Below are 115,343 nucleotides of genomic sequence, written 5' to 3'. Positions count from 1 at the left end.
ACTCCAAATAATTCTGGCATTGAAAGTTTTGATTTTAAAAACAATTCACTTTATTTACTAACTTCACAAGCAAATAGTACCACAAACCAATCACAAATCATATTAAAAGATGGTGTGACACTAATGCAAAGTACATCAGATGAAATTTTTACATCTTTGTTCGTAGACTAAATTATGTATTTTAAATTAAAAAAGCACTTCAATTGAAGTGCTTTATATTTTAAAATAATCCATTTATTTCGGCATCGATTCTGTTGATAATCATTCCTAAATCTTCTGGGTTATTTACGAAATCAATATCATCAACATCGATGATTAATAATTTTCCTTTGTTGTAAGTTGTAATCCAAGCTTCATATCTTTCGTTCAATCTGCTTAAATAGTCAATCGAAATGGTGTTTTCATATTCACGACCTCTTTTGTGAATTTGACCAACAAGATTTGGAATAGAACTTCTCAAATAAATTAATAAATCTGGAGCTTCCACAAGACTTTCCATTAATTCAAATAAGGAAGAATAGTTTTCAAAATCACGATTGGTCATCAATCCCATAGCGTGAAGATTGGGAGCGAAAATATGCGCATCTTCATAAATCGTTCTGTCTTGAATGATTTTTTTACCACTTTCACGAATTTGCAAAACTTGTCTAAAACGACTATTTAAAAAGTAAATCTGTAAGTTAAACGACCAACGTTCCATCTGATGATAAAAATCATCCAAATACGGATTGTCAACTACATCTTCAAAATGAGGTTCCCATTTAAAATGTTTTGCCAAAAAACGAGTTAATGTTGTTTTTCCTGCACCTATATTTCCTGCTACTGCTATATGCATTATGGTATTGTAATTTTATAATTTGTAATTCCTTGGTCGGTAAAAATAGATAAAATTTGTTCTTTGTAATAAAAATTTTTAAACGATTTCTCAACAATTTCAATTTCATACAATTTGTTGATGTTGTGATCTCTTAGAAACAACTTGCTATCCTTAGAAAAAAGTATTTTGTTTTGAGGAAGTAATTGTAAGTCATTAGTTATTTCAACTTTTCCGTTACTGACAATTCTACCGAAAATGGTTGAGGTGTACCAATTGTTTTGTTTGTCAATCCACTGAAAATAATTGAAATCTGTTTGATAGTATGTTATGCTTTCATTTAAAGGAATGCTTTTGTTTTCATAAGTATTTGAATTCAAATCATACAATCCTATTTGCTGATTCAAATTATTGAAAACCCATAATTTATTTTGCCCGGATATTCCAATTGCTGTTGCTAAAATTGGTGTTTCTATACTTGAAAACTCAATTTTTTGTATTTCATTCAATTGATTATCTAACACAATTACAGCATTAAATTCTTCGTAAAAAATAATAATTTTAAGCGGATTTGTAATGTCAACTTTGGTTATTTTCCCCAATCCAAGATTTTGGTATTGTAAAATTGAAGAATCTATTTTTTTATATAAAACATTGTTTTTAAAATAAATACAATTATTAAATCCATCGAATCCAACAAAACCATCAGCATTTATTGCTATGGAATCTAATCTTGTTACAGATAGTTTTTCATTTTGGGAATAGCCATTAGTAGCTAATAATAAAAGTAGTATATAAAATATTCTTTTCATCGTGATGCTAAATTACATTAAACTATTTGATATTTAAGAAGTCAAACTAAAATATTTAACAAATCTTTGGTAACAAAACACAAATTCAATCGTCATATTTGTTACGTAAAATAATTAAGATACTTTAAATGAAAAAAATAACGTTCACTTTAGCACTTTTATTAGTTTTTATTGCATCTAATGCTCAAAAAGATTTTCAAGGAATGGCTGTTTATCAAACAAAAACAAGCACTAGTGATATGAAAGCAGGATTTTCAGGTAATAGAGATTTTACTCCGGAGATGAGAAAAGCTATGGAAGATCGATTTAAAAAAATGACGGAAAAGACATTTATTCTTAATTTTGATAAAACAGCATCTATTTATAAAGAAGAAGAAAAATTAGAAGCTCCTGGTCAGCAGGCCGGTGGAATGAGATTTATGTCCTCAATGATGGGTGGTGGCGGAACTTACTATAAAAATGCAAAAGAAAAAACGTTTACAGTTGATAAAGAATTTATGGGAAAAGAATTTCTTGTTAAAGATACTTTAAGAAATTACAACTGGAAAATGGAAGGTGAAACTAGAGAAATTGGTGGTTATACTTGCTACAAAGCAACAGCGGTAATTCCAGCAAGTAAAACCGATTTCAGAAATTTAAGACCGAAAAAAGAAGAAGATGTAAAGAAGAAAGAAGAAGAAAAAAAGGAAGGCGAAAATAAAAATGAAGACGCAACCGCCGAAGATAAAAAAGAAAAGAAAACAAGCTTTTTTGGTGAAATAGAATTGCCAAAAGAAATAACCATTACAGCATGGTACACCATGGATATTCCAGTAAATCAAGGTCCTGAAGGATACTGGGGTTTACCAGGGCTTATACTTGAAGTTAACGATGGTAGAACAACTATTTTATGTTCTAAAATTGTAATTAATCCTAATGAAAAAGTAGAAATAAAATCTCCAATTACTGGAAAAGTGGTTACTCAAAAAGAATATGATGATATTGTGACTAAAAAAATGGAAGAGTTGATGGAAATGAATCAAGGTCAAGGAAGAGGTGGAATGCAAATGAGAATGGGAAGATAAATCTCTTTTAAAAAACCAATACTTTACACTTATGAAAAAAATACTACTACTCGCCTTATTTTTTATTTCCACTATCTCATTTTCTCAAACTATCCGATTTGAAGGTGTTGTTTTAGAATCTGGAAAAACACCTCTTGAAATGGCTAATATTATGGCTGTTAATCAAGCAACAAAAGGAATGGATGCTTATGCCATAACCAATGACAAAGGAAGATTTGTTTTAAATTTAAAACCCAACACTACTTACTTAGTCAAGTTGAGTTACATTGGGATGGAGAACAAACAAATCACGGTTGAGACTAAAACAGAAAATATTACACAAAACATTTCAATGGAGCCAGGTGGAATCCAATTAGATGGTGTTGAAATTGTTCGAGAAATGCCTGTTTCAATCAAAGGCGATACTATTGTTTACAACGCAGATTCTTTTAAATCCGGTACTGAAAGAAAACTTGAAGATGTTTTAAAAAAATTACCTGGTGTAGAAGTAAATGCTGATGGAGAAGTAGAGGTTGAAGGTAAAAAAGTAACCAAATTGATGGTAGAAGGAAAAGACTTTTTTGATGGTGATACCAAACTTGGGGTAAAAAATATTCCAGCAGATGCTATTGATAAAATTCAAGTGCTAAGAAATTATAATGAAAATTCTATCCTAAAAGGTGTAGAGAATAATCAGGATAATTTGGCAATGAATATCAAATTAAAAGACGGAAAGAAAAACTTTTGGTTTGGTGACATGACTGCTGGTGGTGGAACAGCCGATGATAATAACTATGATCGCTATTTTATAAATCCGAAGTTGTTTTATTATAATCCAAAATACAGTATTAACTTGATTTCTAACTTTAATAATATTGGAGAGTTGCCATTGACTATTCAAGATTATTTTAAATTTACTGGTGGTTTTAGAAGTATGATGGCAAAAGGTGGTTCAAACTTTAATGTTGCCTCTAATGATTTAGGAATTTCATTACTAAGAAATAATCGTGCAAAAGAAATTGAAACACAATTCGGAGCCACAAACTTTTCATATAATCCAACAAAAGCTTGGACTTTAAGTGGTTTTGGAATTCTTTCTTCGTCAATAACCGATTTGGAAACAAAAACACAAACTAATTTTCTTCAGCCAAATTCTTCTAATGTAGCTTCAACTGAAAATAGAAATGAAGTAGCGCATCAAAAAAGTAATTTAGCACTTTTTAAATTAAGTTCTAGCTACAAACCAAGTGCAAGATTTCAATTTGACTACGATATTCTATCAAAGTTTTCTAAGCAAGATGAAGACAATTCGTTGTTAAGAGAATCAATAGTTACTAATACTTCAAACACTGAAAATATTTTAACAGCTAAAAGACAAGATCCTAAATCTGTGAATCAAAATTTGAGTTTTTATTATACACACAACGATAAAAATATTTTCGCACTAGAAATGCAACATTTGTATCAAGATGAGGATCCTTTCTATAATGCTAATTTGCAAACACAGCCATTTGTTTTGACAGGTTATGTTCCAGGTCAAAATAGAAATGATATTAATCAAACACGTTTTGTAAAAACTAATAAGTTAGATACAAAATTAGATTATTACTATATGCTGACGGCTAAAAGTAATATCAATATAACTCTAGGAAATACTTACTCATTTCAAAGTTTTGATTCATCAATCTATCAAATGTTAGATAACGGAAATCAAAATAATTTGACCGATGCAACTACTTCAAATAATGTAAATTATAACTTTAATGACGCTTTCTTAGGATTACATTACAAAATTTTAACTGGAAAATTCACGTTCACTCCTGGGGTAAGTTTGCATGCTTATAATATGACAAACAGTCAATTGGGAACTGATTTTTCACTAAATTTCTTTAGAGTTTTACCCGATTTTCTTGCTTTGTATCAAATAAAAAAGGCAGAAACTTTGACTTATAATTATGCAATGACCAACAGTTTTACCGACATAAACAGATTAACTGAAGGTTTTGTGCTAAACGGATACAATAGTTTGTCAAGAGGAAGCAGAACACTTGAGAATGCTACACAGCAAACACATTCGTTGCGTTATTTTAAATACAATATGTTCAACTTTGAAAATATTACAGGTTTTATTAATTATACAAGAACAATTGATGCAGTAAAAACGAGAGCAAATTTCAATGGTGTAAACCAAACTTCTTCATCTTTCAATACTGATTTTGCAGAAGAAACGCTTACGGGTTTTGGTAGTTATGGTCGTTCTTTCTTGAAAAACTACAAAGCATCTTTCAATACTAGATTAAATTGGTCAAAGTTTAATAACCAGCAAGATGGAGTTTTTGCAGGTGCAGATAGTTTTACCCAAATTCATACGTTAACCGCTTCAACAAATTATAAAAATTTACCAAATATAGAGTTAGGATATTCTTACACAGTAAACGACTATAACAATTCTAAATTCTATACAGACAAGCCTTTTGTGAGATTGGATTATTATTTCTTGAAGAGTTTTTCTTTTGTTTCAGAGTATGAATTCTATCATTATTATAACAAAAATAAAACAGTCGAAAATGAATACGATTTTCTTTCAGCTAGTTTAATTTATCAAAAAACAAAAGACAGTAAGTGGGAATATAAAATTTCGGCAACAAATATTTTAAACACAAAATCTTTGAATGACGATAGTTTTTCTCAATTCTCAACAAGAACATCGCAATATACAGTTCAACCAAGATATTTAATATTTACGTTGAAGTATAATTTGTAAAATTTTAGATTAATGTAGTGAAGGAGTTGTCAATGGCAACTCTTTTTTTATTACTTTAAATGAGTAAAATAATGTCGAAAATATAGTTTGTGCATTGTAATTATTAGTAGTTTTAATGCTTTAAAATTTTATTGTTACCAAATGAAAAATTACGTTACATTCTTGTTTTTTGTTTTCTCTTTTAGTTTGTTTTCACAAAACAATAAATTAGAAACAGGCGAGTATTCTTCAACAACTATAGCCGCCGAATCGCTGAAGATGATTTTATCTGATAATAATAAATTTCAGTTATCCATACTATCGGGAACTTATGAGGTTGTAAATGATTCGGTTTATTTTAAAACATCCTATGATGATATGCCAAAATTTGTTCTAGAATATTCAAATCCAAATCCAAAATCTGATAAAATTACCATCGATTTAGGTGAAAATTCATTTTATAGATTTTATAATATTTACATTGGAATTCAGAAAAACAATGATGCTCAAATAGAATTTAAAACTATTAAAGAATTATTAAATATTACAAACGATTTTGATTACGAAAGAAAACAATTGAGTTTTGAGATAGATAAATCTAATTTTATATATTTCGTAGAAGAAAACTTAGACAAAGAAACATTTATCGAAAAATATCAAATTTCTAATAATGTATCTCAAATAAAAGTGACCTATTATTCAAATGATCTTGGAAGACTTAATTTAAAAGGATTTTATGACCAAGCTAATAAAGAGTTAATCGTGTCTGAAGGGAAAATTCCTTTGAAATTTTCACTAAATAAAGATGTGAAAAAGGATATTCTAAAAGAAAAACCAATTGAAAAACGGGTTGAAAAAGATTGGACCTATCCTGGAAAAAAAGAGATAGATAATTATGATTATGCTGTTGATACTGCTGTTGCTGTTGTAGATACTTCTTACGCGCCATCTTACATTTTTAAATTGAAAATTGACAGTAATTTAAAAGATGCTTTAAAACAAGCAAAATCCCATAAAAATCAATTTTTAGTTGTAATCAACAATCCAAATAGCAAAAAGGCATTATCAAGTTTTAACTCCTTCATTAAAAACTACGAATCTGAAGTTGGGTATAGCATGTATGATGGGTATATTCCTGAAAATGATAGATTTATTTTTTATTTTACTTCTGAAAAAGATAAAGAAACATTAAAGAATTTAGGAGTTTTGAATAATGAAACGCTACTAGTTTTAAATTCAGAAGGGCAAAAATTGTATGCGGGTAATGTAGATAATTATCATGATAGTTTTACCTATTATAATTCCTCAAGCACTTATTCGGAATTGATTGGTATTAATGCTAAGCTTAAGTCAGATGCAGTGATTTCAAACAAAAAGGCAACACTAGAAGATGTTGAGAAACAATTATTAGAAGTTTCTAAACTAGAATTTTTACATAGTAATGAAGAAATCACAGATAAACCTATTGTTAATGAAGTAGCAGTTGATTCAACATTTTCTGTTTATGGTTTTGATATTTTTAGACAAAGAAAAAATGTTTATCAACTAAAAACTAAGCAAGATGTTTTAAAAGATAAATGGTCTAAAATTCTTGAAAATAGATTGTTAGAAAAAGAGGTGAATTTTACAACCGTTGATATTATTCTAAGAGAATTTAATTATGATGGATTCAATAAAGCTTTATACAACTCATCTGAGCCAATTGTAATTCCAACTGATTTACAATCGATAAATTATATCAGTAAGCACTATAAAACTATTACTAACACAAAGTTTAATGATACTGTAGCAACTAATTATGATTATTATAATTTAAATTATACACTTACAGGTGTTCTTGATAGGAATTCTGATTTAAGTAATAATCCTTCTAAAGAATATCAAACAAAGGTTTTAAAGTCATATAAAGATTTATTAACTATTACAAATAACAATCCTCTAGTTAAAAATAGTTATATGAATGCATTAAAGAGATCAGAATTTTTTGAAGAATTTCTTGTGCAGTATGAAGATTTTTTTAATTCATTAGTTAAAGAAAATACCAATTTAATTGAAAATTTAGATAATGCTTACAAGCAAAATATCGAAGCTGGAATTGGTTGGAATGATTTTAAATATGAGTTTGCAAATAATGCAAATGAAGCCGCTTGGACAGTTGTTGAGAAAACCAAAGATGTGAATTGGGTAAAAAAAGCTATTTTTTGGAGCGAAACTAGTTTAAAAATCGAAAAAGATAATAGCTATTATTTAGATACTTTAGCACAACTTTACTATAAAAATGGTGAGAAAGAAAAAGCAATTGCAACAGAGTCAAAAGCCATTGAAAATATTAAAGATAATTCTACAGAACAAACCGAACAATACAAAATTGTTTTAGAAAAAATGAAAGCCGGAACTTATTAAAAACTAAAAACCTGACTATTTCTAGTCAGGTTTTTTTATAATTTGTTTTGAAATCATTACAATCCAAAAGCAGCTTTTACATGATCTACGAAATCTAATTTTTCCCAAGTAAATAATTCAACTGTAACCGTTTTAGATTCACCATTTGGCAATTTAAACGTTTTTGTTACTGTTTCAGATTTTCTTCCCATATGACCATAAGCAGCAGTTTCGCTATAGATTGGGTTTCTCAATTTCAAACGTTGCTCAATGAAGTAAGGACGCATATCAAAAATTCCTTCAACAATTTTACTAACTTCTCCATCAGTCATATTTACTTTTGATGTTCCATAAGTATTAACGTTAATAGAAGTAGGTTTTGCAACTCCAATAGCATACGATACTTGAACTAAAACTTCGTCACACAAACCTGCAGCAACTAAGTTTTTAGCAATATGTCTTGTTGCATAAGCAGCAGAACGATCCACTTTACTTGGGTCTTTTCCAGAAAATGCACCACCACCATGAGCACCTTTTCCACCATAAGTGTCAACAATAATTTTTCTTCCAGTCAAACCAGTATCTCCGTGAGGTCCACCAATTACAAATTTTCCAGTTGGATTAATATGGTAGGTAATATTGTCATTAAAGAAGTGAGCATATTGAGGATATTTCGCTTTAATTCGAGGAATCAAAATCGAAATCAAATCACTTTTAATTTTAGCCAACATAGTAGCTTCATCAGCAAAATCATCATGCTGTGTAGAAATTACAATAGCATCAATTCTTTGTGGTTTATTATCATCAGAATATTCTAAAGTCACTTGCGATTTTGCGTCAGGACGTAAGTAAGTAATCTCAGAATTTTCTCTTCTAATATTTGCCAATTCAATCAATAAAGCGTGTGCAATATCCAAAGCTAATGGCATATAGTTTTCAGTTTCATTAGTTGCATAACCAAACATCATTCCTTGGTCACCAGCACCTTGCTCTTCTTTACTTGCTCTATCAACTCCTTGATTAATGTCTGCTGATTGCTCATGAATTGCAGATAAAACACCACAAGAATTTGCTTCAAACATATATTCACTTTTAGTGTAACCAATTTTCTTGATTACATCTCTTGCAATTGTTTGTACATCTAAATAAGTGTCTGATTTTACCTCTCCAGCAAGAATTACTTGACCAGTTGTAACTAAAGTTTCACAAGCTACCTTAGATTCAGCATCAAATGCTAAAAAGTTATCGATTAACGCATCACTAATTTGATCAGCTACTTTGTCTGGATGTCCTTCACTTACTGACTCTGACGTAAATAAATAAGCCATAATATAATTTATTTTAAAATTAATTTTTGTGAAGAAAAAAGAAAAATTGCAAGTAAAAGCTAAAGAAGGTATTCTGCTTTAGCATTTTTTTACGAGGTTGCAATCAGTTCAAATTTTTCCTCATTTATTTGTGGTGCAAATTTAGAAAAGTTTTTAAGTAAAAAACTATTTAAATGATTTTTTTTATATATTTGTGTTTAATAAACTCTAAAAATGTATCGTATGAAAAAACTATTACTTTCTATTTCATTAATTTTTGCTGCATTTTCAACTAATGCACAAGTATTAACATCAAATGCTTTTGATGATATTACAACTCTTGCGCCTGCAGGTTGGACTTTATTAAATAAAAGTACAGCTGTGGGGACTACTACTTGGTTTCAAGGAAGTGGAGCAACTACATTCCCAGCCTATAGTGGTGGTGCAGATGCATACATTGGAGCTAATTTCAATAGTACAACTGGTGCTAATACTATTAGTACGTGGTTAATAACGCCATCAATTTCAATTCAGAATGGTGATATAATCTCTTTTTATACTAGAACGGCTACAGCAAGTACATGGCCAGATAGATTAGAGTTAAGATTAAGTACAAATGGTGCATTTTCTGCTGATCCAGCTACTACTACTACAGTAGGTGATTATACTACATTAGCTTTATCTGTTAATGCTGGTTTAACTGCAGGTGACTATCCAGAAACATGGACACAATTTTCTTACACAGTTACTGGTTTGACAGGTGTTGTTGATTGTAGAATTGCATTTAGATATTTTGTTACAGGAGGTGGTCCTTCAGGTGCTAATTCTAATTATATTGGAATTGATGACTTTGCTGTAACTAGACCTGCAGCTAATACTCAAGAATTCTTCGCAGGAAACTTTGCTATTCAACCAAACCCAGTTAATGATGTATTTACATTAAACGCTAAAAACGGAGTAGCTATTGAAAAAGTTGAAGTATTAGATATCAATGGTAGAATTGTTAATCAAGTTAATGGTTCATCTACTGATGCAATTCAAGTAAATGTTTCTGATTTAAATTCTGGTGTATACTTCGTAAGAGTACAGTCAGATTTAGGTGTTGGAACATCAAAAATCATAAAAAAATAAGTAAACATTTTTAATGTTTATTGAAAGGAGCTTTACAGCTCCTTTTTTTTATTTTATGGAATTACATCGTTATCGTAATATTTTTAAACATATTTTCTGTTTTTTTTGTAATTCTAATTTCTATGTCATTACTTTGCAGTGTTCATAAACTTATTGATTGTTATCACGAAAGCCCGAGGGAATAGACCCGATGAAAGCTTAGCAACCCTACACTGTAGAAGGTGCTACATTCTAGTTTAAAGTAAATTTAAGCAAAGATAACCGCGAGATTTTCTTCTCACTTTCCATGATAACATATAATTAAACAACAGCAACTTTAAAAGTTGTGCTATTTATATGTCAAAAATAAACCAAGCAATAAAGGAAAGAATCCTAGTTCTCGATGGAGCAATGGGAACCATGTTACAACGCAACAATTTCTCTGAAGAAGATTTTCGTGGCGAACGATTTAAAGATTTTCCTCATCCGTTAAAAGGAAACAACGATTTACTTTCAATAACACAACCCGAAGCCGTAAAACAAGTCCACCGTTTGTATTTTCAAGCTGGTGCTGATATCGTAGAAACAAACACATTTTCTGGAACTACCATCGGAATGGCAGATTATCATTTAGAAGATTTAGTTTACGAATTAAATTATGAATCAGCCAAAATAGCAAGGCAAGTTGCCGATGAATTTACAGATAGACCACGTTTTGTAGCAGGTTCAATAGGTCCAACAAACAGAACGGCTTCTATGAGTCCAGATGTAAACGATCCTGGATTTCGTGCCGTAACCTTTGATGATTTAAAAATTGCCTATCGTCAACAAGTAGAAGCTCTAATCGATGGAGGTTGCGATGTTTTATTAGTGGAAACCATTTTCGACACATTAAATGCTAAAGCAGCACTTTTCGCTATCGAAGAAGTAAAAGAAGAACGAAAATTAGACATTCCAGTAATGGTTTCGGGAACAATTACAGATGCTTCAGGAAGAACGCTTTCGGGTCAAACGGTCGAAGCATTTTTAATATCTATTTCTCATATTCCGTTATTAAGCATCGGATTCAATTGTGCACTTGGAGCTGACCAATTAAAACCTTATTTGCAACGATTGTCTATGAATACACAATTAAATATTTCAGCACATCCAAATGCAGGTTTGCCAAACGCTTTCGGGCAATACGACCAAACACCATTAGAAATGCAAGCTCTTATAAAAGAATATCTAAAAGATAATTTAGTAAACATTATAGGCGGTTGTTGTGGTACAACACCAGAGCACATTAAAGCAATAGCAGATGTTGCCAAAGAATTCAAACCAAGACAAATTTTAGAAACAATATAATGACGGAAGTAAAGAATAAATATCTAAAATTATCAGGATTAGAACCTTTAATTGTAACACCCGAAACTAATTTTGTTAATGTTGGAGAACGAACTAATGTTACAGGTTCACGTAAATTTCTACGATTAATAAAAGAAGAAAAATACGAAGAAGCACTAGATATCGCAAGAAATCAGGTAGAAGGCGGAGCCCAAATCATAGACGTCAACATGGACGAAGGAATGTTGGATGGCGTTTATGCTATGACCAAGTTCTTAAATCTAATTGCAGCCGAACCAGATATTGCTCGTGTTCCAGTAATGATTGATAGTTCCAAATGGGAAATCATCGAAGCAGGATTGAAAGTCATTCAAGGAAAAGGTGTAGTAAATTCGATTTCTTTAAAAGAAGGAAAAGAAGTTTTTATTCATCATGCCAAATTGATAAAAAGATACGGAGCAGCAGTAATTGTTATGGCATTTGATGAAGAAGGTCAAGCTGATACCTATGAAAGACGTATAGAAATTTGCAAAAGAAGTTATGATATTTTGGTTGATGAGGTTCATTTTCCAGCAGAAGATATAATTTTTGACCCAAATATTTTCCCTGTAGCTACAGGAATGGACGAACATAAATTAAACGCATTAGATTTTTTCAGAGCCACCAAATGGATTCGTGAAAATCTTCCTTATGCCAATATTTCCGGTGGTGTGAGTAATGTTTCATTTTCGTTTCGTGGAAATGATAAAGTTCGTGAAGCAATGCATTCGGCTTTTCTTTATCACGCCATCAAAAACGGTATGACTATGGGAATTGTAAATCCTGAAATGCTAGAGATTTACGATGAAATCGATCCAGTTTTATTAGAACATGTAGAAGATGTTTTGCTGAACAGAAGAGAAGATGCAACAGAAAGATTATTAGATTTAGCAGAAAGCTTCAAAGGCGATTTCAAAACAAATGAAAAAGCAATTCAAGAATGGCGAAATGGTTCTGTTCAAGAAAGATTGACACATTCTTTAGTAAAAGGAATTGACGAATTCATAGAAATAGATGTTGAAGAAGCACGATTAAATTCAGAAAAAGCTATTGATGTTATCGAAATCAATTTAATGGCAGGAATGAATGTTGTTGGAGATTTATTCGGTAGTGGAAAAATGTTTTTGCCTCAAGTAGTGAAATCGGCTCGTGTAATGAAGAAAGCCGTTGCTTATTTACTTCCATTTATCGAAGCACAAAAAGATGGAAAATCTTCATCAGCAGGAAAAGTATTGATGGCAACTGTGAAAGGTGATGTTCATGATATTGGAAAAAATATTGTAGCAGTAGTTTTAGGTTGTAATAACTTTGAAATCATTGATTTAGGAGTTATGGTTCCGCCAGAAAAAATCATTCAAGCTGCCGTTGAACATAATGTCGATATTATCGGATTGAGCGGATTGATTACGCCATCATTAGACGAAATGGTTTATTTAGCAAAAGAATTAGATAAATTAAATATCAAAATTCCAATAATGATTGGTGGTGCTACTACTTCTCGTGCACACACAGCTGTGAAAATTGCTCCAGAATATAAAGAAACCGTTGTTCACGTAAACGATGCTTCTCGTGCCGTAACTGTTGCAAGTAATTTGTTGCAAGCCGAAACGAAAGATGGTTATGTGAAAGCCATTCGAGAAGAATATGACAAACTTCGTGAAGGTTATCTAAGCAGAAGTCGAGACAAAAATTATCTTTCCATTGAAGAAGCTCGAAAGAATAAATTGCAATTAAATTGGGATAATTTCAATCCATCAAAACCTAATTTTATTGGAACAAAAACCATAGATGTTGAGCTTTCAGAGCTAGTAGATTTTATCGATTGGACACCATTTTTTCAATCGTGGGAATTACACGGAAAATTTCCAGCGATTTTGACTGATGAGGTTGTTGGTGAACAAGCCACAAGTTTATTTGATGATGCTCAAAAAATGTTGCATCAAATAGTTTCAGAAAAATGGTTAACGGCGAAAGGAATTCTTGGGATTTTTCCAGCAAATACTGTCAACGATGACGATATCGAACTAACAACCGACAATCGACAACCAACAACTTTTCTAACTTTAAGACAACAATCTCAAAAAACTGCAGGCGCACCAAACATCGCTTTAGCCGATTTTATTGCGCCAAAAGATTCAGGAAAACAAGATTACATGGGTTGCTTTTGTGTAACAACAGGTTTTGGAGTAGATGAAAAAGCATCCGAATTTGAAAAGCAATTAGACGATTATAATTCCATTTTGGTAAAAGCTTTAGGAGATAGATTAGCAGAAGCATTTGCAGAATATTTGCATTTAAAAGTTAGAAAAGAAATTTGGGGATATGCTTCTGATGAAAAATTGAGTAATCAAGATTTGATTGATGAAGAATATAAAGGTATTCGTCCTGCACCAGGTTATCCAGCTTGTCCAGATCATTTGGAAAAACCAACCATTTGGAAAGTTTTAAATGTGGAACAAGAAATAGGAGTGACCTTAACCGAAAGTATGGCAATGTGGCCTGCAGCATCGGTTTCGGGATATTATTTTGCCAATCCAGAAAGTAAATATTTCGGACTAGGAAAAATAAAAGAAGATCAAGTAATAGATTACGCCAAAAGAAGAGGAATTTCAACAGAAATAGCAACAAAATGGCTTGCTCCAAATATAGCAGATTAAAAATAGTTGTCAGTTCTCAGTTTTCAGTTTTCAATTGTTTTGGAAACAGATAACAGATAACAGACAACAGACAACTAAAAATTATGAAAGTAACCCAACACATAGAAAACGCCCAAGGAAAACCTTTATTCTCTTTCGAGATTCTTCCGCCATTGAAAGGGCAAAATATTCAATTTATTTATGATGGAATTGATCCTTTAATGGAATTCAAACCGCCATTTATTGATGTAACCTATCATCGTGAAGAATATGAGTTTAAAGAATTACCAAGTGGACTATTACAAAAGAAAATTGTAAAAAAACGTCCAGGAACAGTCGGTATTTGTGCCGGAATTCAAAATAAATATTCAGTTGATGCTATTCCGCATATTTTGTGTGGCGGATTTACTAAAGAAGACACTGAAAATCTGCTAATCGATTTAGATTTTCTTGGAATTGACAATGTGGTTGCACTTCGTGGAGACGCTTTAAAAAACGAAACTTATTTTAAACCTGAAAAAGAAGGTAATGAATATGCAACCGATTTGGTTTTACAAATCAATAATTTAAACAACGGAATTTATTTAGATGAAGATTTGCAAAATTCAGCTTGTACTAATTTTTGTATTGGAGTTGCAGGTTATCCAGAAAAACATATGGAAGCACCAAGCTTAGATAGCGATATTCACTTTTTAAAGCAAAAAATTAAAAATGGAGCCGATTACATAATTACGCAAATGTTTTTTGACAATAAAAAATTCTTTGATTTTGTGGCTAAATGTCGAGCTGCAGGAATTACAGTTCCAATTATTCCAGGTTTGAAGCCTATTGCAACTAAAAAGCAACTGAATTTAATTCCGCACCGTTTTTCTTTAGAATTGCCAGACGATTTGATTATGGCGGTTGTAAAAGCTAAAGATAACGACCATGTAAAACAAATTGGAATTGAATGGTGTATTGAGCAAAGTAAAGAATTAGTTGCGGCAGGAATTCCAGTTTTACATTATTATTCAATGGGAAAAGCTGAAAACATCAAAGCTATTGCTAAAGAGATTTTTTAAAAATAGATAGAATAATCAAGAAATCAATAATTACTCAAAATCAAAAAGATTTAATTCTTTAACTTATTCTGTTATATTTGTGCGAATTAATTTTTTAAAATGAGGAGATTTTACTATCTATTTTTATTGATTTCTTTAGGTTGCTTTTCGCAAAATAATCAAGACACACCTTCTTTAAGTGTAACTTATTTTAGAGGTAATGTTCTTCCGCATACTCCAGATTTAGAACATCTTAAAGGGCATCCAAGTGGTGTAATGGTAGACTTTGTTAAACAAACTCATGGCAACAGCGAATGGCATGCAGCATATAATTATCCAGAATATGGTGCATTTTTTCTTTATCAAAATTTTAATAATCCTTACATAGGAAGTAATTATTCAGTTGGAGCTTTATATAATTTTTATTTTTTGAATAGAAATGTAAAGTTGCTTTTGTCTCAAGGAGTTGCGCTTACAACTACACCTTATGATAAAGTCGAAAATAGTAAGAATAAAGCTTTTGGTTCAAAGATAATGGCGAATACCAACCTCGGACTTTTCTACAAAAAAGAAAATATTATTGATAGGTTCGGAATTGAAGCAGGAATTCTTTTCACGCATTATTCAAATGGAAGAACAAAATCTCCTAATAGTGGAATAAATACTTATGGTTTAAATCTAGGAATCAATTACAATTTTGAGGATTCAAAAAACAATAGTGCTGATTCAACTATGATTAAAAAAACATATAAAGAACCAATAAAATATAATTTAGTTTTTAGATCTGGTGTTAACGAAAGTGCCGTTATTGGAAGTGGTCAACATCCGTTTTATCATATAGGTGTTTATGCTGATAAAAGATTAAATAGAAAAAGCGCCATTCAATTTGGTACAGAAGTTTTTCTTACTACTAGCTTTAAAGATTTTATCAAATATAAATCTATTGCTTATCCTGAATTAAATTTAGATCCAAATACTGATTACAAAAGAGTTGGAGTTTTTATAGGTCACGAATTGTTTGTTAATAGAATTTCACTCGAAGCTCAAATAGGATATTATGTTTATGATCCATTCAAAAATGAAATACCTATTTATGATAGAGTAGGAATGAAATATTACATCACCAATAAAATTTTTGCCGGATTTACAATAAAAACCCATTTGTTTCTTGCCGAAGCATTGGAGTTTGGAGTTGGAGTACGTTTATAAAATAACTATAACATGAAGAAAATAATAATTGCAACAGTATTATTTATAACATTAATTTCCTGTGAAAAGCCAAGTGATTGTATTGAATCTGCTGGAAATACTATTACAAAAATTGTAGAAGTAACACCATTCACAAGAGTAGAAGTTTACACTGGTATTGAACTTATCATAACTCAAGGAGCAGAATACAAAGTAGAAATTGTTACTGGTGAAAATATAATTGAAAACGTTGAGGTTAAGCAAGAAGGTAACATTTTGAAGCTAAAAGAGAATTCGTCTTGTAACTGGGTTAGAGAATACGGACAAACAAAAGTTTATATAACTGCGCCCAACATAGAAGATATTTATTCTAAAAGTGATCGAAAAATTTCATCTAATGGTGTGCTTACTTATCCTATTTTAAGATTATTTGCTTTAGATAAAGATGGCGATGGAAAAGAAGGAGCAGGAACAAGTGATTTTTATATTAATGTAAATAATAGCCAGTTAGTTATTGAAAACAATAATGTTGCTAGATATTTTATTTCGGGAAGTACAAACCAAGCATTCTTTAATTTCTATGCTGGAGATGGAAGAATTGAGGCTCCTAATTTAACAGCACAAACTATCAAAGTTTTTCACAGAGGTTCTAATGATATGATTGTAAAACCAATACAAAGTATTGTTGGGAAAATGGTAAGTACAGGAGATATAATTCTAAAGAACAATCCGCCAATTGTAGATGTTGAAGAATTATATCAAGGACAAGTTATTTATATTTAACCTATTTCTTAGCTGTTTTTTCTCTAAAAATCTGTTCTAAATTTTTACTTTTCAAAGTCAATTGAAGTGCACGTAATCCATTTTCTTGAGCAAAGTCAAATACTGATGGACGCTTGTCTTCTTCAGTTTCAAAAGTTAATTCCCAAACTTTATCGTGTGTATTCTTGAATGATTTTAAATCTGATAATTTTGAAAATAAAGCTTCGTTAATTTCTTTATCAAATTCTACTTCAATAATTTGTTCAACAATATCTGAAACCAATTTATCAAGTTTTTTATCAGTAACAATTTTTCCATTATTGATGATGATAACTCTGTCGCAAATCGCTTCTACTTCTTGCATAATATGTGTAGAAAGAAAAACGGTTTTATTTTTACCAACGTTTTTAATCACATTTCTAATCTCAACCAACTGATTTGGATCTAAACCAGTAGTTGGCTCGTCCAAAATCAAAACATCAGGATTATGTAATAAAGCGGTTGCCAAACCAACACGTTGACGATAACCTTTAGATAATTGTCCGATTTTTTTATGGCTTTCAGAAGATAAACCAGTCAATTGGATTACTTCTTCAATTCTAGATTTTGCAACTTTATATACATCAGCATTAAATTCTAAATATTCACGAACATATAAATCCAAATACAACGGATTATGCTCAGGCAAGTAGCCAACCGATTGCTGCACAGCTTTCTGATTTTCGTTTACATCGTTTCCATTTACAGAAGCTTTTCCTTCATCAGAATTGATATAAGTCGTCAAAATTTTCATTAAAGTAGATTTTCCAGCACCATTCGGACCAAGAAAACCAACAATTTCTCCTTTTTTTACTGAAAACGAAACATTGTCTAATGCTTTTTGAGCACCATAACTTTTTGAAATATTTTGAACTTCTATTGACATAATTTGATATTTGAAGCAAATGTAATAAATACTAAAGGAAATCTAAAACCAATAAGGTTAATAACGTTTAAATTAAACTTTTATGATTTCACGAAAACGTTTCCGTAACTTTTTTAAATTTTTTGTCAAGGTTTAGGAAATTTTATTACTTTAGCAAAACAGAAAAACAAAAATGAACACAATTTTCGCAACATATTATAACAATTTTTCTTATTTCTTCTTTTGGAAGAGACAGGGATTGTTATTGTGTTATGTAAAAAAGTAATTTATATAGAAAACATAAATAGTAATCCCGATGCAAATCGGGATTTTTTTTTTACTCTGAATTTATTTCAGAGTCTCACATTCGAAATTTATAATGAAAGAAAAAATAGCCATACAAGGAATTAAAGGATCATTTCACCATCAAGTAGCTTTGGAGTATTTTCAAGAAAATGTTGCTATTGACGAATGTTTGTCATTTGAAGCACTTGCTGATAGTTTGTTAAAAAACCATTCACAATTAGCTGTAATGGCAATTGAAAATTCTATTGCAGGTTCGATTATTCCAAATTATGCTTTAATTGATAAGAATAATTTCCACATTATTGGAGAATATTATTTAGATATTATTCAGAATTTAATGGTTTTAAACGGACAAAATTTAGAAGAAATTCAAGAAGTTCATTCTCATCCAATGGCATTGTTACAATGTATGGATTTCTTAAAAAAACATCCAAATATCAAATTAGTAGAAGATAAAGATACTGCCGAAACAGCAAGAAGAATTCATCAAAATCAATTAAAAAATATTGCTGCAATAGGAAGTAAAGTCGCAGCAGAATTATACGATTTAAACATAATCGCACCAGAAATTCAAACAGTTAACAACAATATGACTCGTTTTTTTATCATTAGTAAAGAAAAAAGTCAAGTAAATAAAGAAGAAATCAATAAAGCATCCATAAAGTTTGAGTTAGACGACACACCAGGAAGTTTGGCAACAGTTTTAAATGTAATGACGAATTGCAAATTAAATCTAACCAAAATCCAATCGATGCCCATAATTGAAACACCTTTTCAATATTCATTCTTTGTAGATGTAGTTTTTGAAAAGTACAAACACTATGAAAAAGCGGTTAAAGTTTTAGAAATAATGACCAATCATTTCAAGGTTTTAGGAGAATACAGGAACAAAAAGCAATAACAAAAATCAAATTCAATGGCAATTTCAAAATTCAATAACAATTTCAAAATTCAATCTGTGAAAATCTGTATAATCCGTTAAATCTGTGGCTAAAATAAAATGATTACAACAGCAAAAAGACTAGAAACCGTTCAAGAATACTACTTCTCAAGAAAATTGAAAGAAGTACGACAACTAATGTCTGAAGGAAAACCAATCATCAATATGGGAATTGGAAGTCCAGATTTGGCACCACATTCATCAGTTATCGAAGCCATTCAAAAGGCAATGTTTGATGAAAAAGCACATGAATATCAAAGCTATCAAGGTTTACCTGAATTACGTCAAGGTTTTGCTGATTTTTATAAAAATAATTTTAATGTAGAATTAAATTCAAATACAGAAATTCTACCATTAATGGGTTCGAAAGAAGGAATCATGCATATTTCATTAGCTTTTTTAAACGAAGGCGATGAGGTTTTAATTCCGAATCCGGGCTATCCAACTTATGCTTCTGTCACTGAGTTGGTTCAGGCAAAAGCAGTTTATTACGATTTAAAAGCAGTCAACAATTGGCAACCAGATTTTGAAACATTAGAGAAAACCGATTTATCAAAAGTGAAATTGATGTGGGTTTCGTATCCACACATGCCAACAGGAGCCAATGCAACTTTAGAATTGTATCAAAAATTAATTGATTTTGGAAAAAAGCATAACATTTTAATTGTAAATGACAATCCATACAGCTTTGTTTTAAATGACAATCCGTTGTCAATTTTCCAAATTGAAGATTCTAAAGATATTGCTTTAGAATTGAATTCATTGAGCAAAACATTTAATATGGCAGGTTGGCGTGTCGGAATGGTTTTAGGAAATTCAAATTTAATCGATGCCATCCTAAAAGTAAAAAGCAACATGGATTCGGGAATGTTTTATGGAATCCAAAAAGGAGCAATTGCCGCATTAAAATTAGGAAAAGATTGGTTTGAAAGTCAGAATGAAATTTACACTAAAAGAAGAAATTTGATTTTTGAATTAGCAGAGAAAATGAACTGTACTTTCGATAAAATCGCTGTAGGAATGTTCGTTTGGGCAAAATTACCAGCTGGAATTCAATCGGAAGAATTCATAGATAATTTATTATGCGAAAAGCATATTTTTCTAACACCAGGAACCATTTTTGGCAGTAACGGTGAAGGATATATTCGATTTTCATTGTGTGTAAAAGAAGAAAATATCGTTGAAGCAATAAAAAGATTTTAGTTATGAAAATATACATAATCGGAACTGGATTAATCGGCGGTTCAATGGCATTGGACATCAAATCTATTTATGATGATGCCACGATTTTCGGAATTGATGCCAACGAAAAACATCTTGAAGAAGCAATAAATCTGGGAATTATTGACCAAAAAGCAACTGAAAATGATTTAATTAACGCAGATTTAGTAATCGTTGCTGTGCCAGTTGATGTTGCTTTAGTAATTTTGCCAGAGATTTTGAATAAAATTGGAGAACAATCCTTGGTTTTTGATGTTGGTTCAACCAAAAATCCAATTTGTGAAGCAATTGAAAATCATCCAAAAAGAAGAAATTTCATGGCTTGTCATCCAATTGCAGGAACAGAATTTTCAGGACCAAAAGCAGCAATTAAAGGTTTGTATGAAGGCAAAACAAACATCATTTGTGAAGTAGAAAAAACAACCTTCAAATTGCAGGAAAAAGCAATGGATTTGTTCAAAAAACTCGGAATGCGCATTCGATATATGGATCCAAAATCGCATGATAAACATATCGCTTATGTTTCACATTTGTCGCATATAAGTTCTTTCATGCTAGGAAAAACTGTTATTGAAAAAGAAAAAGATGAACAAGATATTTTTGACATGGCAGGTTCCGGATTTGAAAGTACTGTAAGATTAGCCAAAAGTTCACCAGCAATGTGGACGCCAATTTTTAAACAAAACAAAAAACAAGTGATAAAATCGTTAGAAGAATACATTCAGAATTTATCTAATTTCAAGAAATTGTTAGAAGATGATAATTACGAAGAAGTTTATAACGAAATGCAAAACACGAATAGAATTAAAGAAATTTTAAAATAAATAGTTGTGAGTTGTCTGTTTTCGGTTTCATAACTGACAACAAACAACTGACAACCGACAACAAAAGAAAATGGAAAACAACAAAGAAATGAGAACGTGGTTAAATAATTTCAATTTACCACATCCACTAGTAATCGCTGGGCCTTGTAGCGCTGAAACCGAAGAACAAGTTTTGAAAATTGCACGTGAATTGAAGGATTCCAAAGTTTCAGTTTATAGAGCTGGAATTTGGAAACCAAGAACGCGTCCTGGTGGATTTGAAGGTGTGGGTGAAATCGGACTAAAATGGTTACAAAAAGCAAAAGCAGAAACAGGTTTATTAATGGCTACCGAAGTAGCAACTGCTGCTCACGTAAAATTGGCGTTAGAACATGATATTGATGTATTATGGATTGGCGCACGTACAACAGTAAATCCTTTTGCTGTTCAAGAAATTGCTGATGCTTTGCAAAATACTGATAAAATAGTATTGGTAAAAAATCCTGTAAATCCTGATTTGGCTTTGTGGATTGGTGGTGTGGAACGTTTGTACAATGCCAATATCAAGAATCTTGGAGTGATTCACAGAGGATTTTCTACTTATGAAAAAACAAAATATCGTAACAATCCTGAATGGCAAATTGCTATTGATTTTCAGAATAAATTTCCAGATATACCATTGATTATTGATCCTTCACATATTACTGGAAATCGCGACATGATTTTTCAAGTTACGCAAGAAGCATTGGATTTGAATTATGACGGAATGATAATTGAAACGCATATTGATCCTGATAACGCATGGAGTGATGCTGCACAACAAGTAACACCAACACGTTTGAAACAGATAATTTTTGATTTAACCATAAGAAAAGAAACTGATGATGCCGATGATTATCAAACTAGATTAGCAAAATTGAGAAGTAAAATAGATGAATTTGATGCTAAATTATTAGATGTTATCGGAAAAAGAATGAAAGTTTCTGAAGATATTGGAGCTCTAAAAAAAGAGAAAAACGTAGCTGTTTTACAAAACAAACGTTGGAACGAAATTCTAGAAAAAATGGTAAATGACGGAAGTCAAAAAGGATTGAGCGAAGAATTTATCATTCAATTTTTCAAAGCAATTCATCAAGAGAGTATAACGCATCAAGAGAAAATATTTAATTCTGAAAATAAATAAAAGTAAATTTTTAAAACCTACAATTTTGTAGGTTTTTTTGTATCATTGCCGGATATAATAACCTCTAAATTATTAAAAAATGAAGATTAACTTTCTGAAAGTTGTCTTTTTTGTATTGTGTAGCTTAAACGTCATAGTTGCTCAAAACAAAATTGACAAAATCAACCTTACTTATGGTGAGGAAATTACTGATGACAAAGGAAAAATTGTCAAAATCATAGGAGAAGCAAATAGTAAAATTTACACATTAGTGCTCAAAGGAAAATCAGATTATTTCTTAAAAATATTTGATTCAAAAGCCATGAAGCAAATAGCTAACAATCAGATAGTTCTTCCTGAAATTAAAGAAAAAGATGTAGAGTTTGAAGAAGCTGTTTTGATAAATGATAAACTATACTTTATTGGAAGCGTATATCATCGTAAGGAAAAAAAGTTTACTTTAATTGGTGTTCCTGTAACAGATAAAGGTGTTTTGAGCGATAACTTTATAACGCTTTTTGAATCTCAAGTTGCAAATAAATCAGATCGAGGCGGTTTTTATTTTAGAAGTTCTCCAGATAACAAGATGTTACTAGTAATGCATACTTCATTGTTTGAAAAAGAAGATGCTATGAAATATGAAATTAAGTTTTTTGATGAAATGTTAACATCTACTTTTTTTACAGAAAGTAAAGTGTCTTATGATGATAATAAAAAAGATTATCAATTTACTATTTCAGATTTTGATGTAAATTATAAAGATGATATTTTTTTAGTTGTAAATGAAGGATATAGAGATAAAAAGAACAAAGAAAAAGTTGAGAAATTTGAAGTTCATATATTTAAAAAAGACAACGGATACAAGAAAAATGTTGTTACAATTGATTTAAAAGACAAAGAAATTATCAATTGTAAAATGCTAGCAACCAACAAAAATACGCTTAAATTGACTGGGTTTTATTCAAGCGTAAGAGAAAATGGTAAAGCAAATAAGGAATTAAAAGGTGTTTATAATGCAACTATTAATTTGGCAAATGATGCTACAGAAAGTATAAAGTTTAATGAATTTGATTATGCAACCAAAGTTAAATTATTAGGAGAAAGAAGAGCTAAAAAAGGAAAAGATGTAAAACCTCTTTATAATATCCACACTATAATTGAGAAGAATGATGGAGGTTTAATAGTGATTTCTGAGTATCAAATGATTTATGTTGGACAAAAACAAGGAATCGGTCCGCTTGGAATTCAGCCTATAACATACACTATGAACGAAATGATTGTAACTTCTTTAAAAGCAGATGGAACTTTAGAATGGAGTAACGTTGTTGCTAAAGAACAATCGGCAACTGTAACTGTTGCTTCTTTCAATCTTTTTGGAGTTGGTGGAAGTGGAAGTTTTAATGTTGCAGTTGGTCTTTCAATTCCATTGGCAGTAATGGGTAAAGGTCCAGAATATTTGAGTGCTATTCCTATTTATAGAAATGGTCAGTTGAACATACTTTTTAATGATAATGTTAAAAATAAGGGAATTACCGATATTGAAGAAATTAAAGCTTTAGGGAATTACAACAATGCTGTTCCAACATTATTTGTTTTTGACGACAAAGGAAATATCTCAAGAAAAGATCCTGAAGAAGTTATAAAAAATGAACTAGTACTTCGACCAGGAGTTTACAATAGAAAAACTGAAAACGAGTATATAATTTATGCATCAAGAAAATCTGTCGATAAAATTGGTAGAATGATCTTGTTAGATTAATTAAATCTATTTTATAAAACACAAAGACTGTTTGCAATTGTAAACAGTCTTTTTTTGTACAATAAAATTACATTCTCCAATCAAAAATAATATCTTTGCTCAATGACAGGACTAGTTTATAAATCTACAGGAAGTTGGTACACCGTTAAATCTTTACAAGGAGATTTTATGGAATGTCGTATAAAAGGTAAATTCCGAATAAAAGGTATTAAAAGTACTAATCCTATTGCGGTTGGCGATATTGTAGATTATGAACTTGATGAATCTTCAGACACTACAACAGGAGTTATAAATAACATTCATGATAGAAAAAATTATATCGTTAGGAAGTCAGTCAATTTGTCGCATCAAATGCACATTATTGCTTCTAATTTAGATTATGTTTTTCTGTTAATTACCATTAATAATCCGCCAACAACTTTCAATTTTATTGATAGATTTTTAGTTACAGCCGAAGCTTATGGTATTGAAACCATTTTAGTTTTTAATAAAATTGATACTTTAGACGAAACAACATTAGATGAACAATTATACATGCAACATGTTTATCAACAAATTGGATATAAATGTTTGCGGGTTTCTGCTAAAGAAAGTAAAGGTATTGAGGAACTAAAAGAACTAATGATTGGAAAAACTACAATGTTTTCTGGACATTCAGGAGTAGGTAAATCAACACTAGTAAATGCATTAGAGCCAAGTTTACACTTAAAAACAAAAACTATTTCTGAACAAAGTATGCAAGGTCAACATACAACAACTTTTGCAGAAATGTATGATTTATCTTTTGGAGCAAAAATAATTGATACACCAGGAATCAAAGGTTTCGGAATTGTTGATATGGAAAAAGAGGAAATAAGCGGTTATTTTCCTGAATTTTTCAAACTAAAAGATCAATGCAAATTCAATAATTGTTTGCACAAAGAAGAGCCAAAATGTGCCATCAAGGATGCATTAGAAAAAGATGAAATCTCTTGGACACGCTACAATAGCTATCTAAAAATATTAGAAGGTGATGACGAAAATTACCGAACCGATATATACAATGAAGATAGAATTGCAAGTGATGAAACTAGAAACAAGTAAGCAGTTTTCAGTCGCAGTTTTCAGAAATTTCAAAAATCTAAATTCGTTAATCTTCAATCGTTAATAATAATGAAAGCAGTAATCCAAAGAGTTTCCCATTCTTCAGTAACAATCGATAACAAAATTGTAGCCGAAATCCAAAAAGGATTATTGATTCTAATCGGAATTGAAGAAGCAGATTCAAGCGAAGATATCGAATGGCTAATTTCAAAAATTGCTAATCTTCGTATTTTTGGAGATGAGAATGATGTAATGAATTTATCGCTAAAAGATATCGATGGTGATGTAATTATTGTGAGTCAATTTACTCTTCATGCCTTAACCAAAAAAGGAAATCGTCCATCATACATAAAAGCAGCAAAACCCGAAATTGCTATTCCAATTTACGAAAATTTCATAGCTCAAATGGAACTAGAAATTGGAAAAAAAGTACAGACTGGACAGTTTGGTGCGGATATGAAAGTTTCATTAATAAATGATGGACCAGTGACAATAATTATTGATACAAAAAATAAAGAGTAATATGAACCTAAAAAACTCCCAACTAGAAGTCGACAACTGGATAAAAAACCATGGAGTTCGCTATTTTAATGAACTAACTAATATGGCACAACTTACCGAAGAAGTAGGTGAAGTGGCACGAATTATTGCACGTCGCTACGGAGAACAATCCGAAAAGGAAAGTGATAAAAACAAAGACTTAGGCGAAGAACTTGCAGATGTGGTTTTCGTAGTCTTATGTCTTGCCAACCAAACAGGAATTGACCTTCAAGCTGCTTTTGATAAAAAAATGGATTTGAAAACCAATCGCGACCACGATAGACATCATAATAATGAGAAACTGAAATAATTGTGAATGGTAAATGGTGAATTGTAAATTATGAGTGAAAATGTAATTAAAACCAAATCATTTAGCTTTGCTTTACGTATTGTTAAACTTTATCAGTTTTTATGTTCTGACAAAAAAGAATACGTTTTGAGTAAGCAATTATTAAGAAGCGGAACAGCAATAGGTGCTTTGGTTAGAGAATCAGAACAAGCAGAAAGCAAATTAGATTTTATACATAAATTAGCAATAGCTCAAAAAGAGGCTAATGAATCTGATTATTGGTTAGAATTATTATATCAATCAGAATATTTAAATGAAACTCAATTCCAATCATTGAAATCAGACATTGTTGAAATTAATAAAATTTTAGCATCAATTATTATTACTACTAAACAAAAAATAGGAAAAAAATGAACCTATTGTTAAATTCACAATTCACAATTCACAATTCACAATTAAAGTTAACAGGTTCCAAATCGGAAACCAACAGGTTATTATTGTTGCAAGCTTTGTATCCAAATATTTCATTACAAAACACCTCAAATTCAGATGATTCTGAAGTAATGTTGAAAGCACTTCTATCAAATTCGCAACTAATTGATGTGCATCACGCTGGAACAGCCATGCGATTTCTTACAGCTTTTTTTGCTACTCAAGAAGGAAAAGAAGTTGTGCTAACTGGTTCTTTTAGAATGAAAGAACGTCCAATTAAGATTTTGGTTGAAGCACTTAAACAACTTGGAGCAGAAATAACTTATGAAGAGAATGAGGGATTTCCTCCAATAAAAATTCAAGGAAAAAAATTAACGAAAAGTAAAGTTTCACTTCCAGCAAATGTTAGTAGTCAATACATATCAGCATTATTACTAATCGCACCAAAACTAGAAAACGGATTAGAATTGACCTTAGAAGGAGAAATTACATCTATTCCATATATCAAAATGACTTTAGCATTACTAAATGAAATTGATGTAGAAACATCTTTTATTGAAAATGTAATTTCAGTCAAACCTACAACCTACAACCTACAACCTACAACACTAATAATAGAATCCGATTGGTCATCAGCGTCTTATTGGTATTCTATTGTCGCACTTTCAGAAATTGGAACACAAATCATACTTTCAAGTTACAAACAAAATAGTCTTCAAGGCGATTCAGCATTAGTAGAAATCTATAAAAACTTTGGAGTGGAAACGATTTTTAATAATGATAATTCCATAACTATTTCAAAAGATAAAAACCCGAAACTTGCAATCTTTAACTCGCAACTAAACAACTCTCCAGATATCGCGCAAACCATTGCAGTAACTTGTTTTGGATTAGGAATAGGATGTTATTTAACAGGCTTGCACACACTAAAAATTAAAGAAACCGATAGATTAGAAGCGTTAAAAACAGAACTTTCTAAGTTAGGAGCAAACATTTCTGTGACAGATGATTCTCTAACAATCCAACAATCTAATACTCTAAATTCTAATATAACAATTGCAACCTATCAAGATCATAGAATGGCAATGGCATTTGCACCTTTAGCACTAAAAACGTCATTAATTATTCAAGATGCAGAAGTAGTTTCTAAATCGTATCCAACTTTTTGGGACGATTTGAAAAGCATTGGTTTTCAATTAGAAGAAGTGTAATTAACGTTTTACAATTTGAATTCGTTCCATAATTAAACTACTTTTTTCTGAAGAAATTGGAATAGAATTGCCGTTTTTCATATCCAACCAGCCACCATCCGATTTATTGAACGAAATAACTTCATCAAAATTGACAATGTAAGATTTATGAGTTCTTAAAAAACGCTTGTCTTTTAATAAAATTTCTTCAAAATTTTTCAGGTTGCGACTTACCATATGTTTGCTTTTATCTTGCATATAAATCTCAGAATAAGAACCTTCACCTTTGATATAAACAATGTCTGAAATTTTTATAAGTATTAAGGTATTTCCTGATGGAACAGCAATTTTTTCAAAGAATTCATTTTGAATATTTTCTGCTAATGCTTTAAATTGAAGTGATTTTTGACGTTCCATTCTTGAAATAGCATTTATTAATTCTTCAGGAATGATTGGTTTTAAAAGATAATCTAAAGCTGATAGTTTAAATGCTTGTATAGCATATTCATTGTAAGCAGTTGTAAAAATTATTGAAAAATTGATTTCTTTTTCATCAAAAAAATCAACCAATTCCAATCCACTATGACCAGGCATTTCAATATCAAGAAGTACTAAATCTGGATTGAATTTGCGTATAGCTTTTACTCCTTCAGGTAAATTTTCGCATTCAGCCACAAGTTCAACTTCGGGACAGTATTCTTGTAAAAGTAGTGAAAGCGACACACGAGCTCTTTTTTCATCATCAATTATAATAGCCTTCATAATATATTAATTTATTGGAATTTCAATAACAACTGTTGTTCCTTGTGATTGTTGACTTTGGTTCATTTTATCAATGAAATCAATTGATATTTTGTTTTTATTATTCTTGTTTAATAGGTCAATTCTGTTTTGCAAGGCGTTTGTTGCAAACGAATTATGATTTTTATTCTTTATGGCATTTAATTCAGCACTTTTTTGTCTTCCAATACCATTGTCGTCAATTTCTATTCTTATTTTATTACCATTTTTAGAAAAAACAATTACTAATTTTTTCAAACCATTTTTGTGAAGTAATCCGTGTTTAACAGCATTTTCTATATAAGGTTGCAACAACATAGAAGGAATTTTGTGCTCTAAATCGGAAATGTTTTCGGTATTAATTTCGTATTCAAAATCCTTATCAAATCTTGCTTTTTCAATATCTAGATACAAACTCATAGTAGTAATTTCTTCATTTATAGAAATATATTCTTTTTCAGTCATTTCTAAAATATTTCTAGTAAGAGAAGAAAACTTAGACAAATAATTAACCGCTTGCTTTTTATCATTTGCTAAAATATAGGATTGAATCGTGTTTAAAGCATTGTAAAAGAAATGCGGATTCATTTGCGATTTAATAGCTTTTAATGTCGACAAGTTAAGGTTTTTTTCTAGCTCGTTTTTTTGTAATAAGATTTCATTTTGTTTCTCAATTTTTCTAATTTGATACTTGTAAAATATATAGAAAAGCAATAGCAATACAAGACTTGAAATAAAAATAAAGAAATAACTCAACCAAAAGGGTTTTTTAATTTCAAACTTTATTTGCTGAAAATCAATTTTTTGGTTGTTGTAATTTAAAGCTAATAGAATTGTATAATTTCCTGATGATAAAGCAGAAAGTTTTAAGTTTTTGGTAGCTGCATCAAGAATTTTCCAATCAGAATCATTTATTTTGTAGGATACAGAATAACTTTCGTTAGGAATAAATGAAAGTGTTGAAAAGTTAATACTAATATCATTTTCATCGGGTTGCAATAATAAAAATTTATTAAGTTCTCTTTGCTTTCCATTAACTTGAATTTCGTTTATGAATAGTTTTGGTTTTGGATAATTGCCAATTTCTTTTCTGTTTTTAATTACAATTCCTTTAGAAGTAGCAAAAAAAAGTTTGTTGTTTTTTAAAATTACATCTGTGGCTTCAATGTCACTACTTAAAGACAAAACTTTTTGAACTTCACTCGAAATAAAATTAAATTCATAAACGCTATGAGAAGTAAATAAATAGCAATATTGATTACAAATAAAAAATTTATTGAAATTCTCGTTAGATAAAAAATAGGGTAATTTTAATGGTGAAACTTCATTAGATGAATTTATAACATACATTTTTTCAGAAGTTGAAAGCCCATATAGTTGGTCTTTATATTTTTGAATTTTAATTAAATGTAATGTTTTGTTTTTGTATTTTATTTCTTCGTTTTTTCCATCATTTGTAACAGCTATTAATCCGTTATTTGTAGCGTAATAAATTGTTTTATTTGCAGCATTATACTCTGTTGATTTTCCATTTACTCTTTTTATTAACATGGATTGTCCAAAGCCAGAAAACTCCTTAGATTTATTTTTATTAAAAATAATGTCCCAATCACTTTTTAAATTTTCATCAACAAAAAAGAGTCCAGAAATTCCGCTAGCTGCAAATGAAAAATATTTATGATCTACTTTTTTAACATCTTTAATAGCAACAGCATAATCACTTATTATTTTGTTATTCTTTAAAATGTTGAATTTAAAAGAAGTAAAAAAAAGATTATTAGTTATGGTGTCAGCAAAAATTTGACCTGTAGCATGATTGTTTTCCGTTTCAAAAATTTTTTCTGTTACAAGTTTTTTGAAATTCAATTTGTAAACTAAATCTTTCTCTGCTCCAATATAAATTTCGTTTTTACCAAGAGATAATGTTAACGGTCTTGGTTGTATGTCAATGTAATTATTTTCGAAATCTTCAATAAATAAAACTCCTTTATTTAATGTTGAAATCCAATAATTTTTGTGATTATCTCTAAAAAGGTAAGAGATATTTTGGTCTGCAAAATAGGTGATAGTTTCTTTAGAGTCTAAATCATTTTTGATAATTCCATTGGTAGTGCAAATCCAAATAGTGTTATTTATAATGGAAGTATTTTGATTAAAATTTGTAGTAGTATTGAGAGCGTTTCTTGTAAATTCACCATCCTTAAAACTATAATAAATATTGTTTGATTTTGAATTTATAATTAATTTATGGTCCCAATAGTTCATAATTGAACCATTAATTTCGTCATAAAATGCATCAGGTAATATATGTTTAGTGTACTTTTTTGAATCACTAAATTCATATAAATTGGCTCCTAAAACATAAAATTTTTCGGGTGTTGCGTATGAAAAACTAATCTCTTTATCAGAAATATCAATTTTAGATTTTACTTTAAGTGTTTTCAAATCATAAACTAAAACCATGTTAGGTTGTAACAAAAACAATTCATCTTTGATTATTCCAAATCTAAAGTATCCTAGAGAAGTTGGCTGTTTCAATGATTTCAGCACATTTTTTTCAACATAATATAAATAGCCATCAAAATTGGAATACCAAATTCTACCAAAACCATCTTCTGCTAGACAAGAACCTGATTTAGAAGTTTGTTCATCAGAAGTAAATGTTTTAAATGTAGAACCATCATAACGACAAATTCCTTTCCCAGTTGCAAACCACATAAATCCTTTACTATCTTGAAAAATATCGTAAACACTATTAGAAGGTAAACCAGAAGTTTTATCAATAGAAACATAAAACGGATTTTGACAAAAGCCAAAAAGCGAGAAAAAGAAAATTAATACTATGTAAATGTGTTTCAACTTCTATTGAATTTAAACAAATGTAATAAATACGAAACTAAATTTAAAGATGAGTTTACCAAACCTTGTTTTTGATTTACGAAGAAAGATGTGGTTAACTGAAAAGCTTATTTGGTAAACTGCTTCATTTTAAGATAGATAATCAAAATACTTTTGACCAAACTTTATAAAACAACTTATTATGAAAACAAAATTACTACTATTGTTATTATTCGCCTTCTCTTTTGGAAATGCCCAAATAAATTTTTCTGAAGGATTTGAATCGGGTACATTTCCTTCTGGCTGGATGAATAATAATTTTTCTATAAACAACACAAGTTCTTGTTCGGGAACTTACGGTTGTACCTTTACCACATTTGGAGCAGGCTCTGGAGCAGAAGTTTCATCTCCAACTTACGTTTCAAATGGCGGTTCAATTTCAGTTTCATGTGATTATAAAAGAAACAGCAGTGCTGGAAGTGGTATTCTATATCTTCAATATTATAATTTCACTACAAGTTCATGGGTGAATATTTCAGTAGTTTCAACCGATTCAACGATTTGTACTACTGTTACAGGTACGATTCCAGCAGGTACAATTCCAGCAGGGAATAATGTAGCGTTTAAAGTTTACTTGTATTCATCCAGTAACAATGCTATGATTTTTAAAATGGATAATTTTACTGCAATAGAAAATGTTCCACAGAGCATTGCTCAATATAATTTTGATAATAGTTACACTAATATTAGTGGGAATGCACCTTTTTCAAGTTCAGGCGGAACTACTTTTGATGTTGACCGTCACGGAAATGCAAATGGAGCATTAGTGCTTTTCAATACAGGTTCAACTGCTACTATACCAAATTTACCTTATGGATCAAGTAGTAGGTCAATATCAGTTTGGGCTAAGACATTTACTTTAAATACTACAATAAATTATGTATTTCATTATGGAAATGCTGCCAATGGAAATGGATGTGCCTTTAGACCAAGTTCCAATCTTTATTTCGCTAACGGAAGTGCAAGTATTCAACCTAGTGCGACTAGTGTAAATGCAACTTGGTATCATTTTGTATGTACTTATGACGGAATCACTGCAAAAATATACCGAAATGGGACTTTGCTTTCATCAGCACCTTTAACTTTTAACACAGCAAATAATACTAATATATTTAAACTTGGGTTATCTGAAGATGGTTTTACAGGTTATTTTAATGGCGCCATCGACGATTTGAAAATTTATAATTACGCATTATCTCAAGCAGACATAACTAGCTTATATAACAACAATTCTTTGAGTTTTGAAAACTTTAATTCAAACAATTTAGAAGTTTCACTTTATCCAAATCCAGCTAATGATATTTTAAATATCGAAACAACTTTAGAATTAAAATCTATTGAAGTTTTCAATATTCAAGGACAAAAAGTTTTGGAATCAAATCAAAAGCAAATCAATGTTTCAAATTTGTCAAATGGTATGTATATGGTTAAAATTCAAGATTTAGAAAATAATTTAATAACTAAAAAAGTAATCATTAATTAAAAGTATCATGAAAAAAATAATTTTTATCTCAATCATAGCATTAACATTAATTTCATTTAATACTTCTTCTAATGCTATTTCAAAAATAGAGAAGTTAGAATTGGTTTCAGAAAAATTTGATATCAAAATAAAAAATGACACCGATAACGAAGTTAAAGTTATCAATGCAGGAAGTGGCGGCAGTTATTCCTTAACCAAAGGAGCAACAACAACAATCAAAATGGAAGAAGGTGACAAACTTCACTATTATGAAAAAGGAAAAAAAGGAGCATTAATTCTAACAGCTTCAAAAGATATGCATGGAAAAGTTCAACTATTAAGTAAGATTTAAAGATAAGTAGTTTTTTTGTTTTTTTTCTTGGCGTTGTCAAGTAAAATGGGAGATTTATAAAATAAACCCCTTTTTACTTGACAACGCCTATTTCACAATCGTATATTTGCACTCGATTTAATTTTTATGATTTCAACATCTAAAATTTAATATCTAATATCTAAAATTTAATTATGAAATTATCTCATTTTCAATTCAATTTACCAGTAGAATTACTTGCTGAATATCCAGCAGAAAACCGTGACGAATCTCGTTTAATGGTTATCGACAGAAAAAAAGGAACTATCGAACATAAAATGTTCAAAGACGTTATCGATTATTTCGGTGATGGTGATGTAATGATTCTTAACAACACCAAAGTTTTTCCTGCACGTATGTATGGAAACAAAGAAAAAACAGGTGCAAGAATCGAAGTTTTCTTGTTAAGAGAACTAAATGCAGAGCAACGCCTTTGGGATGTTTTAGTTGATCCTGCTCGTAAAATCAGAATTGGAAACAAATTATATTTTGGAGATGACGATTCATTAGTAGCTGAAGTTATCGACAACACCACTTCTCGTGGAAGAACTTTACGTTTCCTTTACGATGGTTCTTACGAAGAATTCAGAAATAAATTAACAGAACTTGGAGAAACTCCAATCCCAAAATACATCAATCGTGAAGTAACAGAAGAAGATGCAGAACGTTACCAAACCATCTATGCAAAAGAAGAAGGTGCAGTAGCAGCTCCAACTGCTGGTTTACACTTCTCAAAACACCTTTTAAAAAGATTAGAAATCAAAGGAGTTGACTTTGCAGAAGTTACACTTCACGTAGGTTTAGGAACTTTCAATCCAGTTGAGGTTGAAGATTTATCTAAACATAAAATGGATTCAGAAGAATTGAAAATAAATCAATTAGCTTGTGATATTGTAAACAATGCAAAAGCTAAAAAGAAAAGAATCTGTTGTGTAGGAACAACTTCAATGCGTGCTATTGAAAGTTCAGTTTCATCACAAAGAACATTAAATCCGTTTGATGGTTGGACAAACAAATTCATTTTTCCACCATACGATTTCAGTATTGCAGATGCAATGATTACTAATTTCCATACACCAAAATCAACATTATTAATGATGATTTCAGCGTTCTGTGGACACGATTTAATGAAAAAAGCATACGAAGAAGCCATCAAAGAAGGATACAAATTCTATTCTTATGGCGACGCAATGTTGATAATATAATTTTGTCACACTGAGCGCAGTCGAAGTGCTCATTACCATAATAAATCTCATCAGTAATGGTGAGATTTTTTTTTTGGAGCGAATGGTTCGAGCATTCTTGCAATCCCTTTTCCTGCTGCAGAAACTCGCTTTTTTCTAATATTGCCTTAGGTTCTTGAAGGCAACATTAGAAAAAGAGCTCAAACAATTTCAGCATCAGGGCTAGTTGGCAATTGTCTTACACAAAATCAATTTTCAAAAGTCTTTTTTCTTTTCTCTATTCTCTTTTTTCTTTACATTTACACCACAAACAAATTTCACAATGACCTTTCAAAATACACTAGAATTCGCAAAACAATTAGATTCACAAGACGAATTAAAAAAATACAGACAAGAATTCATTTTTCCACAACATGATGGTAAAGACGTGATTTACTTCACAGGAAATTCACTTGGTTTACAACCAAAATCTGCTAAAACTTATGTCGATGAAGTAATGAACGATTGGGCAAATCTTGCTGTCGAAGGACATTTTTACGCCGAAAAACCTTGGTGGGATTATCAAGAGCGTTTTGCAGAACCATTAAGCAAAATTGTAGGAGCAAAACCTTCAGAAGTTTCGGTAATGAACACGTTAACTATCAATCTACATTTATTGATGGTGTCGTTTTATCGTCCAACCAAAACACGTTATAAAATCATTTGTGAAGAAAAAGCATTTCCGTCTGATCAATATATGTTTCAATCGCAAGTTAATCATCACGGATTTAAACCTGAAGATGCCATAGTTGAAATAAAAAGACGCGAAGGCGAACACAACATTCGTTTAGAAGATATTTTAGCCAAAATTGAAGAAGTTGGCGATGAGTTAGCTTTAGTGTTATTTGGAGGAGTAAACTATTACACAGGTCAAGTTTTTGACATGAAAACCATCACAGAAGCAGGACACAAAGTAGGAGCAAACGTAGGTTTCGACCTTGCGCACGCAGCCGGAAATATAAAATTAGAATTACACGATTGGAATGTAGATTTCGCTGCATGGTGTTCATATAAATATATGAATTCAGGACCCGGAAATGCGTCAGGCGTTTTTGTTCATGAAAAGCACCATCATTCTAACTTACCAAGATTCGCTGGTTGGTGGGGACACAACAAAGAAAGACGTTTCAAAATGGAACCAACTTTCGATCCAGTTCACGGCGCTGACGGATGGCAGGTTTCTAATTTACCAATTCTTTCTTTAGCACCATATTTAGCATCAGTAGAATTGTTTGCTGAAGTAGGAATGGAAAAACTAATCGCAAAAAGAAATCAAATCACAGCTTATTTAGAATTCATTCTTCACGAAATAGACAAAGAAGTTGATAGCACATTTGAAGTAATTACTCCATCAAATCAAGAAGAAAGAGCTTGTCAATTATCTGTTTTTCTTCATGGAGAAGGCAGAAGTTTGTTCGATTACTTAATGAGCAACGGTGTCATAACCGATTGGCGCGAACCAAACGTAATTCGTCTTGCTCCAGTTCCGTTATATACTTCGTATGAAGATATGTACAACTTTGGACAAAAATTAAAAGAAGGAATTTTATCACTTAAACAAGGAAAATAATGGGATTATTTGGTTTGAAATTTGATTCCTCTGACCAAACAGCAAGTAAAGTGATACTTGAGAATAATTATGACTTTATGTATGAAAATTTTATAATTTCAAGCCAAAGAACACTTTACTTATTATTGGAAAACAAAGATGGAATAATTGACGCTTTAAGTTTTGATTTTAAGATTTATAAATATGGTTATCCAAATGATGAAGTAGATTTACCATCAAAAATTTCTAATATAGCAAATTATGGTATGTCTGAAGTATTTAATTCAAAATGGATAAATGAATTAATGATAAATAATAGATCTCATTCGCAACACTCCGATAGTTTTTATTCAAATTATAAACATTATGTTATTAGATTTAAAGATGTAACATTAGAAGTTATTTCACAAAAATATGAAATTGTAAAAATGACAAAAGAGGAAATAAATAAAATAATTACTAATGAGATTTACTGCATAGAAAAGTAATTTAATATTCATTTTCAATAAAAAAAATCTCGCTACAATTGTAACGAGATTTCTTTTTTAATCTGTGAAATCCGTGGCAAAAAAATTATGCCAAAACCAAACTAGGAATTTCTATTTCACTCAATTCCAATTGATATTGTTTTATCTGATTCTGAATTTTAGTTCTTTCGTTTTTAAAGAATTCCGTTGTATCAAATAGGTTTTGATAATAGTTAATTCCTTCTAATAAATTATTCTTAAACGAATTCCATTTTTTAATTTGACCAGCCGAAAGTTCGTTGGTGTATTCAGAAATTTCATTTCGTAAATATTCAACATACATTCTTAACTCTTTTACAAATACATTCGGACGATTGGCGTCGGTCATAACATTCGCATTTCCATAAATATGTTTTACCATATCAGCCAAAGAAATTTCTCTGTCGAAATAAGCTAAATTTGGTCCAGGACAAATCACAATTCCTTGTTGTTGTCCTTTTATTTGAATGTCATTTTCTAAATAAGCTGCGTTTACTAATCCAACGCAAAGGCATGCTTTTTCAGTAATTTTATTTTTGATTTTCTCAAATTCTGTTGAAGTCATATTGTCTTTTATTACTTCCAATTCTTCCAATTTTATATCTTGGTATTTCTTCGAAGCCATACACAACCCTTTGTCGTCGTGCTCTTTACTTAAAGCTAAAAGTCGTTTTGGACAAGAACTTCCAGCATTATTTTCATCAATTCTTTTTTGTTTCCAATATTCATTTGAAGTTCCTCTAACCGAATTAAACGGAACGCCAAGAGGTGAAATATTGCTCAAATAAAAATCGTCTTCTTTTGCATTAGCCAATAAAGCTCTAGTTTCATTATCAAGCGAAGTTGCTTCTGGAACCAACAAAAATGGAGAACCCCAACCAATTGAATCTAAATTGTAATTCTCTAATAAAAATTCATGTTCTTCAGATGTTCCAACGCCACCTTGAGCCGTGATTTTTAATGCTAATGGTTTTTCCGGAACAGGCATTTCTTTTTGTCCTAAAGCTTTCACCAATAAATCATGAGCCGATTGCACCAATTGATCTTTCTTTTCTTTGAATTCTTCCAAAATTGGTCCCATCAAATAACCATCAGTAGCAAAAGCGTGTCCGCCACAATTCAAACCCGACTCGATTCTGTATTCTGAAACCCAAAGCCCTTTTTTAGCCAAGAAATTCCCTTGAATCATTGCCGAACGGAAATCACTTACTTTCAAAATGATTTTCTTTTTTAAATCTGAATTAAAATCTGGAAAAAAGTCTTTAAAATTTTCAAAATAGCTATACAATCTCGGATTCATTCCTGCAGAAAGCACCACAGATGAAGTCAAATTACTATTGGCAAATCCGCGAAGTGCTGCGTGTGCATCGTTGAATTCTACTGGCAATTGATTGTTTTTATCAAAATTATCTTTATCGACTTTGGTCATAATATTCACATCGATATCTCCAGGAGAAAGATGTTGTTCAAGATAACTTTTGATAGTTTCTTTTATAGTAATTCCGTCATCAATAAAACCTTGCAAACCTTTTTTCAAATCCGATTTGTTTGGTAACATGTCAATATAATTCTCCAATGAAGTTTTGCTTTCCGCTAGTTCATTTTTGAAATTTTCAAACTTTTCTTTTACGATAGTATCAACCAAATTCAAATAATGAGTAATTCTTTCAGCTCTATAATCGTTAAACTTTTGTGTAATTTCTTGATAAGGAACACTGAATTTTTCGCTATAAAAGGCTCTCATTTTTTCAATAACTTCATCATCTGTAATCGAAATCACCGACGATATTCCATACTGAGCCACACGAATCGGACTATCAATAGTGTATGCCAATCCCATAACCGGAATATGAAAAGTATGTGCATTTATTTTATTCATACCTATAATAATTATTAATAATTGTAATCGCCAAAGATGACTTTTTTAGCTTGTAAAAAAGATGACAATTATCATATGTATATTTTGATTTGATGAAAAAATAGTTTCAAAAAAATACTTTAAACACTAACTTTGCTGCTTTCAAACTTTGAAACTATCAAAATGACTAAACAAGAAATAATAAATACTTTCGATCCATCACAACCAGGATTAGCTGACGCAACTATTTTCGGATTACCATTTTCATCAGAACAATCAGAAATTATTATAATTCCAGTGCCTTGGGAAGTAACAGTGAGTTATGGTGCTGGTGCTTCAGAAGGTCCAGAAGCTGTTTTGGATGCTTCTTTTCAAGTGGATTTGAATCATCAAGATTTTCCTGAACTATGGAAACTAGGAATGTATTACGCAGAAATTCCAGATTCATGGAAAACCAATTCTGATAAATACAAAGCATTAGCTCAACCCATTATTGAAGCTTTAGAAGATGGTCAAGATGTGTCTGAAATTCCAGCATTGAAAGCCGATTTAGATAAAATAAATACTGTTTGTAGAGATTTGCATTCAGAAGTTAAAGAAACTGTTTTGCATTGGATGAACCAAGGTAAAAAGGTCGTTCTTCTTGGAGGTGACCATTCAACACCACTTGGTTATTACGAAGCTTTGGCAACCAAACACGATAATTTCGGAATTCTTCACCTTGATGCGCACATGGATTTGCGTCTTGCTTACGAAGGGTTTACATATTCGCACGCATCAATCATGTACAATGCATTACAAATCCCACAGATTTCTAAAATTGTTCAAGTTGGAATTCGCGATTTCTGCGAACAAGAAGTTGACGTTGTAAAATCACAAAACGGAAGAGTTTTGGTTCATACAGATTCCGATTTGAAAAAAGAAACTTTCGAAGGCAAAACGTGGCAACAACAATGCGATGCAATCATAGTTTCATTACCACAAAAAGTTTGCATTTCATTTGATATTGACGGTATGTATCCATGGTATTGCCCAAACACAGGAACACCAGTTCCTGGCGGATTTTCATTTGAACAAGCCACTTATTTATTCAACAAATTGGCCGAAAGCGGCAAAGAAATTATAGGATTTGATTTGGTAGAAGTAGCACCAGGCGAAAATGATGATTGGGATGGAAATGTAGGAGCAAGAATGTTGTTTCACATGTGTGGTGTTTTAGCCAAAAATAACGGATTGAATGTTGGGACAAAAATAGAGTTTTCAAGAAAGTAAGTTTTAGGAAACGTTAAATTAAACACCTTAAAAAACTTATCAGCTAGTAATAACGTACCTTTAAAAAAATATAAAAAGGTACATATGAGGAATTTATTAGTTTCGGTAACAATTTTAGGAATGATGTTTTTTACTTCTTGTAAAAATTCAGACAAATCTGGTGTTGTAGATTCAGAAAAACAAGTTGTTATTGATTCAATGAAAGTTGTAGCAGAAAAACAAAGAATTATTGATTCGATGAAAGTTGACGCTGCTAAAATTGCAAAAGAGAAAGAAGTAATTGTAGTTAATAATGCTTCAAGAACTCAGTCATCAGGAGCAACAACAACAGCAACAACAAAAAGAAAAGGTTGGAGTGGAGCAGCAAAAGGCGCTGTAATTGGAGCTGGAGTTGGCGCAATAACTGGTGCAGCGATTAGCAAGAAAAAAGGAGAAGGTGCCATTATTGGCGGACTTGCTGGAGCTGGAGTTGGCGCTGGAACAGGTGCAATAATTGACAGTAGTAAAAAATAAAAATTTAAAATAAAATTTTTAAAATCCGCAGCAGTAATTGTTGCGGATTTTTTATTTAACTTTGAGTTTTATCTTACTTTATGAAAAAATTCAAAAAAGCATTACTTATTTTTGTTGCACTACTACTTCTAATTGCACTTTCACTTTACATTTATCTTCAAACAACAAAACCTCAATATGAAGGTGAAGTTGACATAAAAAACATTTCTAAAAATACCGAAGTTTTATTTGACGAGTATGGAATTCCGCATATTTATGCTGCTAATCAAACCGATGCTCAAGTAGTTTTAGGTTATGTTCATGCGCAAGATAGATTATGGCAAATGGAATTATTACGTAGAATTGCCGCTGGCAGATTATCGGAACTTTTTGGGAATAAAGTTTCTAAAACAGATATGTTTTTTGTTGGTTTAGGAATTGATGAAAATTCTGACAAATCTGTAGCGAATATTGATAAAAATTCAGAAAGTTATAAATTATCAATGGCTTATCTTGATGGGATAAATCAATACATTGAAAACGGAAAAACTCCAGTTGAATACACTTTATTAGGATTAGAAAAGAAACCATTTACTCTAAAAGATGTTTATAATATCTTCGGATTTATGTCTTTTAGTTTTGCAATGGCTCAAAAAACCGACCCATTGATGACGGATATTCGTGATAATTTAGGTTCAGAATATTTGAAAGATTTTGGACTTGATGGTTCTTTTGGTGCTGTTCAATTAAAAAGTTTTAAAGGCGAAGTTTCTAATTATTCCGAGATTTCTAAACAAGTAGCAAGTATTTTAGACAATTCACCAGTTCCAGCATTTATTGGAAGTAATAGTTGGGTAATTGGTTCACAAAAAACCAAAAATGGAAAAGTAATTTTTGCCAACGATCCGCATATCGGTTTTGCACAACCTTGTACTTGGTATGAGGCACATATTTCTTGTCCAGATTACGAAATTTATGGCTACTATTTGGCTGGAACTCCATTTCCACTTTTAGGACATAATCGAGACTATGCTTATGGATTAACGATGTTTGAAAACGACGATATAGATTTGTTTCAAGAGGAAATTAATCAAAAGAATAAAAATCAATACAAGTATAAAAATGATTTTTTAGATTTTAAGAATCGAAAAAAAACCATCAAAGTAAAAGACAGTTCCGATATAGTTTTGAACATAAAAGAAAGTATTCATGGACCAATTATGAATGGAGTTTTGAATACTATTTCTACCGATAAACCTATTGCACTTTCGTGGATTTATACACAACAAAAAAATCAAATTCTTGATGCAGTTTATCATTTAAGTCATTCTAAAAATATAACCGATTTTAGAACAAATATTGAACTTATTCATGCGCCAGGATTGAACATTATGTATGGAGATGCTCAAAATAATATCTCTTGGACAGCCGCTGGAAAGTTGTATAAATTGCCAAAAAATGTCAACCCAAATTTCATTTTAAATGGAAGTAATGGTGAAGATGACAAAAAGGAGTTTCTTGATTTTTCTAAAAACCCAACAGCTTTAAATCCGAGTTGGAATTATGTGTATTCTTCCAATAATCAAACAGAAGCAGTTGATGGTTATTTATATCCAGGTTATTATTTACCAAAAGATAGAGCAATGAGAATTGAAAGTATTCTTTTTCCAAAAAACAATTGGACTTCTAAGGATGTTGAAAAAATGATTTTGGATAATACTTCAACCAATTCAGCAAAAAATGCCATATCAATTGTTTCAAGTTTGAATACCAATGATTTTTCTCGTTTAGAAAAAGACGCAATGTATTCTTTAGTAAAATGGGATGGCGAAAACGAATTAACTACTATTCAATCAACTATTTATAATAAATTAATCTATAGATATTTAGAAAATACTTTTCAAGACGAATTGGGTAAAGATAAATTTTCGGCGTTGCTTTCAACACATGTAATTAAGCAAATAATTGAACCTCAAGTAGCTAACGAAAATTCAGTTTGGTGGGATAATTCTAAAACTAAAGATAAAAAAGAAACTCGAAAAGAAATTCTAACAAAATCATTTAGAGAAACTGTTGCCGAACTCGAAAAGCAACTTGGAAATGACATTTCAAAATGGACTTGGAATAGGGTTCATACTTTGGAACATATGCATCCAATTGGTCAAATTGAACTTTTATCTTCATTTTTTAATGTCGGAAAATTTGAAGTAGCAGGAAGCAATGAAGTGATTAATAATTTAGCAATGGGTTTTTCTGCTAATGGAAAATATGAGGTAAAATCTGGACCATCAACAAGAAGAATTATCGATTTTTCTAATGTTGAAAATAGTGTAAGTATTTTGCCAACAGGAAATTCAGGAAATCCAATGAGTAAGCATTATAATGACCAAGCCGAAATGTACAATCAAGGCAAATTCCGAAAAATGAAGATGAATAAGAAAGAGATTATGGAAACATCGACAAAGTTGGTTTTTGTCAGTAAGATGTAAATATAATTCGATAAATTTGCAAAACCGCTTATAAAAAGATAATGCAAACTCCCAAAAAAATAGCCATTGTAGGTTCAGGTTTAGTAGGAACCTTATTGGCAATCTACCTTAAAAAACTTGGTCATACAGTTCATGTTTATGACAGAAGTCCAGATATTAGAAAAATTAATTTTTCTGGTCGTTCTATTAATCTAGTACTTTCTGATAGAGGAATTAAAGCACTAAAAGATGTTGGTTTAGAAGATGAAGTGCTTGGAATAGGTATTCCTGTTGAAAAAAGAGCGATTCATGTTGGCGTAGATACTGTAAACGAGCAATTTTATGGTAAAGATGGTGAAGTGATTTATTCGCTATCGAGAGGATTGTTGAATAAAAAAATGGTGGATTTGGCTGAACAAGCCGGAGTTGATTTTTACTTTGAGCAAAAGGTTTGGGATGTAGATTTAAACACTGCAACAATTTCAATTGGTGAAACCGAAAGAGGCGAGTGGTTTACTAAAGACTATGATATCACTTTTGGCGCTGATGGTGCGTTTTCAAGAATTAGACATAGAATGCAACGCCAGAGTATGTTTAACTATTCACAAGAGTTTTTAAATATTGGTTACAAAGAATTAAATATTCCTGCAAATTCTGATGGAACACATAAGCTAAATAAAAACGCTTTGCATATATGGCCAAGAGGAAATTTCATGCTTATGGCATTAGCAAATCCTAATGGAAGTTTTACGTGTACATTGTTTATGCCTCACGATGGAGAAAATTCTTTTGAAGAATTAAAAACAAAGGAACAATTAGTTGAATTTTTCGCAAAACATTTTCCAGATACAAAAGAAGTAATTCCAAATCTTGTGGAAGATTTTTTCAAAAACCCAACAAGTTACTTGGTTACAATGAAATGTTTTCCATGGACTTTTAGTGATAAAGTTGCTCTAATAGGAGATGCTTGTCATGCTATAGTTCCATTTTATGGTCACGGAATGAATGCCGGATTTGAAGATATTACCGTTTTAAACAATATGATTGAAAAATATGGTGATGATTGGGCAAATTTGTTAAACGATTACGAAAACTCTAGAAAACCAAACACTGATGCTATTGCCGAACTTTCCTATAGAAATTTCATGGAAATGAGTTCGAAAACCGCAGATGAAAAATTTCTTCTTCAAAAGAAAATTGAAAAATGGTTTTCAGACAAACATCCTGACAAATGGATGCCATTGTACAGTCGTGTAACTTTTAGTTTACAGCCTTATTCTGAAGCTTTAGCTATAGGTGATTTTCAAAATAAAATCATGGAAGATATTTTAAAAATAGAGAATATACAAGAAAATTGGAATTCAGAAGAAGTAGAGAATATGATTATTCAATTATTAAATTCCAAATAAAAAATCCCAAATCCCAATTTATTTACACTTTGGAATTTGGAATTTCAAATTTCAATATTGGTATTTTACTCGCGATGTACTTTTTCAAAATCGAATGCCGGTTTGCAAATTGCAATATATTCACAAGGTTCATCAAACGGATTAGAATATTGAACTCTTGTATTTGCTTCAATTTTTATAGATTGACCAGTTTCTAAAATTACAATTTCGTCTTCAATAATAAATTGCTTTTTACCCGAAATTATATAAGTGTATTCTTCAAATTCAGGTGTTTGAAAAGGTTCACTCCATTTTGGTGGTGCAACCATATGAGCAATTGAAATGTCATTATTATTTGTAGCGACTTTTCCATGATGTTCTTCAATCAATTTACCATCAGTAGTTGGAACTACAAAAGGTGTTTTTTGGATTAAGTATTTTTTCATAATATCATTGTCTAAATTCTTTTTCCAATTTAGTTACTTTCTAAAAATCTTCATCAAAATTCCAAAAACACCACGAATGAAACTTGCGCTAGTTACAACTTTTGTTACAGATTTACCGATAACTTCTGCAGTACTTGGTTCGTTACTTTTCTTTTCTTCTACTTCAGTTTCTTCAGCTTGTTCAAATGCTTCTTCAATTTTTTTAGTTAGAATTTCGTAAGCACTTTCTCTGTCAATTTCTTCGGCATATTTTTTTACCAATTTAGATTTTGCATTGATAGCTTCAATTTCTGAATCCACCAAAATATCCATTCTACTTTGTGGTGCACGAAGCATTGTTGCAGCCAAAGGTGTTGGAATTCCTTTTTCATTTAATGCAGTAACAAAGGCTTCTCCAATTCCAAGCGAAGTCAAAACTTCATCGGTTTGATAATAATCAGAAGTTGGATAATTATCTGCAGTTTGTTTGATGGCTTGTCTATCATTTGCTGTAAAAGCTCTCAATGCATGCTGAATTTTCAAACCTAATTGAGCCAAAACACCTTTAGGAATATCCATCGGATTTTGTGTAACAAAGTAAACACCAATTCCTTTTGAACGAATAAGCTTGATAATAGTTTCTATTTGATCTAAAAGTACTTTACTTGCTTCATCAAAAATTAAATGTGCTTCATCAATAAATAAAACTAATTCAGGTTGATCAACATCACCTTTTTCTGGCATTTGCTGATAAATTTCAGCCAATAAACTCAACATAAATGTCGAGAATAATTTAGGTTTATCTTGAATATCTGTTAGACGTAATATATTAATGTATCCTTTTCCGTTTTCATCGATTCGCATTAAATCATCAATTTCGAATGATTTTTCTCCAAAAAAGAAATCGCCTCCTTGTTGTTCTAGTTCAATAATTTTTCTCAGAATTGTTCCGGTAGTAGCCGTTGATATCTTTCCGTAGTTTTCAGAAATTTCATCTTTTCCCTCTTCGGTTATATAATTAAGGACTTTTTTAATGTCTTTTAAATCCAACAAAGGCATTTTGTTATCATCACAATATTTAAAGATAACAGCCATCACTCCAGCTTGAGTATCGTTTAAATCTAATATTCTTGAAAATAATACAGGTCCAAATTCAGAAATGGTTGCTCTCATTCTCACACCATCTTGAGCAGAAAGTGTCATTAGCTCAACAGGAAAAGAACTTGTAGCGTAGGGAATATTTATTTTTGCATGACGTTCAGTAATAAAAGGTTTCTCTTCACCAGGTTGCGATATTCCAGAAAAATCACCTTTTATATCCATCATTAAAACAGGAATTCCAAAAGAAGACAATTGCTCAGAAAGTACTTGAATGGTTTTAGTTTTTCCAGTTCCAGTTGCTCCTGCAATTAATCCATGACGGTTTAATGTTTTCAATGGAATTCTAACTTGAGTTTCTCCAACAGGTTCGGCGTCTAAAATTGCAGCTCCTAGAATTATACTTTCTCCTTTAGAAGTGTAACCTTCGTTAATGTGCTGAATGAAGTTATCTTTTTTACTCATTATTATGAAAATTAGAATGATTTTTTAATTTAAAGCGAATATAATACATTTTTCACTTCTCTTAATGTCCCTATATGATTCATTTTTTTACCTCTTCCCAACCTTTTCTACTTTTTTCACCTCTATATAAATAATAAATGCAGTTAATTAAACGTTATTAAGATTAGGAATTATTGAGTTTTTAATTAGTTATGATTGAAACTTTTAAACTTTTAACATTAAAATTAAATTTTCAATAGAATAAATTCTATGAATTTGTGTGATTTAAGATAATGTTATAAATAACAAAAAAAGTTTTTTTATTTAAACTAAAAAATTAAATTTGCTCCTATTCAAGTTTACTTACAACTAAAACTTATAAATTATTAAAAACTTAAAATTTTAAAAAATGGCAAACGTTAAAAAAGACAACGGTTCAAACGGAGGAGGAATGATTTCTGGAATTATCATCGTAGCATGTATTTTTGTTGGATGGATTATTTGGAACTTTATTATGGGTAATGGTGCAAACTTCGAAGGTGGAGTAAACACAGGACATCCACTTCCTGGAAATTATTTAGCGATGGTATACAAAGGAGGTCCAATTGTACCAGTCTTAATGGGATTATTATTAATGGTAATCGTTTTCTCTTTCGAAAGATATTTCGTTATTTCTAAAGCTGCTGGAAAAGGTAACTTAGATGCATTCATGAAAAAAGTTCAATCTAGCATTGCTGGTGGTAACATTGAAGATGCAATTGATGCTTGTGATAAACAAAAAGGTTCAGTAGCAAATGCTATTAGAGCTGCATTAGTTAAATACCAAGACGTTAAAAAAGAAGGTTTCTCAAGCGAAGAAGCTGCTGAAATGATTCACAAAGAAATCGAAGAAGCTACTTCATTAGAAATGCCAATGTTAGAAAAACACATGACTATTCTTTCTACATTAGTATCTTTAGGAACTCTTGCAGGATTATTAGGAACAGTAACAGGTATGATTAAAGCGTTTGGTGCATTAGCAACTGCTGGTACTCCTGACCAAGCTTTATTAGCAAATGGTATTTCTGAAGCACTTATCAATACTGCAACAGGAATTTCTACTTCTGCTTTAGCAATTGTTACTTACAACTTATTTACTTCTAAAATCGATACTTTAACGTATTCTATCGACGAAGCTGGAACAGCAATCGTGAATACTTACAGAAGATTGAGAGGAAGTTTAAAATAATAGTAACTTTTTTTTAGCACAGATTAAAATGTGTTAGATAAAAAAATATATAACAAATGGCAAAAATAAAAATGTCTAAAAAGGCGGCATCTATCGACATGACAGCAATGTGTGACGTAGCTTTCCTTTTGCTTACGTTCTTCATTTTGACAGCTACAGCAAAGACTCCTGAGCCATTGCCTGTAGAAACGCCAGCGTCAACAGTAGAGGTGAAACTTCCTGAAACTGGTTTAGTGACGTTGACTGTTGGTAAAAGTGAAGGAAAAGATAAAGTGTTTTTTGGAATGAAGGACAGAGATGTTCGTGAAAAAACACTTGAGTTAATGGGCAATAAATATGGAGTGAAATTCACACCAGAAGAATCTGCTCAATTTGCTCTAATCGATGAGTTTGGTGTGCCAATACAAGCACTTAAACAAATTATTGCTATGAAAGGTGCAGAAAGAAACAAGGCTGGTTTACAACCAGGAATCCCAATGGATTCTATAGACAATCAATTAAAAGATTGGATTTATACTGCACGTCAAGCAAATATTGAATTAGGTAAAGAAAAAGATCTCGACTTCGCCATCAGAGGTGATGCTAAACAAGAATATCCAAACATCAAAAAAATTATGGATATTTTACAGGACCAAAAAATCAATAGCTTCAATTTAGTTACTGGTACAAGAGGTAAAAATTATTAATTCAAAAAATATAGTACAAAATGGCTGAATTAAATACCGGCGACGGTGGCGGTGGCAAAGGCGGAAAAGTAAGAAGTAAAAAGCAAAATTCTAAAGTTGACTTAACAGCAATGGTGGATTTAGCGTTCTTATTAATTACGTTCTTTATGTTAACGACATCGTTATCTAAACCTAAAGCAATGGATTTGGGTTTGCCTGATAAAGGTGATGAAAAAACCCCTGAATCAGATATTAAAGTTGACCAAAGAAGGACAGTTACTGTTATTCTAGGAGATAATGATAAAATCAAATGGTTTCATGGACTTATTGAAACTCCAGAACCAGGAGGGAAACCTCAAGATATTGGTTATGGAAAAGAAGGAATTCGTAGTGTTTTACTTCCTAAAGTTAAATCAATTCCAGAGGTAACAGGTGATAAGGATAAAGGTTTAATTGTAATTATCAAGCCTACTAAAAAATCAACTTACAAAAACTTAGTTGATATCCTAGATGAAATGGCAATATGTAAAGTGCCTACTTATGCAATAGTTAATGATTTTTCTGATCCAGAGAAAAAATTAGCTGAAGAACTTAATAAAGGTGCTAAATAAGTACTAACAATAAAAAGAAACAAAATGAAGTTAGACCTATTAAATAATAAATGGCTAGACATCGTTTTTGAAGGACGTAACAAAAGTTATGGTGCTTATGAATTGCGTAAAGACAATACTAAGACCAATGTTCGTGCTTTAATTATTGGTGCGGTTATTTTCTCTTTTGCAGTGGCAACTCCATTATTGATAAATTTAATCCCAGATTCTTCTGATGATGATTTGTCATTAAATGAGAAAATTACAACAGTAAAATTACCACCAAAAGAAGAAAAACCTAAAGAAAATCTTCCACCACCTCCACCACCTCCACCAAAAGTGGACCAAGTTAAATTTGTTAAACCAGTAGTGGCAAAAACAAATGAGGTTACAGAAGAGCCACCAAAAGTAGAGGATATTAAAGACAAAAATCTTGGTAAAGAAGACATCAAAGGTGATCCAAATGCCGATTTAGTTTTGACACCTCCAGGTGATGGACCAAAAGGACCTGCAGTAGTTGAGGAAGATAATACAATTTATAATTCAGCTGGTATCGAACAAAAACCTGAGTTTCCGGGTGGTATGGCTAAATTTTATAAATTTATCGAAAACAACTATAATGTTCCTTCTGAAAGTCCAGGTGGAAAAGTTTTCATACAATTCGTTGTTGAAAAAGATGGTTCTTTAACAGATATCAAAATTTTAAGAGATATTGGTCACGGAACTGGAAAAGAAGCAGAAAGAGTATTGAGAAAATCTCCAAAATGGACTCCAGCTGAGCAAAATGGTAAAAAAGTAAGATGTTCTTACCAATTACCTATCACGCTTCAAGCTCCTCAAGAAGAATAGTAATGATTAAGAAATTAATTTCAAACTATAAGAAGAAATCGCTTAACGAGCGATTTCTTCTATTTATAGGATTTTTGTTTTTTTTGATTTATTTAACATTTGGTGTTGTGCTAATTTTTTGGTCTAGTTTTCCAATACGATTGCAACCACAATATAGAATAGCTCTAGGAATACTATTAATGGCTTACGGTTTTTTCAGATTCTATAGATATTTTAATACTAACAATGATGAAGAATAAAAAGATTTTATTTTTGATTTTAGTTCCAATTCTTATTTTAGGAATTGTAATATCATGTGTGAAAAAAGATAAAAACGATCCTAAGTCAGATACAATCATTGAAGGAAAAACTACAATTTTAGTAGATGAAACTTTAATGCCTATTGTTGAAGATCAAGTAACTATTTTTGAGACACAATATGATGCAAAAATAACTTTACTTCCTAAGTCTGAAAAAGAAAGCGTTATTGATTTTACAAATGAAAAATCAGGAATTATCGTGCTTTCTAGAGAATTGAATAAGGAGGAAACAGCTATTTTTAATCAGAAAAAAATTAAACCTAGAACTACAGCATTTGCAATAGATGCTATTACATTTATAAAAAATACAAAATCAAACGATACTTTAATTGATTTAAAAGAAGTAATTGATTATTTAAAAGGAACTAAAAACAGCATAAAAGGATTGGTTTTTGACAACCCTAACTCAAGTACAGTTAGCTATTTATGCAGATTAGCAAAGATAGAATCACTACCAAGTGAAGGTGTTTTTTCATTCAAAACTAATGATGAAGTAATAAAACACGTTTCAGAAAATGATGGAATGATTGGTGTAGTTGGAATAAACTGGTTGACACAACCAAAAGCAGCAATGCAAAAATTTGTAAATAGTGTAAAAATTTTAAGTGTGAAAACTGCTGATAATAAGTATGTTTACCCATCACAAGAGAACATAGGAAGTAGAGCATACCCTTTGGCACGTGTTTTGTATATTATCAATTGTCAAGGATATGAAGGATTAGGAATGGGCTTTGCTTCATTCATAGCCGGAGAGATAGGACAAAGAATAATTACACAATCGGGACTTTCTCCAATGAGAGAACCAAGCCGAAATATTAGAATTAGAAATCAAATAGAAAACAAGAAATAAATTACAATAAGATGAGCAAATTTAAAATTTTCAGTATTGCTTTGTTAGCTTCAGCCGCAGTGAGCCAAGCACAAGACTTAGATCAAGCTAGAAAAGCGATTGATGCTGAACAGTATGAAAAAGCTAAGTCATTATTAAAGAGTATTATTCAAACCAAAAGTAATGGTAGAGCATCATTTCTTTTAGGGAATATATATCTAACTCAAAACATCGAGGATTCTGCAAAAATTTCTTTTGACAGAGGTTTATCTTCTGAAGAAGGAAAAATCAATAACATTGGTCTAGGTCAATTAGAATTGAATAGTGGTAATGTTGCAGCTGCAAAATCTAAATTTGATGCAGTAACTAAAGATCTTAAAAAGAAAGATGTGGAAGAGTACATCTATATTGCAAAAGCTTATATGAATGCTGACAAACCTGACTATAAAGCAGCGATTGAAGTTTTGAATAAAGCCAAAGTTGCAAATCCAACTAATGCATACATACACTTAGCTTTAGGTGATGCATACTATGGTGAAAAAAATCAAAATGAAGCATATTCAGCTTATAGAAGCGCTTACCAATCTGATAGTTCTTTGATTAGAGCTAAAATGCAATTGGGTGTTTTGTTAAAAGGTGCTAAAGCTTATAGTGAATCAATTAAAGCGTATGATGAAGTTATTGCAATCAACAAAAGTTATGGTCCTGTTTACAGAGAATTGGCAGAAACTTACTATTTGTGGGCTAACAATAAACCTTCTACTTACACAGAAAACATCAAAAAAGCATTAGATAGCTATAATGAGTACATGAAATTAACAGATTATTCATTGACATCTCGTATGCGTCATGCAGACTTCTTAATCTTAGCAAGAGATTATGTAGCTCTAGAAGCAGAAGCAAATGAAATGAAAAAACTAGATAAAGTTAATCCAAGAATTCTACGTTATTTAGGTTACTCTGCTTATGAAAATGGAAATACAGAAGCAGCTATTACAGCACTTAATGAATTTATTGCTAAAGGAACTAAAGTAATTCCTGGTGATTATTATTACTTAGGATTAGCTCTTGTAAAAAAATCAATTGGTGCTGATGGGAAAACAGTTGACGCAACAATGTTAAAAAATGGAGCAGCTGAGATTCAGAAAGCACTTAATATGGAGCCAGTTTTAGCAAATGGTCTGAACGAAATTGGTAAAAAGTATTTTGGACAAAAGTTGTATGATGTTTCTTCAGCTATTTTTGAAGCAGCAATTTCTAACCCAACGTCTAAAAACTATCTTGAAGATAATGTTTATTATGGTCTTTCTGTTTTCACTATTAATAGAGGAAAAGATGCAAAAACTATTGACCTTGTAAGTTTAGATAAAGCTGATAAAGCTATGGATAATGTAATTACAGCATCACCAACTTATCAAGAGGCTTATTTATACAAAGCAAGAATTAACAGTTCATTGGATAAAGATGATGTGATGGCAGCTACTTATCAAAAATATTTAGATATCGTATTACCTAAAGGTGACGAAGAAATAGCTAAAAATAAAGCAAAAGTTACAGAATCTTATAACAGTATTGGAGCGCACTATGCTAATACTGATAAAGTAAAAGCAAAAGAGTTTTTTAGCAAAACTTTAGCTTTAGATCCAACAAATAATTATGCTTTAGAGTCTATGAAATTGTTGAAATGAGGAGCGGACCCTATAATACCCGAAACTAAAGCTCCTGTAACTACAAAAAAGAAAGTTGTAAAAAAGACAACTAAAAAGAAGAAATAACAATCAGAAACGTCCAAGAAATTGGACGTTTTTTTATTTACATATGTTAAAGTTTTGTAAGAAATTATTTCTTTAAATACTAAAGTCTTTATTTCGCAGTTATTTAGAAAACTAACCAATAAATTTTATGCCTAAAACGTTATACACCATTCTTGCAATTGTATTCTGCTCCTTTACTTATGGTCAAAACACCTTTAATCTAAAAGGAAAAGTAATTGATGAAGTAACCAAATTACCAATAGAGTCTGCAACAGTTTATCTTTCTTCAGCTAAAGATTCTACAGTGATTGATTATACGATTACAGATAAATTTGGAAAATTTGATTTCAAATTGAAGAAAATTGACAAACCAGTTTATTTAAAAGTGTCATTTGTAACTTATGATGAATACAAAATACCTTTAGAGAATGTGTCTGCTGACAAAGATTTTGGAACTTTAGCATTAAAAGTTGCCATAAATAATCTAGATGAAGTCATCATCAAGAAAGAAACTCCTCCAATTAGAATTAAAAAAGATACTTTAGAGTTTAATGCTTCTTCATTTAAAGTTCGTCCAGATGCTAATGTTGAAACTTTATTAAAGCAATTACCAGGCGTAGAAATTGACGCTGATGGAAAAATAACGGTTAACGGAAAAGAAGTAAATCAAATACTTGTTAATGGAAAACCATTTTTTGATAAAGACGGAAAAATTGCACTTCAAAATTTGCCTTCAGATATCATCAATAAAGTTCAAGTTTCTGACACTAAAACTAAAAAAGAAGAGCAAACAGGTGCTGCAGCAAGTGCCAATACAGCCAGCATAAATCTTACCATTGACGAAAATAAAAACAAAGGATTTTTTGGTAAGTTCATGGGCGGACGAGGTTCTGATAAGCGATATGAATCTAGTACTTTAGTAAATTATTTTAAAAATAAACGAAAGATTAGTGTCTTAGCATCATCCAATAATATCAATGCAACTGGATTCTCAATGGATGAAGTTTTTGATAATATGGGTGGAGGAAGAAGCAGAAGTGTCTGGATTGGTGACAATGGTTCGTTTGGAATAAACGGAAGAAGTTTTGGAGGAAATAAGGGGATTACGCAGTCTAATTTAGTTGGATTGAATTATTCTGATGAATGGTTTAAAGATGCAGAAACTTCTTTGAGTTATTTTTATTCTGGAGCAAATTCTAAAAATACCAATAGAACAAGTTTGACTAACTTTCTTCCCTCAGGAAATTTCTCCACAAACTCTAATTCAAATACAAACGAAGACAGATATGTTCATAATGTTACATCATTATTTGAATTTAAAATAGATTCATTAACAACAATATCATTAGAACCAAATTTTACAAAGTCTAATAACAAAAATAGAAATGTTGCTTCTCAATCTTCTTTTGATGCAGCTAATGCTCTTTTAAATGAAAGTAGCTCAAATAATTTCTATGAAAATAACAATGACTCTTTCAATAATACATTGTCTTTCACCAAATCATTTAAAAGAAAAGGTAAAAGTTTAAGTTTTGTTTTTGATAGCGAAAATTCTAACACAAAAGAAGATGAAATTGTAAGGTCAACAACTATTTTTTATCAAGGAGCCGATCCAGATGATGTCAGGAATCAGACCAATAATTCTAAAAACATAAGCTCCAATTACAGGGCAGAACTAGAGTTTTATCAACCAATTACAGATTCACTTCAAGTAAAATTGGGTGTAGAATATAAAATTGATAAAAACAGAGATAGAAGAAATTCTTTTGATTTTGATGCAACAAATGAAACTTATTCAATTGCAAATGATGAATTATCTAATGCTTTCAATTCGTTAGAACGAACAATTACCCCAAACACAGGTTTAGCCTACAATAGCAAAAAAATGAATTTCAATTTGAATGTTGGAACAACATTAATCAATTTTGATAATGATTCAGAATACTTAAATGTGAAAACCAGTTTAGAAAAAGAATTTGTTTTACCCTATATAAACACTTATGCTAGTTATCGTTTTTCAAAAAGTAAAAACTTATGGATTAACTACAATTACTCTTACACGCTTCCAACTGCAAGACAAATTTTGCCAGTAGAAGATTTAGCTAATCCATTGAATACTATAATTGGTAATCCAAATTTGGATTTGAATCAAAATCATGGTATTTATTTTTCTTACAGAGATTTCGATTACGCAACACGTTCTGGATATGGAGTTTATACAGGAGGAAATTTTTACGATAATCAAATCGTTTCCTCAACAACATTTGATGCCAATAGAAAAAGAACAACTTCATACGAAAATGTATCTGGTACATATAACTCGTGGTTTGGGTTATATTGGAATAAATCCATCAAAAAAGACGGACATAAATATAGATTTGAACTTAGAGCAAATAACAATTTTGGTTTGTCAAAAGGATTTACCGATGGAGAATTGTTTAGTGCAAAAACCTATACGTTTAATCCAAGAGTTAATTTTACATATGAATATGGTGAACTGTTAACGATTAATCCATCTTACAATTATTCCTTTAACAAAACTAATTTCTCAAATTATGTGATTGAATCGGCATCCAATTTTACTCACCGATTGAACTTACAAGTAACGAGTTTTTGGCCAAAAAATTGGACTTTCGGAAACGACTTTGGATACACATACAACTCAAACATAGCAAGCGGATTTAAGAAAGATTTCTACTTATGGAATACCAGTTTGTCATATAGTTTTTATCAAAAGAAATTAATGGCAAAAGTAAAAGTGTATGATATGTTAAATCAAAATCAAAATGCAACAAGAAGCATCACAGCAACATCAATCAGAGATGAAGAAAACGTAGTGCTAAGACGTTACGTAATGTTTTCATTAACCTACAAACTAGAAAAATTCGCAGGAAAAGAAAAGAAATCAGGTGGAATGATGTGGTTTTAAAAAATAAAAAAGGCTTTCTAAATTTAGAAAGCCTTTTTTTATTTAAAATGATTTTTTAAATTCTTGGTTACCAACTTCCATCAGCACCTCCTCCAGAGAAGCCTCCACCGCCGAAACCACCACCGAAACCACCGCCTCCGCCAGATGATCCTCCAAATCCACCACCAAAACTTCCGCCACCAGAACTTCTTCCCATATTGCTTAATATGATAATATCTAGTAAACTTGGTCCGCCAGATGAATTTCCTGAATTTCCACCGCCTTTATTTTTGGAGGCTAAAATCATTATTACAACGAAAATAACTATGAAAAGAAGTATTGGAAAAATACTATTATCATTAGAATCTTCAATTCGAGTTCCTTTATATTTTCCTGTTAAAACTTTAAAAATAGCATCAGCACCTTTATCTAATCCGTTATAATAGCTACCTGCTTTAAATTCAGGTGTTATAACATTTCTATTAATTTCACCACAAATTCCTGCTACTAATCGATCTTCAACACCATATCCAGGTCTAATGCTCATTTTTCTGTCATTTTTAGCAACTAAAATAATGACACCATTATCTTTGTCTGCTTGACCGATTCCCCATTTATGAGCCCAATTAGTTGCTAATACTCCAACAGCTTCACCTTTTAAATCTTCAATTGTAATTACAACAATTTGAGTAGTTGTAGAATCTGAGTATTTAATTAATTTATCTTCTAAAGCCGCTTTTTCTGAAGCATTTAAAAGTTTTGCATAATCATAAACAGAAGTTTGAAAATCGGGTTTAGGCGGAATTGTAAATTGCCCAAAACCAAGCTGATGTAACAACAATAATGAAGCAATCAACAAGAATTTTACGATTCTAAAAACTAGTTGTATCATCCTTTTGATATTTCGTTAGAAAGTTCGTCAGTATCATTATCCAGAAAAGGAAAATGTTTTTTTAGTTGTTCGCCTGCATTGTTAATTCCGTCAACCAATGCTTGTTTGTTGTTGCCGTTTTTAAAATGGTTTAACATGATGTCTTTGGTACAATTCCAAAAATCATCAGCAACTTTTTCATTGATGCCTTTGTCTCCATAAATTGCAAATTGTTTGCTTTTTACAGCCACATAAATTATGACACCATTTCGGTCTTTGGTGTTTTCCATTTTAAGAAGATTAAAAACCTCCACAGCTCTGTCAATAGGAGCCATGGATGTTTCTTTTTCTATGTGCACACGAAGTTCACCTGAAGTATTTTTTTCAGCCAAACGAATAGCTTCAACTACTTCTTCCTCTTCGGCTTTAGTTAAAAAATCTTCTACTTTTGACATTATTTTTTATCTTCTTTTTTATCAAAATTAAATTCCACATCTGGAGCTTTATCTGCACCAGCAACTGCTTCGAAGAATGGTTTTTCTTTAAATCCAAACCAACCTGCAAAAATACTATTTGGGAATACTTTTACGTGATTATTGTATGGTTTGATTGCTTCATTGTAACGAGTTCTTGCTGTCAAAATTTGATTTTCTGTACTTGCCAACTCATCCTGCAATTTCAAGAAGTTCTCATTAGCTTTCAAACTTGGATATTGTTCTACAGTTACCAATAATCTTGATAAAGCACTGCTCATTCCACCTTGAACTTGGTTAAATTGTGCTAATTGTTCAGGAGTAATGTTAGTTGGGTCAATTGTCATAGAAGTTGCTTTTGCACGTGCTTCAATAACTGCTGTTAAAGTTCCTTTTTCATATTCTGCAGCACCTTGAACGGTTTTCACTAAATTTCCAATAAGGTCATTTCTTCTTTGATAAGCTGTTTGTACATTACCCCAGCTTTCTTTTACATCTTGTTCAAGAGTAACTGCTGTGTTATTGATTCCTTTGAAGTAGCTATATCCTATTAATACTACAGCTGCTAAAATTATCCAAGGCAAAAATTTTCTCATAATTTCTAATTGTTTAAAGTTTATTTATTGTTTTTGTTTATTGATTTATAAATTGTTCTTTATGTTTGTCAACTCCGCTTTGATTCCTTCAAGCTTTGAAATGATATCAAATTTGTCTAAGGTTTTTTTCTGACCTTCTTTTAAATGCGTTTTTGCTCCTTCCAATGTAAATCCACGTTCTTTAACTAAATGATAAATCAGTTGTAAATTCTTCACATCTTCTTGTGTGAACATTCTATTTCCTTTGGCATTTTTCTTTGGTTTAAGAATGTCAAATTCTTTATCCCAAAACCTTATAAGTGATGCGTTTACATCAAAAGCTTCGGCAATTTCACCAATACTAAAATATAATTTGTCTTTTGATAATTCTATGTGCATTTTTTTCTATTTATTTAATTTTGAACACTGAACACTAGTCTAAAGATTGATTCTCTTGATTAGCAATTTTTGAAATCGCTACGTATTCTGCTGCCGAAATATTTCCGTAATAAAAATTAATCGGATTTGTTACTTTTCCGTCTTTGTGAACTTCATAATGTAAATGTGGCGCCTGACTTCTTCCTGTGCTTCCTACATATCCTATTATGTCACCGCGTTTTACTCGTTGTCCTGGTCTTACTTTGTACTTGCTTAAATGGGCATACAATGTTAAATAGCCAAAACCATGATTAATTTCAATATGATTTCCATAACCTGAAAGTGAATTATCAGCACTTTTCACAACACCATCACCAGTAGCATAAATTGGAGTTCCAGTTTTGGCAGTGAAATCCATTCCTTCATGCATTTTTCTTGCTTTTGTAAACGGATCAGTTCTATATCCAAATCCAGATGCCATGTGCTTCAAATCCTCATTTTTTACTGGTTGAATTGCAGGAACAGCGCCCAATAATTTGTCTTTTGCTTTTGCCAATTTCAAAATTTCATCCAATGATTTTGATTGAACTGCCAATGCTTTTGAAATTGCATCCACTTTTTCGGATGTATTTATGACTAATTCAGAATTATTAAATCCTTCTAATTCTTTATATCTTTTTCTGTCGATAATTCCTCTTCGTTTTTCGTTTGAAATGGGTGAGGAGTTAAAATAAACACGATATAAATTATTATCACGTTCTTCCAAATCGGAAGCTACTTGATCGATATCTTCAATTTTCTTATTCAAAAGAGCGTAACTCAACTTCAAATTTTCAATTTCTCTGGCTTGAATCTTATCTTTTGGTGTTTCAAAATAGGGTGTATTCATTAAAACTACAAAACAAAGAAATCCAAATAAAGCCGATGCAACCAAGAATAACAAGGCATAACCAAATTTTTTCCTTTTCTTCGGACTAATAATTCGGTAAGCTAAACTTTCTGGGTCGTAATAATACTTAACTTTCTTCGACATTTCTTAAATTATACTATTTTTGTAATCGTTTTAAGAATAACAATGGTTATACGAACAAATTTAAGAAATGTTTCAAACTAAACTATTTTTTATTTTTAAATCGTGCTAATTTCGTGTATTAATATTCAAATTATGGGTGTAATAAAAGTAGAAGCTGTTTTCGATGCTGCTAAATCGAAAGTTTGGGAAGCATTAACAAATTCAGAAATTATGAAAATTTGGTATTTTGATATAGCAAATTTCAATTTGAATATTGGGAATAAATTCTCCTTTTATGAAGGTGAGAAAAAAGAATATCTTCACGAAGGTGAAATTTTGCAAGTGGAAGAAAATAAATTATTCCAACACACTTGGACACACCCAGAACAATCTAGTGGAACTTCTGTTTTAACTTGGAATATTGATGAGATTGATGGGAAATCAAAAGTAACATTGACTCACGAAGGTGTGGAAAGTTTTGCAGATGCTGGACCAAATTTTACTATTGCCAATTATGAAATGGGCTGGAATGCTTTAGTAAAAACCAATTTGAGAAACTACCTTTACGGAATTAAAAAAATAGTTTTCACTCAAGAAATCAATGCTTCTGCAGAAACCGTTTGGAATAAAATGTGGGATAAGAAATCATATACTGAATGGACAACGCCATTTTGTGCTGGAACTTATTTTACAGGCGAAATAGAATTAGGAAGCAGAATTCATTTTATTGCTCCAAGTTTTGAAGGAATGTATAGTGATGTGTTTTATCTTATTCCAAATAAATTGATTATTTTCAAACACATTGGAATGTTGAAAGATTTGAAAGAATTGCCAATTGACGCAGAAGCTGAAAAATGGACAGGAAGTTTTGAAACCTACAAACTAAATGAAGTTGAGGGAATTACAACCGTAACAGCAGAAATCGATTGTGTTCCAGAATACATTGATTATATGAACGAAAAGTTTCCATTAGCATTACAAGAATTAAAAAAAATATCAGAAAATAAATAAAAACCAAATAATGAAATCGCAAGACATTAGAAAAGCTTATCTCAATTTCTTTGAATCAAAAGGACATTTAATTGTTCCATCGGCACCAATTGTGCTTAAAGACGATCCAACCTTGATGTTTAACAACTCAGGAATGGCGCAATTCAAAGAATACTTTTTAGGAAACGGAACTCCAAAAAGTCCAAGAATAGCCGATACGCAAAAATGTCTTCGTGTTTCAGGAAAACACAATGATCTTGAAGATGTAGGTTTTGACACTTATCATCACACTATGTTCGAAATGCTTGGAAACTGGTCGTTTGGCGATTATTTCAAGAAAGAAGCATTGGATTGGGCTTGGGAATTTCTTACAGAAGTTTTAAAATTAGATAAAGACCGTTTGTATGTTTCTGTATTTGAAGGAAATCCTGCAGAAAATGTTGCTTTCGACCAAGAAGCTTGGGATATTTGGAAACAGTACGTTTCAGAAGACCGAATCATTCTTGGAAATAAAAAAGATAACTTTTGGGAAATGGGCGATCAGGGTCCGTGTGGTCCGTGTTCAGAAATTCATATCGATTTAAGAACCGATGCTGAAAGAGCTGCAGTTTCTGGAAGAAGTTTAGTAAATGCCGATCATCCACAAGTAGTTGAAATTTGGAACAATGTTTTCATGGAATTCAATAGAAAAGCTGATGGTTCATTAGAAAAATTACCAGCGCAACACGTTGATACAGGAATGGGATTTGAGCGTTTGTGCATGGCGATGCAAAATGTAACTTCCAATTATGATACGGATGTTTTCACTCCGCTAATCGAAAAAATTGAACAAATTACAGGATTAAAATATACTTCAAACGAAGTTAAAAACGTTTCAGAAGAACAAAATAAAACGAACATAGCTATTCGTGTAATTGTCGATCACGTTCGTGCCGTTGCGTTTGCTATTGCTGACGGACAATTACCATCTAACACTGGTGCTGGTTATGTAATTCGTAGAATTTTGCGTCGTGCGATTCGTTATGGATTTACATTTTTAAATACTAAAGAACCTTTTATCAATAAATTGGTTGAAGTTTTAGCGAATCAAATGGGCGAATTTTTTCCAGAAATTAAATCGCAACAACAATTGGTTACCAACGTAATCCGTGAAGAAGAAGCTTCGTTTTTAAGAACTTTAGATCAAGGTTTACAATTATTAGATAAAGTTGTTGCTGAAACATCAGGAAAAGAAGTTTTAGGTGCAAAAGTTTTTGAATTGTACGATACTTTCGGATTTCCAAAAGATTTAACAGCTTTAATTTTAAAAGAAAAAGGATTTTCATATAACGAATCAGATTTCGAATCGGAATTACAAAAACAAAAAGCGCGTTCTCGTGCAGCATCAGAAGTTTCAACTGAAGATTGGACCATTTTAATTCCAGGAAATGTAGAAACATTTGTGGGTTATGACCAAACTGAAAATGACGTGAAAATCACCAGAATTCGTAAAGTTGATTCTAAAAAAGACGGAATTTTATATCAAATTGTTTTAGACAACACGCCATTTTATCCAGAAGGTGGAGGACAAGTTGGTGATAAAGGAACTTTAGTTTCTGCAAACGAAACCATTGATATCATTGATACAAAGAAAGAAAACAACTTAATATTACATTTTGCAAAACAACTACCAGAAAATCTTGAAGCTGGTTTTGTAGCAAAAGTAAATACCGATTTAAGAACATCAACTTCCAAAAATCACTCGGCTACGCACTTAATGCATTTGGCTTTGAGAAACATTCTTGGAACTCATGTCGAGCAAAAAGGTTCGTTAGTAAATCCAAATTACTTGCGTTTTGACTTTTCTCATTTTTCTAAAGTTTCGGATGAAGAATTACGTCAGGTTGAAGCAAGTGTAAATGCTCAAATCGAGGCACAATTGAAATTGCAAGAATATAGAAATATTCCAATTCAAGAAGCTTTAGATAAAGGCGCAATGGCTTTATTTGGAGAAAAATATGGTGATTCAGTAAGAATGATAGAATTTGGCGAAAGCAAAGAACTTTGTGGTGGAATTCACGTAAAAAACACTGCTGATATTTGGCATTTCAAAATCATTTCAGAAGGTGCAGTTGCAGCAGGAATTCGTCGTATTGAAGCAATTACTGGTGATGCAGTGAAAGATTTCTACAAAAATCAAGAAAGTACTTTGGCAGAGATCAAAGAAACATTGAAAAATCCTCAAGATATTTTGAAATCGGTAGCTTCATTGCAAGACGATAATGCGAAGTTGAAAAAACAAATTGAGCAATTATTAAAAGAAAAAGTGGATGGATTAAAAGACAATTTACTTGCAGATTTTCAAGAAATAAACGGAATTAACTTTTTAGCAAAACAAGTTGATTTGTCAATGAGTTCAACTAAAGATTTAGCTCAAGCTATTGGAACATCTAAACCAAATTCATTCGTGTTTTTAGCTTCGGTTGAAGATGACGCTCCTAATATTCACTGCTACATTTCAAAAGAATTGGTTGCAGAAAAATCATTAAATGCAGGAAATGTAATCAGAGAATTAGGTAAATACATCGATGGAAATGGTGGAGGACAACCGTTCTTCGCATCGGGAAAAGGAAAAAATGTTTTAGGAATTAAGGAAGCTTTGGAGAAAGCGGTTGATTTTTTAATCTAAAAAACTACCAAAATAAAAATCACTTATAATTAATTAAATAAAAATGAAAAATATACTAAGAATAGCATTGTTTTTTTTATTTGTAAATGCTGCTTTTTCACAAGGCAACAACAATTTTCATATGCAGAATAACATGCGTAATATGCAACAAAATCAGCAAATTATGAGGCAGCAAGATCAAATGAGAATGCAGCAACAAAATCAAATGAGAATGCAACAACGACAAATGCAAATGCAGCAACAACAAATGAGAATGATGATGCAAATGCAAAGAAATCAGATATCAGCAGAGGATTTACTAAAAAAAGAAATTCTAAAAAAAGATAAAAAAGTAGCCAAAAATGCCGAAATGGCTCAAGAGGTTACGCAGTTAAAAAATGACCTAAGTCAAAGCCAAGATAAAGAGGCATCTGAAAAAATTGAAAAAAAGATTGAAAAATTAAATTCTAAGATTGCTAAAAACAATAAAAAAATTGAATCATCTTCTCAAACTATTACTGGTTTAAATGTTTCAATTCAAAAAAGAAATGCCGAAATAGAAAAAAAGAAATTGGAAATAGCCGCTAAGAAAGAAGAAAAAAAATTAGAAAAAGAAAGCAAAAAGAAAAGCAAAAAAGAAAAAAAAGCGACTAATTAATTTTTTTCAAACGTAAATGAATTTCACTATCAAAGTTCCAATTACAAAAAACAAAATCCTATAGATTATAATTCTAAAATTATTTCTATTGGTTCGTGTTTGCTGAGAATATGCGAGAAAAATTTGAGTATTTTAAGTTTCAGAATTTTGTAAATCCTTTTGGAATTATTTTCAATCCAATTTCTATTGAAAATTTTAAACTTAATGAAGAACTTGAAGAACTTAAGAATAAACTTGCTGTTTCTGATGATTCTAAAAAAGAAAAAAATACCAAAAAAATCGAAAAGTTGGAGAAAAATATAGAAGAGAATAAACAACAAATAGTAAACTCAAAAATGTTTGTATTGAGTTATAAAAAAGAGTAGCTTACCTTTAATTTATCCTACAATTTAATTACTTTATTAAAAAAATATCCGTTAATTTGGACACAAATAAATAAAACAATGAAAAAAACACTTGGTATCTTCGCCTTAATTTTGACAATTTTCACTTCATGTGAAGTTGAACCTATTGATCCTGCTCTATTGAATAACACTAATAACAATAGTGGTGGAAACAATAATGGAGGCGGAAACAACAATGGCGGTGGCGGTGGCGGAAGTAATACTCCGGTCTTACTTACAAAAGTTATTGAAACCCTTACCAATGGTGATGTAGAAACTACAGAATTTTTCTATAGTGGAACAAAAATTCTAAAATATACAAATACGTTTTCAAGTTCTGTTGAGGAAACTTCATATACTTATACTGGAGATTTAATTACTCAAGCAAAAACCACCTTAAATGGTGTTTTGTTAGAAACAGTAAATTTTGAATACGATACAAGTTTACGATTGAAAAAGTGTACAGGTATATATGGTACCACTGTCAATGTTACCAATTATACCTACAACACAAATGGCACTATTACATTTGTAACCAATGAAGGAAGTGATATTGTAGCAAATGGAACAATTTATGTAGCTAATAACCAAGGTTATAAAAAAGAAATTGTTTTCGATCCTGGAACATCTTTTGAATATACAGAGGTACAAGAAACCACTTTTGATAACAAAGTAAATCCTTTTATTAATGTAACAGGTTATTCAAAAATTGAATTAGAAACACCATCTGAGGTTTTAGGGTTTTCAGGTGTTGCAAATAATCCTGTGATGTTTAAAAAGAACAACGTAACTAGAGAGACGTCAACTTATACATACAACAGCAATAATATGCCACTAAATGAAGTTTTTACAGATTTAGTCAATTCAACTTGGAGTGGAACTTACCAATATTTTTATAATCAATAAATTATAAATAAGATTTTTAAATAATCCCGATGGTTTTTAACTGTCGGGATTATTTTTTATTATTACTTTTGACATTATAGATTTTTAATTTTTTTAGATAGATAAATGAATTTCACTACCAAAGTTCCAATTGCAAAATATCAAAATCCTATAGATTATAATTCTAAAATTATTTCTATTGGTTCGTGTTTTGCTGAAAATATGGGAGAAAAATTTGAGTATTTTAAGTTTCAAAATTGTGTAAATCCTTTTGGAATTATTTTTAATCCAATTTCTATTGAAAATCTTATAAACAGAGCTGTAAATAAAATTGAGTTTACAGAAAAAGACATTTTTTTTCATAACGATTTATGGCATTGTTATGAAGTTCATTCCCTTTTAAGTGATACTTCTTCAGAATTAATAGTACAAAATTTGAATAGAGTACTACATCTTTTTAGAACTCAAATTATTGAAGCATCTCATTTTATTATTACTTACGGAACGTCTTGGGTTTATCGACTTCGACAAGCTCAGCCTGACAGTTTAAGTATTGTAGCTAATTGTCATAAAGTAAAACAAAATCAATTTGATAAAGAAATTTTATCTGTAGAAATTATCGAAAAATCAATTGAGAATTCAATCAATTTAATTCAATCAATCAATCCAAATTGTAATTTTATTTTTACCATTTCGCCTGTGCGACATATCAAAGATGGATTTATTGAAAACCAAAGAAGCAAAGCGCATTTGATTACGGCAATCCAAAACTCGCAACTCGCAACTCGCAACTCGATATATTTTCCTTCCTACGAAATTATGATGGACGAACTTCGTGATTATCGATTTTATGCCGATGATATGCTACATCCAAGTCAGTCTGCTATCGATTATATTTGGATAAAATTCTTTGAAAACTACGTTTCTGAAAGTGAATTCGGATTAATGAATCAGGTTTGTGAAATTCAAAGAGCTTTAAAACACAGACCATTTAATCCAAATTCTGAAAGTCATCAAAAATTTTTAGCCAACCTTGAAGCTAAAATAGAACAACTTCAACAAAAATTGCCATTCTTGCATTTTAGTTAAAATACGTATTTTTTCGTATTTCCCTCGATTTGTTTAAGTTATAAGTTTGCCTTGTAACATTAAACAAATTAGTCATGCGTATAATCAGACTTGTTTTCGGATTAACATTCTTACTATTAATTTCTCCTGCAATCAATGCTCAAAAACCAGTTTTAACTGATGAAGAAGTCGTTGCTGAAACAGTAACAAAAGAAATTGATGAAGTATTTCAATCACAAGAATTTACAAAAAAGAAAAACAAAAAATTTGCCGACGTAAAAGGAACTATGGTAATTGATATTAGTGTAGTTCAAAATGGTAAAGTTGCTACTTTCTTCAAAGTTGATAGCGATATAAAGAATATTGACTTTATCAATTTTATGTCATCTTACATTTTAGATCACAAATTTCAATTCAAACTTCAAAAACAACAACGATATAAAATTCGTTACACTATTACCTTTTAATAACAACCTCTAAACATTATTTAACAATGAAAAAATTATCAATTTTAATGCTTTCCATTTGTATGATGGGAACATTGCAATCCAATGCACAATTTGGAAAATTATTAGGCAAAGTAACTGGCGGAGGAAAATCGGCCGGTAAAAAATCAGGAAATTTCTCTACAGTTTGGGAATCAGAATTTGATAACAAAGCTAGTAGATTGGCAGTAAATGATGGTGATGGTTCTTATATTCTTGGTACAGATGACAATTCTGCAACGGTATTAGATGCCAACGGAAAAATGTTATGGAGCGGTGATTATAAAAAACTTACCACAAACAAAACTAACAAAAGTGAATACCAATATGTTATTTGGAAAGAGAAAGGTGGTTACTTGTTCTTATTTGACGAAAGAAAAATGGGAACTGATAGAGTAGCTGTTTTAGATATTGCAACTGGAAAAGAGTTATGGAATTCTGAAGAATATCAAAACTTGATGCCTAAAGGAACAAAATCAGAAGATGGAGCTGATCAAGGCGAGTTGGAAACTGTAAAATACATTTCAGAGTTGGACGCTTTTTTAATTTCTCAAAAGGCTTCAGTAATATTAGTAAAAGCCAATACAGGTGAAAAAGTTTGGGAAACTAATCGTTTCAAAGGTGGTGTTGGAAAATACATTTACGATGCTAAAAGAAACGAAATTATCATGGTGAATTTCAAACCAACAGCTTTAGGAGCTTTATTCGCTGGATTCAAAAATCAGTTAGTAAAAATTAATGCTGTAAATGGTGAAATACTTTGGGATGCTACTTTCTTGGGAACAGTTGAGAAAGAATTGGTTACAAGAAGAGCTATTCTAGATTTGTGGATAAAAGGAGATAAAATCTACATGTATCTAAATGGTCTTCAGGTTTATAATATCAATAATGGTCAAAAACTTTGGGAAGCTATCTATGAAAACGATATGGATGGTGGAAAAGGTTTGTTCTCAAATTCAACAAACAAAAAATATTACAGAACTATTGCTGATCCAGTATTTGAAGAAAACGCAGTTTATTTAGTGATGTTAGGTACAAGAGATAGAACTAAATATGTTGAAAAGCACGATTTAGAATCTGGTAAATTATTATGGGCATCAGAAAAAATTACTGGAGCTTTTAGTATGCCAAACTTATACAAAACAGGTGATAAAATCATGCTTCAAATTGGAGGTAAAGTTCAAGTTCAAGAATATAGAATGGAAACAAGATCATCACCAATGGGTGGAACTTACAGAGAAAGCGTACCATACATTTACTGGGATTATAAAGCTCAAAAAAATGGAGTTTTGGCAATCGATGATAAAACAGGTTTAACATCATGGCGTTCTGAAAAATTCGATAAGAGAATCACTGATATAATTATTGATCAAGATAAAACAGCTTTTGTTGGTGATGGTGATGAGTTTTACGGATATGATATCGCGTCAGGAAAACAATTGTTTGATGTAAAACATAATGATGCAGGAGTAGGAAAAGCTTCTGATGTAATTGATTTTGGTGATAAAGTTGTTGTGCTTTCAGAAAAAGGATTAGCATCTTACAACAAAAAAGATGGTACAAGAGCTTATGCAACAGACAAAATTAGAGGCGTTGATTTCTTCTATGAAATAGAAGGAAATTACTATCTAAGAGATCAAAGAAATAGCAAAAATATTATTTATGGAATTGATATGACTAATGGAGAAACCAAAGGTTCTGTTCAATCTAAAGGTAAAGGAGGAAGCCCAAAATATGGTAGCGGAATCGACATTACTTCTGATGGTGAATTCATCTTCGCTTTCAAAGGTAAAAAAGTAGAAAAAATCAAAGTAAATAATTAGAGGTTATTACACTTTGTTGCTTGGGCTGTGACTTTGTTGCAGCCCATTTTTTAAATGAAATAATTATGAAATCGCCACTAACAACAAGTTTGTTGCAAACAAACACCAATGATTAAATAGGCGATACCATATGTTACCTCTAAAAAAATAAAATTTAAACATATGAAAAAATATCTATATCTATTCGCTATTTTGTTTGCTTTTTTTTCTGTTAATGCTCAACAGGTTCAATGGGCATCTAAGTTGATAAAATTTTCTTCCGATTTAGGTGGAAAACAATTCGGAATCAAAAGGATTTTAGGAAAACCAGATGTATTTCCACAAGGAGGTTACAGCGGTAATGCATGGACACCCAAAAATGCTTTAGATGGAAGAGAAACCGTTATTGTTGGTTTTGAAAAAGCGCAATCAGTAAAGCAAGTTGCTGTGTTTGAAAATCTTAATGCAGGTTGTGTGGTGGCTATTGCAGTTTCTACAGATGGCGAAAAGTTTCAATACGTTTGGTCAAGAAAACCCAATTATAAAACACCAATATACAGAACAACTTTAAATTCTGACAGAGCTTATTATTTTGGAAGAAAAAGAAGAAAGATTCAAGAAGTTCCCAATGTTTTTAATCCAGGAGTTGAATATGCTATTTTAGATAATTCGGTTTCGGGAGTAATTGCTGTTAAAGTAGAATTTAATTTTGCACTATTGCCAGGTCAAAAACAAATTGATGCCATAGGAATTTCTGATTCTGAGATTCCAATTGAAGTGAACATAAATTCAAAACCTGATTTTGAAAATTTGCCTAATGTTCAAAAAGTTGATTTAGCAGAGGTTATTCCTTCAACAGTTTGTATTTCTGAAGACGGAAATAAATTGTATACATCAATAAATATAACAGATAAAGAAGAAATTATTTCTTATTCAAAAAAAGCAGATTCGTGGACGAATAAACAAGTTGAATCACAATTAAATTCTGGCGATTATTATAATTTTGTTGATGTTGTTAATTCAAGTTTTGTTTTAAAAGGTGGTTCAACCTATACTCCAGGTTCTAATAACACTGGATTTGAAATTTTTAATTTGGTAGATGGGAAACCTCAATCTCAAGGACAAATAAAAGTAGCTGCTTACAACAGTTATGGAGATTTTTCAGATGCAACAATATCTAATGATAGTAAAACATTGATAATAGCTGTTGAAACCGATTTTACTCAAGGCGGTGTTGATCTTTATTTTGCCAATAAAAAAGAAGACGGAACTTATGGCATGTTGCAAAATATGGGTAAAGTCATAAATAGTGCAAACGATGATTTTACACCTCAATTATTATCTGATGGAAAAACGTTATTATTTGCTTCCAATGGATTTAGTACATTAGGGAATCACGATATTTTCGTATCGTATAGACAAGATGATACTTGGAAAAACTGGAGTGAACCAATAAATTTAGGAAGCAAAATCAACTCAGCCGAATTTGATGGGCAACCTTTTTATGATGAAAAAAATGAAATATTATATTACATATCAGCAGTAGAAGGCAAAAACCAAATCAATCAAGTTAAAATTTCTAAAGATGTTCTATTAAAGAAGAATTGATTTTATATCTTCGTTGTCAAATATATAATTCATGGCACGACAAACATCTACCGAGACCGATATTAAAAATGTAATGACTCCTTTGGTTCAAGCATTAATTCGCTCTGGAAAGATTATTTACCTAATTCTCTTTGCAATTATTGGTTTTTTAATCTACCAATTGGTTACTGTAAAAAAAGATTCATCTTCAGTAGAATACGATACGAATCTCATTCAAGAGCAAATTAAAAACGTAGGTAAATTAGTAGTTACCGAAGGACATTTCTCTCAAGTGATGACTTATAAAGATCAAAATAAGTACCTTGGAGATTTAATTTCATTTGACAAAAAAGCACTAGTAGTTATTAATGCAGATGTAACAGTAAGTTTTGATTTAAGTAAAGTGCAATATGACATTGATGCTCCAAACAAAACATTGACTATTACAAGTATTCCAAAAGAGGAAATAAAAATCAGTCCAGATATTAAATATTACAATGTAGATCAAAGTACATTTAACGAATTTACCGGTGACGATTACAATAAGATTAATAAAATTGCAAAAGAAAATTTAGCAAAAAAAATAGAAAAATCTTCTTTAAAATCAAATGCAAAAAACCGTTTGATAAGCGAATTGTCAAAAATATTAGTTGTAACTAATTCAATGGGTTGGAAATTACAATATAACGGAGAAGTAGTTAATTCTGATAAAGAATTTACTCAAAAAATAAAAGGATAAATACGCATTTATACGTATTGTTTTTTTAAAGCCATTAAGTCAAATTTGTATTGATTTAATGGCTTTTTTTATGATTTATATTCTCACTTTCTTTATACTTGTTTTGATGGTAGTACTCGTGTTTTTGATTTTTCAAAATTCAAAAATTGAGCAAAATCACCTATCTAATATCCGAAAATTAGAAGAAATAATATCTTCTCTAAATAAAAAGCAACTTTACCTTAATGAAAAAGTAGCTATCTCTTCCGATTATGATTTGAATTACAAAAATAAATTGAAGAACCTTTCAGAGGAAATCGTCGAGCTACAAAATGTGTTTATTAGCATTATTAATAAAAAAAATTAATAGTAATATTGATATAGTTATCATATATGTTAATTTTTTTGTTAATTTTAATCAATGCAAAATAAAATTTATGAATAAAATAAGTTACTTAATTATTTTTCTTGCCACAACAATTTGTTTATCTCAAAATGATAAAGAGAAGGATAGTTTACTAAATCTTACTAGAACTTCTAAATACGATACAGTAAGGGTTGATTGTTACAACAAACTTTTTTTTAGTGAAGTGTTTTCAGATGTTAAAGTTTCAAAAAAGTATTTTGAAGCAATGTTTTCTATAGCAAAACAAAAAAAATCCAATTATGCTTATGCAAAAGCATTCAATGCCAAAGGTGTTTATTTTGATATGTTAGGAAAACTAGATAGCGCCTACATTAGTTATAATAACGCAATTCATTATTCCAAAAAAGCCAACTTACTCTCTACAGAAGGCTCTGCATATAACAATTTAGGATTACTAGATTGGAACAAAGGAGATTTTTACAAAGCACTTAAAAATTACAACAAATCATTAGAGTTATTTGAAAAGATTGAGAACATAAATTATCAAGGAAATACATTAAGTAATATTGGATTGATTTATGATGAAATAGATGAGCCTAAAAAAGCCGAATTCTATTTAAAGAAAGCCTTAAATATTAGAAAAAAAGCCAATGATGATTATGGTCTTTCAGTTTCTTACGTAAATCTTGGAAAACTTTATGAAAAGCAAGGTAAATATCATATTGCGATTCAGAATTATGAAAAAGCGATTGTAATTAAGAAAAAAATTAATGATGACTTAGGAATCGCTATCGCTAAATATAACATGTCAACTTCTTTAATGAAGTTAAATAAATTAGATGAAGCACTTGCTGTTTTGAATGAAGCGGAGAAAATTTGCAAAGAAAATGAAGCTGAATCTAATATAGTTGAAAATGTTTATTCAAGTTTATGTCAGGCTTATTTGTTGAAAAATGATTTGAAGAAAGCTAAAGAATATAGTAGCAAATTGTATGTTATAACTCAAAAGAATAAAGATTTAGAGCGACTTTCTGTTTATTACAAAATAGAGTCAGAAATAGCATTAAAAGAGAAAAATTTTCAAAAAGCTTATATTTATTTAAGTTCAAAAGATTCACTAGATAAAATTACTAGTGGATTAGAAATAAAAAAAGCTATAAATCTTTATGAAGCTAAATACCAATCTGAAAAGAAAGAAAAGCAATTATTATTGGCCAAAAATGAGTTAATAAAAAAAGAGCTTTTAATAAAAAAGAAGAATACTCAATTCCAAATTTTGATTCTTATTTCCTTGGCATTAATAACGATTGGATATCTTATTTATCGTCAGCAAAAACTTAAAAACAAGCAGCAAGAACAAGAGTTTCAGCTAAAATCGGCTATAAAAGAAATTGAAGCACAAAATAATTTACACGAGCAGCGACTTTCCATCTCAAGAGATTTGCACGATAATATTGGAGCACAATTGACTTTTGTCATTTCGTCTGTAGATAATTTAAAATTCGGTAATCAAATAAATGATAATAAAATTGTAAACCAATTAACTAAGATTAGTGATTTTACAAAAGCTACAATAATTGAACTTCGAGATACCATTTGGGCAATGAACAAGGATGAATTTTCTTTTGAAGATTTGCGTTCACGAATTTTTAATTTCATAGAAAAAGCAAAAATAGCTAAAGAAGACATTGGTTTTGAATTTAAAATTGATGAGAAACTTGCCGAAATAAAACTATCATCAATTGTAGGAATTAATATTTATAGAACCATTCAAGAATCAATTAACAATGCTATTAAATATTCAAACGGAACTAAAATTTCTGTTGATGTAAAAAGTTTTCATAACAAAATTCAAATCGAAGTTAAAGACAATGGGAATGGATTTGATATAGAAAATATAGATTTCGGAAATGGTTTAAATAATATGAAAAAACGAATAGAAGAAATTGATGGAACATTCGAAATCAATACCTTACTCAATAAAGGAACAATAATCTCAATATTGATATGAAAGGACTCAAAAAGATTTTAACATTAGTATTTTTTATAGTATCAATTATTGGTTATTCACAAAATACTCAAGAAATAATAAATGATTTAAAAAAGGATTTACAATCAAATCCAGATGAGAAAAAACGTGCAATCATTTATTCTGATTTAACTTGGTATTACTCGAATATATCAATAGATTCTGCACTAGTTTATGGACAAAAAGCTATTAATCAATCTTTAAAACTTGGTGATTCAACAATTATTGCGCAAGCATATGGAGATGTAAGTACCGTTTACTTAAAAAAAGGTGATTACAATCAATCATTAAAATATTTGAAAAATGTATTGGCTATAAGGAAAGCAAAAAATGATGTTTTAGGATTAGCAAAAGTTTACTCAGGAATAGGACTTTTATACTACAATCAAAATGAATCTGATTTATCAATGAAAAATTATTTGATTGGTCTTGAGTATGCAAATAGAGCAAATGATGAAAAAGTTATACACAATATCAAAAATGCAATGTCTGGATTACTAGTTGATTTAAAAGACTATAAAAAAGCATTAGTATATAGCCAAAGTGCCATTAATTATTATGAAAAAATTAATGCAACAGCTACACTTTGTCCAATGTATATAAACAAAGGGAATATTTACTTAGGATTGAAAGATACATTAAACGCCTTAAAAATGTTTGAAAAAGGAAAACAAATTTGCAATGAAACAGGCAATAAGTTATTTCTTGCAAAAGCATTAAATAATATTGGTGTAATTCGAGTAGCTCAGAAAAAATTTGAAGAATCAAAAAAAGTATTTGATGAGTCCAAGAAAAGTACTGAAAATTTGAATTCTGATTTTATGGATTTTAAAATGAAACTCAATGATGTTGAAGTTTTAAATAGAGCTGAAAAATTCAAAGAATCTAAAGTTTTGTTGTTACAATTAAAAAAATATTTTGAAAAACAAAATGGCTTAGATAATCTTCTTCTAACCTATCAATATTTTATTCCAGTTTGCTCTTATCTGTCTGAAAAAGATAGCGTTGCTTTTTATCAAGAAAAATATTTGAAATTAAATCAAAAAATAAATGACTCAGAAGTACTAAAAAAAACAATTGAACTCGAAACCAAATATCAAACTGCAAAAAAAGAAAAACAATTACTGGAAAAAGATATTCAGGTAAAAAATAAAAATAATTTAATATTCTCATTAGTAGGTATTTCAATTTTTTTATTCCTTTTAGGATTATTGATTTATAGACAACAAAAACTTAAAAACAAACAGCAAGAGCAAGAATTTCAATTGAAATCTGCAATTGCTCAAATTGAAACTCAAAATCAATTGCAAGAACAACGACTTTCAATATCAAGAGATTTGCACGATAATATTGGAGCACAATTAACTTTTGTTATTTCATCAGTAGATAATTTAAAACACGGAAATCAAATTACAGACAATAAAATCGTAAATCAACTTACCAAGATTAGCGATTTTACCAAGTCTACAATTATTGATCTTAGAGATACAATATGGGCAATGAACAGCAACGAATTTTCATTTGAAGATTTGCGTTCAAGAATTTTTAATTTCATAGAAAAAGCAAAATCTGCCAAAGAGAATATAGATTTCAAATTCAACGTTGATGAATCTTTGCAAGATTTAAAATTTTCTTCACTAATTGGAATCAATTTATACAGAACCATTCAAGAAGCAATAAATAATGCTGTAAAGTATTCCGATGCAAATGAAATAATCGTTGATGTTAAAAATGTTTCCAATAAAATTCAAATCGAAATTCAAGACAACGGAAAAGGATTTGACATTGAAAATACCGAATTCGGAAACGGACTTTACAATATGAAAAAACGAATAGAAGAGATTGATGGAACTTTTGAAATCAATTCAATAATTAATAAAGGAACAAAAATTAGATTTGAAATTCAAAAAAAAGTATAATTATGATAAAAATAGCTATAGTTGATGATAATACCTTTCTTCAAAAAGCAATTCAAGATAAACTTGCTTTTTTTGATGATATTGATATAAAATTCAAAGCCAATCACGGTCAAGATTTAATAGAAAAATTAGAAAAAAACCACAACATAGATTTAATTCTAATGGATATTGAAATGCCTAAAATGAACGGCATTGAAGCAACAGAAGTTGTAAAAAATAAATATCCGCAAATCAAAATCATAATGCTTACCGTTTTTGATAATGACGAAAATATTTTTAAATCAATAAAAGCTGGTGCTGATGGCTATTTTCTTAAAGAAGTAAATCCACAAGATTTGTACAATGCGATTATTGAAACACTAAATGGTGGAGCAGCAATGACACCATCAATTGCATTAAAAACTTTAAAATTATTAAGAGAACCAATGGTTTTTGATAATTGTGAACCTTGCGAAGAAATCAACCTAACCAATAGAGAAGTTGAGGTTTTAGAACAATTAAGCAAAGGATTAAAATATAATGCAATTGCTGATAATTTATTCCTATCTGTTGGAACCATTCGCAAGCATGTGGAGAATATATATACCAAACTTCAGGTTCATAATAAATTAGAAGCTATTCAAAAAGCAAAAACCAATAAATTAATATAGATTTCTGATATTCAGAATATTGAATTCTTAAAAATACGCATTTTAGCGTATTTTTTTATGTTTTGTTGTAAGGTAAGTTTGTCCTATAACTTTTAACAATCAATACGATGAAATCAAAAAATTATTTTTCAAAAATTGCTTCGGCACTATTTTTATTATTTGCAATTAATTCAAATGCAAATAACGTAGAAATTACAGGAACATCTGTTTCTGGAAACGATATTACTTTTAATATTTCTTGGGAAAACAGTTGGAATGCCAATGTTGCTCCAGCTAATTGGGATGCCGTTTGGGTATTTGTAAAGTATCAAGATTGTAACACACGTTTATGGGCACACACTAGTTTAAGTACAGTTGCCGGAGATCATTCTGCTGCTTCTCCATTACAAGTAGACCCAGTTGCAGATGGTAGAGGTGTTTTTATCAGAAGAAGTGCTCTTGGTGGCGGAAATATTTCGGCAACATCAATTACATTGAGAATGACAGGTTTGGGTGCTGGACCATATAATTTCAAAGTTTTCGGAATTGAAATGGTAAATGTTCCTCAAGGAAATTTTGAAATTGGTGATGCTACAAGTGCTTCAACTTTCAATAGCATAAATGTAACAGCAACGTCTCAATCAGGTGGAATAACATCAGCTGCAATTGGCGGTGGTGGACCAACAGTTCCAGCAACTTTTCCAATGGGATACAATTCATTTTACTGTATGAAATACGAAATTTCTCAATTACAATATGTTGAATTTTTAAACTCATTAACTTTTGCACAGCAACAAACAAGAATAACTACTGATCCAACATCTGCTTCAGGAACTTATGTGACTTTTGGGGCAAATTATTATAGAAATGGTATTGTTATTGAAACACCTGGAAATAATGCGGCTATACCTGCTGTTTTTGGCTGCGATGCAACTAATGGAGTTTTCAACAATGTGAATGACGGACAAAGTGGGGCTATGAATAATTTATCGTGGGCAGATTTAGCAGCTTATTTAGATTGGGCAGCTTTAAGACCAATGACTGAATTAGAATTTGAAAAAGTATGTCGTGGAACAATGCCAAGAGTTGCAGGAGAATATCCTTGGGGTGATACTACAATTAATGCATTTTATAGTACTACAGTTGTAAATCCATTACAGCCAACTGAAGCAGCGAACGCTGTTGTTAATGGTAGATGTGCAGTAGCTTTAGGAAGTGCAAATCCAGGTTATGGACCATTAAAAGTAGGTGTTTTCGCAACATCAACATCAGGTAGATCATCAGCTGGAGCTTCTTATTATGGAGCTATGGAAATGGGTGGAAATGTTGTTGAAAGAACAATTACTGTAGCAAATGCATCAGGAGTTGCTTTTAATGGAACTTTAGGTGACGGAACTTTAACAGCAATAGGAAATGCAAACCAAGCTACTTGGCCATCAATTTCAACAGCAACAGGAGTTGGTCAAAGAGGTGGAGAATATGTAAGTCCTGCTTCTTATGCTAGAACATCAGATAGAACAGTTGCTGGTTCAACTGATGCAACAAGACAATACACTTATGGTGGAAGAGGTGTAAGATAGTAATCTAATTTGATGTATAGGTTAATAAGCCTATAACAAAAGAAGTATAATAATTTTAAAAATCAAATTAGATGAAAACAACAAAAATATATTTAGTTGTTTGCTTAACATTTATTTTGACACAATTTAACGCTTTTGCTCAATACAATGGAGGAAACTCTCATGGTTCTACTGCAAATGAGTTAAGTAACACTAGTTGTTCTATTCCAGCGCATTTTTATGCCTATTTTGGAGGAAACAACGATGGTTCGAGTGTCGAAGAGTTAAGTACAACAACCTGTGGAACAGCACCGTTTCAGTTTGCCTATATGGGAGGAAATGCTGATGGTGCAGCTACAGAAGAGCTAAGTGCTACTGTCTGTGGTATTCCGCCTTCCTTCTTTGCCTATATGGGAGGAAATAATGATGGTGCAGGCGTAGAAACTTTTGAGGCAAATGTTTGTGCATTTCCACCTCAGTTTTATGCTTACTTTGGTGGTGACGGAGATGGTTTTACATTAGATAAAACTGCTCCAATTTGCCCAACAGAACCACCAGTAGCAAGTTTTACAGCTTCAGTTACCCAAATTTGTGTAGGTCAAACAGTGACATTTACAGATACTTCAACCAATATTCCATCGGCTTGGACATGGACATTTGAAGGAGGAACTCCAGCTACGTCAACAGATCAAAACCCTGTAATTACGTATAATACGCCAGGTGTTTATGATGTAACTTTAATGGCAGCAAATTACAACGGAACAAATACTGTAGTTGCTACAGACCAAATAATAGTTTATGCTTATCCAGTTATTACTTCAACAACTCCAGCGAGTAGATGTGATTCAGGAACAGTTACTTTGCAAGCTTCAACAAATGTTGGAACTTTAAACTGGTACAATGCAGCAACTGGTGGAACTTTAGTTGGAACTGGAACTAGTTTTACAACTCCAAGTTTGACATCAACTACAACTTATTATGTTGAATCATTAAATGGAGTTTGTTCTTCGTCAAGAAGTGCAGTTGTGGCAACAGTAAATACTACGCCAACAATAACATCAACAACACCGGCAACACGTTGTGGTTCAGGTTCTGTTATAATTTCTGCTACAGCAAGCGCAGGAACAATTTGGTGGTATGATGCTCCAACAGCAGGAACTTTACTTGCTTCAGGAACTAGTTTTTCTCCAAATGTGACTATAACTACAACTTATTATGTTGAAACAACTTTAAATGGTTGTACTTCACCAAGAACAGCAGTGGTTGTAACAGTAAATACTACACCAACAATAACTTCAACAACTCCTGCAAGTAGATGTGATGCTGGAACGGTAACATTACAAGCAACAGCTTCTAGTGGAACGTTAAATTGGTATGCAGCACCAACAGGTGGCACATCATTAGGAACAGGAACAAGTTATACAACACCTAGTATTAGTTCAACTACAACTTATTATGTTGAAGCTACTTTAGGAACTTGTAATTCAACAAGAACTCCTGTAACTGCAACAATAAACGTGACTCCAAGTATTACATCAACTTCTCCATCGCAAGTATGTGATTTGGGAACTGTAACTTTAGGAGCAACAGCTAATGCAGGAACTTTAAATTGGTATAGTTCAGCATCAGGTGGAAGTGTGTTAGGATCAGGAAATAGTTTTACAACTCCATCAATCAGCACAACTACAACTTTTTATGTAGAAGCGGTTAACGGAAGTTGTACTTCAGTAAGAGTGCCAGTTGTGGCAACTGTTAATACTACGCCAACTATTACATCAACAACTGACGCTACAGTTTGTGGTCAAGGTGGAGGAACTTTATTTGCAACAGCAAGCGCAGGAACTGTGTATTGGTATAATGTCGCTTCTGGAGGGTCTGCAATTACAACTGGAACAAGTCTTTCAGTAAGTGGTGGTTCTGGCACTTTTTATGCAGAAGCAGTAAATAATGGATGTGTTTCTGTGAGAGTAGCTGTAAATTATACTTACATTCCAATTCCACAAATAACAGTTGTAGGTTCAGCTAGTCGTTGCGGTAACGGAAGTGTAACTTTAACAACTAATTCCGATTCTGGAACAATAAATTGGTATGATGCACCAGTTGGAGGAAATTTAGTAGCAACAGGAACAAGTTATACAACACCAAGTTTGTCTTCTACAACATCTTATTATGTTGAAGCTGCAAATGGAACTTGTATTTCAGCATCTAGAACGGCAATAACGGCAACAATTAATGCAATTCCAGTTATAACTTCAACAACTCCAGCTAGCAGATGTGGCGATGGAAGTGTAACATTACAAGCAACAGCAAGTATCGGAACTATTAATTGGTACAACGCTCCAACAGGTGGAACTTTAGTTGCCACAGGTGGAACTTTTACAACTCCTGTTTTAGGAACAACAACAATTTATTATGTTGAGGTGGTTAATGGAGGTTGTAGTTCAGCTAGAACTGCTGTTAATGCAACTGTATTTGCAGTAGCAACAATCACTTCAACAACTCCAGCGAGTAGATGTGATACAGGTAGTTTAACACTAAATGCAACTTCAAATGTTGGAACTCTAAGCTGGTATGATGCACCATCTGGAGGAACTTTGTTAGGTTCTGGAACAAGTTTTACTACGCCTAATATTTCGACTACAACAACTTATTATGTTGAGGCAAATAACGGAGTTTGTACTACTTCTAGAGTTGCGGTAACTGCTTCAATAAATCCAACAGCTGCACCAACCGGATTTGCAAATCAATCATTTTGCGCAGGCGAAACAGTTGGATTAATATCTGTTACAGGTTCAAATGTAATTTGGTATGATGCACCAACAGGCGGAAATGTAATTCCAGTAGGAACGCCTTTAGTTTCGGGAACAACTTACTATGCTTCTCAAACGGTTACAAGTTGTGAAAGTCCTACAAGATTGGCAGTTACAATGACGTTAGGTGGATGTTTAGGAACTGAGGAATTTGTAGCAAATGTTATCAAGTTATATCCAAATCCAGTTGTTGATATTGTGACTATTTCTTCAACAGAAATGATGACAAATTTAGAAGTTGTGAATATACTTGGTCAAATTGTCTTTTCAAAATCGGTAAACGAAAATGAAACAACAATAGATATGTCAAGATATTCTTCGGGTTCTTATATTGTTAGAGTTTTAGTTGATGATAAGGTTAAAATCTTTAAAGTAATTAAAAAGTAGTAAGTAGTTTTTATAGTTTAGTTTTTTTGAAACCATCTCGTTAATTCGGGATGGTTTTTTAACTAATACGAAATTCTGCGTATTTTTTAAATACAGTACATAAAGTAAATTTGTGTATAATTTTAATTTTTTTACAATGAAAAGATGTTCAATTCTACTGGTACTCTTCAATTTGATCTTTTTCTCATCATGTTCATCAGATTCTTCAGAAGATTCTTCAAACAGTAACACAATCGATCAAGAAATTGGTCCAGCTAAAACTTTTTATGCCAATAATGGCGGAACTTTTAAGTTTAGATTATACCAATTTCCACCAACAGAAGGCGATAATAATAATTATAATTATCATACGGCAGAAATTTATAAAATAATTGATGATAACGGTGTTTTTTCGACATTCGCAAAATATGCAGTTCCGTCAATTTCTCTTATGTCTTATGGAGCCGTTTTAAACTGTCAAGGCGATTATAATACTTCTTCAAGTTCTAACAAAGTAGGATTTCAAAATTCTTCAGCCAACGATGATTTTGAAATTGACACCAATTACACGCGTTTGATTTCCTATAATTCTACTAGTGGTGCACATGGTTCTTATGGTTTTGAAGGAACTCGAATATTTGTACATAGCCCAACTTTCTTTTCAGGGGCAATTTCGGCAAGTTCCAATCAGGGCTATATGCATACGATAAATCATGCCAATTTTATGTTGAGTGTTGGGTACAATTCCAATTATGGTAAACCGATGCTGTATCGATACAATCCATCAAATTTTTCTTGGATTGGAGATGTAGTAACTCAAATGGATTATGTTGCTGGTAGCAATACTAATATTCCTATGACCAATGATGCTTCTAAAGTGGGTAACACAGATAAGGTATATTGGGCTTGGTTAAGTTACACTTCCAATCTTTCTAACGGAAAAATCAACATCATCAGTTACAACGGAAGTACTTTTAGTAATGTAACGAGTTTAGAGGGTATTGGTAGTATTGGTTCAGGTTGGACTTCTATAAATACGATTACGCTTCACAAAAACCCAAATAATCTCAACAATCCTTATATGGTTGTAAGGCATTATAATTCGGATGTTTTAGATATATATAAATTCAACGGAACCTCCATTGAAGTAGTAAAAACAGGCGTGACATTACCATCAACCATTACGTTGCTTCCAGGTGACACCAATCGAATTATTAAAGATATTGTTTTTTCGGGAAGCAACATCTATCTGATATCAGGAAGAGATAAAAATCTGTACAAATTATCAGGTTCATCATTTGTAATTGAAAAACCTAATTTAACAGTAACTGACGACAGAATTTCAGCATTGGAATCAACACCAAACGGTATTTTAATATCAATAGTAAAAACCATTCCATCAACTCCATTAGCAAAAATTGTTTCAGATGTGGTATTGATTCCTAATTAATATTTTTTTAATTTTATACTAGTAAATTTTTCAAATTTTCAAACAATGAAAAGAATATTTTCCCTGGTTGTTATTTTTATATGTTTTTTTGGTTTTGCACAAAATACAGCAACCACTGTAGTTACTAAAGAACTTTTTCCTGAATTATTTCAATTGAAATTACCGATTGAAATCCCTAAAATTCAATTCGTTCCCGAAAAAGAACTTTACATGAAAGAAAAAAAATTAACGTTAGAAAATGGAGTAGGTTACCATATTACTTTTAAAGACAAAAGCGTTTTTGTTGGAAGTGTTCAAAGCAATTATGGCGGACATGAAAAAACAGTTTCTATTAGTTTTGGTAAGATTGACTTCTCCAACGGCGATAGATATGAAGGACATTTTTATGAAGGGCATCCTATTCAAGGTAAATATGTTTATGCCAATGGAGATAGCCTCAAAATAAGTTCCGCTAACCGAAATGGCTGCTGTAATTATACTGGAAAATCAAGAAATCTATATTATTCATTCAAAAACGGAATAGAATTAGATATTGAAAGTTATAAATCAAAAGTTACCTATAAAACACCTGATGGAACCAAAATTGAGTCTTATTTAAATCCAGATAATAGTTTTGATGGTTATACAGAATATTTCACCAAAGAAGGCTTTTTTTATAAAGGCGAATTGTCAAAAAACAGACCCATACTAAAATGGGAAATTCAAAATGATAAAGGTGCTTTTATTGCCATATTTAATTTGGATGGGATAACGGGTTATGTTCCCTACAAAGACGAATCAAATACTATTAAGTGGGGCAAATTTTATTTGGAAAAATTAGTTCAACCTATAACTTACTTAGCACCTTATACTTTTTGCGTTAAAGGCGATTGTCAAAACGGCGAAGCTACTATTTATGTTGCTAAAAATCCAGACACAGGTTTCGGTTTTGAAATGGTTGGAAATTTTGCAAACGGAAAGCCAATTGGCGACTTTGTAATGAATGATGAAGACATAAATAAAAATAAGTACACCATTATTGGTCCAATAAAAAACTATAAATTTCATGGAAAATGCGCAAAAGCATATCTTGATAAGAAAATTGTATTTACAGGTGAATTCCAAAACGGATTACCTCAAAACGGAAACCTTACTGTTGATGAAAAATTAATAGAAGTTAAGGGTTTTAAAGAAGGTAAGTACATTGGTAAACAAACTTTTCCACGTACAGAAAAACGTATGTACAGCCGATACTATGAAGGTGAGTTTAATCAATATGGACAGATGGAAGGTATAGGAACTGTCTATATTACCGATAATAATCATTGGGGTTATGAAGGTTGTAAAGTGTCCGCTACAGATTGGAAAGATGGGTATTCATCACATTGTTGTTTCGTGAGAAAAAATGGAGAGGAAGATTGTCAACGTGTCTATTTTGTAAATCGTTCTGATTTTCCAGATTTTAGTTTTGAACATCCTGTTTCCCTAAGAAATTTAGCTGTATATCAGCAACAAAAAGAGCAAGAAAGAATAGCTCAGGAAGCTGCTAATACTAAACTCCAAAACGAATACCAATGCAATCAATGCAATGGTTTAGGTGTAATTAAAACCCAATGTCCAATGTGTAAAGGCGCTGGATACCGAAAAGATATGGTTACTTACGATAGACATACCGGTAACACAGGTGGTTTGGCTAAATGCAGTCATTGTGCAGGAACAGGTCAATATACCGTAATGGGTTGCTCCAAATGTGACGGAAAAGGATTTGTGAAAAAATAAAAAAAGGCTCTGAATTTCAGAGCCTTTTTTACAAAAACCAATAACTATTTAATCAATAAACTATAATTTACTTTCAAGACTTTGCCATCCACCACCATTCATAACATCAATACCATTGTTTTTCAAAATTGATGCAGCTTGCGCACTTCTCATTCCACTTCTACAACATACAATAACAGGTTTTTCTAATCTTTTAATTTCATTAACTTTAGAAAAAATGTTGTCTAACGGAATGTTTTTAGAGTTCTTAATATGACCTTCTCTAAACTCACCAACTGTTCTTACATCAATAATAACAGCTCCTTTGTCCATGTATTCTTTTACGCTCTCCGATTTTCCTCCTAAACCTAACATACTTAATAATCCCATGTTTTATTATTTTTAATTTGTTTTCTATTTCAGATTTCTACAGCAAAATTAATGGTATACATCTTACAAAGTTGTAACAAAAGTTACCCAAGTCAAAAAAATCTTTATATTTGATTCGTATGAAGATTACAGACCGCAAAACCGAAATCGTAAACGTATCCGCAAAACTTTTTAAAGAAAAAGGCTATAGCGCAGTAACTATGCGTGACATCGCTCAAGCTATGGACATCAAAGCCGCAAGTTTGTATAATCACATCAAGTCTAAGCAAGAAATTCTAGTCTTAATCATTATCGAAATTGCCGAAGAATTTACCAATGTAATGAACGAAATAGTAGCTTCCGAAATTTCATCCATACATAAAATAGAACGAGTAATCGATTTGCATATTGATATTACACTCAGAAATCCTGATGCATTAGCTTGCCTAAACAACGATTGGATGCATCTAGAAGATAACGATTTAAAATATTTCATTAAAATGCGGAATGACTACGAACAAAACTTCCGAAACATTGTAAAAAGAGGAATTTTAAATAATGAAATCGTAAATCTAAACATCGAAGTTATCATCTTTTCTACATTGTCAACCTTAAGAACACTTTACATTTGGTATGATAAAACCAAAAGCCTAAACGAAAAAGTCTTAAAAAACAACATGAAAAAGGTATTGCTAAATGGGATTATTTAGTTTGTTACAATTTTAATTTTCAAATTTTTAATCTTTGTATCAAAAAAGCTTACGTTAAAACAATTGTTAACGATAAAATAAAAATTACAACGTTTTCGTAACATATCAAAAAAATCATTAAATTTGCATTGTAAACTAACAATTGTTAGTTTAATTTAAATAGAATTGTATGGCAAAATTTCATAGCATTAAAGTTGCTGATATTTATAAAGAAACCAAAGATTGTTCGGTAATCACTTTCGATATTCCAGAAGAATTAAAGTCCGAATTCCAATACAAACAAGGACAACATTTGACTCTTCGAACCAATATCAACGGCAACGAAGTGCGTCGTTCGTATTCGTTATGCTCTAGTCCGATAGAAAATAAATGGCAAGTAGCCGTTAAACAAATAAACGAAGGATTATTCTCAACTTTTGCCAACGAGCAATTATCAATCGGTGATACATTAGATGTAATGCCGCCAAACGGAACTTTTTTCACAGAAGTCAATCCTACAAAGGCAAAAAACTACATCGCATTTGCAGCTGGAAGCGGAATTACACCGCTACTTTCCATAATCAAAACGCATTTGGCATTGGAGCCCAACAGCACTTTTAAGCTGTTTTATTTGAATGGAACCGTAAAATCAATTATCTTTAAAGAGGAAATTGAGCAACTTAAAAACTTGTATTTCAATCGTTTCGAGGTTTTTTATTTCCTAACCAAAGAACACCGTTCATCAGAATTGTTTAATGGTCGTTTTTCAAAAGAAAAATTGCAAGTATTAACCGATAAGATAATCGACATTTCAACAACTGACGAATGTTTCATTTGCGGTCCAGAAGATATGATTTTTTTATTGCGTGACGAATTAGTAGCAGCTGGATTGTCTAAAGATAAAATTCATTTTGAACTATTCACAACCGGACTTACAGAAGAGGACAAACTAAGAATAAACAAAATTGTAGAGAAAAAAGTTGAAGGAACTGAAGTAACCATTATTGATGGCGGAAAAGAATTTCACTTCGTGATGGGCGAAGATTTCGATAATATATTAGATGGCGCAATCGCTGCAGGAGCCGATTTACCCTACGCTTGCAAAGGCGGAGTTTGTAGTACTTGCCGTTGTAAAGTTGTAGATGGTTCTGTTGAAATGAAACTAAACTACTCACTCGAAGAAGATGAATTGGCAAAAAATTACGTATTAAGTTGTCAAGCTGTCCCAACTTCCAAAAAAGTAGTAGTAGATTTCGGATTGTAGCATTTGTAGCGAAAGGTTCGGGCATTTTAGTAATCCATATTCCCGCTTTCCGCTCTACAAGGTGCCGCTCCAATCGGGGCTAAAGAGCTAACTAGAGGAACAAAAATAATAGTGATAAAAACAATTTCTTAAATGAACTTATAGGTTTTATAGGGTTCAAGAAATAGAAAAATAATAATCGTTCAAAGTTACTGCAAAGTAGAATATTACGGCGACTGAACACTGAACACTAATTCAAATAATTATGTCAGAAAAAGAAGTAAAAAATTTAGAAGAAATGTTCGAGGCACGAATCGCTCGTGACGAAAAAATAGAACCGAAAGAATGGATGCCCGAAAAGTATCGCAAGACACACATTCGTCAAATTTCACAACATGCGCATTCTGAAATCGTAGGAATGTTGCCTGAAGGAAATTGGATTACTCGCGCACCATCATTACGTAGAAAAGTAGCTTTATTGGCTAAAATTCAAGATGAAGGTGGACATGGATTATATTTGTATAGCGCGGCAGAAACATTAGGTATTTCAAGAGAAGAACTAATTGAACAATTGCATTCTGGCGAAGCAAAATATTCAAGTATTTTCAATTATCCATCGGTAACTTGGGCAGATATGGGAACCATTGGCTGGCTGGTTGATGGTGCAGCAATCATGAACCAAGTGGCTTTAATGGGAACTTCTTATGGGCCTTACGCTCGTGCGATGGTTCGTATTTGCAAAGAAGAAAGTTTTCACCAACGTCAAGGTTATGAAATCCTTTTAACACTTTGCAACGGAACTCCCGAGCAAAAAGCAATGGCTCAAGATTCACTAAACCGTTGGTGGTGGCCGTCGTTAATGATGTTTGGACCTCTTGATGCAGAATCACCAAATACAGAGCAATCAGTAAAATGGAAATTGAAACGTAAAACTAACGATGAATTACGTCAAGCTTTTGTAGACCAAACGGTTCCACAAGCTAATATACTTGGTTTAACCATTCCTGATGCCAAGTTAAAATGGAATGAAGAACGTAAACACTACGATTTTGGCGATATCGATTGGAACGAATTCTGGCAAGTTGTAAAAGGCCACGGTCCTTGCAACAAACAAAGAATTGCTGCAAGAGTAAAAGCACACGAAGACGGTAAATGGGTTCGTGATGCAGCCATGGCTTACGCAGAAAAACAAGCAAACAAAGAAGTAAAACAAGCAATATAAATTTAGGTTTTAGGTATTTGGTAATAGGTTACAGAAGTTTGACCTACTACCCACAACCTACTACCCACAACCTATCAAGTTATGAAAAACTGGCCACTTTGGGAAGTATTTATAAGAAGTAAAAACGGATTAGAGCACCGTCATTGCGGTTCACTTCACGCAAGTGATGCAACAATGGCATTAGAAAACGCTCGCGATGTTTACACACGTCGTATGGAAGGTGTAAGTATTTGGGTTGTTCCATCGGCTCAAATCACAGCATCCAATCCTGAAAATAACGGAGAAACATTTGAACCAGCAATGGACAAAGCTTATCGTCATCCAACGTTTTATGAATTGCCTGACGAATTAAAACACATGTAATTAATCCTGCAAGGTTTTCAAAACCTCGTAGGTTTATAATATAATTTGCGAATTTGCGGTAAATGGTCTTTGTGACTCCGCGCTTTTGCGAGAAAAAAACAAATTATGAACAACAATTTAATTCAATACATATACGGAATTGCAGATAACTCATTGATTCTTGGTCAGCGTTTAGGTGAACTTTGTGGTCACGGACCAAGCATTGAAACCGATATCGCCTTAACCAATATTTCTCTTGATTTATTTGGGCAAACACGTAGCTATTTTCAATATGTAGCCAAATTACAAGGTGGTGATGCTAATGAAGATACAGTAGCTTTCCTTCGTTTGGAAAGAGAATACAAAAACGTACTTTTAGTAGAACAACCCAACACCGATTTTGGCTATTCCATTGCAAGACAGTTTTTGTTTGATGTTTTCCATTTAGCATTATTAGAAGAATTACAAAACAGTAAAGATGAAATGTTGGCTGCAATTGCCAAAAAAAGCATCAAAGAAGTGCTGTATCACACAAGATTTTCTTCCGATTGGATTAAAAGATTAGGTGATGGAACCGAAGAAAGCCACAACAGAATCCAAACTGCAATTAATGATTTGTGGATTTTTACCGATGAATTATTCCATCAAACCGATGCTGATAAAACTATGGTTGCAGAAGGAATAGGAGTGGATGTTACACTTTTGAAAGCAAACTATTATAAAAAAGTAAGTAGTGTTTTAGAAGAAGCTACATTGCAAACACCTACTATTGAATATTTCCAAAAAGGTGGAAAGCAAGGAATACACAGCGAACACATGGGCTTCATTCTAACAGAATTGCAGTACATGCAACGCACGTATCCAAACATGACTTGGTAATTGAATATTCAGAGTTTTAAATAGAGATTAAAAAGAATCCGTGAAAATCAGTTAAATCTGTGTCATCCGTGTTCCAAAAAATAAGTAAGCAAAGCGCACGCAATTAAAACCTTGCGCTCCTTGCTGTTAAACAAATGACAGAACAACTAATAAATATCGACCAAAATCTCTTCGAAATACTAGAATCAGTATCCGATCCAGAAATTCCAGTATTATCAATAATGGAAATGGGAGTAGTGCGTTCTGCCAAAATAATAAACAATATTGTAGAAGTTCAAATCACACCAACCTACAGCGGTTGCCCAGCAATGGATGTAATTGGAGATGATATAAAATTGGCATTCAAACAAAAAGGCTACGAAGCCAAAATAGAACTAATCCTATCGCCAGCATGGACAACCGATTGGATTACTCCAAAAGGCCGATTAGCATTAGAAAAATACGGAATTGCTTCACCTTTATCAGAATCAGCCGATAAAGAAGCACTTCTAGGTAATAAAAAGTTAGTGAAATGTCCGCAATGCGGTTCATTGAACACAAAATTAGTAAGTCAATTTGGTTCCACAGCATGCAAAGCATTTTTCCAATGCGAAGATTGCCTAGAACCTTTCGACTACTTTAAATGTTTAAAATAACCTGCAAGGTTTCCAAAACCTTGTAGGTTTTAATATAATAAGAAAGTTAGCGAATTTGCAGTAAAATAGTCTTTGCGACTCTGCGACTTTGCGAGAATCAAACCCTTAATGAAGCTTAATTTCTTAATGGTTCATAAAATAAAATAAGGTATGAGCAATTCAATAGAACTAAAAATTGAAAAAAATGTCGCGTGGATATCACTCAACAGACCCGAAGTTTTCAATAGTTTCAATCGTGAAATGGCGTTTCTGTTACAAGAAACTCTAGATAATTGTGAGAACGATACAAATGTACGTGCAATAGTAATCACCGGAAACGGAAAAGCTTTTTGTGCCGGACAAGACCTAAAAGAAGTAACCGACCCAGAATTAAATCCAGGTTTCAGAAAAATATTGGAAGAACATTACAATCCAATCATCCAAAAAATCCGAAACATAGAAAAGCCAATTATAGGAGCTGTAAACGGAGTTGCAGCTGGAGCTGGAGCAAACATCGCTTTAGCTTGTGATATTGTTGTTGCAACAGACCACGCAAGTTTCATTCAAGCTTTCAGTAAAATCGGTTTAATTCCAGACAGCGCAGGAACTTTCTTCTTGCCAAGATTAATTGGTTTCCAAAAAGCAACAGCTTTAATGATGTTAGGCGACAAAGTATCTGCTGAAGAAGCATTAAATATGGGTATGATTTATAAAATTTATCCAACCTCATTTTTTGAAGAAGAAGTAATGACATTGGCAACAACTTTAGCTCAAATGCCAACAAAAGCAATCGGTTTAACCAAAAGATTATTAAATCAATCAATGACAAATAATCTAGAACAACAACTAGCTCTAGAATCAGATTTACAAATCGAAGCAAGTTCATCCAACGATTACAAAGAAGGAGTAACCGCTTTCGTAGAAAAAAGAAAACCCGAATTCAAAGGGAATTGATTAACGATTAACGAATTTTGATTGTTGATTTTTGAATTAAAAGTAAGTATATGAAACCAATAAATTTAGAAGATAGATTAATTCAGTTTGCAGTTGATGTAATTATAATGTGTAAGAAAATTGATAAATCTTTTGCTTCTGAACATTTAGCAAAGCAATTAATTCGTTCTGCAACTTCATCTGCTTTAAATTATGGAGAAGCCAGAAGTGGAGAATCTACAAATGATTTTCTTCATAAAATGAAAATTTGTTTGAAAGAATTGAGAGAAAGTTTTATCAATATGAAAATCCAAAAAGGAGCTGAATTAGTCACCGATATTGATTCATTAAATAAATTGTTAAAAGAAAATGATGAGCTAATTTCAATTTTTGTTGTAAGTGTAAAAACGGCTTCTTCAAAAAAATAGATGTGTATTTTAAAATGGACGAAAAAAATCAAAAATCAGCAATCGTTAATCAGCAATCGTTAATGAAAATCGCAATAATAGGTTCAGGAACAATGGGAAGTGGCATCGCACAAGTGGCCGCAACAGCAGGTTATGAAGTAAAAATTTACGACACCAATCTCGATGCGCTTGCTAAAAGCAAATCCAATCTCGAAAATACGCTATCTAAATTAGTTGAAAAAACTAAAATAGACGAGCACGAAAAATCCCGAATCGAAAACAACATTTCCTACGCACACACATTAGGAGAATTATCGCATTCTGATTTAGTCATCGAAGCCATAATTGAAAATATGGAAATCAAGCGAAAATTATTTTCAGAACTAGAAAATTATGTCTCGCCCGAAACCATTTTAGCATCCAATACGTCTTCATTATCAATAGCTTCCATTGCTGCTTCTTGCCAAAAACCAGAACGCGTCATTGGAATTCACTTTTTTAATCCAGCACCATTAATGCAACTAGTTGAGGTAATTCCAGCGGTTCAAACCAGCAAAGAAGTACTGCAAAAATCAGTACAAATCATCTCTGATTGGAAAAAAGTAGTTGCCGTTGCCAAAGACACACCAGGATTTATAGTAAATCGTGTCGCAAGACCTTTTTACAGCGAAAGTCTACGAATTTACGATGAAGGTGTAGCCGATTTTGCAACAATAGATTGGGCTCTAAAAACCATCGGAGGTTTCCGAATGGGACCTTTCGAATTAATGGATTTGATTGGTCACGATGTAAATTATATCGTAACAGAAACCGTATTCACAGCATTCTATTTCGACCCAAAATTCAAACCATCTTTCACACAAAAAAGATTATTAGAAGCAGGATTTCTGGGAAGAAAATCAGGTCGCGGATTTTACAATTACAACAAAGAATTACCAAAACCAATAGAAGATTTAGCATTAGCCAAAAGCATTTTCGAAAGAGTAATCGTAATGCTAATCAACGAAGCTGCTGACACATTCTTTTTAAACATAGCATCAGCCAAAGACATCGACAATGCAATGACCAAAGGAGTAAATTACCCTAAAGGATTACTAGCATGGGCAGACGAACTCGGCATTCAATGGTGCGTTGAAAAGCTAGACGAATTATACAACGAATACCACGAAGACCGATACAGATGTAGTCCAATATTAAGAAGAATGGCTAATGCAAATAAAAATTTTTATTAACCAAAAACTTTGCGACTCTGCGTCTTTGCGAGAAAAAACTTAATGAAACTTAATACCTTAATGGTTTAAAAAATGGAAGGAACAAAAATACCATACAAAATGTTAAGTCAAGATGCTTACAGTCAATGGCTAGGCATCAAAATTCTCGAATGCGAAATCGGTCGTTGCAAAGTCGCAATGACGGTGCGCAAAGAGATGCTCAACAGTATGTTCAAAGCCCACGGCGGAATCACCTATTCGTTAGCCGACACCGCTTTCGGATTCGCCGCCAACACACACGGTAAATTTTCAGTTTCCATAGAAACCTCAATAAATCACATCGAAGCCGTAAACGAAGGAGATTATTTAACAGCCGAATCAGTAATAGAAAAAGTAAATAACAAACTAGGATTCAATATAATAGAAGTAAAACGAGGTGATGAATTAGTAGCGCTTTTCAAAGGCGTTGTCTATCGCACACAAAAAGATTGGGAAGAATAGAATAGTCAGGAGCGAATGGCTCGGGCATTTTCAGTAATGGCAATTCCTGCTTTCCGTTCCAAGTCCCGAAAAAATCGGGAGCTTTCCTCTCCAATCAGGGCTAAATAGTATATGTATTGAATAGAAAATAGAATTTATGAAGAAACTAGTATTAATAGGATTTTTAATTTTTTGGATTAATGGTTTTAGTCAGAATTCATCAGAAAATTTAAAAAAAGATTTAGAAATACAAATTGAAATTGATAGTACTGTTTATGAAATTAAACAAGGAAATTCATATTATACTAAAGGCGAAAAATCAGCTATACAAGCTAAATTGATTCCAATGTCTTTAGAAAAAATGAAACAGAATATGTTGAAAAAAACTTCGGACAATGTTGATGAAGGAAGTATAATTATCAATGGTGTTAATATATTGTTTGTTAAGAAAATTTCAGAAGATAAAGCAAACATGATTTTGATATATTGTAAAGAGAATGATGAAAACTCATCAATTTCCTTTGTGAGTTTTTATCCATCGGAATCTGAAAATTATTACAAACCAATCATAGAGAAAGCATTCCTTTCCGCAAAAATTAAACAATAAATATAAGTTCAAAGTTGCGCAACTGAAAACTGCCAACTGAAAACTGCCAACTGAAATATGGAAGCATACATCATAGACGGAGTAAGAACTCCAATCGGAAGTTACCAAGGAACACTAGCATCGGTTCGTCCAGATGATTTAGGAGCATTGGTAATCAAAACCGTAGTAGAAAAAAATCCAAACATTCCAAAAGAAGCTTATGATGACGTAATCATAGGTTGCGCCAATCAAGCTGGAGAAGACAATCGTAATGTAGCTAGAATGTCACTTTTATTAGCAGGATTGCCATACACAGTTCCAGGCGAAACCGTAAACCGACTTTGTAGTTCAGGATTATCAGCAATAATCCACGCAAATCGCGCAATTAAAGCTGGAGACGGACACATCTTTATAGCAGGTGGAATCGAAAACATGACACGCGGACCATTAGTTGTTTCCAAACCATCATCAGCCTATGGAACCGATTCTAAAATGTACGACACCAGTTTTGGATGGAGATTTATAAATCCAAAACTACACGCAATGTACGGAACAGACGCAATGGGTGAAACTGCCGAAAATCTAGTAGAAAAATACAATATCACTCGTGAAGACCAAGATGCGTTTGCTTTAAATAGTCAACAAAAGGCAACTGCAGCACAAATTTCAGGAAGATTAGCCAAAGAAATTGTAACCGTAGAAATCCCACAACGAAAAGGCGATGCGATTCAATTCTCAAAAGACGAATTCATCAAACCATCTACCTCAATGGAAGGTTTGTCAAAATTGCGTCCAGCTTTCAAAAAAGACGGAAGTGTAACTGCAGGAAATGCTTCAGGTTTAAACGATGGTGCTTGCGCAACAATAATAGCATCGGAAGAAGCTGTAAAAAAATACAACCTAAAACCATTGGCTCGAATTGTAAGTTCATCAGTTGTTGGTGTAGAACCAAGAATCATGGGAATTGGTCCAGTTGAAGCCACCAAAAAAGCATTAGCAAAAGCAGGTTTAACCTTAGACCAAATCGATATTATAGAATTAAACGAAGCCTTCGCAGCACAAAGTATAGCGTGCATTCGCGAATTAGGACTAAAAGACAACGATCCAAGAATAAATCCAAATGGTGGTGCCATCGCAATTGGTCATCCACTAGGAGTAACCGGAGCAAGAATCGCATATTCAGCAGCCTTAGAATTACAACTAACAGGAAAAAGATACGCATTAATCACAATGTGCATCGGAGTTGGTCAAGGCTACGCAGCAATTATAGAACGCGTAGCTGAATAGCCGTTGGCTTTAGCCAATGGAAAAAATGGAAAAAATGGAAAAAAAGATTTTTATTTTAATATAAAAGCTCCGTAGGAGCGACATATTGGTAATATGAACAAAACACAACATTACGTACAAGGAAAATGGACGTCAGCAACTGGAGAAGGAAAACCTTCTTACGATGCAGTCACTGGAGAATTCATCGCAGAAACTTCTGTGGAAGGATTGGATATTCCAGCCATTTTACATTATGGAAGAACAAAAGGCGTTGAAAAACTTCGCAAAATGACCTTCCAAGAACGCGGCAACATGATTAAAAGTTTGGCGATGTATTTGACCAAACGAAAAGAAGCTTTTTACGAAATCAGTTACCGAACCGGTGCCACTCGTGTCGATTCGTGGATTGACATCGAAGGCGGATTTGGAAATTTATATGCCAATGCTTCCTTACGAAAATTATTCCCAAACCAAGCGTATCACGTAGAAGGCGACCCAATCGATTTGTCAAAAGGTGGCCGATTTATGGCGCATCATATTTTGGTTCCGAAAAAAGGAGTAGCTATTCACATCAACGCTTTTAATTTCCCAATTTGGGGAATGTTAGAAAAATGTGCTTGCAATTGGATGGCCGGAATGCCAGCGGTTGTTTTGCCAGCTCCAGTTACAGCTTATTTAACCGAAGCTGTTGTTCGTGAAATCATAGCATCAAATATTTTACCAGAAGGCGCATTACAATTAATTTCAGGAACTGCTAAAAATATTTTCGATACTGTTGAAAGCCAAGACGTAATCACATTTACTGGTTCGGCAACAACAGGAAGATTATTAAAAGCACATCCAAGATTAATACAAGAATCAGTGCCGTTTACAATGGAAGCTGACTCATTAAACGCATCCATTTTAGGAGAAGATGCCTTACCAGGAACTCCAGAATTCGATTTATTCATCAACCAAGCTCGAAGTGAAATCACAGTAAAAGCAGGGCAAAAATGTACAGCAATTCGTAGAATGATTGTTCCAGAAAAACTGATGAATGACGTGCAAGCCGCGCTTTCAAAATCATTAGACAAAGTTGCTATCGGTGACCCAAGATTGAAAGAGGTTCGAATGGGCGCTTTGGTAAGTAAAGACCAAGTCGATGTGCTTAAAGGAAGAGTTCAAGAATTATCAAAATCTGCCAAAATAGTGTATGGCGATTTAGAAAAAACCAACATAATTGGAGCCGATGGAAAAGGTGCTTTCGTGAGTCCAATTTTACTTCGCGAAGACAATCCGTTTACAAATATAGCCGTTCACGAAACCGAAGCTTTTGGACCTGTTTCAACGATTATGCCTTATAAAAACCTTGACGAAGCTATTGAATTAGCCCAAATGGGTAAAGGTTCATTAGTGTCATCAATAGTTACAAATTCTGACGAAATAGCCAAAGAATATGTTGTAAACGCAGCATCTCATCACGGTAGAATTTTAGTTCTAAATCGTGAAAATGCCAAACAAAGTACAGGTCACGGTTCGCCATTGCCATTATTGGTTCACGGTGGTCCAGGTCGTGCTGGTGGCGGAGAAGAAATGGGTGGCGTTCGAGGAATCAAACATTATATGCAACGTTGCGCTATTCAAGGTTCGCCAACAACTTTGACCGAGATCACTGGAATTTATCAAGCGAATTCGGCGTATAAAGAAATCAAACAACATCCGTTCCAATACCATTGGGAAGACATTCAACCCGGAATGTCATTGCGAACGCACAACAGAACTGTTACCGATACTGACATCATCAATTTTGCCAATCTAACTTGGGATCATTTCTACGCACATACTGATATTACTTCGCTTGACGGAAGTATTTTCAAAAAAAGAACCGCTCACGGCTACTTCATTTTAGCAGCGGCGGCAGGTTTGTTCGTTTATCCAAATAAAGGTCCAGTTGCCGCAAATTACGGATTGGAAGAATGTCGTTTCTTGCGTCCAATTTACCACAACGACACGGTTTATGTACGTTTAACGTGCAAGCAAAAAGTCGACAGAGATGTAGCTTCTGCAGAACATCCAAGCGGAATTGTAAAATGGTTCGTTGAGGTTTTTGACACCGAAAACGAATTGGTAGCAGTAGCAACAATTCTAACAATGGTGCAGAAAAAACAAGAAGTTTTCGTTGAAATGACCGATGAAAAAATAGCCGAATGTCTGAATAAATTAACCGAAAACACCAAACCAAGTTGGGGAATTCTAACACCACAACATTTGTTAGAACATTTGGAAGAAGGCTACCGAATCATGTCGGGTGAAATTCAAGATTTCGAAATAGCAACACCCGAAAAGATTTTGGATAAAGTTCATAATTCGTTATACAATTACGACAAATTTCCAATGGGAACCAAGTTTCCAACGATGAAAAAAGACGAATTGGAAGATTTAATTCATCCCGATTTCGAAACAGCCAAAGCCAAATTTTTCGAAGCAAGAGAAAATTATAAAACCTTTTTCAAAGAAAACCCAGAAGCAATTTTAAAGAATATGGTTTTCGGAGAAATGAATAAATACGCCTCTTATCTGTTAGAGAGAAAGCATTTGAATCATCACTTTGAACAATTTGGATTAATTTAAAAATGAAAAACTTAGCGAACCTTGCAAAAACCTCGTGACTTTGCGGTTAAATAAAAATATGGAAGCATACGTAAAACAAGAAATACAAAACAACATCGCCACAATCGAGTTCTTTCATCCAGAACAAAACTCCTTGCCAAGTGATATTTTAGCACAATTAGCTAACACAATAACAGAAGTTGGAAATAATTCAGAAGTAAAAGTAATCATCCTAAAAAGTGGTGGCGACCGAACATTCTGTGCTGGAGCAAGTTTTCAAGAACTAATTTCCATCAACGATGCCGATACCGGAAAAGTATTTTTCTCAGGATTTGCCAACGTAATCAACGCCATGAGAAAATGTCCAAAATTCATCATCGGAAGAATTCAAGGAAAAACTGTTGGTGGCGGAGTAGGAATTGCAGCATCAACCGATTATTGTATGGCAACAAAATTTGCAGCCATAAAATTATCAGAGCTAAATGTCGGAATCGGACCATTTGTAGTTTCACCAGCTATTGAAAGAAAAATGGGAGTTTCCGCAATGTCACAAATTGCAATCGACGCCAACACATTTTATGAGGCAAATTGGGCAAAAGAAAAAGGATTATTTGCACAAGTATTCGAAAATATAGAAGAAATGGACGAAGCCGTTCAAAAATTCGCAGAACATTTATGTACCTACAATCCAGAAGCAATGCTCGAAATGAAAAAGGTATTTTGGAGAGGAACAGAAGATTGGGACAATTTACTAGCCGAAAGAGCAGCCATCAGCGGAAGATTAGTATTGTCTGATTTTACAAAAGAAACTTTGAAAAAGTTTAGATAGCTAATCACTAATTACTATTCACTAATCACTAAAAAATGATATACGAATTCAAAGGGTTTATCCCAGTCATACACGAAAGTAGTTTTATCCATCCGCAAGCAGCGGTAACGGGTAACGTGATTATTGGAAAAGACGTTTATGTTGGTCCAGGCGCAGCAATTCGTGGCGATTGGGGCGAAATCATTATTGAAGACGGTTGTAATGTTCAAGAAAATTGTACGATTCATATGTTTCCAGGAAAGACTATGGTTTTGAAAGCCGGAGCACACATCGGCCACGGAGCAATAATTCACGGTGCAAATATTGGTGCAAATTGCCTTGTCGGAATGAATTCCGTAATTATGGATGACGTAAATGTTGGAGATGAATGTATTATTGGTGCATTAAGTTTCATAAAAGCTGCAATGCAAATCCCTAACCGAAAAATGGTAGTGGGAAATCCAGCAACAATTATAAAAGACGTTTCCGATGAAATGATTGATTGGAAAACCAAAGGAACAGCATTATATCAACAGTTGCCAAATGAATGTTACGAAACTTTAAAAGCAGTTGAACCGTTACGAGAAATTCCAGCAAATCGACCAACACAAGAAGTATTTTATTCTACGTTGAATGAATTTATAAAAAAATAAAAATTTTGCGTCTTTGCGCCTTCGTGGCAAAAAAATATTAAAATGATAACAGAATTTAAAATGCCCAAAATGGGCGAAAGTATATCCGAAGCAACAATAATCAGTTGGTTGAAAAACGTGGGTGATTTTGTGGAAGCTGAAGAAACCATTCTAGAAGTCGCTACCGATAAAGTCGATAGTGATGTGCCTGCGCCAGTTTCGGGAGTAATCACGGAAATTCGTTTTCAAAAAGATGACGTTGTTGAAGTTGGAACTGTTTTGGCGTTGATAGAAGAAAAAGTTGGAAGTCAGAAGTTAGAAGTTGGAAGTAAAAAAACAGAAGTTATAAAAGACGAAGTTGTTTTAAATCAAAAAACTGACAACCGAAAACTGACAACCAATCCAAATGCTTTCATTTCGCCATTAATCATTTCAATTGCACAAAAAGAAAATCTTTCAATTGAGGAATTACAAACCATTCCGGGTTCAGGAACCGATGGGCGTTTGCAAAAAAGCGATGTTTTTAATTATCTAAAGAACCGTAAATATCCTATTCAGTCAAAACCGATATATGACAACCGACAACCGGCAACTTCATCTTATCCAAAACCAAAAATCAATTTCATAGAAGGGAAAGATCGCATTGTAGAAATGGACAGAATGCGCAAAATGATTGCCGATCATATGGTGTATTCTAAGCAAACTTCGCCTCACGTGACTTCATACATTGAAGTCGATGTGACAAATTTGGTGAGTTGGAGAAACGAAAACAAAGATAATTTTCAAGAAAAACACAACGAAAAATTAACTTTTACACCAGTTTTTGTTCAAGCTGTAGCAAAAGCCGTAGCTGATTTTCCTATGATTAATGTTTCTGTGGATGATAAAAATATTATCGTTCACAATGATATCAATATCGGAATGGCAACCGCATTACCATCAGGGAATTTAATAGTTCCTGTAGTGAAAAATGCCAATGAAAAAGATTTAGTCGCTTTAGCAAAAGATGTAAATACTTTGGCAGAAGCTTCTCGAAATAATAAATTAAAACCCGAACAAATTCAAGGAAGTACATTCACTATTTCAAATGTTGGAACTTTTGGAAGTTTGATGGGAACACCCATTATCAACCAACCCGAAGTTGCGATTTTAGCTTTAGGAATTATTAAAAAACGTCCCGAAGTTATCACAACTGAAAAAGGTGACGAAATCGCCATCAGAAGTATGATGTATCTTTCTTTATCGTTCGACCATAGAGTAGTGGACGGATTTTTAGGAGGTTCATTTTTAAGAAAAGTAGGCGATTATTTAGAACAATTTGACGCAAACACAACAATATAACATTATGGAAACAGTAATGACACAAGCAATAAAAATAACTAAAGTTCCACAATCAAGAGTTTCAGAGGTAAATCTTGAAAATATTACTATGGGAACCAATTTCACCGATCATATGTTTATATGTGATTATGAAAATGGTGAATGGCAAAATCCAAGAATTGAACCTTTGGCATTAATTCCAACGCATCCTGCAGCTATGGCTTTACACTACGGACAAGCTATTTTTGAAGGAATGAAAGCAACTTTAGGGAAAGACGGAACGCCATTATTATTTCGCCCTGATGAAAACGCAAAACGAATGAATTTTAGTGCCGATAGAATGGGAATGCCTTCATTTCCTGAAGATTTATTCGTAGAAGCCTTAAAACAATTCACCGCTTTAGAAAAAAATTGGATTCCAAAATCAACAGGAAGCGCTTTGTATTTGCGTCCGTTTATGTATGCTGACGAAGCTTTTATTGGAATGCGTGCTGCTACAAGTTTCAAATTTATCGTTATGGCATCACCAGCAGGACCATTTTTTAGTAGAAAAATTAAATTATACGCTGAGAAAAAATACGTTCGTGCAGTAAATGGTGGAACAGGAGAAGCTAAAGCAGCCGGAAATTATGCAGCAGCCATTCGTCCAACGGAATATGCCAAAGCAAAAGGTTTCGACCAAGTTTTATGGTTAGACGCACAAGATTTTGAATACATTCAAGAAGTAGGAACAATGAATATTTTCTTCAAAATTGATGGAAAATTCATCACACCAAGTTTGACTGGTTCGATTTTGTCAGGAATTACTCGAATGAGTGTAATCGATTTATTAAGAAGCAAAGGTTTTGAATTAACCGAAAGACCAATAACCATTTCAGAAATTATCGAAGCATCAAAAAACGGAACTTTAGAAGAAGCATTCGGAACAGGAACAGCAGTAGGAATTGCGATGGTAGAAGAAATCGGAAACAACGATTTATCAATTAAATTTCCAGTCGAAAATCCAGTTTCAGTGATGGTAAACGATACTTTGAATGCGATTAAAGTTCAAGATATCAAAGATGAATTTGGTTGGATTGTAGAAGCGAAATAGCTGACAGCCAATAGCTTTTAGCAAAAAAGATAAAATAAATGTTAGATAAAAAAATATTAGAAAAAGCATTTTCAACAATGGCAACTGCCAAAGCTATGGCGACTTTGTATGAAGACAATTTCAAAATAGTTTCCAAATACGTGCACGCAACTTCACGTGGACACGAAGCGATTCAAATTGCGATGGCGATGCAACTTTTGCCACAAGATTATGCATTTCCGTATTATCGTGATGATGCTATGATGCTCGGAATCGGAATGCAACCTTACGATTTGATGTTGCAATTGATGGCAAAAAAAGACGATCCGTTTTCAGGTGGACGAACCTATTATTGTCATCCAAGTTTGAAAGATGCTGATAAACCTAAAATTCCGCACCAATCATCAGCAACAGGAATGCAAGCTATTCCAGCTACTGGTGCAGCTATGGGATTTTGGTACAAAGAAAATATCGGAATTCAAGATACTAATCAAGAAAAACCATTAGTTGTATGTTCGCTTGGTGACGCATCAGTTACCGAAGGAGAAATTGCCGAAGCATTGCAAATGGCAGCTTTAAAACAACTTCCGATTTTGTATTTAGTGCAAGATAACGGTTGGGATATTTCGGCAAATGAGGCTGAAACTCGTGCGCAAAATGCGTTTGAATATGCCAAAGGTTTCCACGGAATTGAAGCCATTTCTATCGATGGAGCTAATTTTATTGAAAGCTATTTAGCGGTTCAAAAAGTGGTTAAAACCATTCGTGAAGAACGTCGTCCGTTTTTGGTGCACGCCAAAGTTCCTTTGTTGAATCACCACACTTCTGGAGTTCGAATGGAATGGTATCGTGACGATTTGGAAGAAGCACAATCACGTGACCCATTTCCGGTTTTGATAAAACAATTATTGGAAGCAGGATTTACCAAAGATGAAATTCAAACTATAGAAAATAAGGCTGTTGCCAAAGTCCAAACTGATTTTGATAAAGCACAACTAGCTGAAGATCCAACACCAGAAGATTTATTTACACACGATTTTGCTCCAACTCCAATCACAGAAGAAGTTGGAGAGAGAAATCCAGAGCGTGAAGATAAAGTCGTTATGGTGGATTGCGCGCTTTTTGCTGTGGAAGAATTAATGAAAAAACACCAAGAATGTTTGCTATACGGACAAGATGTTGGTGGACGTTTAGGCGGCGTTTTTCGTGAAGCCGCAACTTTAGCACAAAAATTCGGAGATGATCGCGTTTTTAATACACCAATTCAAGAAGCTTTTATTGTGGGTTCAACGGTTGGAATGTCGGCAGTTGGATTGAAACCGATTGTTGAGGTTCAGTTTGCCGATTACATTTGGCCAGGATTAAACCAATTGTTTACCGAAGTCAGTCGCTCGTGTTATTTATCCAATGGAAAATGGCCAGTCAGTATGATTCTTCGTGTTCCAATTGGTGCTTATGGAAGTGGCGGGCCTTATCATTCCTCTTCTGTAGAAAGTGTTTTGACCAATATTCGCGGAATAAAAATCGCTTATCCAAGTAATGGTGCAGATTTGAAAGGATTGTTGAAAGCTGCGTATTACGACCCAAATCCAGTGGTGATTTTAGAGCATAAAGGCTTGTATTGGAGCAAAGTAAAAGGAACAGATGCCGCAAGAGTAAACGAACCAAGTGAGGATTACATTTTGCCTTTCGGAAAAGCAAATATCGTTCAAGAAATTTGGGAACAAGAAACCGATGAAACTATAACTGTAATTACTTATGGAATGGGAGTTCATTGGGCTTTGAATGCTTCAGCATCGATGAAGAACCAAGTAGAAATTATTGATTTACGAACTCTTTATCCACTTGATGAAGAAACTATCTTTAAATCGGTTAAAAAAGCCAAAAAATGTCTTGTAGTAACCGAAGAACCAACCAACAATTCCTTTGCAAGAAGTTTAGCTGGATTGATTCAAGAAAAATGTTTTAAATATTTAGATGCGCCTGTAATGGTAATCGGTTCAGAGAATATGCCTGCGATTCCATTGAATAGCATGTTGGAGTTTACCATGATTCCGAATGTAGATAAAGTAAGAGCTAAAATGGAGGAGCTTTTGAATTATTAGTTTCTTAGAAATTCTGCATAGATTCAATACAAAATCAATCTAGCCCTGATTGGAGAAGTTATCATGTAACTCGGAAAGCAGGAACAAGGAAACCAAAAGGAACCAAGCCAATCGCTACTGATTTTCATCAGCATAAATCATAAAAAAACCACAGTTTGTAAAGTACTACACTGTGGTTTTTATTCTATTTCAATATTCAAAATTCGTTGTTGAATGTTGAATATTCAATTTGGAATAACGAATAATGAAGTTTTAAATTATTTTTTTGCGCCTGGAGGATATTGCGCCAAAATTTTATCTACGAATTCTTTGATTCTTGCATCTTTCTTTTCGGTGTCTTTGGTTAGATAGCCGTTTCCTTCGCCTTGCCATACTAATTCTTTGGTTTTAGCATCGATTAGGTCAATGAATAAAGTACCTTCGGGAGTTCTTGAAACGTTGGTGTAGTTCATTCCCATTCCCCACCAAGGATTCCAACCCCAACCAAATCCGTTGTTGTTGTAAATGTCAATACGCTCCGTTTCTTTTGTGAAAATACTGATCAGCAAATCGGGTGTTTCGCTTTTAGTAAAACCTTTCGCCGCTAATGCTTCATCAATGGAACGTAAAATGCGTTTTTTATCCAAATCGGAAATTTCTACTTTGTCTATAGCATTTTTGGAATATGCATAGGTTTTGTAGCTTTCAAAATTGGCTTTTTTGTCGTAATCAGAATTTACTCTAACCGAACTGCATGATGCAAGAACTAAGAGTAGGAGTAATGGTAAAAATTTTGTTGTTTTCATAGTATTTTATTTTTGTGTTTCAAGTTTGATGTTTCAGGTTCAAAAGCTTAACTTGAAACTTTAAACCTGAAACTATAATAAATTTTCGTCTACTATATTTGGGATGGTAACTTTCAATAAAGGTTGCGTCTCCATCGCTCTTTTTATTGCAAAAATTGCTCCTTCATTTCTTGCCCAACTTCTTCTTGAAATTCCGTTGTTTACATCCCAGAAAAGCATTGACTCTAAACGTTTTGATGCTTCTTCAGTACCATCAAGAACCATACCAAAACCACCATTAATTACTTCGCCCCAACCAACACCACCACCATTGTGAATAGAAACCCAAGTGGCACCACGGAAACTGTCTCCAATCACATTTTGGATAGCCATATCGGCTGTAAATCGTGAGCCGTCATAGATGTTTGATGTTTCTCTGTATGGTGAATCGGTTCCGGAAACGTCGTGATGATCGCGTCCTAAAATTACATATCCAATTTCGCCACGAGCAATGGCTTGATTAAAAGCTTCTGCAATTTTAATTCTTCCTTCAGCATCGGCATAAAGAATTCTTGCTTGTGAGCCAACGACCAATTTATTTTCTTGCGCGCCTTTAATCCATTGAATGTTATCGGCCATTTGCTGTTGGATTTCTTCTGGAGAATTTTTCATCATTTCTTCAAGAACATCACAGGCAATTTTATCGGTTTTGGCTAAATCTTCAGGATTTCCCGAAGCGCAAACCCAACGGAATGGTCCAAATCCGTAGTCGAAACACATTGGTCCCATAATGTCTTGAACGTAGCTGTTGTATTTGAAATCGATGTGATTTTCGGCAAAAACATCTGCTCCAGCTCGAGAAGCTTCTAATAAAAAGGCATTTCCATAATCAAAGAAATAGGTTCCTTTTTCAGTATGTTTATTAATCGCAGCCGCATGACGACGCAATGTTTTTTGAACTTCTTCCTTGAATTTATCAGGATTATTTGCCATTAAATCATTAGATTCTTCAAAAGTGTAACCGATTGGATAATAACCTCCAGCCCATGGATTGTGTAATGAAGTTTGATCGGAACCTAAATCGATATGCAGGTTTTCTTGGTCGAAACGTTCCCAAACATCCACTACATTTCCTAGATAAGCAATGGAAACTACTTCATGATTTTCTAATGCTTTTCTAACTCTTGGGACTAATTCATCAATATTTTCAATCACTTCATTAATCCAACCTTGTGAATGACGAATGTGTGTAATTTTCGGATTTACTTCGGCACAAACGGTTACGCAACCAGCAATATTTCCAGCTTTTGGTTGCGCGCCAGACATTCCACCTAATCCAGAAGTTACGAATAAACCACCTTTTGGAGATTTTTTTATTTTTCTGAATCCATTTAAAACGGTGATTGTAGTTCCGTGAACTATCCCTTGCGGACCGATGTACATGTAACTTCCAGCCGTCATTTGTCCGTATTGAGAAACGCCTAAAGCATTCATTTTTTCCCAATCATCTGGTTTGGAATAATTTGGAATTACCATTCCATTTGTAACAACTACTCTCGGTGCTTCTTTATGTGAAGGAAATAATCCCATTGGATGACCAGAATACATGGCTAAAGTTTGCTCATCTGTCATTTCTGACAAATACTTCATCGTCAATAAATACTGTGCCCAATTTTGAAAAACAGCTCCGTTTCCACCATAGGTAATTAGTTCATGTGGATGTTGTGCTACTGCGTAGTCCAAATTATTTTGAATCATTAACATTATGGCTTTTGCTTGTTCGCATTTTCCAGGATATTCTGAAATTGGTCGAGCATACATTTTATAATCAGGACGCAAACGGTACATGTAAATTCTTCCGTAGGTTTCTAATTCGGCTTTGAATTCGGGAATTAATTCTGCATGATGCTTTGGTTCAAAATAGCGTAAAGCATTTCTCAACGCTAACTTTTTTTCCTCATCAGAAAGAATTTCTTTTCGTTTTGGAGCATGATTTATTTCAACTTCATAAGGCTTCGGATTTGGTAAAGCCGATGGAATTCCTTGTAGTATTTGTTCTTGAAAAGTCATTTTGAGTTTATGGTTTATAGTTTGTTGTTTGCTATTTATTAATTGTCACTAATCACTTCTTAATTGTTCCAGTCTTCTTGTTAAATCCATAAGGGCAATGTCTGCAACCACTTTTGCAACAGTAACCGCGTTTTAAATGGTATTTTTCGGTAAAACAGCGATAGCCTTCGGGAGTTAAATAGTAATCTTCTCCTTCTTTTAAATTTTTCGGATTTAAATCTTCATTCATAAGTACAAATTTAGCAACTTTGCACCATATGATTCTAATAGTTTTTAAATATTTAACGCCAAGAGGTTTTCGAGGTTTAACATTTTATCCATTTGTTTTTTTAGCAGATAAGGATGATAAGTTGAATAAAGTATTTATTAATCATGAAAAAATTCATATTAGACAACAATTAGAACTACTTATTTTACCTTTTTATCTATGGTATTTTACGGAGTATTTGTTTCGATTGATTCAATACAAAGATAGAAAAGAAGCATATTTTAATATCTCTTTTGAAAGAGAAGCTTATAAAAACGAAAAAGACCTTAACTATTTAAAGCAAAGGTCTTTTTGGAGGTTTTTAAAGTATGTTAAAAAATAATTTTTTCGTTTTTTATTACTCCATTTTCAAGTTTGATTTGTAAAAATAAAGCTGTATTGTTTTTCAATAGATTTTTGATAGTAAATTCAGTTGAATTGATGTCTTTGTAAACTCCTAAATTTCTTCCTAAAACATCAAAAACTGTGATTGAATGAAGCTTTTCATTTGATGAACGGATAACAATGTTCTCATTGGTTATTACAGCTATATTATTGTTTAATGATATGTCATTGTTGTTTAATGATCCATTCAAATATACTATTTTGAAACGATTGTTTATTGTTCCATTTTGAGCACTAAAGCGATATGGCGATACTTTTAAATCGTGTATTATATCTAATTCTTTATCTTTTAAATAAATGTTTTGAGTAGTAAAGATTCCATCTAAACCACCAATTCCAATATCATAACTTCCAGAATTTTGTAGGTGAACTCCAATAGGCACTTCATCATAAACATCAAAAGGAAGTTGGCGTCCTTGAATCAAAAATTTATCAGAATTTATCAAAGAATAAATTGACATAGAACCTGTTTTTAGCGTTTGACTATCGAAGAAACTATCTCTTCCCATAGTGGCTCCTTCAATATATCCGAATAAAGTTCTGTCTGATTGATTGTTGCTGCTTATTAAATCTAACCAAATTCTATTTCTTTCCAAAGTATTTACATCAAAAGTAGAATTTGTTTGTGTTAAAGGAGTGCTCATTCTGTAAAATAAGCTGTTGTCGTAGGAAGCGCTTCTTAAACCATTGTTGAATGTAACGATGTCTGAGCCAGCTGGTCCATCTATCATTTGAACAAAAAATCCTTGTCCAGCTCCTATAAATAAGTCAGAAGCTGCAGCTGGACAACAACTAGTTCCTGTAAAATTATAGGTCAAGTAATCTCCTGGACTATAATTATAAAGATAACTATTGTAAAACGGACTAGCAATAATTGAAGGAAGAGTTCCATGAGTCCAAAGTTTAATATTTCCCTCAATTTTTGTATTGTTATTGAACAGAAATTGACTTCCTCTAATAGCTGATGGATATGGATTTCCAAGAAGATTCCAATTGTCACTGAAGTTAGTAATTTCAGTTCCATTTATTCCTTGATGATATGCTGTGTTTTGGTCAGAACCTCTTGAAATAGTATAATTAATAATTCCATTATTTGGAGTTCCAACAAATGTTCCATTCAATGGTGCAGGAATTGATGGACTAAAAGAACTTGGTCCTCTTACAATGTAACCTTTAGCAGGTAACATAGTATCTCCAGAAGCAACTTCCCAATTTCCTTGTCCACCATTAGTATTTGCAATTGTTGGATTCCATCTCCAAATTGGACCAGGAATTAATGGTGAAATTATATTGTTTACATTATAGTTTGAAACTGGTGAAGACCAATAAACATAGTCTAAACTTCTTATGTTATTAGCAGTTCTTCTGTAGGTAATGTTTCCAGTATTTGTTGTATTGTTTATTTGAACTAAACTAGCAGCATTATTTATAATAAATGATCCAGTAGCTTGAACATTAACCCAATCTGTTACAGTAACGCTATTAGTAGAATTTATGGTTAAAGTAGCTCCATTTAATACTGACAATGTTCCAGCAAGGCCATTATAATTTGTTCCTGATACTATTGGATTATTCGGTGTAATAGGTATTACAACGCAATCACTTCCGTTAGGAATTCCAGTTGGTGTCCAGTTGTTTGCTTTATTCCAATCAGTATCAACAGAACCATTCCATGTTTTTCTGTCACTAATTGTTAATGTGGTAGTATCTATTAAATCTAAGGTTGTTCCATTACAGAAACTATAAGTTACTCTAGCTGTATATGTTGTTGTTGCTGTAGGACAAACATTTATAGAAGCCGTACTTCCCACAACTGGTCCTGTAATGCCATTTCCTTCATACCAAGTTATCGTTGTTAAAGAGGTTCCTGAAGGAACAAATCTCCATGCTTCATTTGTTGTTGTCCAATCTGTACTTGTTGAGTTTCTATTCGGAGCCACAGTTGCTAGACTTCCTGTAGCATTTTGAACGCCAACTACAGCATTTCCAGAATTCCAAGAGGCACAAACTCTTTTTTCTTTCATGTAAACCTCAATAATATTTGTGTTTTCGTACAAAACAATCATTCCTGTGTAAAGTAATGAATTACAAGAGGCAGAAAACATTGGTATTTCATTCCAAGATGCCACCAAAGCTCTACATCCCGAACTTAATGTAACTAATTCCCAACCAACTTCTCCTCCTTTACTAGGATCAATATCATGATAAGCACCAAAAATACTGTTTAAAAATAGTGAGGTGCTAGGTAAGTCATTTGAGAATGACCATGTTGAATATCCTCCTGGGGTATTACTTGTTTGATCAAAAGTGATTACGCCGTTTGAACCAATTAAACATTGATTGTAGGTATTGCCATAATAACAAAAGTTAAAAGGTAAACTTATCGTTGGAGACCAAACATCATCAACACTTATACTTACGGAGTTTTGTAAACATCCAAATTGATATGGAGGCGCATATGGAATTGATTGAACTGTATAACTTGTAGTTTGTCCAAGTTGTAAAAAAGTTGCTTCTAAATTGGTGCAAGTTGAAGTAGAGCAATCTAAAATTGGTGACGGATCTAAGCCGTTTAATCCAAGTCCACCAGCAACATTTGTTGGGCATCCCATGCTAGATAAACCAACTCCACTTCCCGGAGTACATGGTGTTGTTACGCAAATACTAAACGTTCCTTGGCCACTTCCGTTTGCATTACTATGAACTCTTATGGTGTAGGTTGCTCCAATTGTAAGCCCAGTTAATGTTGTTGTTTCTACATTAGAACCAGTAGTGTTATTAATACATGCTGAACTAATTAAACTACCACATGTGCCAGTAAAAACTTGAAAAACTGCATTTGTTAAAGAGGTTGGAGTAATAGTTACCGTATGGCTAACATCAGTTGCTATAAATTGATACCAAACATCATCATCTGCATTTCCTGTGCAGCCTGCTTGCGATTGAGTAGCTCCTAAAGTTGTTCCTGTTGTACTTATAGTACAAGTTATGGTTGGGTTGACTGTTATTGTTTCGGCTGTAGCACACTCATCGTTAGTTGGTGGTATAGGACTTGTAACACAGATACCAAAAGTTCCGTTATTATCATTTCCATATTCCCAAACTCTAATGAAAACGGTTTGAGAAGGGGTTAATCCAGTTAAAGTTAGAGTTGGCATAGAACCATTTAAACTTGAATCGTCGTCACATCCTAAAACTGTAAGACTTCCACATGAACCCGAATAAACCTCCATTCCTCCATCAGTAATAACACCTGTTTGAGTATCTATAATTAATATTCCATTAGAAGGGACAACAGCTGTAAACCATACATCTCCACCAGAATAACTTGAGCATCCTGGAGCTGGTGCGCCTGAACTTGCTGTGGCACCTGCATTTGTATAAGTTGCATAAGAACATACTGCATTTACAGTTAATGGTGTAGCACTTAAACAATCATCATTTGTTGGAGGAGTTAAAGGACAGTTAAGTATAAAACTAACACTGCCTCCTATAGCACTTTCTGGATCTAAAAGAATATAATATTGAATGCCAGAAGTTAAAGTGAAACTAGGACTAGTGACTGCTCCAGACATATCGTCTATACAAGTCCATCCAGTTCCATTGCATCCTAATGAAGCCGCTTTAAATTGGTAATCAATATAGCCAAATGAGCCAAGTTGACTTATTGTGTAACTTCCAGTTTGAGTTGGTGTAAAGGTATAAATTTGCTCATTTCCTGGTGTTGTCCATCCACATGAAGAAGGACTATAAATTCCAGTACCACTTGGAATAGTTGCGTTTATGGTTGTTCCACAACTAGAGATATTAGGAATAGCAGCACATGGATTTGGAGCTGCTGCACAAGATCTAGATATTGTAAAAGTTCCAGTTGTAGTACTTCCTGATAAATAATGTGCAACATAAACATAGTAATTCACACCCAAAATTGTTGAAAAAGTGTAAGTTTCAGTTCCATTTGATAATGCAGAATCTTGACAAGTAATATTTGTCAATGAGCCACATGAGCCGCTAGAAATTGACATTTCAATATCATATCCCGTAGTCGTTACAGATATTGTTGAATTATTACCATCACCAACAAATGTATACCAAACGCCATAGTCTGCCATACTGCAACCAGAGTTGTTTATAATATTATTTGTGTTTACTGTTGTTCCTGCAAGATTTGTAGTAGCACAAGGTAAAGCAGTTGCATTAGTACATAAGTTATTTGATGGTGGAGGTGGAGGCGAAGTAACGCATATTGAGAAAGTACCTTGATCCGTTCCATTAGCATTACTGTATACTCTTACATAATAAGTGTTGGTTGGTGTTAATCCTGATAAAGTTATAGTTTCAGTATTTGACCCAGTTGTTAAATTCACACAATTCAAGCTTGTTAATCCAGCGCATGAACCACTAAATACTTCAAAAACAGCGTTTGTTAATGTAGTAGGAGTTACAGTAATTGCGTGAGTACTTCCTGTGGCAATAAAACTATACCAAACATCATCATCTGCATTACCAGTGCATCCAACTTGAGATTGTGTTGCTCCAATTGTTGTTCCAGATGTGCTAGTTGTACAGGTCGCAGTTGGATTGGTTGTAACCAATGTAGCATTAGAGCAATTATTGTTTGAAGGAGCAACAATAGCTGCTGATGTTAAGGATATATTGTCTACAGCTGCAGGAGGATTGGTGCCGAAACTTCCATCATTCGCCCACTCAAAAACCAATCTAAAAGTTGTGCCTGCATAGGAAGTTGGAAGGTTAAAACTCACGTTTGCCCATGATCCTTGAAGACTATAATTAGCAAGTCCTACTTGAATTCTACCTGTTGGAGCGGTTCCAATGGTAGTTATTTCAGTTCCGTATACAGGATTATAAGTTGTTGGAACCAGCCATATTCTTAGTCTGTCAAAAGTTGATTCACCTTGTCCAATCCAACTAAAAGATAATATTATGTTAGTTTCACCACCAAGAACAGTCACATTTCTGTAAAAGTGTGATGCTCTTGCAGTACCAGTCGCATAGGTGTGTGGAGGAGTTCCTGTTGCATTATTAGTAACATATGCTGATCTAGCGCCTGAGAAACCTGTTGTTGCACCTGTATTACAAACCCATTGATTTCTTCCAGTTTGTGCAGGATTGTTTGTGGTCCAACCGTTTAATGCAAATGTAGTTCCAGTTTCAAAACCACCATCGCCTGTTGGTGATATTATAGTAGTTTGTGATTGAATTTGAAACGAAATGAAAAATAATACAATACATACTAAATACTGTACTTTTATTGGAACCAAATTATTGTTAAAAATTAAAGGTAATTTTTTCAGCATATCAAGTTGATTGTATTTATCAAAAATAAACAAAAACATGTAAAAAACAAGTTTTAATGCATAAAAAATGTTAAATATTTAAATAAAAAAAAACTACAGAAATTTCCGATTTTTAACCTTTTTAAATCTATAATAAACCGCCTTGTTTTTAAAATTATCAAAGAAAAGATAAAGCTATTATTATAGGTGCTAAAAATTGTGATAAGAAAAATGATCTCATAAGTAAATTTTTAAGAATTGTATGATAGTAAAATCCGAATTCAACAAAAATAATCGATTAAAAACAAATTTATTCGACTAAATGATTTGTTGTGTTTTTTTTTCTATTTTTTTTATCTTCTTTAATTTTTTTTTCTAATTTTATAAATTAAATGTTTGATTATGAAGAAGTTTATAGTATTTAGTTTTTTGCTAACAAGTTTGTTTACAAGCAATTTAGTTGCTCAAATCTATGTTAGTAATAATAGCTACGTTTTTAATAGAGGTTCATTAGTATATTCTAGAGGAAATCTTGAACTTAATGGATTGAATAGTAATTTCTATGTTAGAAATGAAGGACAATTTCTTCAAGGTACTACTGGAAGCTCAACAAATACTGGTGCTGGAAAATTATCTGTTTTTCAAGAAGGAACCGTTAATAATTTTGCATACAACTATTGGTGTTCGCCAGTTGGAAATGCATCTGCAGCATCTGGAAATGAAGATTTTGGGATTACTATGTTAAATGTTCCTACAACTAGTACTTCAAGTACTCCTGTAACAATTACTAGTACTAGTTATAATGGAGTTTCTAATACAGGAACTTTAACAATTGCATCTTATTGGATTTGGCGATTTTTATCTTCGAATGGATATTTTCAATGGGTTCAGTCTGCAGCGTTATCAAATATTTCTGCTGGTCAAGGATTCACAATGAAAGGTGTTAGTGGAACTGATACTACAAATCCTAGTGAAGCTGTTGCAAATAATACCGGAAGTGCTCAAAGATATGATTTCAGAGGAAAACCTAATGATGGGAACATTACAATTAATGTTGCAAATGCAGCTTCTACTTTAACAGGAAACCCTTATCCTTCTGCGATAGATTTGAATTTGTTTCTAGTTGGAGGACCAGGGCCAGATTTAATTTCTGGAAATGGTGATGATATTCCTGGAAACCCAAATTGTGATGGAACAGCATTATTTTGGGAACAAGATAAAACTGTGAATTCTCACAATATTGCTCAATATAGAGGTGGTTATGGGACATATAATGGAACAACAAGTATATATTCTCCAGCAACTTTTTACACTTATGATCTTGCTGGAAATCAAGGTTCTGTTTTTAGCAGTCCAAATAATATTTATCAAAGAAGATTTTCGCCAATAGGGCAAGGATTTATGGTGAGAGGTGTTGCTAATGGAACATTGCAAATGAGAAATGTTTATAGAGTATATGTAAAAGAAGGTGTTGCAAATAATTCACAATTCGAGAGAAGTTCAGACGAAAATGCAACAGTAAATTATGGTTTTTATGATGCAATTCCGAATCTTGCAGGAGTTGATTATACTCAGATAAGTAAAGCACCAACACCTCACTTTGTTGTAAATACATCTTTAAATAGTCAAGCAGTTAGACAAATTGCAATCGGATTTTTGCCAAATGCAATTGATGGAGTTGATTTAGCCGATTCGAAATTTCCAGAAGCTACTGAGAACATAAGTACAGATATGTATTTGTATCTAAATAATGAACCTTATGTGCATTCTGTAACAAGTTTTGATATCAATAAAAGATTTCCTATTGGTTTTAAAAACACTAATACTGGTGTTTCAACATATACACTAAAAGTTAATGAGTTTGTCAATTTTGATGTTCAAAATGTATTTTTATATGATAGTTTAACGGGACTTTATCATGATATTAAAAATAATTTCTATGAAGTTGTTCTTGCTCCAGGTGAACATAATAATCGTTTTGAAATCACTTTTACAGATCAATTATTAGCTGTAACTGAAAATAATATTAAAGATTTGGCAATCGTTCAAAATAATACTAATCAATTGCTTACAATTTCTAATCCTAATGATTTAGATTTAAAAACAGTAGTATTGTTTGATATATCAGGTAAAAAGATATTTGATAAAGTAGATTTAGGAACTAAAAAAACTTATGAGTTTTCAACAGGCTCGCTGAGTGAAGGAGTTTATATTGTTAAAATAGAATCTACTAATGGACAAAGTTTAGGACAGAAAATTATTGTTGAAAGAATTAAGTAGTTACAATTCATCAAAAAATACAAAGAGGTATCCTAATTTTGGATACCTTTTTTTGTTTCAAAGAAGATAACATTTGTAACTTTGTAAAAAAATAATCTTGCGAGTTCTCACACAAGAAATAGTATTACCAAATACAACAGTCAAGCTTTACATAAGACGTGAAGATTTGATTCATCCTTTTGTTTCTGGAAATAAATTCAGAAAACTAAAGTATAATTTGTTAGAAGCCAAAAAGCAAAATCATAATACTTTACTCACTTTTGGAGGTGCTTATTCAAATCATATTGCGGCAGTTGCATTTGCTGGTAAAGAAAACGGATTTAAAACAATTGGAGTTATACGCGGAGATGAATTGAGTTCTAAAATTTCTCAAAATCCTACTTTAAAATTTTGTCAAGATAACGGTATGGAATTTGTGTTTGTTTCAAGAGAACAATACAGATTGAAAAGCACAGAAGATTTTTTATGTAATCTTAAAAATGATTTTGATGATTTCTATTTAATTCCAGAAGGAGGAACTAACGATTTTGCTGTAAAAGGTTGTGAGGAAATCTTAACAAATGAAGATGAAAGTTATAATTATATTTGTTGTGCCATAGGAACTGGAGGCACAATATCTGGAATTATTAATAGTTCGACTTCTAATCATAAAGTTTTAGGATTTCCATCATTGAAAGGTGATTTTATAAAAAAAGATATTCGTAAATTTGCAAAAAAGGAAAATTGGGACATAATTTCTGATTATCATTTTGGTGGATACGGAAAGGTTTCAGAGGAATTGATTGAATTTATTAATGATTTTTACAAAAAATATTCCATCCCATTAGATCCAATTTATACTGGAAAAATGGTTTTTGGCGTTATAGATTTAATAACTAAAAATTATTTCCCAGAAGATTCAAAAATTCTACTAATTCATACAGGTGGAATTCAAGGTGTACAAGGAATGAATTTAAAATTGAGTAATAAAAACTTGCAAACTATTAATTTCAATGATTAAGAAAATAATTTTATTATGTTGTATTGGTTTTTTCATCGCTTGCGGTTCTAATAAGCCAGTTGTGAGAACATCTAAAAGTTCATCTCCATCTAAACCTGTAGTTAGAACAGTTAGAAAACCAGTTGAAAAACCTAGTAATCCTGTTAAACCAAATTCTGAAAATACCACAAATACAACGGCTAAAAATGAGGAATCAACTCAAATTTTGGAAGCTACAACTCGAGTTAAAGTTACCACAGCATTGGTTTTAGAATATATTGAAAAGTATAAAGAAATTGCCAAAAAAGACATGAAAGAATACGGAATTCCTGCAAGTATTACATTAGGTCAAGGAATTTTAGAATCAGGAGCCGGTACTGGACCATTGAGTGCTCAGGCAAATAATCACTTTGGAATTAAATGTCATAAAGAATGGACTGGACCAAGTGTAAAATATGATGATGACGAAGCACAAGAATGTTTCAGAAAATACAATAATCCAGATGAATCTTATCGAGATCATTCTTTGTTTTTAGTGACGAGAGAGCGTTATTCTAATCTATTTAAACTTGATAAAAACGATTATGTTGGCTGGAGTAAAGGTTTGAAAAATGCTGGTTACGCAACCGATCCAAATTATCCAACAAAATTGATAGGACTAATTGAAAGATACCAATTGCAAAAATATGATGCTGAGGTGTTGGGAATAAATTATGTTCCAAATAATGTCGCATCAATTGATAAATCCAAAGACATTGTTTCAACAAATATTGATTTACATCAAGTAATCAAAGGTGATACATTGTATTCAATATCAAAACGATATAACATTTCTATCGATGATTTGAAAAAGAAAAACAATATTTCTGATACTGGAATTTCGATTGGTCAAAAGTTGATTGTAAAATAGTTTACTACAAATAAAATAAAAATAATGCTATATAAAAGAAGCAGTCAGTTATTTGCTGATGCAGAAAAAGTAATTCCTGGAGGTGTAAATTCGCCTGTAAGAGCTTTTAAAGGTGTTGGTGGAACACCTATTTTTGTAAAAAGTGCCAAAGGTGCTTATTTATATGATGAAGACGGAAACCAATTAATTGATTATATTAATTCTTGGGGTCCAATGATTTTAGGTCATGCTTTTCAACCTGTAATTGATGCAATAACAGAAAGAGCTAAGTTAGGAACCTCTTTTGGAATGCCAACAGAACTAGAAACTAAAATCGCTGAATTAGCAGTTTCAATGGTTCCAAATATTGATAAAATTCGTTTTGTGAATTCTGGAACGGAAGCTTGTATGAGCGCTATCAGATTGGCTCGCGGATTTACAGGAAGAGATAAAATAATAAAATTTGCTGGATGTTACCATGGTCATTCTGATTCTTTTTTGATTCAAGCTGGAAGTGGTCTTAGTACTTTTGGAACTCCAAACTCACCTGGTGTAACACAAGGCACAGCCAAAGACACTTTATTAGCTAATTATAACGATATTGAAAACGTAAAAGCATTATTTGAAGCAAATAAAAATGAAATAGCGGCTATTATCATAGAACCAGTTGCTGGTAATATGGGATGTATTCCTCCTGTTAAAGGATTTCTAGAAGATTTAAGGCAAGTATGTTCAGATAATAGTACATTACTGATATTTGATGAAGTAATGACTGGATTTAGATTAGCTAAAGGTGGTGCTCAAGAACTTTATAATATTCAAGCTGACATAGTTTGTTTTGGAAAAGTTATTGGTGGAGGATTGCCAGTAGGAGCCTTTGCTGCAAAAAATGAAATAATGAATTATTTAGCACCAATTGGTCCAGTTTATCAAGCTGGAACTTTGTCAGGAAATCCGTTAGCAATGGCAGCTGGTTTAGCAATGTTGGAAGCTTTAAATCAAGACACTGAAATTTTCAAAAGATTAGATGAAAAAACAGCCTATTTAGAAAACGGAATCAG

Annotated in this window: 95 protein-coding genes and 1 riboswitch (2 of these 96 running past the window's edge); of the genes, 76 read left to right on the top strand and 19 right to left on the bottom strand. The window is 32.2% G+C overall.

All coding sequences use genetic code 11. From position 1 onward, the window contains the following. Positions 1-171, top strand: partial view of a hypothetical protein gene (locus tag ACYU7A_RS06965; protein ID WP_460575265.1) — the 3' end only. The gene continues 798 nt to the left of window position 1, outside the view; 171 of the gene's 969 nt are visible here — the last part of the coding sequence; its start codon lies beyond the left edge, outside the window; its stop codon occupies positions 169-171. 49 nt (positions 172-220) lie between these two features. On the opposite strand, the gene ACYU7A_RS06960 is transcribed toward ACYU7A_RS06965, so the two are convergent. Beyond that, on the bottom strand, positions 221-835 hold the full coding sequence (locus ACYU7A_RS06960; RefSeq protein ID WP_298303709.1) for a deoxynucleoside kinase: 615 nt from the start codon (positions 833-835) through the stop codon (positions 221-223). Then, positions 835-1,626, bottom strand: a complete 792-nt coding sequence (locus ACYU7A_RS06955; RefSeq protein WP_460575263.1) for a hypothetical protein — start codon at positions 1,624-1,626, stop codon at positions 835-837. Before ACYU7A_RS06955 ends, ACYU7A_RS06960 begins: the two co-directional genes overlap by 1 nt. 128 nt (positions 1,627-1,754) lie before the next feature. On the opposite strand from ACYU7A_RS06955, the gene ACYU7A_RS06950 reads away from it, so the two are divergent. The 3 genes from ACYU7A_RS06950 to ACYU7A_RS06940 all read left to right on the top strand — a co-directional run bounded on the left by ACYU7A_RS06950 (position 1,755) and on the right by ACYU7A_RS06940 (position 7,815). Next, positions 1,755-2,690 (top strand): GLPGLI family protein, encoded by a 936-nt coding sequence (locus tag ACYU7A_RS06950; protein WP_460575261.1) that lies wholly within the window; start codon positions 1,755-1,757, stop codon positions 2,688-2,690. Positions 2,691-2,721: 31 nt separating this feature from the next. Next, the gene (locus ACYU7A_RS06945; RefSeq protein WP_460575259.1) at positions 2,722-5,433 is read left to right on the top strand and encodes a carboxypeptidase-like regulatory domain-containing protein; all 2,712 of its coding nucleotides are present in this window, start codon (positions 2,722-2,724) and stop codon (positions 5,431-5,433) included. A gap of 141 nt (positions 5,434-5,574) precedes the next feature. Then, positions 5,575-7,815: a hypothetical protein gene (locus tag ACYU7A_RS06940; protein WP_460575257.1), complete on the top strand. Its 2,241-nt coding sequence runs from the start codon at positions 5,575-5,577 to the stop codon at positions 7,813-7,815. A gap of 56 nt (positions 7,816-7,871) precedes the next feature. On the opposite strand, the gene metK is transcribed toward ACYU7A_RS06940, so the two are convergent. Beyond that, positions 7,872-9,122 (bottom strand): methionine adenosyltransferase, encoded by a 1,251-nt coding sequence (metK, locus tag ACYU7A_RS06935; protein WP_460575255.1) that lies wholly within the window; start codon positions 9,120-9,122, stop codon positions 7,872-7,874. A gap of 222 nt (positions 9,123-9,344) precedes the next feature. Here metK and ACYU7A_RS06930 point away from each other — a divergent pair, with 222 nt between their 5' ends. From ACYU7A_RS06930 to ACYU7A_RS06905, 6 genes are all read left to right on the top strand, one after another. Next, positions 9,345-10,232: a T9SS type A sorting domain-containing protein gene (locus ACYU7A_RS06930; protein WP_460575253.1), complete on the top strand. Its 888-nt coding sequence runs from the start codon at positions 9,345-9,347 to the stop codon at positions 10,230-10,232. A gap of 157 nt (positions 10,233-10,389) precedes the next feature. Next, a riboswitch (SAM riboswitch) is annotated at positions 10,390-10,496 on the top strand. A 72-nt stretch (positions 10,497-10,568) separates the two neighbouring features. After that, positions 10,569-11,558 (top strand): homocysteine S-methyltransferase family protein, encoded by a 990-nt coding sequence (locus ACYU7A_RS06925; RefSeq protein ID WP_460575251.1) that lies wholly within the window; start codon positions 10,569-10,571, stop codon positions 11,556-11,558. Further along, the gene (gene metH / locus ACYU7A_RS06920; protein ID WP_460575249.1) at positions 11,558-14,233 is read left to right on the top strand and encodes a methionine synthase; all 2,676 of its coding nucleotides are present in this window, start codon (positions 11,558-11,560) and stop codon (positions 14,231-14,233) included. The genes ACYU7A_RS06925 and metH overlap by 1 nt, the downstream gene beginning before the upstream one ends. A gap of 83 nt (positions 14,234-14,316) precedes the next feature. Beyond that, positions 14,317-15,273 carry a methylenetetrahydrofolate reductase [NAD(P)H] gene (metF, locus tag ACYU7A_RS06915; RefSeq protein ID WP_396145211.1) on the top strand — a complete coding sequence of 319 codons (957 nt, stop codon included), beginning with the start codon at positions 14,317-14,319 and terminating at the stop codon, positions 15,271-15,273. Positions 15,274-15,372: 99 nt separating this feature from the next. Beyond that, positions 15,373-16,461 carry an acyloxyacyl hydrolase gene (locus tag ACYU7A_RS06910; protein ID WP_460575246.1) on the top strand — a complete coding sequence of 363 codons (1,089 nt, stop codon included), beginning with the start codon at positions 15,373-15,375 and terminating at the stop codon, positions 16,459-16,461. Between the two features lie 12 nt (positions 16,462-16,473). Then, a complete protein-coding gene (locus ACYU7A_RS06905) occupies positions 16,474-17,223 on the top strand; it encodes a head GIN domain-containing protein (protein WP_460575244.1) in 750 nt (249 codons plus the stop codon). Between the two features lies 1 nt (position 17,224). Here ACYU7A_RS06905 and gldA read toward each other — a convergent pair whose 3' ends face one another. Next, positions 17,225-18,127, bottom strand: coding sequence for a gliding motility-associated ABC transporter ATP-binding subunit GldA (gene gldA, locus ACYU7A_RS06900; protein ID WP_460575242.1), 903 nt, complete (start codon positions 18,125-18,127; stop codon positions 17,225-17,227). A 358-nt stretch (positions 18,128-18,485) separates the two neighbouring features. On the opposite strand from gldA, the gene ACYU7A_RS06895 reads away from it, so the two are divergent. From ACYU7A_RS06895 to ACYU7A_RS06850, 10 genes are all read left to right on the top strand, one after another. After that, the gene (locus tag ACYU7A_RS06895; RefSeq protein ID WP_460575240.1) at positions 18,486-19,313 is read left to right on the top strand and encodes a prephenate dehydratase; all 828 of its coding nucleotides are present in this window, start codon (positions 18,486-18,488) and stop codon (positions 19,311-19,313) included. A 99-nt stretch (positions 19,314-19,412) separates the two neighbouring features. Further along, complete coding sequence (locus ACYU7A_RS06890) at positions 19,413-20,555, top strand: pyridoxal phosphate-dependent aminotransferase (protein ID WP_460575238.1); 1,143 nt, start codon at positions 19,413-19,415, stop codon at positions 20,553-20,555. A gap of 2 nt (positions 20,556-20,557) precedes the next feature. Beyond that, positions 20,558-21,397, top strand: coding sequence for a prephenate dehydrogenase (locus ACYU7A_RS06885; RefSeq protein ID WP_460575235.1), 840 nt, complete (start codon positions 20,558-20,560; stop codon positions 21,395-21,397). A gap of 70 nt (positions 21,398-21,467) precedes the next feature. Beyond that, positions 21,468-22,559, top strand: a complete 1,092-nt coding sequence (locus tag ACYU7A_RS06880; protein WP_460575233.1) for a chorismate mutase — start codon at positions 21,468-21,470, stop codon at positions 22,557-22,559. A 79-nt stretch (positions 22,560-22,638) separates the two neighbouring features. Continuing rightward, on the top strand, positions 22,639-24,297 hold the full coding sequence (locus ACYU7A_RS06875) for a hypothetical protein (protein ID WP_460575231.1): 1,659 nt from the start codon (positions 22,639-22,641) through the stop codon (positions 24,295-24,297). A gap of 102 nt (positions 24,298-24,399) precedes the next feature. Continuing rightward, positions 24,400-25,380 carry a ribosome small subunit-dependent GTPase A gene (rsgA, locus tag ACYU7A_RS06870; RefSeq protein WP_460575229.1) on the top strand — a complete coding sequence of 327 codons (981 nt, stop codon included), beginning with the start codon at positions 24,400-24,402 and terminating at the stop codon, positions 25,378-25,380. Positions 25,381-25,449: 69 nt separating this feature from the next. Further along, a complete protein-coding gene (gene dtd / locus ACYU7A_RS06865; protein ID WP_460575227.1) occupies positions 25,450-25,902 on the top strand; it encodes a D-aminoacyl-tRNA deacylase in 453 nt (150 codons plus the stop codon). A gap of 1 nt (position 25,903) precedes the next feature. Further along, positions 25,904-26,230, top strand: coding sequence for a nucleotide pyrophosphohydrolase (locus ACYU7A_RS06860; RefSeq protein WP_288110994.1), 327 nt, complete (start codon positions 25,904-25,906; stop codon positions 26,228-26,230). 30 nt (positions 26,231-26,260) lie between these two features. Continuing rightward, positions 26,261-26,623, top strand: a complete 363-nt coding sequence (locus tag ACYU7A_RS06855; RefSeq protein WP_396145188.1) for a four helix bundle protein — start codon at positions 26,261-26,263, stop codon at positions 26,621-26,623. Further along, positions 26,620-27,852, top strand: coding sequence for a 3-phosphoshikimate 1-carboxyvinyltransferase (locus tag ACYU7A_RS06850; protein ID WP_460575225.1), 1,233 nt, complete (start codon positions 26,620-26,622; stop codon positions 27,850-27,852). Before ACYU7A_RS06855 ends, ACYU7A_RS06850 begins: the two co-directional genes overlap by 4 nt. On the opposite strand, the gene ACYU7A_RS06845 is transcribed toward ACYU7A_RS06850, so the two are convergent. Together ACYU7A_RS06845 and ACYU7A_RS06840 are read right to left on the bottom strand one after the other, a co-directional pair. Then, positions 27,853-28,593, bottom strand: a complete 741-nt coding sequence (locus ACYU7A_RS06845) for a LytR/AlgR family response regulator transcription factor (protein WP_460575223.1) — start codon at positions 28,591-28,593, stop codon at positions 27,853-27,855. 6 nt (positions 28,594-28,599) lie between these two features. Further along, positions 28,600-31,470 (bottom strand): sensor histidine kinase, encoded by a 2,871-nt coding sequence (locus ACYU7A_RS06840; RefSeq protein ID WP_460575221.1) that lies wholly within the window; start codon positions 31,468-31,470, stop codon positions 28,600-28,602. 181 nt (positions 31,471-31,651) lie between these two features. Between ACYU7A_RS06840 and ACYU7A_RS06835 the strand changes: the two genes are divergently transcribed. The 5 genes from ACYU7A_RS06835 to ACYU7A_RS06815 all read left to right on the top strand — a co-directional run bounded on the left by ACYU7A_RS06835 (position 31,652) and on the right by ACYU7A_RS06815 (position 36,601). Continuing rightward, positions 31,652-32,992 (top strand): LamG-like jellyroll fold domain-containing protein, encoded by a 1,341-nt coding sequence (locus ACYU7A_RS06835; RefSeq protein ID WP_460575219.1) that lies wholly within the window; start codon positions 31,652-31,654, stop codon positions 32,990-32,992. A gap of 7 nt (positions 32,993-32,999) precedes the next feature. Further along, complete coding sequence (locus ACYU7A_RS06830; protein ID WP_460575217.1) at positions 33,000-33,323, top strand: hypothetical protein; 324 nt, start codon at positions 33,000-33,002, stop codon at positions 33,321-33,323. A gap of 173 nt (positions 33,324-33,496) precedes the next feature. After that, on the top strand, positions 33,497-34,546 hold the full coding sequence (gene queA, locus ACYU7A_RS06825) for a tRNA preQ1(34) S-adenosylmethionine ribosyltransferase-isomerase QueA (RefSeq protein WP_345090442.1): 1,050 nt from the start codon (positions 33,497-33,499) through the stop codon (positions 34,544-34,546). 301 nt (positions 34,547-34,847) lie between these two features. Beyond that, positions 34,848-36,134 (top strand): kynureninase, encoded by a 1,287-nt coding sequence (gene kynU, locus ACYU7A_RS06820; protein WP_460575214.1) that lies wholly within the window; start codon positions 34,848-34,850, stop codon positions 36,132-36,134. Then, positions 36,134-36,601: a hypothetical protein gene (locus ACYU7A_RS06815; RefSeq protein ID WP_460575212.1), complete on the top strand. Its 468-nt coding sequence runs from the start codon at positions 36,134-36,136 to the stop codon at positions 36,599-36,601. Before kynU ends, ACYU7A_RS06815 begins: the two co-directional genes overlap by 1 nt. An 85-nt stretch (positions 36,602-36,686) precedes the next feature. Here ACYU7A_RS06815 and ACYU7A_RS06810 read toward each other — a convergent pair whose 3' ends face one another. Beyond that, a complete protein-coding gene (locus ACYU7A_RS06810) occupies positions 36,687-38,498 on the bottom strand; it encodes a hypothetical protein (RefSeq protein ID WP_460575211.1) in 1,812 nt (603 codons plus the stop codon). Between the two features lie 162 nt (positions 38,499-38,660). On the opposite strand from ACYU7A_RS06810, the gene ACYU7A_RS06805 reads away from it, so the two are divergent. The 4 genes from ACYU7A_RS06805 to ACYU7A_RS06790 all read left to right on the top strand — a co-directional run bounded on the left by ACYU7A_RS06805 (position 38,661) and on the right by ACYU7A_RS06790 (position 44,118). Then, complete coding sequence (locus ACYU7A_RS06805; RefSeq protein ID WP_460575209.1) at positions 38,661-39,749, top strand: agmatinase family protein; 1,089 nt, start codon at positions 38,661-38,663, stop codon at positions 39,747-39,749. A gap of 84 nt (positions 39,750-39,833) precedes the next feature. Next, positions 39,834-40,262, top strand: coding sequence for a glycine zipper family protein (locus ACYU7A_RS06800; RefSeq protein ID WP_460575207.1), 429 nt, complete (start codon positions 39,834-39,836; stop codon positions 40,260-40,262). A gap of 80 nt (positions 40,263-40,342) precedes the next feature. Beyond that, positions 40,343-42,730, top strand: a complete 2,388-nt coding sequence (locus ACYU7A_RS06795; protein ID WP_460575205.1) for a penicillin acylase family protein — start codon at positions 40,343-40,345, stop codon at positions 42,728-42,730. A gap of 41 nt (positions 42,731-42,771) precedes the next feature. After that, positions 42,772-44,118: an FAD-dependent oxidoreductase gene (locus tag ACYU7A_RS06790; RefSeq protein ID WP_460575203.1), complete on the top strand. Its 1,347-nt coding sequence runs from the start codon at positions 42,772-42,774 to the stop codon at positions 44,116-44,118. 65 nt (positions 44,119-44,183) lie between these two features. Here ACYU7A_RS06790 and ACYU7A_RS06785 read toward each other — a convergent pair whose 3' ends face one another. Together ACYU7A_RS06785 and ACYU7A_RS06780 are read right to left on the bottom strand one after the other, a co-directional pair. After that, positions 44,184-44,543, bottom strand: coding sequence for a cupin domain-containing protein (locus tag ACYU7A_RS06785; protein ID WP_460575201.1), 360 nt, complete (start codon positions 44,541-44,543; stop codon positions 44,184-44,186). A gap of 33 nt (positions 44,544-44,576) precedes the next feature. Then, positions 44,577-46,085, bottom strand: coding sequence for a helicase HerA-like domain-containing protein (locus ACYU7A_RS06780; RefSeq protein WP_460575199.1), 1,509 nt, complete (start codon positions 46,083-46,085; stop codon positions 44,577-44,579). A 388-nt stretch (positions 46,086-46,473) separates the two neighbouring features. Between ACYU7A_RS06780 and ACYU7A_RS06775 the strand changes: the two genes are divergently transcribed. The 7 genes from ACYU7A_RS06775 (at position 46,474) to ACYU7A_RS06745 (ending at position 55,207) form a co-directional block, all read left to right on the top strand. Beyond that, positions 46,474-47,292 (top strand): MotA/TolQ/ExbB proton channel family protein, encoded by an 819-nt coding sequence (locus tag ACYU7A_RS06775; protein ID WP_460575197.1) that lies wholly within the window; start codon positions 46,474-46,476, stop codon positions 47,290-47,292. Positions 47,293-47,348: 56 nt separating this feature from the next. Further along, positions 47,349-47,978, top strand: coding sequence for an ExbD/TolR family protein (locus ACYU7A_RS06770; RefSeq protein ID WP_460575195.1), 630 nt, complete (start codon positions 47,349-47,351; stop codon positions 47,976-47,978). 20 nt (positions 47,979-47,998) lie between these two features. After that, entirely contained in the window at positions 47,999-48,568 is a 570-nt protein-coding gene (locus ACYU7A_RS06765; RefSeq protein WP_460575193.1) for an ExbD/TolR family protein, read from the top strand. A gap of 24 nt (positions 48,569-48,592) precedes the next feature. After that, positions 48,593-49,396: an energy transducer TonB gene (locus ACYU7A_RS06760; protein ID WP_460575191.1), complete on the top strand. Its 804-nt coding sequence runs from the start codon at positions 48,593-48,595 to the stop codon at positions 49,394-49,396. Positions 49,397-49,621: 225 nt separating this feature from the next. Beyond that, positions 49,622-50,545 (top strand): PstS family phosphate ABC transporter substrate-binding protein, encoded by a 924-nt coding sequence (locus ACYU7A_RS06755; protein ID WP_460575189.1) that lies wholly within the window; start codon positions 49,622-49,624, stop codon positions 50,543-50,545. Positions 50,546-50,556: 11 nt separating this feature from the next. After that, entirely contained in the window at positions 50,557-52,212 is a 1,656-nt protein-coding gene (locus ACYU7A_RS06750) for a tetratricopeptide repeat protein (protein WP_460575187.1), read from the top strand. A 214-nt stretch (positions 52,213-52,426) separates the two neighbouring features. After that, positions 52,427-55,207, top strand: coding sequence for an outer membrane beta-barrel protein (locus tag ACYU7A_RS06745; protein ID WP_460575185.1), 2,781 nt, complete (start codon positions 52,427-52,429; stop codon positions 55,205-55,207). A gap of 67 nt (positions 55,208-55,274) precedes the next feature. On the opposite strand, the gene ACYU7A_RS06740 is transcribed toward ACYU7A_RS06745, so the two are convergent. From ACYU7A_RS06740 to ACYU7A_RS06720, 5 genes are read right to left on the bottom strand one after another with little or no spacing between them, the layout of a single operon-like run. Next, entirely contained in the window at positions 55,275-56,078 is an 804-nt protein-coding gene (locus ACYU7A_RS06740) for a TPM domain-containing protein (RefSeq protein WP_460575183.1), read from the bottom strand. Continuing rightward, complete coding sequence (locus tag ACYU7A_RS06735; protein ID WP_396146948.1) at positions 56,075-56,512, bottom strand: TPM domain-containing protein; 438 nt, start codon at positions 56,510-56,512, stop codon at positions 56,075-56,077. The genes ACYU7A_RS06740 and ACYU7A_RS06735 overlap by 4 nt, the downstream gene beginning before the upstream one ends. Continuing rightward, positions 56,512-57,126 carry a LemA family protein gene (locus ACYU7A_RS06730; protein ID WP_460575181.1) on the bottom strand — a complete coding sequence of 205 codons (615 nt, stop codon included), beginning with the start codon at positions 57,124-57,126 and terminating at the stop codon, positions 56,512-56,514. Before ACYU7A_RS06730 ends, ACYU7A_RS06735 begins: the two co-directional genes overlap by 1 nt. Positions 57,127-57,171: 45 nt before the next feature. Beyond that, positions 57,172-57,504 (bottom strand): MerR family transcriptional regulator, encoded by a 333-nt coding sequence (locus tag ACYU7A_RS06725; protein WP_298120414.1) that lies wholly within the window; start codon positions 57,502-57,504, stop codon positions 57,172-57,174. A 34-nt stretch (positions 57,505-57,538) separates the two neighbouring features. Further along, the gene (locus ACYU7A_RS06720) at positions 57,539-58,516 is read right to left on the bottom strand and encodes a M23 family metallopeptidase (protein ID WP_460575179.1); all 978 of its coding nucleotides are present in this window, start codon (positions 58,514-58,516) and stop codon (positions 57,539-57,541) included. 132 nt (positions 58,517-58,648) lie between these two features. Between ACYU7A_RS06720 and ACYU7A_RS06715 the strand changes: the two genes are divergently transcribed. The 17 genes from ACYU7A_RS06715 to ACYU7A_RS06635 all read left to right on the top strand — a co-directional run bounded on the left by ACYU7A_RS06715 (position 58,649) and on the right by ACYU7A_RS06635 (position 82,605). Then, the gene (locus ACYU7A_RS06715) at positions 58,649-59,506 is read left to right on the top strand and encodes an SRPBCC family protein (RefSeq protein ID WP_460575177.1); all 858 of its coding nucleotides are present in this window, start codon (positions 58,649-58,651) and stop codon (positions 59,504-59,506) included. A gap of 10 nt (positions 59,507-59,516) precedes the next feature. Next, positions 59,517-62,153 (top strand): alanine--tRNA ligase, encoded by a 2,637-nt coding sequence (gene alaS, locus ACYU7A_RS06710; RefSeq protein WP_460575175.1) that lies wholly within the window; start codon positions 59,517-59,519, stop codon positions 62,151-62,153. 43 nt (positions 62,154-62,196) lie between these two features. Continuing rightward, a complete protein-coding gene (locus tag ACYU7A_RS06705) occupies positions 62,197-62,790 on the top strand; it encodes a hypothetical protein (RefSeq protein ID WP_460575173.1) in 594 nt (197 codons plus the stop codon). 110 nt (positions 62,791-62,900) lie between these two features. Next, positions 62,901-63,155 carry a hypothetical protein gene (locus ACYU7A_RS06700; RefSeq protein ID WP_460575171.1) on the top strand — a complete coding sequence of 85 codons (255 nt, stop codon included), beginning with the start codon at positions 62,901-62,903 and terminating at the stop codon, positions 63,153-63,155. Positions 63,156-63,233: 78 nt separating this feature from the next. After that, the gene (locus tag ACYU7A_RS06695) at positions 63,234-64,079 is read left to right on the top strand and encodes a hypothetical protein (RefSeq protein WP_460575169.1); all 846 of its coding nucleotides are present in this window, start codon (positions 63,234-63,236) and stop codon (positions 64,077-64,079) included. 105 nt (positions 64,080-64,184) lie between these two features. Continuing rightward, a complete protein-coding gene (locus ACYU7A_RS06690) occupies positions 64,185-65,147 on the top strand; it encodes a GSCFA domain-containing protein (RefSeq protein WP_460575167.1) in 963 nt (320 codons plus the stop codon). A 74-nt stretch (positions 65,148-65,221) separates the two neighbouring features. Continuing rightward, complete coding sequence (locus ACYU7A_RS06685) at positions 65,222-65,593, top strand: hypothetical protein (RefSeq protein WP_460575165.1); 372 nt, start codon at positions 65,222-65,224, stop codon at positions 65,591-65,593. 26 nt (positions 65,594-65,619) lie between these two features. Continuing rightward, positions 65,620-67,434: an outer membrane protein assembly factor BamB family protein gene (locus ACYU7A_RS06680; protein WP_460575163.1), complete on the top strand. Its 1,815-nt coding sequence runs from the start codon at positions 65,620-65,622 to the stop codon at positions 67,432-67,434. Between the two features lie 162 nt (positions 67,435-67,596). Beyond that, positions 67,597-69,021 carry a hypothetical protein gene (locus ACYU7A_RS06675; RefSeq protein WP_460575161.1) on the top strand — a complete coding sequence of 475 codons (1,425 nt, stop codon included), beginning with the start codon at positions 67,597-67,599 and terminating at the stop codon, positions 69,019-69,021. 73 nt (positions 69,022-69,094) lie between these two features. Further along, the gene (locus ACYU7A_RS06670; protein WP_460575413.1) at positions 69,095-69,739 is read left to right on the top strand and encodes a DUF4230 domain-containing protein; all 645 of its coding nucleotides are present in this window, start codon (positions 69,095-69,097) and stop codon (positions 69,737-69,739) included. A 416-nt stretch (positions 69,740-70,155) separates the two neighbouring features. Beyond that, on the top strand, positions 70,156-72,096 hold the full coding sequence (locus tag ACYU7A_RS06665; protein WP_460575159.1) for a tetratricopeptide repeat-containing sensor histidine kinase: 1,941 nt from the start codon (positions 70,156-70,158) through the stop codon (positions 72,094-72,096). Then, the gene (locus tag ACYU7A_RS06660) at positions 72,093-74,033 is read left to right on the top strand and encodes a tetratricopeptide repeat-containing sensor histidine kinase (protein ID WP_460575157.1); all 1,941 of its coding nucleotides are present in this window, start codon (positions 72,093-72,095) and stop codon (positions 74,031-74,033) included. Before ACYU7A_RS06665 ends, ACYU7A_RS06660 begins: the two co-directional genes overlap by 4 nt. After that, positions 74,033-74,683: a response regulator transcription factor gene (locus tag ACYU7A_RS06655; RefSeq protein WP_460575411.1), complete on the top strand. Its 651-nt coding sequence runs from the start codon at positions 74,033-74,035 to the stop codon at positions 74,681-74,683. Before ACYU7A_RS06660 ends, ACYU7A_RS06655 begins: the two co-directional genes overlap by 1 nt. A gap of 107 nt (positions 74,684-74,790) precedes the next feature. Next, the gene (locus ACYU7A_RS06650) at positions 74,791-76,242 is read left to right on the top strand and encodes an SUMF1/EgtB/PvdO family nonheme iron enzyme (protein WP_460575155.1); all 1,452 of its coding nucleotides are present in this window, start codon (positions 74,791-74,793) and stop codon (positions 76,240-76,242) included. A 71-nt stretch (positions 76,243-76,313) separates the two neighbouring features. Further along, positions 76,314-79,418 (top strand): Ig-like domain-containing protein, encoded by a 3,105-nt coding sequence (locus ACYU7A_RS06645; RefSeq protein WP_460575153.1) that lies wholly within the window; start codon positions 76,314-76,316, stop codon positions 79,416-79,418. 172 nt (positions 79,419-79,590) lie between these two features. Next, positions 79,591-80,847 (top strand): hypothetical protein, encoded by a 1,257-nt coding sequence (locus ACYU7A_RS06640; protein WP_460575151.1) that lies wholly within the window; start codon positions 79,591-79,593, stop codon positions 80,845-80,847. A 45-nt stretch (positions 80,848-80,892) separates the two neighbouring features. After that, the gene (locus ACYU7A_RS06635) at positions 80,893-82,605 is read left to right on the top strand and encodes a zinc finger-like domain-containing protein (RefSeq protein WP_460575149.1); all 1,713 of its coding nucleotides are present in this window, start codon (positions 80,893-80,895) and stop codon (positions 82,603-82,605) included. Between the two features lie 60 nt (positions 82,606-82,665). Here ACYU7A_RS06635 and ACYU7A_RS06630 read toward each other — a convergent pair whose 3' ends face one another. Further along, a complete protein-coding gene (locus tag ACYU7A_RS06630; RefSeq protein ID WP_460575147.1) occupies positions 82,666-82,974 on the bottom strand; it encodes a rhodanese-like domain-containing protein in 309 nt (102 codons plus the stop codon). Between the two features lie 119 nt (positions 82,975-83,093). On the opposite strand from ACYU7A_RS06630, the gene ACYU7A_RS06625 reads away from it, so the two are divergent. From ACYU7A_RS06625 to ACYU7A_RS06540, 18 genes are all read left to right on the top strand, one after another. Then, complete coding sequence (locus ACYU7A_RS06625) at positions 83,094-83,663, top strand: TetR/AcrR family transcriptional regulator (protein WP_460575145.1); 570 nt, start codon at positions 83,094-83,096, stop codon at positions 83,661-83,663. A gap of 169 nt (positions 83,664-83,832) precedes the next feature. Further along, positions 83,833-84,906 (top strand): 1,2-phenylacetyl-CoA epoxidase subunit PaaE, encoded by a 1,074-nt coding sequence (gene paaE / locus ACYU7A_RS06620; RefSeq protein ID WP_460575143.1) that lies wholly within the window; start codon positions 83,833-83,835, stop codon positions 84,904-84,906. A gap of 244 nt (positions 84,907-85,150) precedes the next feature. Beyond that, positions 85,151-86,107, top strand: a complete 957-nt coding sequence (gene paaA / locus ACYU7A_RS06615; RefSeq protein ID WP_460575141.1) for a 1,2-phenylacetyl-CoA epoxidase subunit PaaA — start codon at positions 85,151-85,153, stop codon at positions 86,105-86,107. 81 nt (positions 86,108-86,188) lie between these two features. Continuing rightward, positions 86,189-86,470: a 1,2-phenylacetyl-CoA epoxidase subunit PaaB gene (gene paaB, locus ACYU7A_RS06610; RefSeq protein WP_460575139.1), complete on the top strand. Its 282-nt coding sequence runs from the start codon at positions 86,189-86,191 to the stop codon at positions 86,468-86,470. 105 nt (positions 86,471-86,575) lie between these two features. Then, on the top strand, positions 86,576-87,328 hold the full coding sequence (paaC, locus tag ACYU7A_RS06605; protein WP_460575137.1) for a 1,2-phenylacetyl-CoA epoxidase subunit PaaC: 753 nt from the start codon (positions 86,576-86,578) through the stop codon (positions 87,326-87,328). Between the two features lie 134 nt (positions 87,329-87,462). Next, positions 87,463-87,963: a 1,2-phenylacetyl-CoA epoxidase subunit PaaD gene (gene paaD / locus ACYU7A_RS06600; RefSeq protein ID WP_460575135.1), complete on the top strand. Its 501-nt coding sequence runs from the start codon at positions 87,463-87,465 to the stop codon at positions 87,961-87,963. 150 nt (positions 87,964-88,113) lie between these two features. Continuing rightward, entirely contained in the window at positions 88,114-88,896 is a 783-nt protein-coding gene (locus tag ACYU7A_RS06595) for an enoyl-CoA hydratase-related protein (protein ID WP_460575133.1), read from the top strand. A 50-nt stretch (positions 88,897-88,946) separates the two neighbouring features. After that, positions 88,947-89,303: a four helix bundle protein gene (locus tag ACYU7A_RS06590; protein WP_460575131.1), complete on the top strand. Its 357-nt coding sequence runs from the start codon at positions 88,947-88,949 to the stop codon at positions 89,301-89,303. Positions 89,304-89,365: 62 nt separating this feature from the next. Beyond that, positions 89,366-90,514: a 3-hydroxyacyl-CoA dehydrogenase NAD-binding domain-containing protein gene (locus ACYU7A_RS06585; protein ID WP_460575409.1), complete on the top strand. Its 1,149-nt coding sequence runs from the start codon at positions 89,366-89,368 to the stop codon at positions 90,512-90,514. Between the two features lie 72 nt (positions 90,515-90,586). Beyond that, on the top strand, positions 90,587-90,994 hold the full coding sequence (locus ACYU7A_RS06580) for a PaaI family thioesterase (protein WP_460575129.1): 408 nt from the start codon (positions 90,587-90,589) through the stop codon (positions 90,992-90,994). A gap of 136 nt (positions 90,995-91,130) precedes the next feature. Continuing rightward, positions 91,131-91,580 (top strand): hypothetical protein, encoded by a 450-nt coding sequence (locus ACYU7A_RS06575; protein WP_460575127.1) that lies wholly within the window; start codon positions 91,131-91,133, stop codon positions 91,578-91,580. A 57-nt stretch (positions 91,581-91,637) separates the two neighbouring features. Further along, positions 91,638-92,846 carry a 3-oxoadipyl-CoA thiolase gene (gene pcaF, locus ACYU7A_RS06570; protein ID WP_460575125.1) on the top strand — a complete coding sequence of 403 codons (1,209 nt, stop codon included), beginning with the start codon at positions 91,638-91,640 and terminating at the stop codon, positions 92,844-92,846. Positions 92,847-92,939: 93 nt separating this feature from the next. Then, positions 92,940-95,435, top strand: coding sequence for a phenylacetic acid degradation bifunctional protein PaaZ (paaZ, locus tag ACYU7A_RS06565; protein ID WP_460575123.1), 2,496 nt, complete (start codon positions 92,940-92,942; stop codon positions 95,433-95,435). Positions 95,436-95,493: 58 nt separating this feature from the next. Beyond that, entirely contained in the window at positions 95,494-96,243 is a 750-nt protein-coding gene (locus tag ACYU7A_RS06560; RefSeq protein ID WP_460575121.1) for an enoyl-CoA hydratase/isomerase family protein, read from the top strand. 35 nt (positions 96,244-96,278) lie between these two features. Continuing rightward, complete coding sequence (locus ACYU7A_RS06555) at positions 96,279-96,875, top strand: acyltransferase (protein WP_460575119.1); 597 nt, start codon at positions 96,279-96,281, stop codon at positions 96,873-96,875. 42 nt (positions 96,876-96,917) lie between these two features. Beyond that, positions 96,918-98,195 carry a dihydrolipoamide acetyltransferase family protein gene (locus tag ACYU7A_RS06550; RefSeq protein ID WP_460575117.1) on the top strand — a complete coding sequence of 426 codons (1,278 nt, stop codon included), beginning with the start codon at positions 96,918-96,920 and terminating at the stop codon, positions 98,193-98,195. A gap of 4 nt (positions 98,196-98,199) precedes the next feature. After that, on the top strand, positions 98,200-99,267 hold the full coding sequence (locus tag ACYU7A_RS06545; protein ID WP_460575115.1) for a branched-chain amino acid aminotransferase: 1,068 nt from the start codon (positions 98,200-98,202) through the stop codon (positions 99,265-99,267). Between the two features lie 38 nt (positions 99,268-99,305). Next, positions 99,306-101,351 (top strand): alpha-ketoacid dehydrogenase subunit alpha/beta, encoded by a 2,046-nt coding sequence (locus tag ACYU7A_RS06540; RefSeq protein ID WP_460575113.1) that lies wholly within the window; start codon positions 99,306-99,308, stop codon positions 101,349-101,351. Between the two features lie 257 nt (positions 101,352-101,608). Here ACYU7A_RS06540 and ACYU7A_RS06535 read toward each other — a convergent pair whose 3' ends face one another. The 3 genes from ACYU7A_RS06535 to ACYU7A_RS06525 form a co-directional block, all read right to left on the bottom strand. Then, positions 101,609-102,136: a DUF4136 domain-containing protein gene (locus ACYU7A_RS06535; RefSeq protein ID WP_460575111.1), complete on the bottom strand. Its 528-nt coding sequence runs from the start codon at positions 102,134-102,136 to the stop codon at positions 101,609-101,611. A 72-nt stretch (positions 102,137-102,208) separates the two neighbouring features. Then, the gene (locus ACYU7A_RS06530; protein WP_460575109.1) at positions 102,209-104,185 is read right to left on the bottom strand and encodes a urocanate hydratase; all 1,977 of its coding nucleotides are present in this window, start codon (positions 104,183-104,185) and stop codon (positions 102,209-102,211) included. Between the two features lie 52 nt (positions 104,186-104,237). Further along, positions 104,238-104,414, bottom strand: a complete 177-nt coding sequence (locus tag ACYU7A_RS06525) for a DUF5522 domain-containing protein (RefSeq protein WP_460575107.1) — start codon at positions 104,412-104,414, stop codon at positions 104,238-104,240. A 28-nt stretch (positions 104,415-104,442) separates the two neighbouring features. Here ACYU7A_RS06525 and ACYU7A_RS06520 point away from each other — a divergent pair, with 28 nt between their 5' ends. Next, positions 104,443-104,775: a hypothetical protein gene (locus ACYU7A_RS06520; protein WP_460575105.1), complete on the top strand. Its 333-nt coding sequence runs from the start codon at positions 104,443-104,445 to the stop codon at positions 104,773-104,775. Here ACYU7A_RS06520 and ACYU7A_RS06515 read toward each other — a convergent pair. Next, positions 104,765-110,155, bottom strand: coding sequence for a hypothetical protein (locus ACYU7A_RS06515; RefSeq protein WP_460575103.1), 5,391 nt, complete (start codon positions 110,153-110,155; stop codon positions 104,765-104,767). The two genes, ACYU7A_RS06520 and ACYU7A_RS06515, sit on opposite strands and share 11 nt — an antisense overlap. A gap of 381 nt (positions 110,156-110,536) precedes the next feature. Here ACYU7A_RS06515 and ACYU7A_RS06510 point away from each other — a divergent pair, with 381 nt between their 5' ends. From ACYU7A_RS06510 to hemL, 4 genes are all read left to right on the top strand, one after another. Further along, positions 110,537-112,414, top strand: a complete 1,878-nt coding sequence (locus ACYU7A_RS06510; protein WP_460575101.1) for a T9SS type A sorting domain-containing protein — start codon at positions 110,537-110,539, stop codon at positions 112,412-112,414. Between the two features lie 97 nt (positions 112,415-112,511). Beyond that, positions 112,512-113,414: a 1-aminocyclopropane-1-carboxylate deaminase/D-cysteine desulfhydrase gene (locus ACYU7A_RS06505; protein WP_460575099.1), complete on the top strand. Its 903-nt coding sequence runs from the start codon at positions 112,512-112,514 to the stop codon at positions 113,412-113,414. Then, positions 113,407-114,303 carry a glucosaminidase domain-containing protein gene (locus tag ACYU7A_RS06500; RefSeq protein ID WP_460575097.1) on the top strand — a complete coding sequence of 299 codons (897 nt, stop codon included), beginning with the start codon at positions 113,407-113,409 and terminating at the stop codon, positions 114,301-114,303. Before ACYU7A_RS06505 ends, ACYU7A_RS06500 begins: the two co-directional genes overlap by 8 nt. 24 nt (positions 114,304-114,327) lie before the next feature. Next, on the top strand, positions 114,328-115,343 hold the 5' portion of the coding sequence (gene hemL, locus ACYU7A_RS06495) for a glutamate-1-semialdehyde 2,1-aminomutase (protein WP_460575095.1). The gene runs 271 nt beyond the window's last position; the window shows 1,016 of its 1,287 coding nt (coding positions 1-1,016); the start codon lies at positions 114,328-114,330; its stop codon lies off the right edge, out of view.

Source organism: Flavobacterium koreense (genome assembly GCF_054776075.1).
Note: the sequence above shows the minus strand (reverse complement) of the source record. Positions and strands in the feature narration are given on the sequence as shown.

Excerpts from the sequence above, each read along its gene's own strand:
- ACYU7A_RS06885 (WP_460575235.1), top strand. The coding sequence starts at position 20,558 with ATGAAAATATACATAATCGGAACTGGATTAATCGGCGGTTCAATGGCA.
- ACYU7A_RS06880 (WP_460575233.1), top strand. The coding sequence starts at position 21,468 with ATGGAAAACAACAAAGAAATGAGAACGTGGTTAAATAATTTCAATTTA.
- ACYU7A_RS06800 (WP_460575207.1), top strand. The coding sequence starts at position 39,834 with ATGAGGAATTTATTAGTTTCGGTAACAATTTTAGGAATGATGTTTTTT.
- ACYU7A_RS06630 (WP_460575147.1), bottom strand. The coding sequence starts at position 82,974 with ATGGGATTATTAAGTATGTTAGGTTTAGGAGGAAAATCGGAGAGCGTA.
- ACYU7A_RS06540 (WP_460575113.1), top strand. The coding sequence starts at position 99,306 with ATGTTAGATAAAAAAATATTAGAAAAAGCATTTTCAACAATGGCAACT.
- ACYU7A_RS06760 (WP_460575191.1), top strand. The coding sequence starts at position 48,593 with ATGAAGTTAGACCTATTAAATAATAAATGGCTAGACATCGTTTTTGAA.
- ACYU7A_RS06960 (WP_298303709.1), bottom strand. The coding sequence starts at position 835 with ATGCATATAGCAGTAGCAGGAAATATAGGTGCAGGAAAAACAACATTA.
- ACYU7A_RS06700 (WP_460575171.1), top strand. The coding sequence starts at position 62,901 with ATGCGAGAAAAATTTGAGTATTTTAAGTTTCAGAATTTTGTAAATCCT.
- ACYU7A_RS06850 (WP_460575225.1), top strand. The coding sequence starts at position 26,620 with ATGAACCTATTGTTAAATTCACAATTCACAATTCACAATTCACAATTA.
- ACYU7A_RS06725 (WP_298120414.1), bottom strand. The coding sequence starts at position 57,504 with ATGCACATAGAATTATCAAAAGACAAATTATATTTTAGTATTGGTGAA.
- ACYU7A_RS06815 (WP_460575212.1), top strand. The coding sequence starts at position 36,134 with ATGGGATTATTTGGTTTGAAATTTGATTCCTCTGACCAAACAGCAAGT.
- ACYU7A_RS06635 (WP_460575149.1), top strand. The coding sequence starts at position 80,893 with ATGAAAAGAATATTTTCCCTGGTTGTTATTTTTATATGTTTTTTTGGT.
- ACYU7A_RS06525 (WP_460575107.1), bottom strand. The coding sequence starts at position 104,414 with ATGAATGAAGATTTAAATCCGAAAAATTTAAAAGAAGGAGAAGATTAC.
- ACYU7A_RS06835 (WP_460575219.1), top strand. The coding sequence starts at position 31,652 with ATGAAAACAAAATTACTACTATTGTTATTATTCGCCTTCTCTTTTGGA.
- ACYU7A_RS06555 (WP_460575119.1), top strand. The coding sequence starts at position 96,279 with ATGATATACGAATTCAAAGGGTTTATCCCAGTCATACACGAAAGTAGT.
- ACYU7A_RS06770 (WP_460575195.1), top strand. The coding sequence starts at position 47,349 with ATGGCAAAAATAAAAATGTCTAAAAAGGCGGCATCTATCGACATGACA.
- ACYU7A_RS06665 (WP_460575159.1), top strand. The coding sequence starts at position 70,156 with ATGAATAAAATAAGTTACTTAATTATTTTTCTTGCCACAACAATTTGT.
- ACYU7A_RS06660 (WP_460575157.1), top strand. The coding sequence starts at position 72,093 with ATGAAAGGACTCAAAAAGATTTTAACATTAGTATTTTTTATAGTATCA.
- ACYU7A_RS06645 (WP_460575153.1), top strand. The coding sequence starts at position 76,314 with ATGAAAACAACAAAAATATATTTAGTTGTTTGCTTAACATTTATTTTG.
- dtd (WP_460575227.1), top strand. The coding sequence starts at position 25,450 with ATGAAAGCAGTAATCCAAAGAGTTTCCCATTCTTCAGTAACAATCGAT.
- ACYU7A_RS06790 (WP_460575203.1), top strand. The coding sequence starts at position 42,772 with ATGCAAACTCCCAAAAAAATAGCCATTGTAGGTTCAGGTTTAGTAGGA.
- ACYU7A_RS06945 (WP_460575259.1), top strand. The coding sequence starts at position 2,722 with ATGAAAAAAATACTACTACTCGCCTTATTTTTTATTTCCACTATCTCA.
- ACYU7A_RS06595 (WP_460575133.1), top strand. The coding sequence starts at position 88,114 with ATGAGCAATTCAATAGAACTAAAAATTGAAAAAAATGTCGCGTGGATA.
- ACYU7A_RS06745 (WP_460575185.1), top strand. The coding sequence starts at position 52,427 with ATGCCTAAAACGTTATACACCATTCTTGCAATTGTATTCTGCTCCTTT.
- paaE (WP_460575143.1), top strand. The coding sequence starts at position 83,833 with ATGGCAAAATTTCATAGCATTAAAGTTGCTGATATTTATAAAGAAACC.
- ACYU7A_RS06560 (WP_460575121.1), top strand. The coding sequence starts at position 95,494 with ATGGAAGCATACGTAAAACAAGAAATACAAAACAACATCGCCACAATC.
- ACYU7A_RS06705 (WP_460575173.1), top strand. The coding sequence starts at position 62,197 with ATGAAAAATATACTAAGAATAGCATTGTTTTTTTTATTTGTAAATGCT.
- ACYU7A_RS06950 (WP_460575261.1), top strand. The coding sequence starts at position 1,755 with ATGAAAAAAATAACGTTCACTTTAGCACTTTTATTAGTTTTTATTGCA.
- ACYU7A_RS06590 (WP_460575131.1), top strand. The coding sequence starts at position 88,947 with ATGAAACCAATAAATTTAGAAGATAGATTAATTCAGTTTGCAGTTGAT.
- ACYU7A_RS06575 (WP_460575127.1), top strand. The coding sequence starts at position 91,131 with ATGAAGAAACTAGTATTAATAGGATTTTTAATTTTTTGGATTAATGGT.
- ACYU7A_RS06530 (WP_460575109.1), bottom strand. The coding sequence starts at position 104,185 with ATGACTTTTCAAGAACAAATACTACAAGGAATTCCATCGGCTTTACCA.
- ACYU7A_RS06860 (WP_288110994.1), top strand. The coding sequence starts at position 25,904 with ATGAACCTAAAAAACTCCCAACTAGAAGTCGACAACTGGATAAAAAAC.
- ACYU7A_RS06515 (WP_460575103.1), bottom strand. The coding sequence starts at position 110,155 with ATGCTGAAAAAATTACCTTTAATTTTTAACAATAATTTGGTTCCAATA.
- ACYU7A_RS06795 (WP_460575205.1), top strand. The coding sequence starts at position 40,343 with ATGAAAAAATTCAAAAAAGCATTACTTATTTTTGTTGCACTACTACTT.
- metK (WP_460575255.1), bottom strand. The coding sequence starts at position 9,122 with ATGGCTTATTTATTTACGTCAGAGTCAGTAAGTGAAGGACATCCAGAC.
- ACYU7A_RS06830 (WP_460575217.1), top strand. The coding sequence starts at position 33,000 with ATGAAAAAAATAATTTTTATCTCAATCATAGCATTAACATTAATTTCA.
- ACYU7A_RS06955 (WP_460575263.1), bottom strand. The coding sequence starts at position 1,626 with ATGAAAAGAATATTTTATATACTACTTTTATTATTAGCTACTAATGGC.
- ACYU7A_RS06535 (WP_460575111.1), bottom strand. The coding sequence starts at position 102,136 with ATGAAAACAACAAAATTTTTACCATTACTCCTACTCTTAGTTCTTGCA.
- paaA (WP_460575141.1), top strand. The coding sequence starts at position 85,151 with ATGTCAGAAAAAGAAGTAAAAAATTTAGAAGAAATGTTCGAGGCACGA.
- ACYU7A_RS06890 (WP_460575238.1), top strand. The coding sequence starts at position 19,413 with ATGATTACAACAGCAAAAAGACTAGAAACCGTTCAAGAATACTACTTC.
- metH (WP_460575249.1), top strand. The coding sequence starts at position 11,558 with ATGACGGAAGTAAAGAATAAATATCTAAAATTATCAGGATTAGAACCT.
- queA (WP_345090442.1), top strand. The coding sequence starts at position 33,497 with ATGAAATTATCTCATTTTCAATTCAATTTACCAGTAGAATTACTTGCT.
- ACYU7A_RS06730 (WP_460575181.1), bottom strand. The coding sequence starts at position 57,126 with ATGAGAAAATTTTTGCCTTGGATAATTTTAGCAGCTGTAGTATTAATA.
- ACYU7A_RS06805 (WP_460575209.1), top strand. The coding sequence starts at position 38,661 with ATGACTAAACAAGAAATAATAAATACTTTCGATCCATCACAACCAGGA.
- ACYU7A_RS06750 (WP_460575187.1), top strand. The coding sequence starts at position 50,557 with ATGAGCAAATTTAAAATTTTCAGTATTGCTTTGTTAGCTTCAGCCGCA.
- ACYU7A_RS06930 (WP_460575253.1), top strand. The coding sequence starts at position 9,345 with ATGAAAAAACTATTACTTTCTATTTCATTAATTTTTGCTGCATTTTCA.
- gldA (WP_460575242.1), bottom strand. The coding sequence starts at position 18,127 with ATGTCAATAGAAGTTCAAAATATTTCAAAAAGTTATGGTGCTCAAAAA.
- paaC (WP_460575137.1), top strand. The coding sequence starts at position 86,576 with ATGAACAACAATTTAATTCAATACATATACGGAATTGCAGATAACTCA.
- kynU (WP_460575214.1), top strand. The coding sequence starts at position 34,848 with ATGACCTTTCAAAATACACTAGAATTCGCAAAACAATTAGATTCACAA.
- ACYU7A_RS06720 (WP_460575179.1), bottom strand. The coding sequence starts at position 58,516 with ATGTCGAAGAAAGTTAAGTATTATTACGACCCAGAAAGTTTAGCTTAC.
- ACYU7A_RS06765 (WP_460575193.1), top strand. The coding sequence starts at position 47,999 with ATGGCTGAATTAAATACCGGCGACGGTGGCGGTGGCAAAGGCGGAAAA.
- ACYU7A_RS06695 (WP_460575169.1), top strand. The coding sequence starts at position 63,234 with ATGAAAAAAACACTTGGTATCTTCGCCTTAATTTTGACAATTTTCACT.
- ACYU7A_RS06500 (WP_460575097.1), top strand. The coding sequence starts at position 113,407 with ATGATTAAGAAAATAATTTTATTATGTTGTATTGGTTTTTTCATCGCT.
- ACYU7A_RS06940 (WP_460575257.1), top strand. The coding sequence starts at position 5,575 with ATGAAAAATTACGTTACATTCTTGTTTTTTGTTTTCTCTTTTAGTTTG.
- ACYU7A_RS06675 (WP_460575161.1), top strand. The coding sequence starts at position 67,597 with ATGAAAAAATATCTATATCTATTCGCTATTTTGTTTGCTTTTTTTTCT.
- paaD (WP_460575135.1), top strand. The coding sequence starts at position 87,463 with ATGACAGAACAACTAATAAATATCGACCAAAATCTCTTCGAAATACTA.
- alaS (WP_460575175.1), top strand. The coding sequence starts at position 59,517 with ATGAAATCGCAAGACATTAGAAAAGCTTATCTCAATTTCTTTGAATCA.
- ACYU7A_RS06545 (WP_460575115.1), top strand. The coding sequence starts at position 98,200 with ATGGAAACAGTAATGACACAAGCAATAAAAATAACTAAAGTTCCACAA.
- ACYU7A_RS06785 (WP_460575201.1), bottom strand. The coding sequence starts at position 44,543 with ATGAAAAAATACTTAATCCAAAAAACACCTTTTGTAGTTCCAACTACT.
- ACYU7A_RS06690 (WP_460575167.1), top strand. The coding sequence starts at position 64,185 with ATGAATTTCACTACCAAAGTTCCAATTGCAAAATATCAAAATCCTATA.
- ACYU7A_RS06910 (WP_460575246.1), top strand. The coding sequence starts at position 15,373 with ATGAGGAGATTTTACTATCTATTTTTATTGATTTCTTTAGGTTGCTTT.
- ACYU7A_RS06520 (WP_460575105.1), top strand. The coding sequence starts at position 104,443 with ATGATTCTAATAGTTTTTAAATATTTAACGCCAAGAGGTTTTCGAGGT.
- paaB (WP_460575139.1), top strand. The coding sequence starts at position 86,189 with ATGAAAAACTGGCCACTTTGGGAAGTATTTATAAGAAGTAAAAACGGA.
- ACYU7A_RS06585 (WP_460575409.1), top strand. The coding sequence starts at position 89,366 with ATGAAAATCGCAATAATAGGTTCAGGAACAATGGGAAGTGGCATCGCA.
- ACYU7A_RS06735 (WP_396146948.1), bottom strand. The coding sequence starts at position 56,512 with ATGTCAAAAGTAGAAGATTTTTTAACTAAAGCCGAAGAGGAAGAAGTA.
- ACYU7A_RS06810 (WP_460575211.1), bottom strand. The coding sequence starts at position 38,498 with ATGAATAAAATAAATGCACATACTTTTCATATTCCGGTTATGGGATTG.
- ACYU7A_RS06895 (WP_460575240.1), top strand. The coding sequence starts at position 18,486 with ATGAAAGAAAAAATAGCCATACAAGGAATTAAAGGATCATTTCACCAT.
- ACYU7A_RS06775 (WP_460575197.1), top strand. The coding sequence starts at position 46,474 with ATGGCAAACGTTAAAAAAGACAACGGTTCAAACGGAGGAGGAATGATT.
- ACYU7A_RS06670 (WP_460575413.1), top strand. The coding sequence starts at position 69,095 with ATGACTCCTTTGGTTCAAGCATTAATTCGCTCTGGAAAGATTATTTAC.
- ACYU7A_RS06650 (WP_460575155.1), top strand. The coding sequence starts at position 74,791 with ATGAAATCAAAAAATTATTTTTCAAAAATTGCTTCGGCACTATTTTTA.
- ACYU7A_RS06875 (WP_460575231.1), top strand. The coding sequence starts at position 22,639 with ATGAAGATTAACTTTCTGAAAGTTGTCTTTTTTGTATTGTGTAGCTTA.
- ACYU7A_RS06740 (WP_460575183.1), bottom strand. The coding sequence starts at position 56,078 with ATGATACAACTAGTTTTTAGAATCGTAAAATTCTTGTTGATTGCTTCA.
- rsgA (WP_460575229.1), top strand. The coding sequence starts at position 24,400 with ATGACAGGACTAGTTTATAAATCTACAGGAAGTTGGTACACCGTTAAA.
- ACYU7A_RS06925 (WP_460575251.1), top strand. The coding sequence starts at position 10,569 with ATGTCAAAAATAAACCAAGCAATAAAGGAAAGAATCCTAGTTCTCGAT.
- paaZ (WP_460575123.1), top strand. The coding sequence starts at position 92,940 with ATGAACAAAACACAACATTACGTACAAGGAAAATGGACGTCAGCAACT.
- ACYU7A_RS06680 (WP_460575163.1), top strand. The coding sequence starts at position 65,620 with ATGAAAAAATTATCAATTTTAATGCTTTCCATTTGTATGATGGGAACA.
- ACYU7A_RS06755 (WP_460575189.1), top strand. The coding sequence starts at position 49,622 with ATGATGAAGAATAAAAAGATTTTATTTTTGATTTTAGTTCCAATTCTT.
- ACYU7A_RS06845 (WP_460575223.1), bottom strand. The coding sequence starts at position 28,593 with ATGAAGGCTATTATAATTGATGATGAAAAAAGAGCTCGTGTGTCGCTT.
- ACYU7A_RS06625 (WP_460575145.1), top strand. The coding sequence starts at position 83,094 with ATGAAGATTACAGACCGCAAAACCGAAATCGTAAACGTATCCGCAAAA.
- ACYU7A_RS06685 (WP_460575165.1), top strand. The coding sequence starts at position 65,222 with ATGCGTATAATCAGACTTGTTTTCGGATTAACATTCTTACTATTAATT.
- ACYU7A_RS06580 (WP_460575129.1), top strand. The coding sequence starts at position 90,587 with ATGGAAGGAACAAAAATACCATACAAAATGTTAAGTCAAGATGCTTAC.
- metF (WP_396145211.1), top strand. The coding sequence starts at position 14,317 with ATGAAAGTAACCCAACACATAGAAAACGCCCAAGGAAAACCTTTATTC.
- ACYU7A_RS06550 (WP_460575117.1), top strand. The coding sequence starts at position 96,918 with ATGATAACAGAATTTAAAATGCCCAAAATGGGCGAAAGTATATCCGAA.
- ACYU7A_RS06855 (WP_396145188.1), top strand. The coding sequence starts at position 26,261 with ATGAGTGAAAATGTAATTAAAACCAAATCATTTAGCTTTGCTTTACGT.
- pcaF (WP_460575125.1), top strand. The coding sequence starts at position 91,638 with ATGGAAGCATACATCATAGACGGAGTAAGAACTCCAATCGGAAGTTAC.
- ACYU7A_RS06715 (WP_460575177.1), top strand. The coding sequence starts at position 58,649 with ATGGGTGTAATAAAAGTAGAAGCTGTTTTCGATGCTGCTAAATCGAAA.
- ACYU7A_RS06780 (WP_460575199.1), bottom strand. The coding sequence starts at position 46,085 with ATGAGTAAAAAAGATAACTTCATTCAGCACATTAACGAAGGTTACACT.
- ACYU7A_RS06905 (WP_460575244.1), top strand. The coding sequence starts at position 16,474 with ATGAAGAAAATAATAATTGCAACAGTATTATTTATAACATTAATTTCC.
- ACYU7A_RS06510 (WP_460575101.1), top strand. The coding sequence starts at position 110,537 with ATGAAGAAGTTTATAGTATTTAGTTTTTTGCTAACAAGTTTGTTTACA.